The organism is Micromonospora sp. NBC_00421 (genome assembly GCF_036017915.1).
GTDB lineage: Bacteria > Actinomycetota > Actinomycetes > Mycobacteriales > Micromonosporaceae > Micromonospora.
Window position 1 is genome coordinate 3,075,360 of the sequence record NZ_CP107929.1, and the last position, 115,343, is coordinate 3,190,702.

The window sequence follows — 115,343 nt, forward strand, 5'->3', positions numbered from 1 at the left end:
ACCCCAGCGGGCGATCGTCTCCGTCGCCTCCTCGGCGCTCGTGGCCACCGAGACCATCCCACCGTCCCCGACCATCCCCGCGATGACCCGACTCCGCAACGCCACCACCGCCGCCGCGTCGTCAAGGCTCAACGCCCCCGCGACACACGCGGCAGCGATCTCACCCTGCGAGTGACCCACCACCGCCGACGGACGAACCCCGTACGACTCCCACAACGCCGCCAGCGACACACCGACCGCGAACAGAGCAGGCTGCACCACGTCCACCCGCTCCAGCGACGCCGCCCCGGGCACCCCACGCACCACGTCCAGCAACGACCAGTCCACGTACGGACGCAACGCCTCCGCACACGCAGCCAACCTCTCCGCGAACACCGCAGCGGTATCCAACAGTCCAGCCGCCATACCCACCCACTGCGAACCCTGCCCCGGGAAGACGAAAGCCACCTCACCGGGGATACCGGCGACACCCGCGACGACCTCCGACCCGGGCCGACCATCGGCCAGCGCCGTCAACCCGGCAGCCAGTTCCTCGCGCTCGGCGGCGAAGACCACCGCGCGGTGGTCGTGGGAGGCCCGGGTGGCGACGAGCGACCAGCCGACGTCGCCGAGCGCGGCAGCCGGCACCTCCTCCAGGTGGTCCAGCAGGTCACGCGCACGGTCGGCGAGGGCGTCGGCGGTGCGCCCGGAGAGCACCCAGGGCAGTTCGCCTACCGGTCCGTCGGCCACCGGTTGCGGCGCGGGCTCCTCGGCGGGTGCCGATTCGATGATGGTGTGCACGTTGGTGCCGCTGATCCCGAAGGAGGACACCCCGGCGCGACGGACGCCGTCGACCGGCTCCCAGGGGCGGGCCTCGGTGAGCAGCTCGACGTGGCCGGCGGACCAGTCGACGTGCGGGGTGGGCTCGTCGACGTGCAGGGTGGGCGGCAGGACGCCGTGCCGCATGGCGAGCACCATCTTGATGATCCCGGCGACGCCGGCGGCGGCCTGGGTGTGACCGAGGTTCGACTTGATCGACCCGAGCCACAGCGGACGGTCGGCGGGACGCTCCTGCCCGTACGTGGCGAGCAGCGCCTGCGCCTCGATCGGGTCACCCAGGGTGGTGCCCGTGCCGTGCGCCTCGACCGCGTCGACCTGGGCCGGGGTGAGCCGCGCGTTGGCCAGCGCCTGCCGGATGACCCGCTGCTGGGCGGGGCCGTTCGGGGCGGTCAGCCCGTTGCTCGCACCGTCCTGGTTGACGGCACTGCCCCGCACGATCGCGAGGACCGGGTTGCCGTCCCGCCGGGCGTCGGAGAGCCGCTGGAGCACCAGCAGGCCGACGCCCTCGCCCCAACTGGTGCCGTCGGCCGCGCCGGCGAACGGCTTGCACCGCCCGTCGGCGGCGAGGCCGCGCTGGCGGGAGAAGCCGACGAAGATGCCGGGGGTGGCCATGATGGTGGCACCGCCGGCCAGGGCCAGGTCGCACTCGCCCGCCTGGAGGGCCTGCGCGGCGAGGTGCAGCGCGACCAGCGACGCCGAGCAGGCCGTGTCGACGGTGACGGCCGGTCCGTGCAGCCCGAACGTGTACGCCAGCCGCCCGGAGATGACGCTGGCGGAGACACCTGTGGCGAGGTAGTTCTCGTCGACGTCCCCGGCGGCCATCAGCAGCGAGCCGTAGTCCTGCCCGTTGGTGCCGACGTACACGCCGGTGCGGCTGCCGCGCAGCGCCGTCGGGTCGATCCGGGCCCGCTCGAACGCCTCCCAGCCGGCCTCCAGCAGCAGCCGCTGCTGCGGGTCCATGGCCACTGCCTCGCGGGGGCTGATGCCGAAGAAGGCGGGGTCGAACTCGCCCGCCCCGGCGACGAAGCCGCCCTCACGGACGTAGCTGGTGCCGAGGTGCTCGGGGTCGGGGTGGTACAGCTCGGCGAGGTTCCAGCCGCGCTCACCGGGCATCAGGGTCATCGCGTCGGTGCCGGCGGCGAGGAGGTCCCACAGTTGCTCGGGCGACGACACACCGCCGGGGAGGCGGCAGCTCATCGCCACGATCGCGATGGGCTCCCGGTGCAGGCCGGCACCGTCGGCGACCACCTCGCCCGGGGCGTGACCGGCGGTCAGGCCGTGCAGGTGGGCGGCGAGTTCGGCGACCGTGGGGTGGTCGAAGACGAGGGTGGCGGGCAGGGTCATGCCGGTCTCGGCGGTCAGCCGGTTGCGCAGCTCGACGGCGGTGAGCGAGTCGAAGCCGAGGTCGCGGAAGGTGCGGTCGGGTAGCGGCTTACCGGCGGGGTAGCCGAGCACGGCGGCGACCTGGGTCCGGACCACCTCGGTGAGCTGCGGCAGGGACCGGCCGACGACGACGGCGCGGACCGGTCCGGTCCGCCCGACCGGTACCCCGGGCAGACCGGCGATCAACGGGGTCGGTCCGCCCCAGGCGGCGGCGAGGCGTCCCCAGTCGACGTCGGCGACGGTGACCGCCGGGTCGTCGGCGTTGACCAGCCGGCCGAGCGCGGTGACCGCCTCGGCGGCGGGCAGCGGGTTGATGCCGCCCCGGGCGAGCCGGGCGGTCAACGCGGCGGTCGCCGCCGCCATGCCGTCGGAGGCCCAGGCGCCCCAGCCGATGGCGGTGGCGGGCAGCCCCTGGCCGCGCCGCCACGCGGCGAACGCGTCGAGGTACGCGTTCGCCGCCGCGTAGTTGCCCTGCCCGGCGCTGCCGACGATGCCGGCGAGGGAGGAGAAGAGCACGAACGCGTCGAGGTTCCGCCCGGCGGTGGCCTCGTGCAGCACCCGTGCGGCGCGTACCTTGCCGTCGAGGACGGCCTGCATCCGGGCCGGATCGAGACCGTCGAGGACACCGTCGTCGACCACCCCGGCGGTGTGCACGACGGCGGTCAGGTCGGGCAGGTCGGCGACGAGGGCGGTCACGGCGTCCGCATCGGTGACGTCGCAGGCGACCACCCGGGCCGCGCCGAGTCCGGTCAGCTCGTCGCGCAGTTCGGCCGCGCCGGAGGCGTCCGGACCACGGCGGGAGGCGAGCACCACCTCGGCGGCGCCGTTGGCGAGCAGCCACCGGGCCACGTGCCGGCCCAGCGCGCCGGTCCCGCCGGTGACGAGCACGGTGCCGGTGGGTCGCCACGCCGCCCCGGCGGGCGCGGTGGCGGGGACGAGCCGCCGTGCGAACACGCCCTGTGGGCGGATCGCCACCTGGTCGTGGCCGGCGTCGGCGAGGACGGCGAGCAGCGCGTCCCCGGCGGCCCGGTCGAGGTCCCCGGCGCGCTGCGACCCGGCGCTGGCGGCGGGCAGGTCGATCAGGCCGCCCCAGCGGTCCGGCTGTTCCAGGGCGACGACGCGACCGAGGCCCCAGGCAGCCGCCGCGTACGGCTCGACGACGGTCTCGCCACCGCCGACCGCCACGGCGCCCCGGGTGAGGCACCAGAGCCTGCCGGGCAGTCCGGTGTCGGCGAGGGCCTGGACGAGGGTGAGCAGCAGTGCCGTCCCCGCGGGTACGGCGGGCGCGTCCGGCAGCGGCTCGTCCCGCTCGGGCAGCAGGCAGAGCACGCCGGCCCAACCCTGCTCCCCGCGGTCCCGCAGCAGCGGCCCCAACTCCTCCCGCCCGATGCCGGGGCCGACGCCGAGCACGTCGACGTCGCCGCCGGCCCGGGCGAGCACGTCCGCCACCTCGCCGGCGTCCGCCCCGGGGGTGACGACGAGCCAGCGGCCGGTGAGGGCCAGGGCGGGGGCGGGGCGGATCGGGTCCCACCTGATCCGGTACGACCAGGCGTCCACCACGGCGTCGCGCAGCCGGGCCCGACGCCACGAGGAGAGCACCGGTACGGCAGGGGCGAGGGCCGCCACGGCGTCCGGGTCGTCCTGCACGGCCAGGTGGGATGCCACGGCAGGCAGGTCGCCGCGTTCGACGGCGGCCCAGAAGTCGCCCTCGGCACCGTCGGCGCGCTCACCCGACGGGGCGGCCGTGCCGTCGGCCTCCGGCCAGTAGCGCTGGTGCTGGAAGGCGTACGTGGGCAGGTCGATCCGGGTCGCGTCGGTGCCGGCGAACCAGGACCCCCAGGTGACCGGAACGCCGTGGACGTGCAGCTCGGACAGGGCCGCCAGCAGAGCCTGGACCTCCGGCCGGTCCCCACGCTGGGCGGAAACGGCACGCACACCCCCGTCATCGGGCAGGATGTCCACGGCCATCGCGGTCAGCACGCTCTGCGGACCGACCTCCAGGAACGTCTCCACCCCGGCGGCCCGCAGGGCGTTGACGCCGTCGGCGTACCGGACCGCCTCCCGGACGTGCCGCACCCAGTACTCCGGCGTGCGGATCTCCTCGGCGTCGGCGAGCGCCCCGGTCAGGTTCGACACCACCGGCACCGCCGGAGCGGCGAAGGTGAGCCGGTCGAGGACCGCCCGGAACCTCGCCAGCATCGGCTCCATCAGAGGGCTGTGGAACGCGTGGCTCACCGTCAGCCGCCGGGTGCGTACGCCCCGGTCCCGCCAGGTCCGCTCCACCTCGGCCAGGGTCTCGGCGTCCCCGGAGACCACCACGGAGGTCGGCCCGTTGACCGCGGCGATTCCCACCCGGTCGGCCAGGCCGTCCACCGTGGCCAGCACGTCGGCCTCGGAGGCGTTCACCGCCAACATCCCACCACCCGCCGGCAACGCCTGCATCAACCGACCCCGCGCCGCCACCAACACACACGCATGCTCCAGCGACAACACCCCCGCCACATACGCGGCGGTGACCTCCCCGACCGAATGACCACCCACGAAGTCCGGCACCACACCGAACGACTCCACCAACCGGAACAACGCCACCTCGACCGCGAACAACCCCGCCTGCGTAAACACCGTCCGATCCAACAACCCCGCCTCAGGCGAACCCGCCTCCGCGAACAACACCCCCCGGAGCGGCTGCGGCAGTGCCCGGTCCAGAAACCCACACACCTCGTCCAACGCGGACGCGAACACCGGGAACGCCGCGTACAACTCCCGACCCATCCCGGCGCGCTGCGCACCCTGACCGGAGAAGAGCACCGCGAGCTGACCGAGCGCGGAACCCGTACCGGCGAGGACGTTGCCGGCCGGTGAGCCGGTGGCCAGGGCGCGCAGCCCGGCCAGCAGGTCGTCGCGTCCGGTGGCGGCGACCACCGCGCGGTGCTCCAGCACGGACCGGGAGACCACCGACGAGTACGCGACGTCGAGGGGGCGGACGTCGCGGTCGGCGTCGGCCAGCCAGGCGGCCCAGCGGCCGGCCTGGGCGGCGACGGTGACGTCGGAGCGGGCGGAGAGCAGGACCGGGACGACCGGGCGGTCGGCGGCGGGAGCCCCCTCGTGCACGGGGGCCTCCGGCACCGGGGCCTGCTCGATGATGGCGTGCGCGTTGGTGCCGGACACCCCGAACGACGAGACCGCCGCCCGGCGCGGACGGTCCACGGCCGGCCACCGGGTCGCCTCGACGGCGAGTTCCACCGCCCCGGCCGTCCAGTCGACGTGCGGGGACGGCTCGTCCACGTGCAGGGTGGGTGGGACGATCCCGTGCTGGATGGCGAGCACCATCTTGATCACGCCGGCGACGCCCGCCGCGGCCTGGGTGTGGCCGAGATTGGACTTGATCGAGCCCAGCAGCAGCGGGGCGGCCTCGCCCCGGTCCTGTCCGTACGTGGCGATGAGCGCCTGCGCCTCGATCGGGTCGCCGAGCCGGGTGCCGGTGGCGTGCGCCTCCACGGCGTCCACGTCGCCGGGGCTGAGCCGGGCGTTGGCGAGAGCCTGCCGGATGACCCGCACCTGGGAGGGGCCGTGCGGGGCGCTCAGGCCGTTGGACGCGCCGTCCTGGTTGACCGCGCTGCCCCGGATCACGGCGAGGACCGGGAACCCACGGCGTTGCGCATCGGAGAGGCGGGCGAGCAGCAGCATGCCGGCGCCCTCGGACCAGGAGGTGCCGTCCGCTCCGGCGGCGAACGCCTTGCACCGGCCGTCGGGGGCGAGGCCGCGCTGCCGGCTGAAGCCGACGAAGACCGCCGGGGTGGGCATCACCGTCACACCGCCGGCGAGGGCCAGCTCGCAGTCGCCGTTGCGCAGCCCCTGGGCGGCCAGGTGGATCGCGACGAGGGAGGCCGAGCAGGCGGTGTCGATGGTGACGGCCGGCCCCTCCAGACCGAGGGTGTACGCCACCCGGCCGGAGACGACGCTTGTGGCGTTGCCGGTGAGCAGGTGCCCCTCACCGTTCTCGGCCTGGGCGACCACTGCCTCGTAGCCGTGCGTGGCCGCCCCGACGAACACCCCGGTACGGCTGCCCCGCACGGTCGGCAGCGGCAGCCCGGCCCGCTCGAACGCCTCCCAGGACGCCTCCAGCAGCAGCCGCTGCTGCGGGTCCATGGCCAGGGCCTCGCGGGGGCTGATGCCGAACAGGTCGGCGTCGAAGTTCCCGGCGTCGTAGACGAAGCCGCCCTCCCGGACGTAGCTGGTGCCGGGGTGGTCGGGGTCGGGGTGGAAGAGCCCGTCGAGGTCCCAGCCCCGGTCGGCGGGGAAGGGCCCGATCCCGTCGCCGCCGTCGCGCACGAGCTGCCACAGCCGCTCGGGCGAGTCGACCCCGCCCGGGAACCGGCAGCTCATCGCCACGATGGCGATGGGCTCGGACTCCCGGGCCTCCAACTCCCGCAGCCGCCGCCGGGTACGCCGCAGCTCCGAGGTCGTACGCTTCAGGTACTCGACGTACTTCTCGTCCTCGTTGCTCACCGTGGACCCACCTCACTCGGCATGCCGTGGTCGTTGCGGCTGGCGGTCACGATGTCTCCAGCTCGCGGTCGATCAGGTCGAAGATGTTCTCGGCGGTGGCCGACTCCAGGTCGTCGTCGCCAGCCACGTCGGCCTGCCGGTCGGCCAGCCGGTCCAGCAGGCTGTGCAGCCGGTCGGTGATCCGGCGGAACTCGTCGTCGGTCGGGTCGAGTCCGTCCAGCGCCGCCTCCAGCCGGTCGAGTTCCCGTCCGACACCCGCCGACCGGTCCGCCGCCGTGTCCGCGAAGGAGAACTGCGTCGCCAGGTACGCGGCGAGCGCCGTCGGCGTCGGGTTGTCGAAGACCAGCGTCGCCGGCAGCCGCAGCCCGGTGGCCGCCCCGATCCGGTTGCGCAACTCGACAGCGGTGAGCGAGTCGAAGCCGAGTTCCCGGAACGCCCTGCCCGGGTCCATGCCGGCCGGGTCGCCGCGGCCGAGGACCACGGCGACGTGCGACAGCACCAGATCGCGCAGGGCACGTTCCCGCTTGTCCCCGGGGAGGGTGCGCAGGGTGTCGACGAACGCCTGGCCGCCGGCGGCCTCGGCGGCGACGGCCCGCCGGCTGGCCGGACGGACCAGGGCCGACAGCAGCGGGTGTACGGGCGCACCGGACGCCACCATCGCCGTGTTGATCTTCGCGGGCATCAGCACCGCCCGCTCCGACCGCCAGGACGCGTCGAAGAGGGCGAGGGCCTCCTCGTTGCTGAGAGCCACCAGCCCGCTGCGCTCCAGCCGCCGCCGGTCGACGGTGTCGAGATGCCCGGTGATGCCGCTGGCCTGCGCCCACAGGCCCCAGATGAGGGAGACCGCCGGCAGGCCGAGGGCCCGCCGGTGTTCGGCGAGAGCGTCGAGGAACGCGTTGCCGGCGGCGTAGTTGCCCTGACCCGGCCCGCCGAACACGCCGGCGGCGGCGGAGTAGAGCACGAACGCGGTCAGCTCCTGGTCGAGCGTGGCCCGGTGCAGGTTCCAGGCCGCGTCGACCTTCGGCCGCAGCACCGCGGCGAGGCGGTCCGGGGTGAGCGACTCGACGGTGCCGTCGTCGGTGACACCGGCGGTGTGCACGACCGCGCGCAACGGGTGCCGGGCGTCCACCATGGACAGCAGGTGGGTGACGGCGTCCGGGTCGGCCAGGTCGGCGGCGACGATCGACACGTCCGCGCCGAGCGCCTTGAGATCGGCCAGCAACTCGTCCGCGCCCGCGGCGTCCGGGCCGCGCCGGCTGACCAGCAGCAGGTGCCGGACGCCGTGCGCGGTGACCAGGTGTCGGCAGAGCAGCCCGCCCAGGGCCCCGGTGGCGCCGGAGACCAGCACCGTGCCGTCGAGCCGCGGCACCTGCGGGATGCTCAGGGTCAGCTTGCCGACGTGTCGGGCCTGGCTGAGGAAGCGGAACGCCTCGGGGGCACGCCGGACGTCCCAGGTGCGCCGGGGCAGTGGCCGCAGCGCGCCGCTGGCGAACAACGCCATCAGCTCGTCCAGCATCCGGGCGATGGTGTCCGGGCCGGCCACCATCAGGTCGAAGACCTGGTAGCTCACACCGGGGTGTTCGGCCGCGATCCGCTGCGGGTCCCGCTTGTCCGTCTTGCCCATCTCGACGAACCGGCCGCCCCGGGGCAGCAGCCGCAGCGACGCGTCCACGAACACGCCACTGAGCGCGTTGAGCACCACGTCCACGCCGCGCCCGCCGGTGCGCTCGCGGAACTCGTCGACGAAGTCGAGGGTGCGGGAGGACGCGATGTGCGCGTCGTCGAAGCCGGTGGCGCGCAGCGCCGGCCACTTGCCGGGACTGGCGGTGCCGTAGACCTCCGCGCCGAGGTGACGGGCGATCTGCACGGCGGCCATGCCGACGCCACCGGCGGCCGAGTGCACCAGCACCGACTCCCCGGACGTCAACCGGCCCCGCTCGACCAGCCCGTACCAGGCGGTCAGGAAGACCACCGGCACGGCCGCCGCCTCGGCGTACGACCAGCCGTCGGGGATGCGGGTGAGCATGCGGTGGTCGGTGACCGCGACGGAGGAGAACGAGCCGGAGATGATGCCCATGACGCGGTCGCCGGGAGCGAGGCCGGTGACGCCCGGCCCGACCTGGAGCACCACGCCGGCACCCTCGCTGCCCAGCACCTCCTGGTCCGGGACCATGCCGAGGGCCAGCACCACGTCCCGGAAGTTGAGCCCCGAGGCGCGCATCCCGACGACGACGTGTCCCTCCGGCACCTCGTCCGCCCCGACCGGAACGGGCAGCAGGGCCAGGTTCTCCAGGGTGCCCTTCTCGGTGACGTCGAGCTGCCACGGCGCCTCGTCGCCGGGCAGCGACAACGCCCCGGCGTCCCGCGCCCGGGCGAGCCGGGGCACCAGGACGGCGCCGTCGCGGACCGCGAGCTGCGACTCGCCGGAGGCGACCGCGACGGCGACCGCGGCGAGGGAGGGGATGGCGTCGTCGGTGTCGAGCAGCGTGAAGCGGCCGGGGTGTTCCGACTGCGCCGATCGGACCAGTCCCCACAGGGCCGCGCGGGCGAGGTCACGGGGGGCCTCGCCGGGTGCGGCGGCGACCGCACCCCGGGTGTGCAGGACCAGGCGGGTCTGCTCCAGCCGGGGCTCGGTGAGCCACCGCTGCACCAGCGCCAGGGTGTCCCGCGCCGCGTCGTGCGCGTCCACGTCGGCCCTGACCGGGTCCGGGTCCGAGCCGGCCCGCAGGTCGACCACGACGTCCGGTACGTCGCCGTCGTCGTCGAGCACGGCGACCAGTGCCGCCAGGTCGACGTGGCCCGTCACCGGGTGCCCGGCGGCGGCCAGCGCGTCGGCCAGACCGAGGGAGTCGTCGCCGAGCAACGCCCAGCGCGTGGTGCTCCCGGCGGCCGTGTCGATCGCCGGCAGCGGCGTCCAGTCCAGGTGGAACAGCGAGCTGCGGCGCAGCGCGGCGGTCTCGTCGGTCCGGGCGGCGGTGACCGGGCGGAAGGTCAGCGACTCCACGGTGGCGACCGGCTGCCCGGTCGGATCGGCCAGGGTGACGGCGACCGTGTCCGGGCCGAGCGAGCGGAGCCGCACCCGCAGCCGGGTAGCGCCGTGGGCATGCAGGCTGACCGCGCGGAAGGCGAACGGCAACCAGCCGGTGCCGGCGGCGTCCGTCGGGTTTCCGAGCAGTCCGCTGGGGCCGGTGGCCTGGAGAGCCGCGTCGAACAAGGCCGGATGCAGGCCGAACTGGGACGCCTCGGCGGCCACCGCGTCGGGCAGTGCCACCTCCGCGTAGACCTCGTCGTCGCGGCGCCACACCCGGCGCAGGCCGACGAAGGCGGGACCGTAGCTGATCCCGCTCTCGGCCGTGTGGGCGTACCAGGTGTCCAGGTCGACGTCGACCTCGACGGCGCCGGCCGGCGGCCACTCACCCGGCACTGCCACGGGAGCGGGGAGTCCCGGCAGCAGCAGACCCTCCGCGTGCCGGATCCACTCCCCGTCCCCGCCCTCCTCGGGGCGCGAGTGCACGGTGACGCCCCGTTCGCCGGCGGCTCCGGGCGCGCCGAGGCGCACCTGCACCTGGACGGCGCCGGTGGCCGGCAGCACGAGCGGGCTGATCAGGGCCAGGTCGCCCACCTGGCCGGCATCGACCTCGTCGCCCGCGCGGATCACCATGTCCATCAGGCCGGTGCCGGGTACGACCACCGCCTTACCGACGACGTGGTCGGCCAGCCACGGGTGGGTGTGCACTGACAGCCGCCCGGTGAGCACCACCGTCTGGTCGTCGGCGACCGGTACGGCCGCGGCGAGCATCGGGTGCCCGGCGTCCTGGAGACCGGCCGAGCTGACGTCCCGTACCCGGTGGGCGGGGGCCTTGAGCCAGTACCGTTCCCGGTCGAAGGCGTAGGTGGGTAGGTCGAGGGTGGGTGTCGGGGTGAGGACCTTCGTCCAGTCGACCGGCAGACCGATCGCATGCGCGGTAGCCAGACTGGTCAGCAACCGCGTCGGATCGTCCTCACCACGACGCAACGTACCCAACACATGCCCGGTCACCCCCGCGTCGTCGAGGATCGCGGTCACCGGCATCGTCAACACCGGATGCGCCGACACCTCCACGAACGTCGTGTAACCCGCCCCCACCGCCGTCCGCACCGCCGCATCGAACCGCACCTGACCCCGCAGATTCTCATACCAATAACCACCATCCATCGCGGTGGGATCAGCCCACCGCCCGGTAAGGGTGGACACCATCGGCGTGTGCCCCACCTGCGGAACCACACCGACCAGATCGGTCAGCATCTGCTCCCGGACCTGCTCCACCGCCGGGGAATGCGACGCATAGTCGAATCGGATCGGCCGCGCCCGCACCCCCTCGGCCCGGAACGTCTCCACCAACTCCGCGACCTGCCCCGGCGGACCCGACACCACCACCGACGCCGGCCCGTTCACCACCCCCACCACCACCCCAGGATGATCAGCCAACCGGGCCGTGACCTCGTCGGCGGGCAGATCCACCGCCGCCATCGCCCCCGTCCCCGCCAACATGGCAAGAGCACGAGCCCGCAACGCCACCACCCGCGCCGCATCCTCCAACGACAACACACCCGCCACACACGCCGCCGCGATCTCACCCTGCGAATGACCCACCACCACCCCCGGCACCACACCCGCCCCCCGCCACACCTCCGCCAACGACACCCCCACCGCAAACAACACCGGCTGCAACACCTCCACCCGCTCCAACCACGACTCATCCCCACCCGTCAACACCGACACCAGATCCACATCCACAAACGGCGCCAACGCCCGCTGACACTCCGCCAACCGCGCATCAAACACCCCACAACGACCCACCAAACCCGCCGCCAACCCCACCGACTGACCACCCTGACCCGGAAAAACAAACACCACCCCGGACCCGTGCTCCATCACCGAACCCGACACCACACCCACCGACTCCGACCCCACCGCGTCAAGACCAGACAACAACTCCTCGATGTCGGCACCGACCACAGTGGCCCGACACTCGAACACCGACCGCGTCGTGGCCAACGACCAACCCACCGCCGCCGGATCCAACCCCCCGTGCCCACGCACATGCCGCGCCAACCGCTCCGCCTGACCGCGCAGCGCAGTGACCGACCGCGCCGACACCGGCCACACCACCACGTCGGAGTCCACCAGACCCGGCCCCGGGTGCCCGTCGTCGGCCGTGGACAGCGCGCCGGCGACCGGCGGAAGCTCGACGGCCTGCTCGATGATCATGTGCGCGTTGGTGCCGGAGACGCCGAACGACGACACCGCCGCCCGACGCGGACGGTCCACCACCGGCCACGGCACCGCCCCCGTCACCAACTCCACAGCACCCGCCGACCAGTCGATGTGCGGCGACGGCTCGTCCACGTGCAACGTCGCCGGCACCAGGCCCTCCCGCATCGCGAGGACCATCTTGATCACGCCCGCCACACCGGCCGCGGCCTGGGTATGCCCGATGTTCGACTTGACCGACCCCAACAGCAGCGGGACCTCCCGGTCCTGCCCGTACGTGGCGAGCAGCGCCTGCGCCTCGATCGGATCACCGAGCGTCGTACCCGTACCGTGCGCCTCCACCACATCCACATCCGCCGCCGACAACCCCGCCGAGGCCAGGGCCTGCCGAATCACCCGCTGCTGCGAAGGACCATTCGGCGCCGTCAACCCATTCGACGCACCATCCTGATTCACCGCCGAACCACGCACCACCGCCAGCACCGTATGGCCGTTACGCCGCGCATCGGAGAGCCGTTCGAGGAGCACCATGCCGACGCCCTCACCCCAGCCGGTGCCGTCCGCCGCCGCCGCGAACGCCTTGACCCGCCCGTCCGGTGCCATTCCGCGCTGCCGGGAGAACTCCACGAACAGGCCGGGCGTCGCCATCACCGTCGAACCACCCGTCAGGGCGAGGTCACACTCGCCCTGACGCAACGCCTGCACGGCCAGGTGCATCGCGACGAGGGACGACGAACACGCCGTGTCCACCGACACCGCAGGTCCCTCCAACCCCAACGCGTACGCCACCCGACCCGACACCACGCTCGCCGCGTTCCCGGTGCCGCCGAACCCCTCCACCTGGTCGCCGGCCACCATCAACAGGGACCTATAGTCCTGACCGTTCGTGCCCACGAACACCCCTGTTCGTGAACCCCGCAAGGATCCCGGCACCACCCCTGCCCGCTCCAGCGCCTCCCACGACGCCTCCAGCACCAACCGCTGCTGGGGGTCCATCGCCAACGCCTCGCGCGGACTGATCCCGAAGAAGCCGGGGTCGAACTCCGCCACGTCGTAGACGAAGGCACCCCTGTCCGTGTAGGTGGTGCCGGGCTTCTCCGGGTCGGGGTCGATCAGGCGGTCGAGGTCCCAGCCACGATCGGTGGGGAACTCGTCGACGGTGTCCACGCCGTCGGCGACGAGCCGCCACAGCCCCTCCGGGCTGGTGACGCCGCCCGGGAAGCGGCAGGCCATCGCCACGATGGCCACCGGCTCGTCGTCGTGCACGGCGGAGCGGGTGGCGGTCTCGGCTGCTGCTGCGGTGTCGCCGACCAGCCCGGCGAGCAGGAAGCGGGCCAGCGCCAGCGCGTTGGGGTGGTCGAAGACCAGGGTGATGGGCAGCGGCCGCCCGATCGCGGCCACGAGACGGTTGCGCAGCTCGACCGCGGTCAGCGAGTCGAAACCGAGGTCCCGGAACGCGGTGGTGGCCGGGATCGCGGCGGCGTCGTCGTGACCGAGCACGTCGGCGGCGAGTTCCCGGACCAGGTCGGCGAGGGTCTCCGCCCGCCGGGCCGGGGTCAGCTCGGCCAGCCGGCGGCGCAGCGTCGCGGCGGTGCCGTCGTCGGCGTCGTCGAGCGGCACCCCGCCGTCGAGGGCCGCCTTCGCCTCCGGTACGCCCTCCAGCAGCGGCCGACGCCGGGCGGAGGCGAACGCGGGGGCGAACCGGGACCAGTCGACGTCGACGACGGTGAGGGTGACGTCGTCGTGTTCGAGGGCCTGCTGGAGGGCGCTCATCGCGACGGCCGGGTCCATCGGCGGCACGCCCCGCTGGCGCAGCTTCCGGTCGGAGTCGGCGGTGTGCATGCCGCCCTCCCCCCAGGAACCCCAGGCGACGGCGGTGCCGGCCCGCCCGTCGGCGCGCCGCTGCTGCACGAGCGCGTCGAGGTACGCGTTGCCGGCGGCGTACCCGGCCTGGCCCGCGCTGCCCCAGGTGGCGGCGATGGACGAGTAGACGACGAACGCGTCGAGTTCCTGGCCGGCGAGGAGGTCGTGCAGGTGCGCGGCGCCGGCGGTCTTGCCGGCCGTCACCTCTACCAGCTCGGCGGGGGTGACCGCCATGAGCGGGGTGGTCTGGGCGACACCGGCCGTGTGCACGACGGCGCGTACCGGTGGGCCGTCGGCCTGGACCCGGTCGAGCAGGGCGGCGACGGCGGCCCGGTCGGCGATGTCGCAGGCGGCGACGGTGACCCGGGTGCCGAGGTCGCGCAGCTCGGCGGCCAGTTCGGCGGCGCCGGGGGCGTCGGGGCCGCGTCGGCTGACCAGCACGACGTGCTCGGTGCCGGCCGAGGCGAGCCAGCGGGCGGCGCGGGCACCGAGTCCGCCGGTGCCACCGGTGATCAGCGCGGTTCCGGCGGGCGTGAAGCGCCGTGCCGGGGGGCGGTCGCCGAGTCCCGCGCGGACCAGGCGGCGGACGAAGACACCGGGGGCGCGTACCGCGAGCTGGTCCTCTCCGTGCGGGCCGCCGAGGATCGCGGCGAGCCGGCCGGCGGTACGACCGTCGAGGCGGGACGGCAGGTCGACCAGGCCGCCGAAGCGATGGGGGGCCTCGACGCTGACCACCCGGCCGAAGCCCCAGATCGCGCCCTGCCCGGGGTCGGTGAGCCGGTCGTAGGGGGCGACGGTGACGGCCCCCCGGGTCATCAGCCACAGCGGCGCGGCGAGTTCGGCGTCACCGAGCGCCTGCACCAGGGCGAGAGTGGTGGCCAGGCCGGGCAGGACGATGTCCTCGCCGGTCTGTGGTTCCCAGGCCAGCAGGGAGACCACCCCGGCGATCTCGGCACCGGCCAGGGACGCGGCGAGCCCGGCCCGGTCGGCGTCGGGTGCGACGGTCAGCGGCAGCAGTTCGGCGCCGGCGTCGGTCAGCGCAGCCCGGACGCCCTGTACGGCCGGGTCGTCGTCGAGCCCGGCGGGCAGTGCCAGGAGCCAGGTGCCGTGGAGGCGGGCGGCGGCCGGTTCCGGGGTCACCTGCCAGTCGGTCCGGTACCGCCAGCCGTCGAGGACGGAGTGTTCCTGCCGCTGCCGGCGCCAGTCGGCGAGGACGGGCAGCAGGGTGCGCAGCGACGCGACGGCCTCGGCGTCGTCGACGGCGAGGGTGCCGCGCAGGGCGTCCAGGTCGGCGCGTTCGACGGCGTCCCAGAACCGGTGGTCGAGCAGGCCGGCACCGGTGGTCGGGGCGGCGGGTTCCTCCGCCGGCACCCAGTAGTGCTCCCGTTGGAAGGGGTAGGTGGGCAGGTCGACCCGACGCCCCGACCAACCACCGAACGCCGGCCGCCAGTCGACCGACACACCCCTGACGAAAACCTCCGCCACAGCACTGTGGAACCGACCCAGACCACCCTCACCACGACGCAGACTACCCGTGACCGTCACCGCCGCCGGATCAGCAGCGACCAACTCCACCGACTCCTGCACCGCCATCGTCAACACCGGATGCGCGCTGACCTCAACGAACGCGGAACAGCCGGCGGCGACCAGACCCCGCACCGCCTCATCGAAACGCACCGTCTGTCGCAGATTCCGATACCAGTAATCCGCGTCGAGAGCGGCTGTGTCCAGCCACTCCCCCACCACCGTCGACCAGAACCGCACCTGCCCACTACGCGGAGACAACCCCGCCAACAACTCCAGGAGTTGCTCCCGCAACGGCTCGACATGCGCCGAATGCGAGGCATAGTCCACCGGCACCCGTCGAACACGGATCTCGCGGGACTCGTAGTGGGCCACCAGTTCGTCGAGAGCGGCCACGTCACCCGACACCACCACGGAGGTGGGCCCGTTGACCGCAGCGAGGGCGATCCGACCGTCCCAGCGCGTGATCGTCCCGACCATCTCGTCAGCGGTCGTCGCGACGGACACCATCGCGCCTGCTTCGGCCACCTCGGCGATGACCCGACTCCGCAGCGCCACCACCGCCGCCGCGTCGTCCAGACTCAACGCCCCGGCGACACACGCGGCAGCGATCTCACCCTGCGAATGACCCACCACCATCGACGGACGAACCCCGTACGACTCCCAGAGCGCCGCCAACGACACACCCACCGCGAACAACGCCGGCTGGACCACGTCGACCCGGTCCAGCGACGGTGCGTCCGGTACGCCGCGCACCACGTCGAGCAGCGACCAGTCCACATACGGACCCAACGCCTCCGCACAGGCCGCCAACCTCTCCGCGAACACCGGAGCCGTGTCCAGCAGTTCGGCCGCCATGCCCACCCACTGCGAACCCTGACCAGGAAAGACGAAAGCCACCTCACCGGGGTTGCCGGCGACACCCGTGACGACCTCCGACCCGGGCCGACCATCGGCCAGCGCCGTCAACCCGGCAGCCAGTTCCTCGCGCTCGGCGGCGAAGACCACCGCCCGGTGTCCGAGGGGCGACCGGGAGACCACCGAGGTCCAGCCCACGTCGGCCGGGTCCAGGTCGGACCCCTCGGCGACGTACCGCGACCAGAGCCCGGCCTGACGGCGCAGCGCGGTGCGGGTGCGGCCGGTGAGCAGCACGGGCGCGGGAGCGGGGAGGTCGGGCCGCTCGGCGGCGGCGGGGGCGTCCTCGGGCTGTTCGAGGATGACGTGGGTGTTGGTGCCGCTCATCCCGAACGAGGAGACCGCGGCCCGACGGGGCCGGTCGACGGCCGGCCACGGCGTCGGTTCGGTGACCAGGGCGACCTGGCCGGCCGACCAGTCGACGTGCGGGGTGGGTTCGTCGACGTGCAGGGTGGCGGGGACCACCCCGTGCCGCATGGCCTGGACCATCTTGATGATCCCGGCGATGCCCGCAGCGGCCTGGGTGTGCCCGATGTTCGACTTGATCGACCCGAGCAGGAGCGGGGCACCGGCACCCCGCTCCTGCCCGTACGTGGCGAGCAGCGCCTGCGCCTCGATCGGGTCACCGAGGGTGGTGCCCGTGCCGTGCGCCTCGACGACGTCGACCAGGTCGGGAGTGAGCTTCGCGCCGGCCAGCGCCTGCCGGATGACCCGCTGCTGGGCGGGGCCGTTCGGGGCGGTCAGCCCGTTGCTCGCACCGTCCTGGTTCACCGCGGAGCTGCGGATGATCCCGAGCACCGGGTGACCGTTGCGGCGGGCGTCGGAGAGCCGTTCGAGCAGCAGCACGCCGACGCCCTCGCCCCAGCCGGTGCCGTCGGCAGAGGCGGCGAACGACTTGCACCGCCCGTCGGTGGCCAGGCCGCGCTGCCGGGAGAACTCGACGAACGGGCCGGGGGTGGCCAGCACGGTGGCCCCGCCGGCCAGCGCCAGGCCGCACTCGCGCTGACGCAGGGCCTGGCAGGCGAGGTGGACGGCGACGGACGACGACGAGCAGGCGGTGTCCACGGTGACCGCGGGTCCTTCGAGCCCGAAGGTGTAGGCGATCCGGCCGGAGACGACGCTGGCGGCGGTGCCGGTGAGGACGTACCCCTCGACGCCGGGAGCGCGGTGCATGACGGCGGCGTAGTCCTGGCCGGAGGTGCCCATGAAGACGCCGGTACGGCTGCCGCGCAGCGACAGCGGCGCGATGCCGGCCCGCTCGAACGTCTCCCAGGTGACCTCCAGCAGCAGCCGCTGTTGCGGGTCCATGGCGACGGCCTCGCGGGGCGAGATGCCGAACAGGGCCGCGTCGAACTGCCCGGCGTCGCCGAGGAACCCGCCGGAGGAGGTGTACGAGGTGCCGGGGTTGTCGGGGTCGGGGTGGTGCAGCCGGTCGAGGTCCCAGCCCCGGTCGGCGGGGAAGCCGCCGATGGCGTCCCCTCCGGCCGAGACGAACCGCCACAGCTCTTCCGGCGAGTCGATGCCGCCGGGGTAGCGGCAGCTCATGCCGACGATCGCCACCGGCTCGCACTCCTCGGCGCTGACCTCGCGCAGCCGCTGGCGGGTCTGGTGCAGCTCGGCGACGACACGCGTCAGGTACTCGCGGAGCCGCTCCTCGTCCGACGTGGTCGGCCTCGGCCCCTCGTTCTCCACCGGCACGTTCGCCATGGCTGGTCTCACTTCCTCGTTCTGCAGCGGTACGTGACGCGTGCCTCAGGAGAGCCCGAGGTCCCTGTCCAAAAGGTCGAACAGCTCCTGGTTGCTGGCCGTCCGCAGCCGGTCGGCCACCCCGGCGGCCCCGTCGGGACGCTCGCCGCCGCCCCGCTCGGCGGCGCCAAGACGCTCCAACAGCCGGTGCAGCCGCATGGTGATCCGCACCCGGCCGATGTCGTCGGCCTCGCGCCCGGCGAGCGCCTCCTCCAGCCGGTCGAGCTCGTCGACGGTGGGCAGGGCCTCCACCGACGCCTCGCTGACCAGCTCGGCACGCAGGTGCGCGGCGAGGGCCTGCGGGGTCGGGTAGTCGAACACCACGGAACTGGGCGGGTTGAGACCGGTGGCCTGCGCCAGGCGGCCGCGCAGTTCCACGGCGGTCAGCGAGTCGAAGCCGAGGTCCCGGAACGGCCGGTCGGCCTCCAGTGCGTACGGGGTGTCGTGGCCGATCACCTCGGCGGCGGCGGTGCGGATCAGGTCGACCAGCAACCGGTTCTGCTCGGCGGCGGTGAGGTCGGCGAGCCGCTTGCGCAGTCCGCTGAGGACCTCCTCCCCGCCGTCGGTGGCCGGGCCGGAGCCGGCGCGCAGGGCCGCCACCTCGGGCAGGTCGCTGATCAGCGGCCGGGGCCGGGCGGAGGCGAAGACCGGAGCGAAGCGCGCCCAGTCGACGTCGGCGACGGTGAGCACCGTGCCGTCGCCCTCGACGGCGGCCCGCAGAGCGGCCATCGCCGGCTCCCGGTCGAGCAGGGAGACCCCGCGCCGGCTCATCGCCACGGCGTGGTCGTCGCTGACCATGCCGCCACCGGCCCACGGCCCCCAGTTGACCGAGACCACCCGGGCCCGACCGGCGGGCCGGGACTGCGCCCAGGCGTCGAGGAAGGCGTTGCCGGCGGCGTACGCCCCGTGGTCGCCGACGCCCCACGCCGCGGCGATGGAGGAGAAGTAGACGACCAGGTCGAGGTCGTCCGGGCCGAGCAGTTCGTCGAGGTGGCGGGCCCCCGCGGTCTTGCCGGAGACCACGTCGGCCAGTTCGTCGGCGCTGACCACGGCGACCGGGTTGAGGCGTCCGACGCCAGCGGCGTGCACCACGGCGCGCACGGTCTCGCCGTCCCGACGCAGCCCGTCGACCAGGGCCGCGACGGCGTCCCGGTCGGCCAGGTCGCAGGCGACCGCCGTGGCGTGCGCGCCGATCTCGGCCAGCTCGGCAATCGTGTCGGCGACGCCGGGGGCGTCCGCGCCGCGCCGGCTGACCAGGATCAGCCGCCGGGTGCCGTGCCGGGCGAGCCAGGTGGCGGCGTACCGGCCGATCGCTCCGGTGCCGCCGGTGATGAGCACGGTGTCCGGCGGCTGCCAGACCGGGGCGTCGGGCAGTTCGCCGCGGGCCGCCCGGGCCAGCCTCCGCAGGTGCGTGCCGAGTGGACGGACGGCGAGCTGGTCCTCGGCGTCGGTGTTGGTCAGCGCCCGCAGCAGGTGCTCCCCGGCGGCGGCGTCCAGCTCCGCCGGCAGGTCGAGCAGGCCGCCCCAGTGGGCGGGGTGTTCCAGTGCGGTGACCAGACCGAGGCCCCAGGTGGTGGCCTGGGCGGGGCGGGCGATCGGGTCGCCCGGGCCGGTGGTCACGGCCTGCCGGGTGAGCAGCCACAGCGGCCCGACCGGCACGGCGTCGGTGACGGCCTGGACGAGGGCGAGGTTGCCGGTGAGCCCGGCCGGCACGTGCGGGTGGTCGGGGTGGGGGCGTTCGTCCAGGGCGAGCAGCGAGACGATCCGGCAGGGCGCGCCGGCGGGCAGCAGCCCGGCCAGCTCGGCCCGGGTGATCGACGCGGCGTCGACCGCGACGGTACGGACCTCACCGCCGTACCCTTCGACCAGCTCGCCGAGCTGGTCGGCGGTCTCCGTCGCCGTGCCGGCCGGGACGACCAGCAGCCAGTCCCCGGTGGCCACGCCGGCGGTGAGCCGCCGCTGCGGCCAGGTGATCCGGTAGCGCCAGCCGTCGACCAGCGCGTCGCCCTGCCGTCGGCGGTGCCACTCGGCGAGGGTCGGCAGCTGGGCGCGCAACGGCTGGTCGGGGTCGACGCCGAACCGGGCCGCCAGCCCGTCCCCGTCGCCCTCGGTCACGGCCCGCCAGAACGCCTCGTCGGCGGTACCGGTCACCGTGGCGGCCTGCCCGGAGGCGCCGACCACGTCGCCGACGCCGACGGGCCAGAACCGCTGGTGCCGGAACGCGTACGTGGGCAGCTCGACCGGGTCGGCGACGGGCAGCAGCGCCGCCCAGTCGACGCGTACGCCGTGGCAGTGCAGCCTGGCCACCGCGCCGAGCAGCGTCGCCACCTCGCCCCGGCCGCGACGCTGCGTCCCGGTGACGAGCGGTCCGCCCCCGGGCAGCGCGTCGGCGGCCAGGGCGGTCAGCACGGTGTCCGGGCCGACCTCCAGCAGGGTGCCGGCCCCGAGGTCGCGCAGGTGGGTGACGGTGTCGGCGAACCGGACCGCCTCCCGCACGTGCCGCACCCAGTAGTCAGGCGTGCAGACCAGCCCGGGGTCGGCGACCCGGCCGGTCAGGTTGGACACCAGCGGCACGGTCGGCGGGGCGTAGTCGAGCGTGGCGGCGACGGCGGCGAACTCGGCCAGCATCGGCTCCATCAGCGAGCTGTGGAACGCGTGGCTGACGTTGAGCCGCTTGGTGCGCACGCCGTGAGCGGCGAAGTGCCCGGCCAGGTCGGTGAGCGCGTCGCCGGGGCCGGAGACCACCACGGCGGCCGGTCCGTTGACGGCGGCGACGGCCACCCGGCCGGCGTACCGGGCGAGGGTGTCGGTGACCTCGGCCTCGCCGGCGGCGACGGCGAGCATCCCGCCACCGGCCGGGAGGGCCTGCATGAGCCGCCCCCGGTTGCCGACCAGGGCGCAGGCGTCGGGCAGCGTGAGCACGCCGGCCACGTGCGCGGCGGTGATCTCGCCCACGGAGTGCCCGGCGACCAGGTCGGGGCGGAGGCCCCAGCCCGCCAGGAGCCGGTGCAGCGCCACCTCGACGGCGAACAGCCCGGCCTGGGTGAAGACCGTCTGGTCGAGCAGAACCGCCTCGGCGCTGCCCTCGTCGGCGAAGAGGACGGTCTTCAGCGGCCGGGGCAGGTGCACGTCGAGGTGTTGGCAGACCTCGTCGAGCGCCTCGGCGAAGGCGGGGAACGCCCGGTAGAGCTCGCGGCCCATCCCGGCGTGCTGCGCGCCCTGCCCGGAGAAGAGCACGGCGACGGTGCCGCCGGACCCGGCGACGTCCCGGGTGACGTCCGGGTGGGTCTGGCCGGCGGCGAGCGCCCGCAGTCCGGCCAGGTACGCGTCCCGGTCGGCGGCGAGCAGCACCGCGCGGTGCCGCAGGTGGGACCGGCCGGTGGCCAGGGCCCGCGCGACGGCGACGGGGTCGGCGGCGGGCACCGCCGACGCCCAGTCGGCGAGCCGGGCCGCCTGGGCGCGGAGGCAGTCCTCGTCGTTGCCGGAGACCGCCCAGGGCAGCAGCGGCAGTGCGGGCAGCCGCCCGGCGCCGGGCGTGTCGGCCTCGACGGGCGGGGCCTGTTCCAGGATGACGTGGGCGTTGGTGCCGCTCACCCCGAAGGCGGAGACCGCCGCCCGGCGCGGCCGGTCCACCTCCGGCCACGGGGTGGCCTCGGTGAGCAGCGTGACCGCGCCCTCCGACCAGTCCACCTGCGGGGTGGGCTCGTCGACGTGCAGGGTCGGCGGGAGCAGGTCGTGCCGGAGCGCCATCACCATCTTGATCACACCGGAGACGCCCGCGGCGGCCTGGGTGTGGCCGAGGTTCGACTTGACCGACCCGAGCAGCAGCGGCCGGTCGGCCGGTCGGTCCTGCCCGTACGTGGCGAGCAGGGCCTGCGCCTCGATCGGGTCGCCGAGGCGGGTGCCGGTGCCGTGGCCGTCGACGGCGTCCACATCGGCCGGGGTGAGCCGGGCGTTGGCCAGGGCCTGCCGGATGACCCGCTGCTGGGCGGGGCCGTTCGGGGCGGTCAGCCCGTTGGATGCGCCGTCCTGGTTGGTGGCGGAGCCGCGCACCACGGCGAGGATCCGCCGGCCGTCGCGGCGGGCGTCGGAGAGGCGCTGGAGGAGCAGCAGCCCGGCCCCCTCGCCCCAGCCGGTGCCGTCGGCCGCCCCGGCGAACGACTTGCACCGGCCGTCGGCGGCGAGGCCGCGCTGCCTGGCGAACTCCAGGAACGGGCCGGGAGTCGCCATCACCGTCACGCCGCCGGCGACCGCCATGTCGCACTCGCCGGCCCGCAGCGCCTGCACGGCCAGGTGCAGGGCGACCAGCGACGACGAGCAGGCGGTGTCCACGCTGACCGCCGGCCCCTGGAGGCCGAAGGTGTAGGAGAGCCGGCCGGAGAGCACCGCAGCGACGTTGCCGGTGGCCTGGAAGCCCTCGGTCTCGGTCCGTGCGGCCATGAGGAGGGTGGCGTAGTCCTGCCCGTTGGTGCCGACGAAGACACCGGTGCTGCTGTCCCGCATGTCGGCGGGGGCGATACCGGCCCGCTCGAACAGCTCCCAGCCGGTCTCCAGCAGCAGCCGTTGCTGCGGATCCATCACCAGCGCCTCGCGCGGGGAGATGCCGAACAGTCCAGCGTCGAAGCCCCCCGCGTCGGCGAGGAAGCCGCCCTCCCGCACGTACGAGGTGCCCGGGGTGTCCGGGTCGGGGTCGTAGAGGGCGTCGAGGTCCCAGCCCCGGTCGGCGGGGAACGCCGCGATCGCGTCGCGCCCCTCGGTGACCAGCCGCCACAGCTGCTCCGGGCTGGCCACCCCGCCCGGGTAGCGGCAGCTCATCGCGACGATGGCGATGGGCTCGTCGAGGGCGGCGACGGCAGACGTGGGGGCGTCGACCCGCTCGGTGACGCCGAGGATGCGGTCGGTCAGCCATCCGGCGAGCAGGGCCGGGGTGGGTCGGTCGAAGACCAGCGTGGCGGGCAGCTTCAGCCCGGTCGCCTCGCCGAGCCGGTTGCGCATCTCCACGGCACTGAGCGAGTCGAAGCCGATCTCGCGGAACGGCCGGTCGGCGCCGATCGTCTCGGCGGAGGCGTGCCCGAGCACTGCCGCGGCGTGCATCCGGACCAGTTCCAGCAGGGTACGGCGACGCTCCGGCTCGGCCAGTCCGGTGAGCCGGGCCCGCAGCGGGGAGGCTTCGGTGGGCTCGTCGTCGTCCCGGGCGCGGGCGGCGACGAGCCGGGCGACCTCGGGGACGTCCTCGATCAGCGGTCGGGGGCGGGTCAGCGCGTAGGTCTGGTAGAACCGGTCCCAGGCGATGTCGGCGACGGCGAGGGCCACCTCGTCGTGCGCGAGCGCCTGGGCGAGGACGGCCACGGCCAGGTCGGATCGCATCGGCCGGACGCCGGAGCGGAACATCTGGTCGGCGCCCTCGGACGCCATCATCCCGCCGCCGTCCCAGGCGCCCCAGGCCACGGCGGTGGCGGGGAGGCCGCGCCGGCGGCGGTCCTCGGCGAGGGCGTCGAGGAAGGCGTTGCCGGCGGCGTAGCCGCCCTGGAAGCCACCGCCCCAGACGCCCGCGCCGGAGGAGAAGAGGACGAAGGCGGCCACGTCACCGCCGAACGCCGCGTCGAGGTTGACCGCGCCGGCCACCTTGGCGTGCAGGGCGGCGGCGAGTTCGGCCAGGTCGGTGCCGGCGAGCGGGCCGGCATGGGCGACGCCGGCGGCGTGGAAGACCGCGTCGATCCGGACGTCCTGCCCGGCGAGCCGGTCGACGAGGGCGTGCAGCGAGTCGGGGTCGGTCACGTCGCAGGCCGCCACCGTCACGGTCACGCCGAGGGCGGTCAGCTCCGCCTCCAGCTCGGCCGCGCCGGGTGCCGCCGGGCCCTGCCGGCTGGTCAGCACCAGGTGGGACGCGCCCTCGCGGGCCAGCCACCGGGCCACGTGCGCGCCGATCGCGCCGAGGCCGCCGGTGACCAGGACGGTGCCGGCGGGACGCCACCCGGCGGCGTCCGGCGGGGTCGCCTGTTCGCCCGCGCGGACGAGCCGGCGGGCGAACAGGCCGGAGGTGCGTACCGCGATCTGGTCCTCGTACCCCAGGCCGGCGAGGGCGACGGCGAGCCGGCCCCGGGTGCGCCGGTCCAGGACGGCGGGCAGGTCGACGAGGCCACCCCAGCGGTCGGGGTGTTCCAGGGCGGCGACCCGACCGAGGCCCCAGACCAGGGCCTGCCGAGGGTGGTCGAGCGGGTCGGCGCGGCCCGTGGTGACGGCACCCCGGGTGGCGCACCACAGCGGCGCGGCGATCCCGGCGTCACCGAGGGCCTGCACGAGGGCGAGGGTGCCGGCGAGCCCGGCGGACACGACCGGGCGCTCCGGGTGGTCCTCCTCGTCCAGGGCGAGCAGGGAGAACACGCCGGAGACGGCGAGGGCGTCGAGGCCGGCGAGCTGCTCGGCGAGCGCACCGCGGTCCGGGTCGGCGACAGTCACCGGCACGACGTCGGCGCCGGCCTCGCCGAGGGCCTGGATGGTCTGACCGACCATCACGTGGCCCGCGTACGCGGCCGGCGCGACGAGCAGCCAGGTCCCGCCCAGTCGGGCGGACGACGCGGTGGGCAGCGGCTGCCAGCGCACCCGGTACCGCCAGGCGTCCACGGTGGACTCGTCACGGCGGCGCTGCCGCCACTCGGACAGCACCGGCAGCGCCTCGCCGAGCGCCCGCGCCCCGGTCCCGTCGATGCGCATCGCGGCGGCCAGCGCGTCGGCGTCGGACCGCTCGACGGCGTCCCAGAACTGGCGGTCGACAGGATCCTCGACGGTGGTGGCCGGACCGGTCCGCACCGGCGCCTCGGGCCAGTAGCGCTGCCGGTGGAAGGCGTAGGTGGGCAGCGGCACGGCGGGGCCGGTGGCGACGCCGCAGACGGCGGTCCAGTCCGCGTCGACGCCGTGGACGTGCAGCTCGGCCAGGGCGGAGAGCATGCGGGGCCAACCGCCCGCGCCGCGCCGCAGGGTGTTCACCACCGCAGCCTCGTGCTCACCGGAGTCGATGGTCTCCTGCATGCCGAAGCTGAGCACTGGGTGCGGGCCGACCTCCAGGAAGACCTGGTGTCCGTCGGCGAGCAGGCTGCGCACGGCCTGCTCGAAGTTCACCGTCTCGCGCAGGTTGCGGTACCAGTAGCCGGCGTCGAGGGTGGTGGTGTCGGTCTGCCGGCCGGTGAGCGCTGAGTAGAAGGTCAGCTCGGCGGGGCGGGCCGTGATCCCGTCGAGGCTGGCCAGGAGCCGGTCCCGGACGGCCTCGACGTGCGGGGAGTGGGAGGCGTAGTCGACGTCGATGGGACGGGTGCGCACGTCGTCGGCCGCGCAGACGGCGGCCAGCTCGGCGAGGGGTTCCGGGTCGCCGGCGACCACGACGGACTTGGGGCCGTTGACGACGGCCACGCAGAGTCGGCCGTCCCACCGGGTCAGCAGCTCGCGGACCCGGTCGGCGGGCAGGGAGACGGACAGCATCCCGCCCCGACCGGCGATGTCGGCGAGCACCTGGCTGCGCAGGGCGACGATCCTGGCGGCGTCCTCGAGGGAGAGGGCGCCGGCCACGCAGGCGGCGGCGATCTCCCCCTGGGAGTGCCCGACCACTGCGGCCGGCCGTACGCCGAGCGAGCGCCACAGCCGGGCCAGGGAGATCATCACCGCCCACAGGGTGGGCTGCACGACACCGGAGGCGACCAGCGGCGGGGCACCGTCGGTGCCGCGCAGCACGTCGGTCAGCGACCAGTCGACCCAGGGCGCGAGGACGGCCTCGCACTCGGCGATGGACGCGGCGAACACCGGCGAGGTCTCCAGCAGCTCGGCGGCCATGCCGGGCCACTGCGAGCCGTGCCCGGAGAAGACGAAGACGGGGTTGGTGTTGCGCAGGGCCGAGCCGGTCACCACGGTGGGGACGGTCCCGCCGTCGGCGAGCGCGGTCAGGCCCTGGCTCAGCTCGGCCTGGTCCTGGCCGAGCACGACGGCCCGGTGCGGAAACGCCGCCCGGGTGGTCGCGAGGGCGTACGCCACCTCGGCCGGTTCGATCTCGGGGTGCGCGGCGAGGTGCAACCGCAGGCGGACGGCCTGCTCCCGCAGCGCGGCCCGGTCGGTGGCGGACAGCACGAGCGGGACGAGCCCGGCGGCGGCGATGCCCGGCTGGAACTCGGCGACGACCGTGGGCCCGGCGGCCTGCTCCAGCACGACGTGGGCGTTGGTGCCGGAGATACCGAACGACGACACCGCCGCCCGACGCGGCCGACCGGTCTGCGGCCACGGCGTCGCCTCCGTCGCCAGAGCCACCGCTCCGGCGGTCCAGTCCACGTGCGGGGACGGCTCGTTTACGTGCAGCGTCGGCGGCACCAGGCCGTGCCGCATCGCCAGGACCATCTTGATCACACCCGCCACACCGGCCGCGGCCTGCGTGTGACCGATGTTCGACTTGATCGAGCCCAGCAGCAGGGGCACCTCGCGGTCCTGCCCGTACGTGGCCAACAGCGCCTGCGCCTCGATCGGGTCACCCAGCGTGGTGCCGGTGCCGTGCGCCTCCACCGCATCCACGTCCGCCGTCGACAGCCGGGCGTTGGCGAGAGCCTGCCGGATCACCCGCTGCTGCGACGGACCATTCGGCGCGGTGAGACCGTTCGACGCACCATCCTGATTCACCGCCGAACCCCGCACCACCGCAAGGATCCGATGCCCCCGCCGCTGCGCATCCGACAACCGCTCCACGAGGAGAACACCCACACCCTCACCCCAGCCCGTGCCATCCGCCGACGCGGCGAACGACTTGCACCGACCGTCCTGGGACAGACCCCGCTGCCGGGAGAACTCGATGAACGTCCCCGGCGTGGCCATCACCGTCACACCGCCCGCGAGGGCGAGATCGCATTCGCCGCTACGCAGCGCCTGCACGGCGAGGTGCAGGGCGACAAGCGACGAGGAGCATGCCGTGTCCACGGTGACCGCCGGACCCTCCAACCCGAACGTGTACGCCACCCGACCCGACAGGACACTGCCCGACGTGCCGGTACCGACATAGCCCTCCACCTCGGCGGGCAGATCCAACAACCGCGAGGCGTAATCGTGGTACATCACCCCGGCGAACACACCCGTACGACTACCCCGCAACCCCTGCGGATCCAACCCCGCCGACTCGAACGACTCCCACGACGCCTCCAACAACAACCGCTGCTGCGGATCCATCGCCAACGCCTCACGCGGCGAGATCCCGAAGAACCCCGGATCGAACTCCGCCGCCCCGTACAGAAACCCACCATGCCGCGTATACGACGTACCACTGTTGTTCGGATCCGGATCGAACAACGACCCCAGATCCCAACCCCGATCAACCGGAAACTCCCCCACCCCGTCCCCACCCGAGACCAACAACTCCCACAACTGATCCGGACTCTCCACCCCACCCGGATACCGACACGCCATCCCCACGATCGCGATCGGCTCGTCGAGGCGGGTGCTGGTCACCGCCTCGGTCGCGGGGGCCGTGGCACCGCCCCGGCCGCCAGCCAACTCGGCGTACACCTGGGCGGCCAGGATCTGCGGGGTCGGGTAGTCGAAGACCAGCGTGGAGGGGAGCCGCAGGCCGGTGGCGGCGTTGACCCGGTTGCGCAGGTCCACCGCCGTCAACGAATCGAAACCCAACTCCCGGAACGCCCGATCCGCCGGCACCGCCTCCGCCCCACCGTGCCCGAGCACCTGGGCGACGAGACCTCGGACGAGGGTGTCGACCTGGTCGCGGGCCTCGTCCGGGGCCAGGCCGGCCAGCCGGTCGGCCCAGTTGCCCTTGCCGGCCTGCCGGCGGACGCTGACCGCGCCGAGCAGCGCCCGCAGCAGCGACGGCACCCGCCCGGCGACGACCTGGGACCGCATCGCCGGCACGTCGATGACGGCGGGCACGAGCGCGGCCCGGTCCGCCGCCACGGCGGCGTCGAGCAGCTCCAGACCGGTCTCGGCGCTCATCGGTGTCAGGCCGGCCCGGGTCGACCGGGCCCGGTCCGCCTCGGACACCGACGCGGCCATGCCGTCCGTGTCCCACATGCCCCACGCCAGACTGACCGCCGGCAGTCCCGCCTGACGGCGGTGCGCGGCGAGGGCGTCGAGGAACGTGTTCGCGGCGGCGTAGGCGGCCTGACCCGGGGAGCCGAGAACGCCCGCCACGGACGAGAACAGCACGAACAGGTCCAGGCCCAGACCCGCCGTGGCCTCGTGCAGCCACCAGCCGGCGGTGGCCTTCGGGGCCAGCACGCCGGCCAGCCGCTCCGGGCTGATCGCCGAGACCACCCCGTCGTCCAGCACACCAGCCGTGTGCACCACACCGGCCAGCCGGCCGGGGACACCCGCGACCAGTGTGGCCACCCGGTCCCGGTCGGTGACGTCGGCGGCGACCACCTCGACCCGGGCGCCGAGGCCGGTCAGCCGCTCGGCGAGCGCGTCCGCGCCGGGCGCGGCCGGTCCCTGCCGGGACACCAGCAGCAGCGATCGCACACCGTGCGCGGTGACCAGGTGCTCCGCGACGAGGGCGCCCAGCGCCCCGGTGCCGCCGGTGACCAGCACCGTGCCGTCGCCGACGGCGGGCAGGTCCCCGGCCGGGGGGAGCGCAGCGCGGACGAGGCGGGGGGTCAGCACCGTGTCGGCGCGCAGCGCCACCTGACCGCCGGTGGCCGGCAGGTCGTCGGCGACGCCGGCCAGCACGGCGAGGGTGGCGGCGTCCGGGTCCCGGTCGAGATCGGCCAGGACGATGCGCTCCGGGTGCTCGGACTGGGCCGACCGGAGCAGGCCCCACACGGCCGCGCCGGCCAGGTCGGCGAGCTGGTCGGCGTCCCGGGCCACCACCGCGCCCCGGGTCAGCACCACCAGCCGGGAGTCGGCGAGGGCGTCGGCGGCCAGCCACGCCTGCACCACCGCGAGCACCTCCGAGGCGACTGCCCGGACGGACTCCGGCACGTCCTCGTCGGACGCGGCGGACACCGGCAGCACCAGGATGCGCGGCAGCGACCCGGGGTCGCCCGCGGCCAGCACGGCCGCCACGTCGGGGTACGCGGGCAGGCCGGCGGGGTGGGCCCCGTCCGGGCCGGCGAGGAGCGCCCAGCCGGACAGGTCGTCGACGGGCGTGACCTCCTCGGCCTGCCAGGCGACCTCGAACATCGACCGGGCCGCGGCGTCCGGGGCGACCGGGGCGGTCATCTCCCGCAGGACCAGGGTGTCCACCGACACGACCGGAGCACCCGCGCCGTCGGCGGCGACCAGCCGCACCGTGGAGCCGTCGCGACTCAGCCGTACGCGCAGCGCCGACGCGCCGGACGCGTGGACCTGGACGCCCTCGAACGTGAACGGCACCCGGGGGCCACCGCCCTCGCCGGCCAGCAGCAGCCCCACCGGGTGCAGGGCGGCGTCCAACAGGGCGGGGTGCACCGCGAAACCGCCGGCGGCCTCCGCGACGCCCTCCGGCAGGGCGACCTCGGCGTACACCTCGCCGTCTCCGGTCCACAGCCGGCGCAGGCCCTGGAACGCCGGCCCGTAGGTCAGGCCGCGTCCGGCCAGCGCGTCGTACCAGTCGTCGAGCGCGACCTCGGTCACGGCGGCCGGCGGCCACGCCCCGAGGCCGGGCTCGTCGGCGGCGGCTGGTTCCAGCACGCCCTCGGCGTGCCGCACCCAGTCGGCGTCCGGGTCGTCCTCGGCCTGGGCGTGCACGGTCACCGCGCGGGCGCCGGCGTCGTCGGCGGGACCGACGCGCACCTGCACCCGGGTGCCGCCGGTGGTGGGCAGCACCACCGGCGCGGCGACGGTCAGCTCCCGCACCCGGGAGACGCCGATCTCGTCGCCGGCCCGGACCGCGAGTTCGACAAGCGCGGTACCGGGCAGCACCACCGCGCCGGAGACCGCGTGGTCGGCCAGCCACGGGTGGGTGGCCAGCGACAGCCGGCCGGTGAGCAGCACCATGTCCTCGCCGGCGACGGAGACCGCCGCGCCGAGCAGCGGGTGCCCGGCCGCACCCAGGCCGGCGCCGGAGACGTCGGCGAGCCGACCGACCGGCTCCAGCCAGTACCGCTCGTGCGCGAAGGCGTAGGTGGGCAGGGCGATCCGGCGGGCGCCGGTGCCGCCGAGCAGGGCGTCCCAGTCGACGGCGAGGCCGTGGACGTGCAGCTGGGCGAGTGCTTCCAGGACGGCGCGGGGCTCGGGCCGGTCCTTGCGGGACAGCGGCACCAGCACCGCCGCCGGGTCGGTGAGGCAGCTCTGCGCCATGGCGGTGAGCACCCCGTTGGGACCCAGTTCCACGTAGGTGCCGACGCCGGCCTCGGCCAGGTGGGCGACGGCGTCGGCGAAACGCACGGCCTCCCGGACGTGGCGCACCCAGTAACCGGGGCGGCACAGCTGCTCCGGCTCGGCGATCCGACCGGTCAGGTTCGACACGATCGGCACTGTGGGTGGCCGGAACGTCAGTCCCTCCGCGACCGCCGCGAACTCGGCGAGCATCGGGTCCATGAGGGCGCTGTGGAAGGCGTGGCTGACCCGGAGCCGGTGGGTGGGCGCGCCCCGGCCGGCCCAGAACGCCGCCACCTCGTCGACGGCCTCGGTATCGCCGGAGACGACCACGGCGGCGGGACCGTTGACGGCGGCGATGTCGACCCGGCCGGAGACGCCGGCCAGCGAATCGGCCACGGCCGCCTCGTCCGCGCCGACCGCGAGCATCGCCCCGCCGGCCGGCAGGGCCTGCATGAGCCGGCCCCGGGCGGCGACCAGCGCGGCGGCGTCGGCGAGGGTGAGCACCCCGGCGACGTGCGCGGCGGCCAGCTCGCCGATCGAGTGGCCGACCAGGAAGTCGGGGACGAGCCCGAAGGAACCGGCGAGCCGGAACAGGGCCACCTCGACGGCGAAGAGCCCGGCCTGGGTGAAGACCGTCTGGTTCAGCAGGGCGGCCTCGGCCGAGTCCTCCGCAGCGAACAGCACCTCGCGCAACGGCCGGGGCAGGTGGGGGTCGAGGTGCGCGCAGACCTCGTCCAACGCGGACGCGAAGGCGGGGAACGCGGCGGACAGCTCACGGCCCATGCCGGCGCGCTGTGCGCCCTGGCCAGAGAAGAGGAAGGCGATCCGGCCGCGACCGGTGGCGGTGCCGGTGACCAGTGTGGGGTCCGGCTCGCCGACGGCGAGGGCGCGCAGCCCGGCGAGCAGGTCGGCGCGGCCGGCGGCGAGGACCACGGCCCGCCGGTCCAGTCCGGCCCGGCTGAGCGCGGACACGGCGGCGTCGACCGGCCGGACGGAGTCGTCGGTGGCCAGGTGGTCGGCCCAGCGGCGGGCCTGCGCGGCGAGGGACTCGGAGCTGCGGGCGGAGAGCGGTACCGGCACCAGCGGCGGCGCGGCGGCCGGCACCGCCGGCTCAGGCTCCGCGACGGCGGGAGGCTGCTCGATGATGACGTGGGCGTTGGTGCCGCTGATACCGAACGACGACACGGCGGCCCGCCGCTCCCGGCCGGTCGCCGGCCAGGGGCGGGCCTCGGTGAGCAGTTCGACCGCGCCGGCCGACCAGTCGATGTGCGGGGACGGCTCGTCGACGTGCAGGGTGCGCGGCAGGACGCCGTGCCGCATCGCCAGCACCATCTTGATGATGCCGGCGGCCCCGGCGGCGGCCTGGGTGTGGCCGAGGTTGGACTTCACCGAGCCGAGCCAGAGCGGCCCCCCGTCGGCGCGGTCCTGCCCGTACGTGGCGAGCAACGCCTGGGCCTCGATCGGGTCACCCAGGGTGGTGCCGGTGCCGTGCGCCTCGACGACGTCCACGTCGGCCGGGGAGAGCCGGGCGTTGGCCAGCGCCTGCCGGATCACCCGCTCCTGGCTGGGGCCGTTCGGGGTGGTCAGGCCACTGCTCGCGCCGTCCTGGTTGACCGCGCTACCCCGGATCACCGCGTAGACGCGTCGACCGTCGCGTTGGGCGTCGGAGAGCCGCTGGAGCAACAGGACGCCGACGCCCTCGGCCCAGCCGGTGCCGTCGGCGGCGGCGGCGAACGACTTGCACCGGCCGTCGGCGGCGAGGCCGCGCTGCCGGGAGAACTCGGCGAAGACGCCGGGGGTGGACAGCACGGTGACCCCACCGGCCAGGGCGAAGTCGCAGTCGCGCTGGCGCAGCGCCTGCACGGCGAGGTGCACGGCGACCAGCGACGACGAGCAGGCCGTGTCGACGGTGACGGCCGGCCCTTCGAGGCCGTACGTGTACGCGACCCGACCCGACACGACGCTGCCGGAGTTGCCGGTGCCCAGGTAGCCCTCCACGCCCTCGGGCAGGTCAAGCATCCGGGAGGCGTAGTCGTGGTACATCACCCCGGCGAACACCCCGGTACGGCTGCCGCGCAGTCGCTGCGGGTCGAGGTCGGCGGACTCGAACGCCTCCCAGGCGCTCTCCAGCAGCAGCCGCTGCTGCGGGTCCATGGCGAGGGCCTCACGCGGCGAGATGCCGAAGAAGGCCGGGTCGAACTCGGTGGCCTCGTAGAGGAAGCCGCCCTTGTCCGTGTACGAGGTACCCGGGTTGTCCGGGTCGGCGGAGAAGAGGCGTTCCAGGTCCCAGCCCCGGTCGGTCGGGAAGTCCCCCACCCCGTCCCGGCCGTCGGCCACCAACTGCCACAGCTCGTCCGGGCTCTTGACGCCACCCGGGTAGCGGCAGGCCATGCCGACGATGGCCATCGGCTCGCGGTCCTTCGCCTCTACCTCGCGCACGCGCCGCCGCGCCTCGCGCAGGTCCGCCGTGGCGCGCCGGAGGTAGTCGAGGAACTCTTCCTCAGTGGGCATCGAGCCACTCCGTATCGTGGTCAGAGGTCCGGAGCATCCGGGTCAGGCCGATCCGAGCTCGTCGTCGAGAAGGCTGAACAGCTCCTCGGCACTGGCGGTGCTGAGGTTGCCGTCGCCCGTGGCGGCGTCGTCGGTGCCGGCCTCGGCGTACGTCCAGAGCGACAGCAGCTCGCGCAGCCGGGCGGCGACGGCGGTGCGGTCGGTGTCCTCGGTGGTGACCGCGCGCATGGCGGTCTCCAGCTTGTTGAGCTCGCCCAGCACGGACAGCGCGGTGGTGGTCCGCTCGGCGAGCAGCGCGCCGCGCAGGTGGGCGACCATCGCGCCGGTGGTCGGCCGGTCATAGATCAGGGTCGACGGCAGGCGCAGCCCGGTAGCGGCGGCGAGCCGGTTGCGGAACTCCACAGCGGTCAGCGAGTCGAAACCGAGCTCCACGAAGCCCTTCTCCTCGTCGATGTCGCGGATCGAGGAGTAGCCGAGCACCGCCGCCGCGTGGGTGCGGACCAGGTCGGACAGCACCCGGTCCCGCTCTGCCTCCGGGGTGGCGGCGAGGGTGGCGCGGAGCGCGTCCGCCGCGTCGGCCGCCGGTGTCGCCGCGACCGGAGCGGCCCCGGCCGGGCGGACCAGACCGTGCAGCAGCCGGGGCAGTGCCGGGCCGAGCCGGCCGAGCAGCCCGTGGTCCAGGCTCACCGGGACGACCACCGCGTCGCCGAAGCGCAGCCCCTCGCTGAACAGCTCCATACCCTCGTCGGCGTCGAGCGGGTGGAAGCCGGCCCGGCTCATCCGCTGCTCGTCGACGTGTCCCTGCGGTCCCCCGGGCCCGTCGGGGTTGGCCCACGGCCCCCACGCCATCGAGGTGACGGCCAGTCCGCTGGCCCGACGGTGGTGGGCGAGCGCGTCCAGGAAGGCGTTCGCGGCGGCGTGGTTGGCCTGGCCGGGACCGCCGAACAGCCCGGAGGCGGAGGAGAACAGCACGAACGCGGCGAGGTCGAGCTTCTCGGTCAGCTCGTGCAGGTGCCAGGCAGCGTCCACCTTCGGCCCGAGGACGGTGTCGAACCGGGCCGGGGTGAGCGCCGGCAGCACCCCGTCGTCGAGGATGCCTGCGGCGTGCACGACGCCGACCAGCGGTCGGTCGGCGGGGATCTCGTCGAGCAGCACGGCGAGGGCGTCCCGGTCGGTGACGTCGGCGGCGGCGACCTGGGCGCTGGCACCGAGTGCGGTCAGCTCGGCGACGAGGTCCGCCGCGCCGGGTGCGTCCGCGCCGCTGCGGCTGACCAGCAGCAGCCGGGGCACGCCGTGCCGGGTGACCAGGTGCCGGGCGGCCAGCCGGCCGAGCACGCCGAAGGCGCCGGTGACCAGGACCGTGCCGGTGGACAGGTCGGGCGCCGGCCGGTCCTGCGGCGGCGGTCCGAGCCGGACCAGCCGGGGTGCCCGGAGCTGCCCGGCACGGACGGCGAGCTGCGGTTCCCCGGTGGCCAGCGCCGCCGGCAGCGCGACCGCCGAGCGGGGATCGTCGTCGAGGTCGAGCAGCACGAACCGGCCCGGGTTCTCCGACTGGGCGGAGCGGACGAGACCCCACGCCGTGGCGGCGGGCAGGTCGGCGGGCCGTTCGTCGCCGTCGACGCAGACCGCACCCCGGGTGACGACGACGAGCCGGGCGTCCGCCAGGACTTCCCGGGTGAGCCAGTCCTGGGCCAGCACCAGCGTCTCGTGGCTGACCAGGTGCGCGACCCGCGCGGGGCTCGGCTCGTCGGCGCGCAGTCCCGCGCAGCCGACGACCACCGCGTCGGGCATGGCCGCCCCGGCTGCCACGGCCGCCACCAGGTCGTCCAGATCCTGGTACGCCTCGATGCCCGGCCACCCCCCGGCGTCGCCGAGCACGGCGAGGCGGGCGGTCCGGTCCGTTCCCGGCTCGGGGGCGATCCAGTCGAGCCGGTGCAGCGACCGGTTGGCCGCGCGGCGGGCCGCGTCGAGCTGGTCCGAACTGATCGGCCGCAGGACGAGGGCGTCGAGGGAGGCGACGGGCACGCCGCCGGTGTCGGTGACGGTCGCCGCCACCGATCCCTCGGTCACGGTGAGCCGCACCCGCAGCTCGCGGGCCCGGGTGGGCGCGAGGGCCAGCCCAGTCCAGGAGAACGGCAACCCGGGCTGCGCCGCGCCGGGCTGCGACGGGGCGTCCTCGGCGCGGCCCAGGGCGCTGGCGCCGATGGCGTGCAGGGCGGCGTCGAGCAGCGCGGGGTGCACCGAGAACCCGACGGCGTCGGTGGTGGCCGCGTCGGCGTCCAACGCCACCTCGGCCAGGATGTCGTCGCCGTGCCGCCATGCCGCGCGCAGTGCCCGGAAGACGGGGCCGTAGTGGTAGCCCTGCTCGGCCAGGTGCGGGTAGAGCGTGTCCAGCGGGATCGGTTCGGCGTCGGCGGGCGGCCAGGCTCCGGCCGGGGCCACGGTCACCGCCCGGGTGGGGGCGAGCAGGCCGGTGGCGTGCCGTTGCCACTGCCGGGCCGTGCCCGGTCGGTCGGTGCCGTCGTCGACGTGGGAGTGGATGGTCACCGGCCGGCAGCCGTCGCCGTCGGCCGGCCCGACGCTTACCCGCAGGTCGACGCCGCCGGTCTGCGGGACGACGAGCGGCACCTCCAGCACCAGCTCCACCACGTGCGCGGTGTCGACGGTCCGACCGCTGCGGGATGCCAACTCGACCAGGGCGGTGCCGGGCAGCAGCACGGTGCCGAGCACTGCGTGGTCGGCCAGCCACGGGTGACTGGCGAGCGAGATCCGCCCGGTGAGCAGTAGGCCGTCGTCGCCGGGCAGGTCGGCTGCGGCGCTGAGCAGCGGGTGGTCCACCGCGTCGAGGCCCGCCGACGGCAGTCCGGCCCGACCGGTCCCGCCGCGCGCCAGCCAGTAGCGGTCCCGCCCGAACGGGTAGGTGGGTAGGTCGAGGGTGGGTGCCGGGGTGAGGACCGTGGTCCAGTCGACCGGCAGACCGATCGCATGCGCGGTAGCCAGACTGGTCAGCAACCGCGTCGGATCGTCCTCACCACGACGCAACGTACCCAATACATGCCCGGTCACCCCCGCGTCGTCGAGGATCGCGGTCACCGGCATCGTCAACACCGGATGCGCCGACACCTCCACGAACGTCGTGTAACCCGCCCCCACCGCCGTCCGCACCGCCGCATCGAACCGCACCTGACCCCGCAGATTCTCATACCAGTAACCACCATCCATCGCGGTGGGATCAGCCCACCGCCCGGTAAGGGTGGACACCATCGGCGTGTGCCCCACCTGCGGAACCACACCGACCAGATCGGTCAGCATCTGCTCCCGGACCTGCTCCACCGCCGGGGAATGCGACGCATAGTCGAATCGGATCGGCCGCGCCCGCACCCCCTCGGCCCGGAACGTCTCCACCAACTCCGCGACCTGCCCCGGCGGACCCGACACCACCACCGACGCCGGCCCGTTCACCACCCCCACCACCACCCCAGGATGATCAGCCAACCGGGCCGTGACCTCGTCGGCGGGCAGATCCACCGCCGCCATCGCCCCCGACCCCGCCAACATGCCAAGAGCACGAGCCCGCAACGCCACCACCCGCGCCGCATCCTCCAACGACAACACACCCGCCACACACGCCGCCGCGATCTCACCCTGCGAATGACCCACCACCACCCCCGGCACCACACCCGCCCCCCGCCACACCTCCGCCAACGACACCCCCACCGCAAACAACACCGGCTGCAACACCTCCACACGCTCCAACCACGACACATCCCCACCCGTCAACACCGACACCAGATCCACATCCACAAACGGCGCCAACGCCCGCTGACACTCCGCCAACCGCGCATCAAACACCCCACAACGACCCACCAAACCCGCCGCCAACCCCACCGACTGACCACCCTGACCCGGAAACACGAACACCGGGCCAACAGACGAACCAGCCACACCCGTAACCACGTTCCCCGCCGGCACACCCGACGCCACCGCCTCCAACCCGGCGAGGAGATCCGACGCACCAGCCCCCACCACCACCGCCCGCTGGTCGAAGGTGGACCGCGTGGTGGCGAGGGACCAACCGACCGCCGCCGGGTCAAGACCGCCATGCCCACGCACGTACGCCGCCAGCCGACCCGCCTGACCCGCCAGCGCCTCCTTCGACCGCGCCGACACCGGCCACACCACCACGTCCGAGTCGACAAGCCCCGGAGCAACCTCCACCGGCAGCCCGACCTCGTCAGCCTGCTCGATGATCACGTGCGCATTCGTGCCGGAAATACCGAACGACGACACCGCCGCCCGACGCGACCGCCCCACCACCGGCCACGGCCGCGCCTCGGTCACCAACTCCACCGCACCCGCCGACCAGTCGATATACGGCGACGGCTCATCCACATGCAACGACGCCGGCACCACCCCGTGCCGCATCGCCTGCACCACCTTGATCACACCCGCCACACCAGCAGCCGCCTGCGCATGCCCGATGTTCGACTTCACCGAACCCAACAGCAGCGGAACCTCCCGCCCCTGCCCGTACGTAGCCAACAACGCCTGCGCCTCGATCGGATCACCAAGCGTCGTACCAGTACCATGCGCCTCCACCACATCCACATCCGCCACCGACAACCCCGCCGAAGCAAGGGCCTGCCGGATCACCCGCTGCTGCGACGGACCATTCGGCGCCGTCAACCCATTCGACGCACCATCCTGATTCACCGCCGAACCACGCACCACCGCAAAAACCCTCCGACCCTCCCGACGGGCATCGGAAAGCCGCTGCACCAACAACATCCCCACACCCTCGGACCAACCAGTACCGTCCGCCGAAGCAGCAAACGACTTACACCGCCCGTCAGCCGCCAGCCCGCCCTGCCGGGAGAACTCGGCGAAGGTGTCCGGGGTGGCCATCACCGCGACGCCGCCGGCGAGGGCGAGGTCGCACTCACCCCGGCGCAGCGCCTCGCCGGCCAGGTGCAGGGCCACCAGCGACGACGAGCAGGCGGTGTCCACTGTCACCGCCGGTCCCTCCAGGCCGAGGGTGTACGCCACCCGGCCGGAGATGACGCTGTGCGCCCCGCCGGTCATCAGGTAGCCCTCGGTGCCCTCCGGCACCTCGGTCAACCCGGTCCCGTAACCGGAGGTGGAGGCGCCGACGTACACGCCGGTACGGCTGCCCTTGAGGCTGGTCGGGTCGAGCCCGGCCCGCTCCAGGACCTCCCAGGACGCCTCCAGGGTGAGCCGCTGCTGCGGGTCCATGGCCAGGGCCTCGCGCGGGGAGATGCCGAAGAACACCGGATCGAACCGGGTCGCGTCGTACAGGAAGCCGCCGGCCGGGGCGTAGCCGCTGTCCGGGGCGGGGACGTCCCAGCCCCGGTCGGTGGGAAACGGGCCGATGGCGTCAACGCCGTCGGCGACCAGCCGCCACAGCCCCTCGGGACTGCCGGCGTCTCCCGGGTAGCGGCAGGCCATGCCCACGATCGCGATCGGCTCGTCGGCACCGACGAGGGCCGTGGGCGCGGCGGGCGCGGCGGCGTCGGTGCCGAACACCGTCTCGCGCAGGTGCCGGGCCAGGCCGGCCGGGGTGGGGTGGTCGAAGACCAGAGTGGACGGCAGTCGGAGCCCGGTCACCTCGTTCAGCTTCGTGCGGAAGTCCACGGCGGTGAGCGAGTCGAAGCCGAGGTCCTTGAACGGCCGGCCGCGCAGGTCGTCCGGGGTGGCGTGGCCGAGCACCCGGGCGGTCTGCTCGTTGACGATCCGGAGCAGTTCCCGCTCCTGCCCGGCATCGGACAGCTCGGCCAGGTGGCGCAGCGCCCCGGTCACGCCGGGCGGCGCGGCGGCAATCTCCGCCTCGGCCTCCGCGAGCGCCCGCACCTGCGGAAGCTCGGACAGGAACGGGCTGGGCCGGGTCAGGGTGAAAGCCGGGTGGAAGCGGCTCCAGTCGACGTCGGCGATGGTGACGCAGGGGGTGGGCCGGTGCATCGCCCGGTCCAGGGCGACCAGGGCCCGCTGCGGGTCGATGGTGGGCAGGCCCATCCGGTGCAGTTGCGCGGTGGCGGTGTTCTTGGCGGCCATGCCGTCGGCGCCGCCCCACGCCGTCCAGGCGACGGCGGTGGCGGTGAGGCCCCGGTCGCGGCGGTCGACGGCGAGCGCGTCGAGCAGCGAATTGCCGGCCCCGTACGCGCACTGGCCGGCGCTGCCCCACACCCCGGAGATCGAGGAGAAGAGCAGGAACGCGGCGAGCGGCCGGTCGGCCAGGCACTCGTCGAGGTGCAGCGCGCCGAGCACCTTGCCGGCGACGACTGTGGAGAACTCGTCGAGGGAGGTGCCGGTGAGCGGCGTGAGCTGGTCGGTGCCGGCGGCGTGCACCACAGCGGTCAGGTCGGGCAGCGAGTCCAGCAGCACCGCGACGGCCTGCCGGTCGGTCACGTCGCAGGCGGCGGCGGTGACCCGGCCGTCGGCGCCGTACTCCTGCAGAAGCCCGGCCAGGGCAGGGGCGGCGGCGCCGCGCCGACCGACCAGGACGACGCGTCGGGCACCGCGCTCCACCAGCCACCTGGTGACGTGGCCGGCGAGCGCCCCGGTACCGCCGGTGACCAGGACGGTGGCGTCGGCCCAGGGGTCCCCCGCCGGCCGTTGCGGGGCGGGGGCCGGGGCGAGCCGGCGACCCCAGACGCCGCCGGCGCGGACGGCGACCTGGTCCTCCCCGCTGCCGCCCGCGAGGACGGCCCCGAGGCGACGCAGGACGGCCTCGTCGACGGCGGCCGGCAGGTCCACCAGGCCGCCCCAGCGGTGCGGCTGCTCCACGGCGGCGGCGCGGCCGAGGCCCCACACCAGGGTCTGCAGCGGGTCGGTGACCCGGTCGGCGGGCCCGGCCTTGACCGCGCCGCTGGTGAGGCACCAGACGGGGGCGGCCAGATCCAGGTCGCTCAGGGCCTGTACCAGCACGAGGGTGGTGGCGGCGGCGACGCTCAGCCCGGGGTGCGCGGCCAGCAGCCGGTCCTGTCCGGCGACGACGTGCAGCACCCCGGCGACGGGCTGGTCGCCGGCCACCGCGCGCAGCCGGTCGGCCAGCGTCGCCCGGTCCAGGTCGTCCGCGCCGACGCGCAGCAGCGCCGGTTCGTCGCCGGCCGCCCGGAACAGGCCGACCAGGTCGTCCGCCCAGGTGGGCGCCGCGTCCGCCGGCAGCACCAGCAGCCAACGCCCCGCCGGCCGGTCACCGTCGGCGACCGGCACCGGCTTCCACACCACCTGGTACGACCAGCCGTCCACCACCGAGCGGTCGTGCCGGTTGCGGCGCCAGGAGGCGAGCACGGGCAACGCCGGCAGCAGGGCGTCCACCGGGTCGGCGTTGCCGGCCGGGTCGGCGCCGAGCTGGTCACGCAACGCGTCGACGTCGGACTGCTCGACGGCCGCCCAGAACTCGGCGTCCGCGCCCGTGGCGGCCTCCACCTGGGCGGACGGGGGCGGCTCGGGCCAGAACCGTTGGCGGTGGAAGGCGTACCCGGGCAGCCGGACCCGACGCGGCTCCACGCCGGCGAACAGTTCCCGCCAGGCGACAGTGACCCCGGCGACGTGCAGCTCGGCGAGGGCGGTCAGCAGGGACGCCGGCTCGGGCCGCTCCCGGCGCAGCGACGACACCGCGACGGCGTCCGCGCCGACGATCTCCCGGGTCAGCGCGGTCAGCACGCCGCTCGGGCCGACCTCCAGGAACGTGCCGACGCCGAGGGCGCGTGCCCGCTCCACGCCGTCGGCGAAGCGGACCGCCTCGCGGACGTGCCGCACCCAGTACCCGGGGCTGCGGATCTCCTCGGCGTCGACCGGCGCACCGGTCACGTTGGACACGATCGGCAGGGTCGGCGCTTCGAGGGTCAGCCCTTCCAGGACGGCCCGGAACTCGGCGAGCATCGGCTCCATGAGCGGGCTGTGGAAGGCGTGGCTGACGGGGAGGCGTCTGGTGCGTACGCCACGATCGGTGAACCGGCGGTCGACCTCGGCGACGGCGTCGGCGGCACCGGAGACCACCACGGCGGTGGGACCGTTGACGGCGGCGACGCCGAGCGGGCCGTCGAGGTCGGCGAGGACGGCCTCGACGTCGGCGAGACCGGCGGCGACCGAGAGCATCGCGCCGCCGGCTGGCAGGTTCTGCATGAGCCGACCCCGGGCGGCGACCAACGCGGCGGCGTCGGCGAGGGTGAGCACCCCCGCGACGTGGGCGGCGACGACCTCGCCGATGGAGTGGCCCAGCAGCACGTCCGGGGTGACGCCCCAGGATTCCAGCAACCGGTACAGGGCCACCTCGACGGCGAACAGTCCCGCCTGGGTCCAGAGCGTCTGGTCGAGCAGGTCGGCGTCCCCGGTGCCCGGGTCGGCGGCGAGGACCGGCGCGAGCGGGCGGGGCAGGTGCGGGTCGAGCGCGGCGCAGACCTCGGTGAGCGCGCGGGCGAAGACCGGGAACGCCGCCGCCAACTCCCGGCCCATACCGGCGCGCTGGGCGCCCTGGCCGGAGAACAGGAACGCGAGTTGCCCGCCGCGCGGCCCGTCGCCGACGACGAGACCGGCGGCGACCCCGCCGTCGGCGAGCGTACGCAGGTCGCGCGGCAGGTCGGCGCGGTCGGTGGCGAGGACGACAGCCCGGTGCTCCAGGGCGCCACGGGTGGTGGCGGACGACCAGCCGAGGTCGACCAGGCCGGCGGGGTCGGCGTCGGGGGCGGTGTCGAGCCACTCGGCCCAGCGCCGCGCCTGGGCGGCCAGCCCGGCGGCGTCGCGGGCGGACAGCAGCACGGGCACCAGCCCGGCAGCCGCCACCGCGGCCGGGCCGGCCGCCACCGCCGGCGCGGCCTGCGCGGCGGCGGGGTCGGTGCCGGGGGCCACCGGTGCGGCGGCGTCCGCGGTCTCGGCGGGTGCCTCCTCGATGATCACGTGCGCGTTGGTGCCACTCATGCCGAACGAGGAGACGCCCGCGCGGCGGGGCTGCTCGCCGCGCGGCCAGGGCAGCGCCTCGGTCAGCAGTGACACCGCGCCGGCCGTCCAGTCGACGTGCGGGGTGGGCTCGTCGACGTGCAGGGTCGCCGGGAGCAGGTCGTGCTGGAGGGCCAGCACCATCTTGATCACCCCGGCGACGCCGGCGGCGGCCTGGGTGTGCCCGATGTTCGACTTCACCGAGCCGAGCCGCAGCGGCCGGTCCGCCGGCCGCCCCTGCCCGTACGTGGCGAGCAGCGCGGTGGCCTCGATGGGGTCGCCGAGGTTGGTCCCGGTGCCGTGCGCCTCCACCGCGTCGACCTGTTCCGGGGAGAGGCGGGCGCTGGCCAGGGCCTGGAGCACCACGCGCTGCTGGGAGGGCCCGTTGGGGGCGGTGAGTCCGTTGGAGGCGCCGTCCTGGTTGACCGCGCTGCCGCGCACCACGGCGAGGACGGGGTGGCCGTTGCGGCGGGCGTCGGAGAGTCGCTCGACCAGGAGCACGGCGACGCCCTCACCCCACCCGGTGCCGTCGGCGGCTCCGGCGAACGCCTTGACCCGCCCGTCGGCGGCGAGCCCGCGCTGGCGGCTGAAGCCGACGAACGCCGCGGGGGTGGACATGATGGTGGCACCGCCGGCCAGCGCGAGGGTGCACTCACCCTGTCGCAGGGCGTGGCAGGCGAGGTGCAGCGCCACCAGGGACGACGAGCAGGCGGTGTCGACGGAGACGGCGGGGCCCTCGACGCCGAGCACGTACGAGATCCGGCCGGAGACGACGCTGGCGGCGGTGCCGGTGAGGACGTACCCCTCGACGCCGGGCGGGGGCGGCTGGAGCAGCGCCGCGTAGTCCTGGCCGGTGGTGCTGGCGAACACGCCGACCTGGTGACCGCGCAGGTCCGCCGGGTCGATGCCGGCGTGCTCGAACGCCTCCCACGAGGTCTCCAGCAGCAGCCGCTGCTGCGGATCCATGCCCAGCGCCTCGCGGGGGGAGATGCCGAAGAAGCCGGGGTCGAACTCGGTGGCCGAGTCGAGGAAGCCGCCCTGCCCGACGTACGAGGTGCCGGGGTGGTCGGGGTCGGGGTGGATCAGCCGCTCCAGGTCCCAGCCCCGGTCCGTGGGGAAGTCGGAGATGGCGTCGCGGCCGTCGGCCACCAGGTGCCACAGGTCCTCGGATGAGCGCACCCCGCCCGGGAAGCGGCAGCCGATGCCGACGATGGCGATGGGCTCCCGGTTGGCCGCCTCCAACTCCCCGAGCTTCCGCCTGGTCTGGTGGAGGTCCGCGGTAACCCATTTCAGGTATTCCCGGAGGGTATCTTCAGTCGCCATTAGCGCCACCTTTTCGGGCCGGAAAAGAGCGACCCAATACCGTCCACAGACGCCTCAAGCTGCGACACCACAGCCGTTCAGCCCGATCACGAATTGCAATAATCAACAGCGTTGCGGTCCTACCGGGAGGAAGGTAATTGTCGGCCGGCGACGGTCACAACCCCTACGGTGCCCCTACGGTCAGCCCCTAGAGGACCGCCACCGGACCGGCCGCAGGCTGGTGCGGGGCCACCCCGAACGCGATATGCCCGCGGCCCGGCGGGGCCGGTCGCGACGGCGGTAAGTGCCTCCGCGACCGGCCCCGCCGACGTGCCCGACGATGGCCGGTCAATAGGTTCAGAAAGCCCCGTCGACATTGCCGCCCGGCCCACCGAGCTCCCGGTGGATGAATTCGAAGATCTCGGCGTCGGTGGCCCCGTCGAGCGACGGCGTCACCGGGGCCTCGGCCGGTGCCGTACGGTCGTCACCCCAGCGGGCGATGAACGCCTGCATCTGCACCAGCAGCTTCTGCCGGGTCAGCTGGTCCGGTGCGCTGGAGGCGAACACACCGTCCAACCGCTCCAGTTCCGACAGCAGCCCGGTGGTCGCCTTGGCCCCGTCCTCGACCACGAGGCCGCGCAGGTGCCGGGCGAGCGCCAGCGGGGTGGGGTAGTCGAAGACCACGCTGGCCGGCAGCGTCACCCCGGTTACCGCCCGGAGCCGGTTGCGCAGCTCCACCGCCGTCATCGAGTCGAAGCCGACCTCCCGGAACGCCCGCGCCGGGCCGAGGTCGCCGGTGCCCGGCAGGCCGAGCACCGCCGCCGCCTGGGTGGCGACGAGGTCGACCAGGACGGCGTCCCGCTCCCCGTCGCCGAGCGGCCGTAGCCGCCCGCGCAGCGCGTCCGCCGCCCCGTCGTCGGCCGGCTCGTCGGTGTGCAGGCTGCGCAGCGCCTCCTGCGCCTCGGGGACCCCGCCGAACAGCGGTCGGGCCCGGATGGCGGCGACGGCCGGCACGAACCGGTCCCACCGCACGTCGGCCACGACGAGCTGCGTGCCCTCGGCCACCGCCCGGCGCAGCGCCGCGACGGCCAGCTCCGGGTCCATGCCGGGCAGGCCACGCCGGTCCAGCTGCTCCCGGTCGGCGGCGGCGAGGCCGTCCGCCCAGGGGCCGAACGCCACCGACGCCACCGGCAGGCCGGCCAGACGCCGGTTGGCGGCGAGGACCTGGAGCAGGGCGTCCCCGGCCGCCTGGCCGCAGCGCCCGCCGGAGCCCCACACCCCCGAGGTGGACGAGCAGAGGACGAGGGCCCCGATGGCCCGGTGCTCCAACTCGTCGGCGTACCGGGGAACGTCGCCGACGGTGGCGAGCAGGTCCTCGGCGAGGCCGGCGAGGGTCAGCTCGGCCAGCGGCACGGTACCGGTGTCGGCCGGTACGTGCACCAGCGCGGTCACCGGCCGCCCGTCGGCCGCCAACTGCTCCATCCGGTCGGTCAGCTTTGCGCCCGCCGGCTGGTCCAGCGGCACCACCGCCGTGCCGTGCCGGTCCAGCCAGGCGGTGGTGTGCCGGGCGACCGCGCCCGACCCGCCCGTGACCAGCACGGTGCCCTGCGGCGTCCAGCCGGCGCCGGCACCCTCGATCGGCCCGGGGGCCCGGACCAGGCGCCGGACGCGCGTGCCGGACGCGCGGAGGGCGAGCTGGTCCTCGCCATCGGTGTTGGTGATCGCGGTGACCAGCGCGGACGCCAGTTCCCCGGTCACCGTGCCGGGCAGGTCGACGAGGCCGCCGACGTGCCGGGGGTGCTCCAGGGCGGCGGCCAGGCCGAGGCCCCAACTGGTGGCCTGCCAGGGCCGGGTCGCCGGCTCCTCGTCGGTGGCGACCGCCCCGGTGGTGGCGAGCCACAACGGGACCGGCGTGTCGGTCTCCCGGCCGACGTGCGCCTGGAGCAGCAGCAGGTTCGCCGCGAGCCCGGACGGCAGGGCGTCCTGGCCCGGGTGCGGCGCCTCGTCCAGGGCCAGCAGCGAGAGCAGCCCGGTCGGCTGGTGCTCGGCGCAGGCCCGGACCAGGTCGGTGGCGAGCCCGTCCCGGCCGACGGTGGACGGATCCACGGTGAGCAGGTGCACCGTGGACCCACCGGCGCGCAGCGCGTCGGCGATCGTCTCGGCCGACTGCCGTCGGGGGGCGACGACCAGCCAGGTACCCGGCTGGCCGGCGGTGAGCCGCCGCTGCCGCCAGGTGACCCGGTACCGCCAGCCGCCGACCGTGCCGTCCTGGTGCTGCCGGCGACGCCACGAGTCCAACTCCGGCAGCAGGTCCTTCAGCGGCTGGTCGGCGTCGATGCCGAGCCGGTCCAGGTCGCCGTCGGTGACCGCCCGCCAGAACTCGGTGTCGACCCGGTCCCCGCCGCCGCTCAGCGGCCTGGTCAGGGTGGGCCAGTACCGCTCCGGCTGGAACGCGTAGGTGGGCAGCTCCGGCAGGTCGCGGGGGACGGGACGGGGGCCGGCGAGCGGCGTCAGCGCCGCCGTCCAGTCGACGTCCCGACCGCTGGCGTACCGGGTGGCCACGGCGATGAGCAACGCCGTCACCTCCGGCACGCCGGCCCGCTGGATCGCCAGGGTCGTGGCGCCGTCGGGAAGCACGTCGGCGTTCATGGCGGTGAGCACCGCACCGGGGCCCACCTCGACGAAGGTGTCCACGCCCGTGTCCCGCAGGGCCCGCACGCCGTCGGCGTACCGGACCGCCTCCCGGACGTGCCGCACCCAGTACCCGACGGTCCGGATCCCGTCGCCGTCGGCGAGCGCCCCGGTCAGGTTCGACAGCACCGGCAGCATCGGCGCGGCGAACCGCAACCCCGCCAGGACGGTACGGAACTCGTCGAGCATCGGCTCCATCAACGGGCTGTGGAACGCGTGGCTGACAGTCAACCGCCGGGTGCGCACCCCCCGTTCCCGCCAGACCCGCTCGATCTCGTCGAGGACGTCGACGGCACCGGAGACCACGACGGCCGACGGGCCGTTCACGGCGGCGATGCCGACCCGATCGGTCCGTCCCTCGATGGACGCCATCACATCGGCCTCCGGCGCGGCCACCGCCAACATCCCGCCGCCTGCCGGGAGTGCCTGCATCAACCGGCCGCGAGCCGCCACGAGGGCGCACGCGTCGGCCAGGTCGAGCACCCCGGCCACGTGAGCGGCCGTGATCTCCCCGACCGAGTGGCCCCCGACGAGGTCCGGCACCACACCGAAGGACTCCAGCAGACGGAACAGCGCCACCTCGACGGCGAAGAGACCGGCCTGGGTGAAGACCGTCTGGTCCAGCAGGGCCGCATCCGGCGAGCCCTCCCCGGCGAAGAGCACCTCCCGCAAGGGCTGCGGCAGCAACGGGTCCAGGTGCCCGCAGGCTTCGTCCAGCGCGGCGGCGAACACCGGGAACGACCCGTACAACTCCCGGCCCATCCCGGCGCGCTGCGCGCCCTGACCGGAGAAGAGGAAGGCGGTGCCGCCCGTCGTGGCCGGACCGGCCGGGACGAGCGCGGGGTGCTCACCGCCGGTGGCGAGGGCCCGCAGCGCCGCGAGCCGGACCTCCGGGTCGGCGGCGACGACCACCGCCCGCTGGGCCAGGTGGGCCCTCCCCTCGACCAGGGCCCAGGCCACCGCCCCGTCGGAGGGCGGGTTCCCCGCCTCGCCGGCAGGGTCACCGAGCCGACGGGCCAGTCGGTCGGCCTGCTCCCGCAGCCCGGCCGCCGTCGCGGCAGAGACGGGCCAGGGCAGCACCTCGACGTCGGCCGCCGCCTGGTCGGTGGCGTCCGTGGTGGTGGCCCCGTCGACGGTCGACGGTCCGTCGGTCGTCCCGGCCGGGTCCGCGGCCGGTGCCTGTTCGAGGATCACGTGGGCGTTGGTGCCGCTGATGCCGAACGACGAGACGCCGGCCCGGCGGGGACGCCCGGCGGCGTCCCACGGGCGTGCCTCGGTGAGCAGCGCCAGTGGTCCCGACGCCCAGTCCACGTGCGGGGTGGGCCCGTCGATGTGCAGAGTCGCCGGGAGCGTCCCGTTCCGCAGCGACAGCACCATCTTGATCAGGCTGGCCACGCCCGCCGCGGCCTGGGTGTGGCCGATGTTCGACTTCACCGAACCCAACCAGAGCGGTCGGTCGGCGGGGCGGCCGGTGCCGTACGCGGCCATCAGCGCCTGCGCCTCGATGGGGTCGCCGAGGGTGGTGCCGGTGCCGTGCGCCTCGACGGCGTCGATGTCGGCCGGGGCCAGCCCGGCATTGGCCAGGGCGTGCCGGATGACCCGCTGCTGCGCGGGCCCGTTCGGGGCGGTCAACCCGTTGGAAGCGCCGTCCTGGTTGACGGCGCTGCCCCGGACGACGGCGAGGATCCGCCGGCCCTCCCGTCGCGCGTCGGAGAGCCGTTGGAGCAGCAGGACGCCGACTCCCTCACCCCAGCCGGTGCCGTCGGCGCCGGCGGCGAACGCCTTGACCCGCCCGTCGGCGGCCAGGCCGCGCTGGCGGGAGAACTCCAGGAACGCCCCCGGCGTCGACATCACTGTCACGCCGCCGGCCAGAGCGAGGTCGCACTCTCCCGACCGCAGCGCCTGGGCGGCCAGGTGCAGGGCGACCAGCGAGGAGGAACACGCGGTGTCGACGGTGACCGCCGGGCCGTGCAGCCCGAACGAGTACGCCAGCCGGCCGGAGACCACCGACGCGCTGTTGCCGGTGGCCTGGTAGCCCTCCACCTCGGACCGGGCGCCCAGCAGCAGGGTCGCGTAGTCCTGCCCGTTGGTGCCCATGAACACCCCGGTCGCGGAGCCACGGACGCGCTGCGGGTCGATACCGGCCCGCTCGAACGTCTCCCAGGTGGTGTGCAGCAGCAACCGTTGCTGCGGGTCCATCGCGAGGGCCTCCCGCGGGTTGATCCCGAAGAATCCCGCGTCGAAGTCGGCCACCCCGTCGAGGAAGGCGCCGCTGCGGGTGTAGCTGGTGCCCACCCGCTCCGGGTCGGAGTCGAAGAGCGTGTCGAGGTCCCACCCCCGGTCGGTCGGCATCGGCGTCACCGCGTCCCCACCGTCGACCAGCAACTGCCACAACTCCTGCGGGGAGGACACCCCGCCGGGGAACCGGCAGGCCATCGAGACGATCGCGATCGGCTCGTCGGCCGGCGGCCGGACCACTGTGGTGACGGCGGTCGGGCCGTCGCCGGCCACCAGCTCGGGACGCAGGAAGCGGGCCAGTTCCACCGCCGACGGATGGTCGAAGACCACTGTCGACGGCAGGGTCAGCCCGGTGGCCCGGCCCAGCCGGTCCCGCAGCTGCACCGCCGCGAGGGAGTCGAAGCCCAGCTCGCGGAACGCGCGACCGGCCGGCACCTGGTCGGTGGAGGCGTGGCCGAGCACCGCCGCCGCCTCCGCGCGGACCAGGTCGACCAGCAGGTTCTCCCGGCCGGTGGTCGACAGCGCGGCGAGCCGGGCGCGCAGCCCGTCGGTGCCCGCCTCGGTCTCCGGCCGCTCCGGTTCCGCCTCGGCGGCGGGGGCGACCCGGTCGAACAGGTGGCTCGGCCGCGTCGCGGTGAACGCCGCGACGAAGCGGGACCAGTCCACGTCGACGATCACCGGCGCCGGCTCGGGGGCGTTCACCCAGCGGCCCAGCGCCGCAACGGCGGCGTCCGGCGCGAGCGGGACGAACCCACGACGGCGCAGGCCGTCCGCCGCCTCCCCGGCGGCCATGCCCTCCTCCGCCCACGGACCGTAGGCCAGCGCGGTGGCGGGCAGACCGGCCACGCGGCGGGCCGCGACGAGCGCGTCGAGCAGCGCGTTACCGGCGGCGTAGCCGGCCTGGCCACCGCCGCCCCAGACGCCCGCGACGGAGGAGAAGACGACGAATGCGTCGAGGTCGCGGTCCCGGCACGCGTCGTCCAGGTGGACGGCCCCGAGCACCTTGCCGGCCAGGGTCTCCGCCAGCTCACCGTCGGTCACCTGGTAGGCCGGCGCGGTCCCGCCGGACGCGCCGGCGGTGTGCACGACGGCGGTCAGTTCCGGCAGCTCGTCCACCAGCCCGGTGACGGCAGCGGCGTCGGTGACGTCGCAGGCCACCACCCGCACGGCGCCCAGTTCGGCGACCAGCTCGCCCGCTCCCGGGGCGTGCGGCCCGCGCCGCGAGGCGAGCACCACCTCGGCGGCCCCGTTGGCCAACAGCCACCGGGTCACCTGCCGGCCCAGCGCGCCCGTGCCGCCGGTGACGAGCACCGTCCCGCGTGGACGCCAGCCGCCCCCGGCGGGCGGGGCGGTCGGCACCAGCAGCCGGCCGAGCACGCCGGTGCGACGGATCGCCACCTGGTCGAGGGTGCCGTCGGCGAGGACCGCGACCAGCGCGGCCCGGGTGCCCCGGTCAGCGCGGTCGGGCAGGTCGAGCAGGCCACCCCAACGGTCCGGCTGTTCCAGGGCCACTGCCCGGCCGAGGCCCCAGGCCAGCGCCGCCCACAGGTCGCCGGCCGGCTCGCCGGCCGTGACCGGCAGGGCGGCGCGGCTGAGCGCCCACACCCGGCCGGGCAGGCCGGCGTCGGTCAGCGCCTGGGTGAGGGTGAGCAGCCCGGCCGTACCGGCGGCCACCGCCGGCGCGTGCGCGAGTGGCTGGTCCCGCCGGGGCAGGACGCACAGCACCCCGGTCCAGCCTTCGTCGCTGATCGGCCGCAACCGCTCGGCCAGCTCGACCCGACCGAGGGCGGCGGGGACCGTCAGTGTGTCCACCCGCGCACCGGCCTCGGCGAGCGTCTTCGCCACGCCCGCGCCGCTGCCGCCGCCCACCGTGGCGACCAGCCAGCGGCCGGACAGCCCGGCGGCGGGGACCGGGTGCACCGGCTCCCATCCGATCCGGTACGACCAGCCGTCCAGCGCCGTGTCCCGGTCCCGGCCACGACGCCAGGTGCTGAGCGCGGGCAGGGCCGGGGTGAGGGCGTCCACCGCGTCGTCGCCGAGCTGATCGGCGAGGGCGGCGAGGTCGCCGTTCTCGACGGCGGCCCAGAACTCGGCGTCGCGCTCCGGGGCGGCCTGCGGCCGGGAGGCCGCCCCGGGCCAGTACCGCTGGTGCTGGAACGCGTACGTCGGCAGGTCGACCCGCCGCGCGCCCGCACCGGCGAACCACTGCGCCCAGGTGACCGCAACCCCATGGACGTGCAGCTCACCCAGGGCAGCGAGCAGGGCGCTCACCTCGGACCGATCCCGACGCTGCGCAGCGACCGCGAGCACACCCCCGTCACCCGGCAAGATGTCACCGGCCAACGCGGTCAACACACTCTGCGGACCCACCTCCAGGAACGTGTCGACACCAGCAGCCCGCAGGGCCGCCACACCATCGGCGAACCGCACCGCCTCCCGCACATGCCGCACCCAGTAGTCGACACCGGTCAACTCCTGCGGATCAGCCAACGCCCCGGTCAGATTCGACACCACAGGCAGTAGCGGTGACGTGAAGGTCAACCCGTCCAGCACCGCCCGGAACTCCGCCAACATCGGCTCCATCAACGGACTGTGGAACGCATGACTCACCACCAACCTGCGCGTCCGCGCACCCCGCTTCCGCCAGATCCGCTCCACCTCGTCCAGGGCCTCGGCCACCCCGGAGACGACGACAGCATCCGGCCCATTCACCGCAGCGATGCCCACCCGGTCGGTCAGACCAGTCAGCGTCGGCAACACGTCCACCTCGGACGCGTTCACCGCCAACATCCCACCACCCGCCGGCAACGCCTGCATCAACCGACCCCGCGCCGCCACCAACACACACGCATGCTCCAGCGACAACACCCCCGCCACGTACGCGGCGGTGACCTCCCCGACCGAATGACCACCCACGAAGTCCGGCACCACACCGAACGACTCCACCAACCGGAACAACGCCACCTCGACCGCGAACAACCCCGCCTGGGTGAAGACCGTCCGATCCAGCAACTCCGCCTCCGCCGAACCCGCCTCGGCGAACAGCACGGTCCGCAACGGCTGCGGCAGGAGCGGATCGAGGTGGCCGCACACCTCGTCCAACGCGGTGGCGAACACCGGGAACGCCGCATACAGCTCCCGACCCATACCCACACGCTGCGCACCCTGACCGGAGAAGAGCAGCGCCACCTGGCCACGGTCAGCGGCGGAACCGGTGACCAGGGCCCCGGAGGAATCGCCACTGCGAAGGGCCCGCAGCGCGGACAGGAGACTGTCCCGATCGGTCACCATGGCGACAGCCCGCTGCTCGAGAGCCGGGCGGGTCGTCACCGACGACCACCCCACGTCCACCGGACGCAACGCCTCGTCGGCAGCCAACCAGGCAGCCCACCGACCGGCCTGCCCAGCCAGCACCCCCTCACCACGCCCGGAAAGCAACACCGGCACCACCGCCGGCACCACCCGCCCGACCACCTCACCCTCAACCACCCCGACCGGCGGCTGCTCGATGATCACGTGCGCATTCGTCCCTGAAATACCGAACGACGACACCCCCGCCCGACGCGGCCGGTCCACCACCGGCCACGCCACCGCCTCCGTCGCCAGCGCCACCGCCCCCGCCGACCAGTCGACATGCGGCGACGGCTCGTCCACATGCAACGACGCCGGCACCAGGGCGTGCCGCATCGCCATGACCATCTTGATCACACCGGCCACACCAGCCGCCGCCTGGGTGTGACCGATGTTCGACTTGATCGACCCGAGCAGCAGGGGCACCTCGCGGTCCTGCCCGTACGTGGCCAACAGCGCCTGCGCCTCGATCGGGTCACCCAGCGTGGTGCCGGTGCCGTGCGCCTCCACCGCATCCACGTCCGCCGTCGACAGCCGGGCGTTGGCGAGAGCCTGCCGGATCACCCGCTGCTGCGACGGACCATTCGGCGCAGTCAACCCATTCGACGCACCATCCTGATTCACGGCACTACCCCGCAGCACCGCAAGAACCCGGTGCCCACGCCGCTGCGCATCCGACAACCGCTCCACGAGGAGAACACCCACACCCTCGGACCAGCCCGTGCCATCCGCCGACGCGGCGAACGACTTGCACCGACCGTCCTGGGACAGACCCCGCTGCCGGGAGAACTCGATGAACGTCCCCGGCGTCGCCATCACCGTCACACCACCGGCCAGCGCCAGATCACACTCCCCCGACCGCAACGCCTGCGCCGCCAAGTGCAGCGCCACCAACGACGACGAACATGCCGTGTCGACAGTGACCGCCGGCCCCTCCAACCCGAACGTGTACGCCACCCGACCCGACAGGACACTGCCCGACGTACCGGTACCGACATAGCCCTCCACCTCGGCGGGCAGATCCAACAACCGCGAGGCGTAATCGTGGTACATCACCCCGGCGAACACACCCGTACGACTACCCCGCAACCCCTGCGGATCCAACCCCGCCGACTCGAACGACTCCCACGACGCCTCCAACAACAACCGCTGCTGCGGATCCATCGCCAACGCCTCACGCGGCGAGATCCCGAAGAACCCCGGATCGAACTCCGCCGCCCCGTACAGAAACCCACCATGCCGCGTATACGACGTACCACTGTTGTTCGGATCCGGATCGAACAACGACCCCAGATCCCAACCCCGATCAACCGGAAACTCCCCCACCCCGTCCCCACCCGAGACCAACAACTCCCACAACTGATCCGGACTCTCCACCCCACCCGGATACCGACACGCCATCCCCACGATCGCGATCGGCTCGTCGGAGCCTGCGGCGACGCCGGCCGTCGGCTCGGCGGTCGCCGCGCGCACGCCAGCCAACTCGGACCATACGTGGTCGGCGAGCGCGGCCGGGGTCGGGTAGTCGAAGACCAGCGTCGAGGCCAACCGCAGCCCGGTCGCCGCGTTGACCCGGTTACGCAGGTCCACCGCCGTCAACGAATCGAAACCCAACTCCCGGAACGCCCGATCCGCCGGCACCGCCTCCGCCCCACCGTGCCCGAGCACCTGGGCCACGAGACCCCGCACCAGCAGCGCGACCTGTGCACGGCCCTCGTCCTCGGTGAGCCCGGCGAGTCGCCCGGCCCACCCGCCGGTGTCCCGTCCCGCCTGCCGGCGGGTCGTGGTCGGTCCGGCGAGGGTACGCAGCATGGGCGGCACGGTCCCGTCGGTGGCCGCCGCGCGCAGGGCGGGCAGGTCGATCACCATGGGCACCAGGGCCGGCCGGCCGGCACCGCATGCGGCGTCGAAGAGCTCCAGCCCGGTCTGCGCGCTCATCGACATGAGGCCGGCCCGGGCCGACCGGGCCCGGTCCGTCTCGGACACCGAGGCGGCCATGCCGTCCGTGTCCCACATACCCCACGCGAGACTGACCCCCGGCAGACCCGCCTGACGCCGGACCACCGCCAGGGCGTCCAGAAACGCATTGCCTGCCGCATACGCCGCCTGCCCCGGCGAACCCAACACACCCGCCACGGACGAGAACAGCACGAACAGATCCAGATCCAGACCCGCCGTCGCCTCGTGCAGCCACCACCCGGCGGTGACCTTGGGAGCCAACACACCCGCCAACCGTTCCGGGCTGATCGCCGAGACCACCCCGTCGTCCAACACACCCGCCGTGTGCACCACACCCGCCAACCGACCCCCCGAGACCACCCCGGCGACCAGCCCCGCCACCTGCTCCCGATCCGTCACGTCACATGCCACCACCCGCACCGACGCACCCAGACCCGACAACCGCTCCACCAACACGTCCACACCCCGGGCCCCAGGGCCCTGCCGCGACGCCAGCACCAACGACCGCACCCCATACGCCGCGACCAGATGCTCCGCCACCAGCGCGCCCAGCGCACCCGTACCACCGGTCACCAGCACCGCGCCCTCACCGAGAGGCGACACCGACCCCGCCGACGCCCGCACCAGACGCGGCACGAACACGCCGCTCTCGCGGACGGCCAGTTGGTCGTCCCCGCCCCCTCTCACCACGCCGGCGAGCGTGGCGAGCAGCGCCGGCTCCACGTCGGCGTCGAGGTCGGCGAGGACGATCCGGCCCGGGTGTTCCGACTGGGCCGACCGCAGCAGGCCCCAGACGGCGGCCCCCGCCAGGTCCGCGATCGGGTCCCCGTCCCGCGCCGACACCGCGCCCCGGGTCAGCACCACCAGCCGCGTGTCGGCCAGGGCATCGGCGGCCAGCCACTCCTGGACCGCACGTAGCACGTCGGACGTCACCGTCCGTACCGTCTCGGGTAGGCCATCGGCCGGCTCGGCCACGCCGAGGACCGGCAGCACGAGCGCCTGGGGCGCGTCCGCACCCGCCGCGACGGCGTCCAGCACGGCCGCCACGTCCGGGTACGCCGGCAGCCCGGCCCGGGTCACCAGTTCCTCCGCACCGCCGGTCAGGAGCGCCCAGCCGGACGGCTGCCGGGCCGTCGGCGCCTCGCCGGCCTGCCAGCGCACCTCGAACAGCGACCGGGCCGCCGCGCCGGGGGCGGGCAGACCGGTCATCTCACGCAGGACGAGGGAGTCCACGGACACCACCGGCGCACCCGACCCGTCGGAAGCGACCAGCCGCACCGCGCTACCCGCCCGGGTCAGCCGTACCCGCAGGACCGAGGCACCGGACGCGTGTACCTGCACGCCCCCGAACACGAACGGCACCCGCGGACCACCGGTCTCCCCCACGAGCAGCAACCCGACCGGATGCAACGCGGCATCCAGCAACGCCGGATGCACACCGAACCGGACAGCCTCCCCCACCACCTCATCCGGCAACGCGACCTCGGCAAACACCTCACCATCACCGACCCACACCCGCCGCAACCCCTGAAACACCGACCCATACCCCAGGCCATGCCCGGCAAGCGTCTCGTACCAACCCGCCAGATCCACCTCGGACACCCCGACCGGCGGCCACACACCCACCGTCGGCTCGTCCGGCACAGACGTCTCGAGGATGCCCTCCGCGTGCCGCACCCAGCCCGCTTCGGGGTCGTCGTCCTGGCGCGAGTAGATGGCCACGGCGCGCTGCGCGGAGCCGTCGGACGCCTCCACCCGTACCTGGACGCGCACACCGCCCGCCTCGGGTACGACCAGCGGCGCGGCGACGGTGAGTTCGCGTACCCGGGAGACGCCGACCTCGTCGCCGGCCCGCACGGCCAGCTCCACGAGCGCGGTGCCCGGGACCAGCGTCACGCCGGACACCGCATGGTCCGCCAGCCAGGGGTGTGTGGCCAGCGACAGCCGGCCGGTGAGCACCACCTCGTCGCCACCGGCCAGGTCCACTGCCGCACCGAGCATCGGGTGCCCGGCGTCGCCCAGCCCGGCCCCGGACACGTCGCCGACCCGGGGACGGCCCGCCCCGGGCCAGTACCGCTGGTGCTGGAACGCGTACGTCGGCAGGTCGACCCGCCGCGCGCCCGCACCGGCGAACCACTGCGCCCAGGTGACCGCAACCCCATGGACGTGCAGCTCACCCAGGGCAGCGAGCAGGGCGCTCACCTCGGACCGATCCCGACGCTGCGCAGCGACCGCGAGCACACCCCCGTCACCCGGCAAGATGTCACCGGCCAACGCGGTCAACACACTCTGCGGACCCACCTCCAGGAACGTGTCGACACCAGCAGCCCGCAGGGCGGCCACACCATCGGCGAACCGGACCGCCTCCCGCACATGCCGCACCCAGTAGTCGACACCGGTCAACTCCTGCGGATCAGCCAACGCCCCGGTCAGATTCGACACCACAGGCAGTAGCGGTGACGTGAAGGTCAACCCCGCGACCACGGCCCGGAACTCGGCGAGCATCGGCTCCATCAACGGACTGTGGAACGCATGACTCACCACCAACCTGCGCGTCCGCACACCCCGACCCCGCCACACCGCCTCCACCTCGTCCAAAGCCGCCAACTCACCAGACACCACCACCGACGACGGCCCATTCACCGCCGCCACACCCACCCGGTCATCCATGCCACCCAAGGTGGCCACCACGTCCACCTCGGACGCGTTCACCGCCAACATCCCACCACCCGCCGGCAACGCCTGCATCAACCGACCCCGCGCCGCCACCAACACACACGCATGCTCCAGCGACAACACCCCCGCCACATACGCGGCGGTGACCTCCCCGACCGAATGACCACCCACGAAGTCCGGCACCACACCGAACGACTCCACCAACCGGAACAACGCCACCTCGACCGCGAACAACCCCGCCTGCGTAAACACCGTCCGATCCAACAACCCCGCCTCAACCGAGCCCACCTCGGCAAACAACACCCCCCGGAGCGGCTGCGGCAGTGCCCGGTCCAGATACCCACACACCTCGTCAAGGGCCGACGCGAACACCGGGAACGCCTCGTACAACTCCCGACCCATCCCGGCGCGCTGCGCACCCTGACCGGAGAAGAGCAGGGCGAGGTGCCCACGCTGTTCCGGGGTGCCGGTCAGCACCGGGCCCGACGGCTCACCGGCGGCGAGGGCGCGCAGGGCAGCCAGCAGGTCCTCACGGTCGGCGGCGGTCACCACGGCCCGCTGTTCGAGGGCCGGGCGGGTCGTCACCGACGACCAGCCCACGTCCACCGGACGCAACGTCTCGTCGCCTGCCAGCCAGTGGGCCCACCGGCCCGCCTGCGCGGCCAGGACCGTCTCCGACCGCGCCGACAGCAACACCGGCACCACCACCGGCACCCACAGCTCCGCAGCCTCGGTCACATCCGCCGTCGGCGGCTGCTCGATGATCACATGCGCATTCGTGCCGGAGATCCCGAACGACGACACCGCCGCCCGACGCGGCCGATCCACCACCGGCCACGGCATCGCCTCCGTCGCCAACGCCACCGCCCCCGCCGACCAGTCCACATGCGGCGACGGCTCATCCACATGCAACGACGCCGGCACCAGACCATGCCGCATCGCCATAACCATCTTGATCACACCCGCCACACCCGCAGCCGCCTGCGTGTGACCAAGATTCGACTTCACCGACCCCAACAACAACGGCCGACCCCCCGACCGACCCTGCCCATACGTCGCCAACAACGCCTGCGCCTCGATCGGATCACCCAGCGTGGTCCCGGTGCCATGAGCTTCGACAACATCCACATCCGCCGTCGACAGCCGCGCGTTGGCAAGAGCCTGACGAATCACCCGCTGCTGCGACGGACCATTCGGCGCCGTCAACCCATTCGACGCACCATCCTGATTGACAGCACTACCCCGCACCACCGCAAGAACCCGGTGCCCACGCCGCCGGGCGTCGGACAGCCGCTCCACCAGGAGCACACCCACACCCTCACCCCAGCCGGTACCGTCCGCCGACGCCGCAAACGACTTACACCGACCATCAGCCGACAGACCCCGCTGCCGGGAGAACTCCACGAACGTCCCCGGCGTCGCCATCACCGTCACACCACCGGCCAGCGCCAGATCACACTCCCCCGACCGCAACGCCTGCGCCGCCAGGTGCAGGGCGACCAGCGACGACGAACACGCGGTGTCGACGGTGACCGCCGGACCCTCCAGACCGAAGGTGTACGCCACCCGACCCGACAGGACACTGCCCGACGTACCCGTACCGACATAGCCCTCGGCGTCCGGAGGAAGGTCGGCCAGCCGCGAGGCGTAGTCGTGGTACATCACACCCGCGAACACACCCGTGCTGCTGCCGCGCAACCGCTGCGGATCCAGCCCGGCCGACTCGAACGACTCCCACGACGCCTCCAGCAGCAACCGCTGCTGCGGGTCCATGGCGACCGCCTCACGCGGCGAGATCCCGAAGAACCCCGGGTCGAAGTCCGCCGCCCCGGCCAGGAAACCGCCGTGCCTGGTGTACGAGGTGCCACTGCGGTCCGGGTCCGGATCGAACAACGACCCCAGGTCCCAGCCCCGGTCGGCCGGGAACTCGGAGATGCCCTCCCCGCCGCTGGCCAGCAGTGCCCAGAGCTGGTCCGGGCTGTCGACCCCGCCCGGGTAGCGGCAGGCCATCCCCACGATGGCGATCGGCTCGTCGGCGTCGACGGCCCGCACCGTCGACCGCCGGGCGGTGATCTGGCCGGAGACCTGCTCGTAAAGGTGCTCGGCGAGCGCGGCCGGGGTCGGGTGGTCGAAGACCAGCGTCGAGGCCAGCCGCAACCCGGTCGCCGCGTTGACCCGGTTACGCAGGTCCACCGCCGTCAACGAATCGAAACCCAACTCCCGGAACGCCCGATCCGCCGGCACCGCCTCCACCCCACCGTGCCCGAGCACCTGCGCCACCAGACCCCGCACCAGCAGCGCGACCTGTGCACGGCCCTCGTCCGGGGTCAGGCCGGCCAGCCGGTCGGCCCAGTCGCCGCCCTGGCCGACCTGCCGACGGGCGACCGTCGCACCGACCAGGGCGCGCAGCACCGCCGGCACCTGGCCGCCGGCACCGAGGGCGGCCCGCATCGCCGGTACGTCGAGCACCGCAGGCACGAGCGCCGGCTGGCCCGCGCCCAGGGCGGCGTCGAGCAGTTCCAGTCCGGTCCGCGCGCTCATCGGGGTGACACCCGCACGCGCCGAACGGTTGCGGTCGGCCTCGGACACCGAAGCCGCCATACCCGGGGTGTCCCACATCCCCCACGCCAGACTGACCGCCGGCAGACCCACCTGCCGACGCTGCACGGCAAGCGCGTCCAGGAACGCGTTGCCCGCCGCGTACGACGCCTGACCCGGGGAACCGAGGACCCCCGCCATCGACGAGAACAGCACGAACAGGTCCAGGTCCAGCCCTGTCGTCGCCTCGTGCAACAGCCAACCGGCCGACACCTTCGGCGCCAGCACATCCGCCAGCCGTTCCGCGGTGATCGACGAGACCACACCGTCGTCGAGCACACCGGCGGTGTGCACCACACCGGCCAGCCGACCGGGAACACCGGCCACCAGCCCTGCCACCTGCTCCCGGTCCGTGACGTCACAGGCCACCACCCGGACTGCGGCACCCAGGCCGGACAACCGCTCCACCAGCACGTCCGCACCCGCAGCTGCCGGACCCTGCCGCGACACCAGCAGCAACGACCGCACGCCGTGCGCGGTGACCAGATGCTCGGCCACCAGGGCGCCGAGCGCCCCGGTACCGCCGGTGACCAGCACGGTGCCCTCACCGACAACCGGCGTGCCCCCCGCCGACGCCCGCACCAGACGCGGCACAAACACGCCGCTCTCGCGGACGGCGAGCTGACCGCCAGTCGGGGCCGGGTCGGCGGCGACCCGGGTCAGCAGGGCGAGGGCGCCCGCGTCCAGGTCGTCGACGTCGGCCAGGACGACGCGGCCCGGGTGCTCTGTCTGGGCCGAGCGCAGCAGGCCCCACGCGGCGGCGCCCGCCAGGTCGGTCACCGGTTCTCCGTCCCGGGTGGCCACGGCCCTCCGGGTCACGACGACGAGCTTCGTGTCGGCGAGCGCGCCGGCCGCCAGCCAGGTCTGTACGGCGGCCAGCACGTCGGCGGTGACCGCGCGGACGGTGTCCGGGACGGACGCCCCGGGGCCCGCGGCGGAGAGCGGCAGCAGCAGCGCGCGCGGCACCTCGGTCCGCCCCGCGTCGACCGCCTCGACAAGCGCCTCGACGGTCGGGAACGCCGGGAGGTCCAGGCCGCCGACCGGCAGGCCTCCGGAGAGCAGCACCCAACCGGAGGTTTCGTCGGCCGGGGTGACCTCCTCGGGCTGCCACGCGAGCGCGAACAGCGACCGGGCCGCCGCGCCGGAGGCCGGCAGACCGGTCATCTCACGCAGGACGAGGGAGTCCACGGACACCACCGGCGCACCCGACCCGTCGGAAGCGACCAACCGCACCGCACTACCCACCCGGGTCAACCGCACCCGCAGAACCCCCGCCCCGGCAGCGTGCACCTGCACACCCCCGAACACGAACGGCACCCGCGGACCACCGGCCCCCTCCACCAGCAACAACCCGACCGGATGCAACGCGGCATCCAGCAACGCCGGATGCACACCGAACCGGACAGCCTCCCCCACCACCTCATCCGGCAACGCGACCTCGGCAAACACCTCACCATCACCGACCCACACCCGCCGCAACCCCTGAAACACCGACCCATACCCCAGGCCATGCCCGGCAAGCGTCTCGTACCAACCCGCCAGATCCACCTCGGACACCCCGACCGGCGGCCACACACCCACCGTCGGCTCGTCCGGCACAGACGTCTCGAGCACGCCGTCGGCGTGCCGCACCCAGTCGGCCTCCGGGTCGCCCTCCGACTGGGTGTGGACGGCCACCGCCCGGCTGCCGGTCTCGTCGGCGGGACCGACGCGCACCTGCACACGCACCCCGCCGGTCTCGGGCAGCACCACCGGCGCGGCGATGGTCAGCTCCCGTACCCGGGACGCGCCCACCTCGTCGCCGGCCCGGACGGCCAGCTCGACGAGGGCGGTGCCGGGCACGATGACCGCGCCGGCGACGACGTGGTCGGCGAGCCAGGGGTGGGTGGCGACGGACAGCCTGCCGGTCAGGACGACCATGTCCTCCCCTGCGACGGTGACCGCCGCGCCGAGCATCGGGTGCCCGGCGGCCCCGAGTCCGGCTCCGGTGACGTCGCCCGCGCGGGCCCGGCCCACGCCGAGCCAGTAGCGCTCGTGCTGGAACGCGTAGGTCGGCAGGTCGACCCGCTGCGGGTCCGTTCCGGCGTACCACTGGGTCCAGGTGACGGGGACACCGGTGACGTGCAGCTCGGCCAGGGCGTGCAGCAGGGCCTGCCCGGCGGACCGCTCCCGCCGCTGCGCGGCGACCACCAGGGCGTCGTCGGCGAGCAGGTCGGCGTTCAGGGCGGTGAGGACGCTCTGCGGGCCGATTTCCAGGTAGGTGCCGGCACCGGCGTCCCGGAGGGCGGCGACGCCGTCGGCGTACCGGACGGCCGCACGGACGTGCCGCACCCAGTAGTCGGCGTGGGTCAGCTCCTGCGGGTCGGCGAGCGCGCCGGTCAGGTTCGACACGACGGGCACCAGCGGCGCCCGGAACGTCAGGCCGGCGAGGACGGCCCGGAAGTCGGCGAGCATCGGCTCCATCAGCGGGCTGTGGAACGCGTGGCTGACCCGCAGACGACGGGTCCGCACGCCCCGGCCCTGCCAGGCGGCCTCCACCGCGTCGAGCACGTCGACGGCCCCCGAGACGACGACGGCGTTCGGCCCGTTGACGGCAGCGATGCCGAGCCGGTCGGTCAGGCCGTCCAGGGAGGCGAGCACCTCCGCCTCCGACGCGGCCACGGCCAGCATCCCGCCGCCCGTCGGAAGGGCCTGCATCAGCCTGCCCCGGGCGGCGACCAGCGCGCACGAGTCGGCCAGGGACAGCACCCCGGCCACGTGGGCGGCGGTGACCTCGCCGATGGAGTGCCCGCCGACGAAGTCGGGCACCACACCGAACGACTCGACCAGCCGGAACAGCGCCACCTCGACCGCGAACAGCCCGGCCTGGGTGAAGACGGTCTGGTCCAGCAGCTCCGCCTCGGGCGAGCCCTCGGCAGCGAACAGCACGTCACGGAGCGGCTGCGGCAGCAGCCCGTCCAGATGCCCGCACACCTCGTCGAGCGCCGAGGCGAACACCGGGAACCCGTCGTACAACTCCCGACCCATGCCGGCGCGCTGCGCGCCCTGGCCGGAGAAGAGGACGGCGAGCCGGCCGCGCGCCGGCCCCGTACCGGCGACGACCCCGACGGCGGGCGAGCCGGCGGCGAGCGCCCGCAGCCCGGCGAGCAGTTCGCCCCGGTCGGCGGCGGCGACCACGGCGCGGTGTTCGAGGACGGCGCGGCTGACCACTGACGACCAGCCGACGTCCACCGGGAGCCGGGTTTCGTCGGCGGCGAGCCGGCGGGCCCAGCGGTCGGCCTGCGCGGCGAGCGCGGCGTCGGAGCGGGCGGAGAGCAGCACCGGGGCGGGCCGGGCCCGGCCCGGCGTCGTCCCGGCCGGGACCGGCCGGGTGTCGGCGGGCGGCTGCTCGATGACGACGTGGGCATTGGTGCCGCTGACCCCGAACGAGGACACGGCGGCCCGACGCGGCCGGCCGGTCTGCGGCCACTGCCGCGCCTCGGTGAGCAGTTCGACCGAGCCCCCGGTCCAGTCGATGTGCGGGGAGGGCTCGTCGACGTGCAGGGTGGAGGGCAGGACGCCGTACCGCATCGCCATGATCATCTTGATGATGCCGGCCACCCCGGCCGCCGCCTGGGTGTGCCCGATGTTCGACTTGATCGAGCCGAGCCAGAGCGGCTCCCGGCCCTCCCGCTCCTGCCCGTACGTGGCAAGCAGCGCCTGCGCCTCGATCGGGTCACCGAGCGTGGTGCCGGTGCCGTGCGCCTCGACGGCGTCCACGTCCGCCGTGGACAGGCGGGCGTTCGCCAGGGCCTGCCGGATCACCCGTTGCTGCGACGGGCCGTGAGGCGCGGTCAGCCCGTTCGACGCGCCGTCCTGGTTGACAGCCGTTCCCCGCACCACGGCGAGGACGGTCCGGCCGTCCCGCCGGGCGTCGGAGAGCCGCTGCACCAGCAGCATGCCCACGCCCTCCGACCAGCCGGTGCCGTCGGCCGACGCGGCGAACGACTTGCACCGCCCGTCGGCGGCGAGCCCACGCTGGCGGGAGAACTCGACGAACGTGCCCGGCGTGGCCATCACCGTCACGCCGCCGGCCAGGGCAAGGTCGCACTCCCCCGACCGCAGCGCCTGCACGGCGAGGTGGAGCGCGACAAGCGACGACGAGCACGCCGTGTCCACGGTGACCGCCGGCCCCTCCAGGCCGAACGTGTACGCCACCCGGCCCGAGACGACGCTGCCGGAGTTGCCGGTGCCGATGTAGCCCTCCAGACCCTCGGGCAGCTCCTGCACCTGGGAGGCGTAGTCGTGGTACATCAGGCCGGCGAACACGCCCGTGCGGCTGCCCCGCACCCGCGCCGGGTCGATGCCGGCGGACTCGAACGTCTCCCAGGACGCCTCCAGCAGCAGCCGCTGCTGCGGGTCCATCGCGACCGCCTCGCGCGGCGAGATCCCGAAGAACCCCGGGTCGAACTCGGCCGCCCCGGCCAGGAAGCCACCGTGCCGCGCGTACGAGGTGCCGGCGTGGTCGGGGTCCGGGTGGAAGAGGGCGTCGAGGTCCCAGCCCCGGTCGGTGGGGAACTCGCCGATGCCGTCGCCGCCGGCGGTCAGCAGCTCCCAGAGCTGCTCGGGACTCTCCACCCCGCCGGGGTAGCGGCAGGCCATGCCGACGATGACGACCGGCTCGTCCACGCCGGTGGCGGCCACCGCGTCGGGGCGGGCCGCGATCTCGCCGGTGATCTGCTCGTGTACGTACGCCGCGAGGGCGGCGGGCGTCGGGTGGTCGAAGACCAGCGTCGAGGCCAGCCGCAGGCCGGTCGCCGCGTTGACCCGGTTACGCAGGTCCACCGCCGTCAACGAGTCGAAGCCCAGCTCCCGGAACGCCCGGTCCGCCGGCACCGCCTCCGCGCCGGCATGCCCCAGCACCTGCGCCACCAGGCCCCGCACGAGGGTGTCGACCTGGGCTCGGGCCTCGTCGGGGGCGAGCGCCGCGAGCCGCTGCGCCCAGCCGTCGGCCGCGCCACCGCCGGCCTGCCGCCGAACGGTGGCCGTGCCGACGAGGGCGCGCAGCATCGGCGGTACGCCGGCGGCGCTGGCCGCCGCCCGCATGGCCGGCAGGTCCACCACGGCCGGGACGAGGGCGGCGTCGGCGGCGGCGACCGCCGCGTCGAACAGCGCCATGCCGACCGGGGCGGTGATCAGACCGAGACCGGAGCGGGACACCCGGGACCGGTCGGTCGCGCTGAGCCCTGCGGCCATGCCGTCGGTGTCCCACATTCCCCAGGCCAGGGAGTGGGCGGGCAGCCCACTGTCGCGCCGGTGGGCGGCGAGGGCGTCGAGGAACGCGTTCGCCGCCGCGTACGCGCCCTGGCCCGGCGAGCCGAGCACCCCGGCGATCGAGGAGAACACGACGAACAGGTCGAGGTCGAGGTGGGCGGTGGCCTCGTGCAGCCACCAGCCGGCGTCGACCTTCGGGGCGAGCACCCGGGCCAGCCGGTCCGGGTCGATGCCGGTGACGACGGCGTCGTCGAGGACACCAGCGGTGTGCACCACCCCGGCGAGGCGCTCGCCGTCGGTGAGTCGGCCGACGAGCGACCGCACGGCGTCGACGTCGGTGACGTCGCAGGCGAGCACCCGGACGCGGGCGCCGAGGCCGGTCAGCTCGTCGGCCAGCTCGGCCGCACCGTCGGCATCGGGACCACGCCGGCTCACCAGGGCGAGTGAGTCCACGCCCCACTCGGTGACGAGGTGCCGGGCGAGCAGGCCGCCGAGCGCACCGGTGCCACCGGTGACGAGGACGGTGCCGCCGCGCAGACGCGGGTCGTCGACAGGTGGGGCGTCGGCGCGTACCAGCCGGGGGGTGAAAGCCACGTTCCCGCGGACCGCGAGCTGCGCAGTGGCCGGGTCGTCGGCGGCGGCCGCGAGCAGCGCGACGGCGGGTTCGTCGAGGTCCCGGTCGAGATCGGCCAGGACGATCCGGCCGGGGTGCTCGGACTGGGCGGAGCGGACGAGGCCCCACACGGCCGCGCCGACCAGGTCTCCGGGCGGGCCCGCGTCGCCGGGCCGCACCGCGTCGCGGGTGACCACGACGAGCCGGGCGTCGGCGTCGGCGGTCAGCCACCCCTGCAGCTCGGTGAGCACGGCGGCGGTGGCCGAGCGGACGGCGGCCGGCACAGCCTCCGCCGCCAGGCCGGCCGGCGTCGCGGGCACGGACAGCAGCACCAGCGGGGGTACGTCGCCGGCGGCGACCAGCTCGGCGACGCCCCGGTACGCGGGCGCGTCGGGCAGGGTCGGCACGGAGGCGCCGAGCAACGCCCGTGCGACGGTCGACGGGGCGGGGACGAGCCGCTCGGCCTGCCAGGCGACCCGGAACAGCGACCGGGCGGCCAGGGTGGCCGCCGACGGGTCGATGCTTGTCAACTCGCGCAGCACGAGGGAGTCGACGGACACGACAGGCCGGTCGGTGTCGTCCACGGCGAGCATCCGCACCGCCGCGCCGGCCCGGGTCAGCCGGACCCGAAGGGTGTCCGCGCCGACGGCGTGGACCTGGACGCCCTCGAAGGCGAAGGGCGCCTTCGGGCCGGTGGTGCCGTCGCCGGGCAGCAGGGCGGTGGGGTGCAGGGCGGCGTCCAGCAGGGCGGGGTGCACGCCGAAGCCGGCGACCCCGTCGGGCGCGGCCACGGGCAGGGCCACCTCGGCGTAGACGGTGTCGTCGCCGGCCGTCCACGCCCGCCGCAGGCCCTGGAACGCCGGCCCGTACGTCATTCCGTGGCCGGCGAGGGCGTCGTACCAGCCGTCGAGGTCGACCTCGACGGCGTGCGCCGGGGGCCACGTGCCGAGGCCGACGTCCTCGGTCGGGTCGACCGCGGTGAGCACGCCCTCGGCGTGCCGCACCCACTCACCGTCCGGGTCGTGGTCGGGCTGGGAGTGCACAGCGACGGCCCGCCAGCCCGCGCCGTCGCGCGGGCCGACCCGGACCTGCACCCGCACCCCGCCCTGAGCGGGTAGCACGAGCGGGGCGGCGATGGTCAGTTCCCGTACCCGGCAGGGGCCGAACTCGTCACCGGCCCGCAGCGCCAGCTCCACGAGCGCGGTGCCGGGGACGATCACCGCGTCGGCGACCACGTGGTCGGCCAGCCACGGCTGGGCCGACACCGACAGCCGGCCGGTGAGCACGGCGGCGTCCTCGCCGGCCAGCCGGACGGCGGCGGCGAGCAGCGGGTGGCGGGCGGCGCCGAGGCCGGCGACGGAGACGTCCGAGGCGCGGCCGGCGGGACGCAGCCAGTACCGCTCCTCGGCGAAGGCGTACGTGGGCAGGTCGACCCGGGTGGCGGCGGCACCGAAGACCGGGGCCCAGTCGACGGTGCCACCGGCGGCGAAGAGTTCCGCCAGGCCGGTGAGCAGGGCGCGCGGCTCGGGGCGGTCCCGGCGCTGGGTCGGCACCGCCACCACGGCTTCGCCGTCCCCGCCGAGGGCCTCCCGTACCAGCGCGGTGAGGACCGGGCCGGGCCCGACCTCGACGAACGTGTCGACGCCGGCGGCCCGCAGGGCCGCGATCCCGTCAGCGAACCGGACCGCCTCCCGGACGTGCCGCACCCAGTAGTCGACACCGGCCAACTCCTGCGGGTCAGCCAGCGCCCCGGTCAGATTCGACACCACAGGCACCAACGGCGTCGAGAACACCAACCCGTCCAGCACCGCCCGGAACTCCGCCAACATCGGCTCCATCAACGGACTGTGGAACGCGTGGCTCACCGTCAACCGACGCGTCCGCACACCCCGACCCCGCCAAACCCGCTCCACCTCGTCCAAAGCCGCCAGCTCACCGGACACCACCACCGACGACGGCCCATTCACCGCCGCCACACCCACCCGACCCACCACACCATCCACAGTCGGCAACACGTCCACCTCGGACGCCGCCACCGCCAACATCCCGCCACCCGCCGGCAACGCCTGCATCAACCGACCCCGCGCCGCGACCAGCGTGCACGCGTGCTCCAGCGACAACACCCCCGCCACATACACGGCCGTGATCTCCCCGACCGAATGACCACCCACGAAGTCCGGCACCACACCGAACGACTCCACCAGACGGAACAACGCCACCTCGACCGCGAACAACCCCGCCTGCGTGAACACCGTCCGATCCAACAACCCCGCCCCAGCCGAACCCGCCTCGGCGAACAACACCGGCCTCAACGGCTGCGGCAACAGACCATCCAGGAACCCACACACCTCATCGAGAGCCGACGCGAACACCGGGAACGCCTCGTACAACTCCCGACCCATGCCGGCGCGCTGCGCACCCTGACCGGAGAAGAGCACCGCGAGCTGGCCACGGTCGGCGGCGCGGCCGGTCACGACGGCGTCGGTGGGCTCGCCGACGGCGAGGGCGCGCAGCCCTGCGGTCAGCTCGTCGTGGTCGGCGGCGAGCAGCACGGCCCGGTGCTCCAACGCCGCGCGGGCGGTCGCCGACGTCCAGCCGACGTCGACCAGCCGGGGCCGGTCGGCGGCGGCGAACCGGTCGGCCCAGCGGTGGGCCTGCCGGGCGAGCCCGTCGCCGCGAGCGGAGAGCAGCACCGGCACGAGCGGCGGCGGGGCGGACTCGACCACCTCGCCGTCGACGACCTCGGCCGGCGGCTCCTCGACGATGACATGCGCGTTGGTGCCGCTGACCCCGAACGAGGAGACGGCGGCGCGGCGCGGCCGGCCGGTCTCCGGCCAGGGACGGGCCTCGGTGAGCAGCTCGACCGCACCGGCCGACCAGTCGACGTGCGGGGTGGGCTCGTCGACGTGCAGGGTGCGGGGCAGGACGCCGTGCCGCAGCGCCTGGACCATCTTGATCACGCCGGCGACGCCGGCGGCGGCCTGGGTGTGGCCGATGTTCGACTTGATCGAGCCGAGCCAGAGCGGCTCCCGACCGTCCCGGTCCTGCCCGTACGTGGCGAGCAGCGCCTGCGCCTCGATCGGGTCGCCCAGGATGGTGGCGGTGCCGTGCGCCTCGACGGCGTCCACGTCGGCGGCGGTGAGGCCGGCGTTGGCCAGGGCGGCCCGGATCACCCGCTGCTGCGACGGCCCGTTCGGTGCGGTCAGCCCGTTGGACGCGCCGTCCTGGTTGACCGCGCTGCCCCGGACGACGGCGAGGATCCGGTGGCCGTTGCGCCGCGCGTCGGAGAGCCGCTCGACCAGCAGCACGCCGACGCCCTCGCCCCAACCGGTGCCGTCGGCGGCGGCGGCGAAGGAGCGGCAACGACCGTCGGCGGCGAGCCCGCCCTGCCTGGTGAACTCGACGAACGCGCCCGGAGTGACCATGAGGTTCACGCCGCCGGTGATCGCCAGCCCGCACTCGCCCTGCCGCAGCGACTGCACCGCCAGGTGCAGCGCGACCAGCGACGACGAGCAGGCGGTGTCCACTGTGACGGCCGGCCCCTCCAGACCGAACGTGTAGGCGACCCGCCCCGAGATGACGCTGTGCGCGCCGCCGGTGAGCCGGTAGCCGTCCAGGTCGGGGGTCTCGTCGCCGGTGCCGTAACCGGACGGGGACGCGCCGACGAAGACGCCGGTGGAGGTGCCGTGCAGGGCGTCGGACGTGACGCCGGCCTGCTCGAACGCCTCCCAGGTGGCTTCCAGCAGCAGCCGCTGCTGCGGGTCCATGGCCAGCGCCTCACGCGGCGAGATGCCGAAGAAGACCGGGTCGAATTCGCCTGCCCGGTCGATGAACCCGCCGTGCCGGGTGGACGAGCGGCCGGACGCCCCGGGGTCGGCCGCAAGCAGCCGGTCGATATCCCAGTACCGGTCGGTGCGGAACTCGGTGATCCCGTCGCGGCCCTGCGCGACCAGGTCCCACAGCCCGTCGGGGTCGCTGACCCCACCCGGGTAGCGGCAGCTCATCCCGACGATGGCGATCGGCTCGTCGGTGCGGGCGGCACCGGCGGCGGTGGCGGGCGTCCCGGTGGGGGCGGCCCCGGCGTCGTCCAGGCGCAGCAGGGACGCCAGGTGCCCGGCCAGGGTCGCCGGGTTGGGGTAGTCGAAGACCAGGGTGGTGGGCAGGGCCAGCCCGGTCGCGCCGGTGAGCTGGTTGCGCAGCTCGACGGCGGTCAGCGAGTCGAAACCCAGCTCCTGGAACGCCCGCCTGGGCCGCACGGCGTCGGTGCCGGCGTGGCCGAGCACGGCGGCGGCGTGGTCGCGGACCAGGTCGGTGAGCTGGCGGTCCCGTTCGGCGCGGGGCAGGGCGAGCAGCCGCTGACGCAGCTCACCGGCGGAGTCGGCGACCTCGTCGGCGGGGCGGGGGGACAGGGCGTCGCGCGCCTCGGGGATGTCGGCGAGCAGCGGCCGGGGCCGGGCGGACGCGTACGCGGGGGCGAAGTGCGCCCAGTCGATGTCGGCGACGGTCAGGCAGGTCTCGCCGTGCTCGACGGCGCGGCGCAGGGCGAGCAGCGCGGCGGCCGGCTGCATCGGGTTGAGGCCGCGGCGGCTGAGCAACCGCTGGGCCTCCTCGGTGGTGGCCATGCCGCCCTCGGCCCAGGCGCCCCAGGAGATCGAGGTGGCGGTGAGTCCCCGGGCGCGACGCTGCTCGGCGAGCGCGTCGAGGTACGCGTTCGCGGCCGCGTACGCGCCCTGCCCGCCGCTGCCCCACACCCCGGAGATCGAGGCGAACGTGACGTACGCGTCGAGCTGCCGGTCGCCGAGTAGCTCGTCGAGGTACCCGGCGCCGGCGGCCTTGCCGGCCATGACGTGGTCGAACACGTCGAGGTCGGTGTCGACAAGCGGGGTGAGCTGGGTGATGCCGGCGGCGTGCAGCACGGCGGTCAGCGGGGCTGCGTCGTCCAGCCCGGCGACCAGCGCGGCCACCTGGTCACGGTCGGCCATGTCGCAGGCCACGACGCTGACCCGTACGCCGGTGGCAGCCAGCTCGTCGGCCAGCTCGCGGGCGCCGGCGGCGTCGAGGCCACGGCGGCTGGTCAGCACCAGGTGCTCGGCGCCGTTGTCGGCGAGCCAGCGGGCCGCCTGCGCGCCGATGGCACCGGTGCCGCCGGTGACCAGCACGGTGCCGCGCGGTCGCCACGGGGTGACCTGTCCGGCGGCGCGGGCGGTGGTGCGGGTGAGCCGCCGCACGAAGGTGCCGGAGGGGCGGATGGCGAACTGGTCCTCGTCCCCGGCGTCGGCGAGGATGCGGGCGACCTCCGTCCAGGTGGCGGCGTCCGGCTCGGCGGGCAGGTCGACCAGGCCGCCCCAGGCGCGGGGGTGTTCCAGGCCGATGACCCGGGCCAGACCCCACAGCGCGTGCTGGGCGGCGCTGGCGACCGGCTCGGTGGGTCCGGTGCCGACGCCGCCCCGGGTGACGCACCACAGCGGCACAGTCAGGTCGGCGTCCTGCGTCGCCTGCACGAGGCGGGTGGTGGCGACCAGCCCGGTGGGGATGCCCGGGTGGCCGGGGTACTCCGCGTCGGCCAGGCCGAGCAGGGAAACCACGGCGGTCGGCGGCGTCTCGCGGTGCCCGGCCAGCCGCTCGGTCAGCTCCTGCCGGGTGACCTGGGCCGGGTCGACGGCCAACGTCCGCATGGTCACCCCGTCGGGAAGGGCGGCGGCGAGCAGGTCCAGCCAGCCGTCCACTGCCGCGTCGGTGGCGGGCCGCACCACGAGCAGATCGCCGGCAAGGGTGGCCCCGCCGGACGGGGTGGCGGGCTTCCACACCACCCGGTACGACCAGCCGTCCAGCACCGCCCGCTGGAGCCGGGCCCTGCGCCAGGACGACAGCACGGGCAACGCCGGAGCGAGCACCTCCGCGTCGGCGGCGCCGCCCTCGAGCTGGGCGGCCAGCGCCGCCACGTCGGAGCGTTCCACGGCCGACCAGAACTCGACGTCGACGACATCGGGGCTGACCGGCCCGGCGGCGGCGGGCATGGTCCGCTCGGGCCAGTAGCGCTGGCGCTGGAAGGCGTACGTGGGCAGGTCGGTGAGGATCGGCGCGGGGGCGAGGACCCGGCGGTGGTCCACCGGCAGCCCGTTCGCGTGGGCGGTGGCGAGGCTGGTGAGCAGCCGGAGCGCCGCATCCTCGCCGCGACGCAGGGTGGCCAGCGCCCGACCGGTGGTGCCGGTGTCGTCGAGGATCGCGGTCAGCGACATCGTCAGCACCGGGTGCGGCGAGACCTCGACGAAGTCCGTGTGCCCGGCGGCGATCGCGGTCCGCACGGCGGTGTCGAACAGCACCGGCAGGCGCAGGTTGTCGGCCCAGTAGTCGGCGTCCATCCGGGCACCGTCGCACCAGGTCCCGGTGACCGTGGAGACGATCCGGACGTCGCCCTCGCGCGGGGTGAGACCGGCCAGTTCGGTGCGTACCCGGTCGGCGACCGGTTGCACGGCCGGGGAGTGCGAGGCGTAGTCGACGGCCACGGGCCGGGCCCGGACGCCGTCGGCGACGCACGCCGCGACCAGGTCCGCGACGGCCTGCGGCGGCCCGGCGACCGCCGTGGTGCCGGGGCCGTTGACGACGGACACGGTGACGCCCTCGGGGAGGCGTGCCGTGACCTCGGCGGCCGGCAGGTCGATCGCGGCCATCGCCCCGGTGCCGGCGATGGCGGCCAGCGCCCGGAGCCGCAGCGCCAGGACCTTGACCGCGTCGGCCAGCGACAGCACCCCGGCCACGTGGGCGGCCACGATCTCACCCTGGGAGTGGCCGATCACGGCCCGGGGGGTCATCCCGGCGTGCCGCCACAGCCGGGCCAGGCCCACGCCGACGGCGAACAGGGCCGGCTGGGCGACCTCGGAGCGGGCCAGCCACGAGTCGTCGGTACCGGTCAGCACGGCGACCACGTCGATGTCGAGCCACCTGTCGAACTCGGCCTGGCACTCGGCGAGGGCCTCGTCGAAGACCGTGCAGGTGCCGATCAGCCCGACCGCCATCGCCACGTGCTGCGCGCCCTGACCCGGGAAGACCCAGACCGGGCCCTCGCCCGACTCACCTGCCACGCCGGTGACGACGGTGCCGGCCGGGGTGCCGGCGGCGAGGGCGTCCAGCCCGGCCAGGAGCTGCGCCGGGTCGACGGCCACCACGGCCGCCCGGTGCTCGAACGCGGACCGGGTGGTGGCCAGCGACCAGGCCAGTCGGGCCGGGTCGACGTCGTCGTGGGCGCGGACGTACCGGGCGAGCCGGGCGGCCTGCTCCCGCAGGGCGGGCGTGGAGCGGGCCGACAGCGACCAGACCGTGGCGGGGGTGGCGAGCAGGCCGGGCTGCTCCGGTACGGGAGCCGGGACGGGCTCGGCCTGTTCGAGGATGACGTGGGCGTTGGTGCCGCTGATGCCGAACGACGACACGGCCGCCCGGCGGGGCCGGTCCAGCTCCGGCCAGGGCCGGGCCTCGGTGAGCAGCTCGACCGCACCGGCCGACCAGTCGATGTGCGGGGACGGCTCGTCGACGTGCAGCGTGGCGGGCAGGACGCCGTGCCGGATGGCCATCACCATCTTGATGACGCCCGCGACACCGGCGGCCGACTGGCTGTGCCCCATGTTCGACTTGATCGAGCCGAGCCACAGCGGGTCGCCCCCACCGCGCTCCTGCCCGTACGTGGCGAGCAACGCCTGCGCCTCGATCGGGTCGCCGAGAGTGGTGCCGGTGCCGTGCGCCTCGACGGCGTCCACGTCGGCGGTGGTGAGCCGGGCGTTGCTCAGCGCCTGCCGGATCACCCGCTGCTGGGCGGGGCCGTTCGGGGCGGTGAGCCCGTTCGACGCACCGTCCTGGTTGATCGCGCTGCCCCGGATGACGGCGAGGATCCGGTGGCCGTTGCGCTGGGCGTCGGAGAGGCGCTCGACGAGCAGCAGGCCGACCCCCTCGGCCCAGCCGGTGCCGTCCGCGGCGGCGGCGAACGACTTGCACCGCCCGTCCGAGGCGAGTCCGCGCTGCCGGGAGAAGCCGACGAAGGGGCTGGGGGTGGCCATGACGCAGACGCCGCCGGCCAGGGCCAGGTCGAATTCGCCGGCCCGCAGCGCCTGGCAGGCCAGGTGCAGCGCGACCAGGGACGACGAGCAGGCGGTGTCGACGGTGACGGCCGGTCCCTCCAGACCCAGCGCGTACGCGATCCGCCCGGAGACGACGCTGGTGACGGTGCCGGTCAGCAGGTAGCCCTCGTCGGCGCCGTCCGCGCCGCCGTCCTGCCCGACGCCGTAGCCGTTGGCGGCGGTGCCGACGAACGCGCCGACCTTCTGACCCCGCACGGACGAGGGGGCGATGCCGGCCGACTCGAACGCCTCCCAGGACGTCTCCAGCAGCAGCCGCTGCTGCGGGTCCATCGCCAGCGCCTCGCGCGGGGAGATGCCGAAGAAGTCGGCGTCGAACTCCGCCGCGTCGTAGAGGAAGCCGCCCTGCCGGGTGCTGGAGCGGCCAGACTGCTCGCCGGTCGGGTCGTACAGGTTGTCCAGGTCCCAGCCCCGGCCGGTGGGGAAGCCGCCGATGGCGTCCCCACCGGAGGCCACCAGGTCCCACAGCTGGTCCGGGTCGGACACCCCGCCCGGGTAGCGGCAGGACATCGCGACGATCGCGATCGGCTCCCGGGCCGCCGCAGTCAGCTGCTGGTTGAGCTGCTTGAGCCGGCTGGTCTCCTTGAGCGAAGCCCGAAGCGCCTCGACGGCCTTATCTGCTGACGTGGACATCATGTACTCCGTACGTGGGACAAGGGTCAGGACTCGGAGCCGTCGAGCGCCAGCCTGATGAGGGTGTCGGCGTCCATCTCGTCGATGTCGACCTCGTCGGTGGAGGTGTGGTCGGTGTCGTCGCCGTTGGCCAGGTTGAGCAGCAGGTCCAGCAGTCCGGCCTCGCGGATGCGGGCCAGCGGGATGGTGGCGAGGGTCTGCCGCACCGCCGTCTCCGCCGGGTCGGCCGCCTCCTCCCGCTGCGCCTCGGGCACCAACTCGGCGAGCAGGTGCCCGGCCACGGCCACCGGGGCGGGGTAGTCGAAGACCAGCGTGGTGGGCAGGGACAGGCCGGTGAGCCGGGCGAGCCGGTTGCGCAGTTCCACGGCGGTCAACGAGTCGAAGCCCAGTTCCTTGAACGCCCGCCCCGGCTTGACCAGCTCGGAACCGGTGTGGCCGAGCACGGCCGCCGCCTCGGCGCGGACCAGGTCGGTGAGGTGGCGGTCCCGCTCGTCGCCGGGCAGGGCCAGCAGCCGCTCGCGCAGCGACCGGCCACCGTCGGCCGTCGCGGTGTCCTCGGCCGGGCCGACGGCCGGACGGGCCTCGGGCAGGTCGGCCAGGAGCGGACGCGGCCCGGCTGACTCGTACGCCGGGGCGAACGTCGCCCAGTCGACGTCGACCACGGTAAGGCAGGGCCGTCCACGTCCGACGGCCACCCGCAGGGCGTGCACCGCGTCGGCCGGCGACATGGCCCGCAGGCCACGCCGGGCCAGCTCCCGCCGGGCGTCGTCGGTGGCCATGCCGCCGTCGGCCCAGGGCCCCCACGCCACCGAGGTGGCGGCGAGGCCACGGGCACGTCGCCGCTCGGCCAGGGCGTCGAGGTACGCGTTGCCTGCCGCATAGCCGGCCTGGCCGCCGCTGCCCCACACCCCGGCGATCGAGGCGAAGAGGACGAACGCGTCGAGCGGACGGTCGCCGAGCAGCTCGTCGAGGTGCGCCGCCCCGGCGATCTTGGCGGCCAGTACCCCGGCCAGCCGCTCCAGGTCGGTGTCGACCAGCGGGGCCACGTCGTTCAGCCCGGCCGCGTGCACCACAGCGGTCAGGGGTGCCGGGTCGTCGTCGATCCCGGCGAGCAGTGCGGCCACCGCGTTCCGGTCGGCCACGTCACAGGCGGCGATGGTGACCCGGGCCCCGAGGGCGGTCAACTCGTCGCGCAGTTCCGTCGCACCGGGGGCGGCGTCGCCGCGCCGGCCGGTCAGCACCAGGTGCGCGGCGCCGTGGCCGGCCGCCCAGCGGGCCACGTGCGCGCCGAGCGCGCCCGTGCCGCCGGTGACCAGCACCGTGCCGGAGGGTTGCCAGCGGTCGGCCGCCGCCGGGTCGGCGGGGGTGGCCCGGGTCAGCCGGCGCGCGTACACGCCGGTCGGCCGGACCGCGAGCTGGTCCTCGTCGCCGGCGGCGGTGAGCGCCGCCGCCAGCCGGACCGGGTCGGCGTCCCGCTCCGGCAGGTCCAGCAGACCCACCCGTAGTTGCGGCAGTTCGAGGCCGGCGACCCGGCCCATGCCCCACAGGGCCCCCTGGGCGGCGCTGCGCGCCGGGTCGTCGGTGCCGGTGCCGACCGCGCCCCGGGTGACGCACCACAGCAGGGCCGCCGCACCGGCGTCGTGCAGTGCCTGGACCAGCAGCAGGGTGGCCGCGACGCCGGCCGGCACAGCCGGCTGTCCCTGGTGGGGCTCGTCGGCCAGGCCGAGCAGTGAGACCACGCCGGCGAGCGGTCCGTCGGCCAACGCGCTGGTCAACCGGCGGGTCAGGCCGCCACGGCCGACGGTGGCCGGATCGACGACCAGTCGCCGGACCTCCCCACCTGCGGCGGTCAGCGCGGCGGTCACCTGCTCCTCCGCCGGGTCGCCGGCGGGGCCGACGAGCAGCCAGCCGCCGCCCGCCGTCGTCGGGTCACCGAGGTCGACCCGTCGCCATCCCACCTGGTACGACCAGCCGTTCACCGCCGTGTCGCGGGTCCGGGCCCGCCGCCAGGAGGTCAGGGCGGGCAGGGCCGGAGTGAGGGCGTCCACCGCGTCGGCACCGAGCTGGTCGGTGAGGACGGTGAGGTCACCACCCTCGACGGCGGCCCAGAACTCGGTGTCCCCCGCGTCCACGACCGGGCCCTGCGGCTTCGCCGGCTCGGGCCAGAACCGCTGGTGCTGGAACGCATACGTGGGCAGATCCACCCGGCGCGCGTCGGTGAACCACGGCTCCCACCTGACCGGCAGCCCGCGCACGTGCAACTCGCCCAGCGCGGCCGCCAGTCCGGTCATCTCGGCGCGGTCCCGCCGCTGGACGGCCACGGCGAGCACGTCCTCGTCACCGGGGAGCACGTCGGCGGCCATCGCGGTCAGCACACTCTGCGGCCCGATCTCCAGGAACGTGTCCACGCCCGCCTTGCGGAGCACTGTGATCCCGTCGGCGAAGCGGACGGTCTCCCGCACGTGGCGGACCCAGTAGTCCGGGTCGTGGAGCTCCTCGGCGTCGGCGAGCGCACCGGTCAGGTTGGACACCACAGGCAGTAGCGGTGACGTGAAGGTCAGCCCCGCGACCACGGCCCGGAACTCGGCGAGCATCGGTTCCATCAGCGGGCTGTGGAACGCATGGCTCACCGTCAACCGACGCGTCCGCGCACCCCGCTCCCGCCAGATCCGCTCCACCTCGTCCAAGGCGTCGGCCACCCCGGAGACGACCACGGCCGACGGGCCGTTCACCGCGGCGAGGCCGACCCGGTCGGCCCGGCCCACAAGCGTCTCGGCGACCGCCTCCTCGGACGCACCCACCGCGAGCATCCCGCCCCCGACCGGCAGCGCCTGCATCAACCGACCCCGCGCCGCCACCAGCACACACGCGTCGGCCAACGACAGCACCCCGGCCACGTACGCGGCGGTGATCTCCCCGATCGAATGGCCACCGACGAAGTCCGGCACGACCCCGAACGACTCGACCAGGCGGAACAACGCCACCTCGACGGCGAACAACCCCGCCTGGGTGAAGACGGTCTGATCCAGCAACTCCGCCTCCGCCGAACCCGCCTCGGCGAACAACACAGTCCGCAACGGCTGCGGCAGGAACGGATCGAGATGGCCGCACACCTCGTCCAACCCGGTGGCGAACACCGGGAACGCCTCGTACAACTCCCGACCCATGCCCACACGCTGCGCGCCCTGCCCGGAGAAGAGCACCGCGAGCTGACCGCGCGGCCCCTGCGCACCGGTCACCACAGTGCCCGACGGCTCACCGGCGGCGAGCGCGCGCAGTCCGACGAGCAGCTCTGTCCGGTCGGCCGCCGCGATCACCGCGCGGTGCTCCCACGTCGCCCGGGTGATCACCGACGACCAGCCCACGTCCACCGGACGCAACGTCTCGTCGCCTGCCAGCCAGTGGGCCCACCGGCCCGCCTGCGCGGCCAGGACCGTCTCCGACCGCGCCGACAGCAACACCGGCACCACCACCGGCACCCACAGCTCCGCAGCCTCGGTCACATCCGCCGTCGGCGGCTGCTCGATGATCACATGCGCATTCGTGCCGGAGATCCCGAACGACGACACCGCCGCCCGACGCGGCCGATCCACCACCGGCCACGGCATCGCCTCCGTCGCCAACGCCACCGCCCCCGCCGACCAGTCCACATGCGGCGACGGCTCATCCACATGCAACGACGCCGGCACCAGACCATGCCGCATCGCCATAACCATCTTGATCACACCCGCCACACCCGCAGCCGCCTGCGTGTGACCAAGATTCGACTTCACCGACCCCAACAACAACGGCCGACCCCCCGACCGACCCTGCCCATACGTCGCCAACAACGCCTGCGCCTCGATCGGATCACCCAGCGTGGTCCCGGTGCCATGAGCTTCGACAACATCCACATCCGCCGTCGACAGCCGCGCGTTGGCAAGAGCCTGACGAATCACCCGCTGCTGCGACGGACCATTCGGCGCCGTCAACCCATTCGACGCACCATCCTGATTGACAGCACTACCCCGCACCACCGCAAGAACCCGGTGCCCACGCCGCCGGGCGTCGGACAGCCGCTCCACCAGGAGCATGCCCACACCCTCACCCCAACCAGTGCCGTCCGCACCCCCGGCGAACGCCTTGCACCGACCGTCCGGAGCGAGACCCCGCTGCCGGGAGAAGCCGACGAAGGCGCTGGGGGTGGCCATCACGGTCACGCCACCGGCCAGGGCCAGGTCGCATTCCCCGGACCGCAGCGCCTGCGCGGCCAGGTGCAGGGCGACCAGCGACGACGAACACGCGGTGTCGACGGTGACCGCCGGCCCTTCCAGCCCGAACACGTACGCCACCCGGCCGGAGGCGACGCTGCCGGCGGTGCCGTTGACGAGGTAGCCCTCCAGCTCCTCCGAGGCCTCCAGCCGGCCCGCGTAGTCATGGTGGATGAGCCCGGCGTACACGCCGGTGGTGACCCTGGTGTCGCGGGGGTCGAGGCCGGCGGACTCGAACGCCTCCCACGAGGTCTCCAACAGCAACCGCTGCTGCGGATCCATCGCCAGCGCCTCACGGGGCGAGATGCCGAAGAACTCGGGATCGAACTCGGCCGCGTCGTACAGGAAGCCACCCTGCCGGGTGGTGGACGTCCCCGCCCGGTCCGCATCCGGGTCGTAGAGCGCGTCGAGGTCCCAGCCCCTGTCGGTCGGGAAGCCGTCGATGGCATCCCGGCCCGAGGCGACCAGGTTCCACAACTGCTCCGGGCTGGAGACGCCGCCCGGGAACCGGCAGGCCATCCCGACGATGGCGATCGGGTCGTCGTCGCCGGGGAGGGTGACGGTCCGGGCGGCGGCGGGGGCCGCGGCCCCGGAGTGACCCCACTGCTCGTGCAGGTGCTCGGCGAGCCGGGCCGGTGTCGGGTAGTCGAAGACGAGGGTCGCGGAGAGCCGCAGCCCGGTCACCGAGGCCAACCGGTTCCGCAGCTCCACCGAGGTCAACGAGTCGAACCCGAGTTCCTTGAACGCCCGACCACCCGGCACCGCCTGCGCCGACGCATGCCCCAGCACCGCCGCCGCCTGGGCACAGACCAACTCCACAAGCAACCGACGGGCCTCGTCCTGCGACAGCCCGGCCAGCCGCTCCGACCAGGCCGTGCCCGTGCCTGCCTCGACGGTGCGCGCCTGCCGGCGGGCCCCGGTCCGGGCCAACCGACGCAGGATCGGCGGGACCTGCCCGGGCTCCCCGGTGATCCGCAGCCGCGCGGCCACCACCATCGGCGGTGCCCCGGCGACCGCGGCGTCGAACAGGGCGGCGCCCTCGGCGGCGGTGAGGCCGGTCATGCCGAGCCGGCCCAGCCGCTGCCGGTCGTCGGTGCCCAGGCGCGCGGCCATGCCACCCGTGGCCCACATGCCCCAGCCGATGCTGGTGGCCGGCAACCCCCGCGCCCGCCGGTACGACGCGAGGGCGTCGAGGAACGCGTTCGCCGCCGCATAGTTGCCCTGACCCGGCGAACCCAACGTCGCCGCCACCGACGAGAACACCACGAACGCCGACAGATCCAACCCCGCCGTCACCTCATGCAACGCCCACGCCGCATCCACCTTCGGCCCCATCACCGCAGCCACAGCACCCGCATCCAGGGAAGCGATCGTGCCGTCGGCCACCACACCCGCACAATGCACCACCGCCGTCAACGGACACGCCGCATCCACACCCGCGACCAGAGCGGCGACCTGCACCGGATCCGCGACATCCACCGCCACGGTCGCAACCGCTGCACCCGCACCGGTCAACTCCGCCACCAACGCCGCATAACCACTGCCCTCCACCGGCAGACGACGCGACGCCAACAACAAACGACGAGACCGCCCCGTGGCGACCAGATGCCGGGCGACGACACCCGCCAACACACCCGACGCACCCGTGACCAACGTGGTGCCCTCCGGATCCGCCGGAGGGGGAATGGTCAGCACCACCTTGCCCACGTACCGGGCCTGACTGATGTGCCGCAACGCCCCCCGCGCCTCCCGCACATCCCACACCCGGATCGGCAACGGCCGCAGCACACCCCGCTCGAACAACCCCAACAACTCGGCCAGCATCTGCCCGATCCGAACACCACCCGCCTCGTTCAGATCGAACGCCCGATAAGCGACACCCGGATACTGCTCGGCGACGAGTTCCGGGTCGCGGACGTCGGTCTTGCCCATCTCCACGAACCGACCACCACGCGGCAACAACCGCAACGACGCGTCCACGAACTCACCCGCCAACGCATCGAGCACCACGTCCACACCCGAACCACCCGACGCGGCCAGGAACACGCCCTCGAACTCCGTGGTCCGCGACGACGCGATCCGCTCCGGCGCGACCCCCAACTCCCGCAGAACGCCCCACTTCCCGGGACTCGCCGTCGCATACACCGTCGCACCGAAATGCCGGGCGAGCTGAACCGCCGCCATACCCACACCACCGGCACCGGAGTGAATCAGCACCGACTCACCGGCCCGCAAACCCGCCAGATCACGCAACGCATAGAACGCCGTCAAGAACACCACCGGAACCGACGCCGCCTCCACGAACGACCAGCCGGCGGGAACCCTCGCCACCCGCTCCCGCTGCGCCACCACCTCAGGCCCGAACCCGGGCTCGAACAAGCCCATGACCCGGTCGCCGGGCACCAGGTCAACAACGCCCGGACCCACCTCCACCACCACACCCGCACCCTCACTGCCCATCACCGCAGCCGAATCCGGGTACACACCCAACGCGATAAGAACGTCACGGAAATTCACCCCGGCAGCCCGCACCGCAATCCGGACCTGACCGGGAGCCAGGTCGACCTGGGCGGTCGGAACGATCTCGACGCCGTCCAGGGTGCCGGGACGAACCGTGGCCACGTGCCAGCCGCCGTCGGCCGGCGGGGTCAGTTCCGCGCCGACCTGCCGGACGAGCCGGGGCACCACCACCCGGTCACCCCGGATCGCGAGCTGCCCGCCGACCGTGGACTGGTCCGCCGCGACGGCCACCAGCACGCCGAGTGCCCGCGCGTCGATTGTCTCGTCCGTGTCAGCGAGCACGATGCGGCCCGGGTGTTCCGACTGCGCCGACCGCAGCAGACCCCACACCGCCGCACCCGCCAGGTCGACCACCCGCTCGTCGTCCTGCGCGGCCACCGCGCCCCGGGTCACCACCACCAGGCGGGAGTCGGCCAACACGTCTGCGGTCAGCCACGCCCGCACTATCGCCAGGACCTCGTCGGTCAGGGCGCGCACCGTCTCGGGCACCGGGGCGTCGACGACCCCGCGCACCGGCAGCAGCACCACCTCGGGCGCGGTCTCTCCCGGTGCCACGGCGGAGACCAGCTCCGCCACGTCGGTGAAGACCCGGGCCGCAGGCAGGGCCGCAGGCAGGGCCGCAGCGACGTCCGGGGCACCCAGCAGGGCCCAGCCCGTCGGCACCCCGGCCGGCGTGACCTCCTCGGTCTCCCAGGTGACCTCGAACAGCGACCGCGAGGCGGCAGCCGGGGCAGCAGCCACACCGGTCATCTCCCGCAGGACGAGAGAGTCCACCGACACCACCGGCGCACCCGACTCGTCCACCGCCACCAGACGCACACCCGACCCCACCCGCCTCAACCACACCCGCAACACACGAGCACCCGAGGCATACACCTGCACACCCTCGAACACGAACGGCACCCGAGGACCCGACGCCCCGTCCCCCGCCAGCAACAACCCGACCGGATGCAACGCCGCATCCAACAACGCCGGATGCACCCCGAACCCCGACACGTCCACCACACCATCAGGCAGAACCACCTCGGCGAACACCTCGCCATCACCCGACCACACCCGACGCAACCCCTGAAACACCGGCCCATACGACAGACCATGGCCCACCAGCGCCTCGTACCAACCAGCCAGATCCGTCTCAGTGGCCGACGGAGGCCACATGCCAACCGCCGGTCCGACGTCCGAGGCGGGCTCCAGCACACCCTCGGCATGCCGAACCCACCCGGCACCAGGGTCCTCCTCCGACTGCGAGTACACCACGACGTCCCGCCCACCGGCCCCGACCGCACCGACACGCACCTGCACCCTCACGCCACCGACAGCCGGCAGGTACAACGGCGCGGCGACAGTGAGTTCCCGCACCCGGCAGGCACCCACCTCGTCACCAGCCCGCACCACCAACTCCACCAGAGCCGTACCCGGCACCACCACCGAACCCGACACCACGTGATCGACCAGCCACGGATGGGTCGACACCGACAACCGACCCGTCAGCACCACCCCGTCGTCACCGGCGAGCCAGACAGCCGCACCCAACAACGGATGCCCCGCCGCCGCGAGACCCACCCCCGACACATCGCCCGCACGCCAGGCCACCGCCACCGGCCAGAACCGCTCCCGCTGGAACGCATACGTCGGCAGGTCCAGCCGGTCACCGGAGCCGGCGGTGAGCGGGGTCCAGTCGACGGCGACGCCACCGACGTACGCCTCGGCAAGAGCCGCGAGCAGCGCGGACGCCTCGGTGCGACCCTTGCGCAGGGTCGGTACGACCACCGGACCGCTGCCGTCGGCCGCGCCCTCGGCGAGGCAGTCCTGGATCATGCCCGCGAGGACACCGTCCGGCCCGACCTCCAGATAGGTGCCGACGTTGCGCTGCCGCAGGTAGCCGATGCCGTCGGCGAAGCGGACCGCCTCGCGGACGTGCCGCACCCAGTAGTCGGCGGTCCGGATCTCGTCGGCGTCGGCGAGGCCACCGGTCAGGTTCGACACCACCGGCAGCAACGGTGCGGCGAAGCTCAGCTCCGCCACGACACGGCGGAACCCGTCGAGCATCGGCTCCATCAACGGGCTGTGGAACGCGTGACTCACCCGCAGCCGACGCGTCCGGGCACCCCGCTCCCGCCAGACCCGCTCCACCTCGTCGAGGGCCTCGACCGCACCGGAGACGACCACCGCGTTCGGACCGTTCACCGCCGCGACACCGACCCGGTCGGTCAGACCGGCGAGCGTCTGCGTGACCTCGGATTCCGGTGCGGCCACCGCCAGCATGCCCCCACCCGCCGGCAGTGCCTGCATCAACCGGCCCCGGGCGGCCACCAGCGCACACGCGTCGGCCAGGGACAGCACCCCGGACACGTGGGCGGCGGTGATCTCACCGATCGAGTGACCACCGACGAAGTCGGGGGCGATCCCGAACGACTCGACGAGACGGAACAGTGCCACCTCGACGGCGAAGAGACCGGCCTGGGTGAAGACGGTCTGGTCCAGCAGCTCCGCCTCCGGCGAACCCCCGGTGGCGAAGAGCACCTCTCGCAACGGCTGCGGCAGCAGCGCGTCCAGGTGACCGCAGACCTCGTCCAACGCGGCGGCGAACACCGGGAACACCCCGTACAGCTCACGGCCCATGCCGGCGCGCTGCGCGCCCTGCCCGGAGAAGAGGACGGCGAGCCGGCCGGTGCGGGCCGTACCGCGCACGACGATGGAGGACGGCTGGTCGTCGACGATCGTGTCGAGGGCGGCGAGGAGACTCTGCCGGTCCCGGGGCAGCAGCACCGCCCGGTGCTCGAAGGCGGTGCGTCCGCTGGCCAGCGCGTGGCCGAGGTCGGGCAGCCCGGTGCCAGGGTGCTCCGCCAGCCAGGTACGGAGCCGCTGCGCCTGTCCACGGAGAGCCTGACCGGTGCGGGCGGAGAGCACGCACGGGGTGGTCAGGTCCCCGGAGACGACGGGGGCCGGTGCGGTCGGCGCGGTCGACGTCTCGGGGGCCTGCTCGATGATGGTGTGGACGTTGGTGCCGGAGATGCCGAACGAGGAGACGGCGGCGCGGCGGGGTCGGTCCACCCGTGGCCAGGGCCGGGGTTCGGCGAGTAGTTCGACCGCACCGGCCGTCCAGTCGACGTGCGGGGACGGCTCGGCCACGTGCAGGGTCGCCGGCAGCAGCCCGTGCCGCATCGCCATGACCATCTTGATCACACCGGCCACCCCGGCCGCCGCCTGGGCGTGGCCGATGTTCGACTTGATCGAGCCGAGCAGCAGCGGACGGTCCTCCGGCCGGTCCTGCCCGTAGGTGGCGAGCAGGGCCTGCGCCTCGATCGGGTCACCGAGGGCGGTGCCGGTGCCGTGCGCCTCGACGGCGTCGACGTCGGCGGGGGTGAGCCGGGCGTTGGCGAGGGCCTGGCGGATCACCCGCTGCTGCGACGGACCGTTCGGGGCGGTGAGCCCGCTGCTTGCCCCGTCCTGGTTGACGGCGCTGGCCCGGACGACGGCGAGGATGCGCCGCCCGTTGCGCTGGGCGTCGGAGAGCCGTTCCAGCAGCAGCATGCCGACGCCCTCGGCGAACCCGGTGCCGTCGGCGCCGGCGCCGAACGCCTTGCACCGCCCGTCGGGCGAAAGGCCGCGCTGGCGGGAGAACTCCGCGAGCATGCCGGGGGTGGACATGACGCTGACGCCACCGGCGAGGGCGAGCCCGCACTCGTCCTGCCGCAGCGCCTGGGCGGCCAGGTGCAGCGCCACCAGCGACGACGAGCAGGCGGTGTCGACGGTGACCGCCGGCCCCTCCAGGCCGAAGAGGTACGAGATCCGGCCGGAGGCGACGCTGCCGGCGCTGCCGTTGCCCACGTACCCGTCGAGTTCGTCGGAGGTGCCGATCGCCTTGCCGGCGTAGTCGTGGTAGATCAGGCCGACGTAGACGCCGGTGCTGCTGCCCCGGGCGGTGTGCGGGTCGATGCCGGCCCGCTCGAACGCCTCCCAGGAGGTCTCCAGCAGCAGCCGCTGCTGCGGGTCCATCGCCAGCGCCTCACGGGGCGAGATGCCGAAGAAGCCGGCGTCGAAGTCGGCGGCGTCGTAGAGGAAGCCGCCGTTGCGCGGGGTGGCGGTGTCGTCCTCGGCCTCGGTGCGCAGGATGGAGAGGTCCCAGCCACGGTCGGTGGGGAACGGCGCGATGACGTCCGCGCCTGCGGTGACCAGGTCCCAGAGCTGCTCGGGAGTCTGCACGTCGCCGGGGAACCGGCAGGCCATGCCGACGATGGCGATCGGCTCGTCGACGTCGGTCGTCGCGGTGGTGGCCGGGGTCGGTGCCGGGGTGACCCGACCACCGAGCTCGCGGTCGAGGAAGTCGGCGAGCACGACGGGGGTCGGGTAGTCGAAGGCGACAGTGGCGGGCAGCCGCAGTTCGGTGGCCGAGGCCAGCCGGTTGCGCAACTCGACCGAGGTCAGCGAGTCGAAGCCGATCTCCTTGAACGGCCGCAGCGGGTCGACGGTCTCCGCCGAGCGGTGACCGAGCACCGCCGCGACGCTGCCGGCGACCAGGTCGAGGAGCTGACCGCGCCGTTCGACCGGGTTGAGCGCGGCGAGCCGCTCGGCCGCCGACAGGTCGGCGGCACCGCGAGCCGCCGAGCGCCGCCGGGTGCGGGGCTGCCGCACGAGGTCCCGCAGGAGGGCGGGCACCCGGTCCGCGTCCGGCCCGTCCGCGACCGCCGGCACCTTCATGAGGACGACGTGCGCCCCACCGTGCCGCTGCGCGGCGTCGTAGAGGGCGAGTCCCTCGACGTCGGTGAGCGGAGCGCTGCCGGCACGGATGGCGCGGCGGTGCTCGCTGGCGTCGAGGTGGGCGGTCATGCTGCTGGTGGTCGCCCAGAGCCCCCAGGCGAGGCTGGCCGCCGGCAGGCCGTGGGCCCGCCGGTACGACGCGAGGGCGTCGAGGAACGCGTTCGCCGCCGCATAGTTGCCCTGACCCGGCGAACCCAACGTCGCCGCCACCGACGAGAACACCACGAACGCCGACAGATCCAACCCCGCCGTCACCTCATGCAACGCCCACGCCGCATCCACCTTCGGCCCCATCACCGCAGCCACAGCACCCGCATCCAGGGAAGCGATCGTGCCGTCGGCCACCACACCCGCACAATGCACCACCGCCGTCAACGGACACGCCGCATCCACACCCGCGACCAGAGCGGCGACCTGCACCGGATCCGCGACATCCACCGCGACCGTCGTGACCGACGCACCCGCACCGGTCAACTCCGCCACCAACGCCGCATAACCACTGCCCTCCACCGGCAGACGACGCGACGCCAACAACAAACGACGAGACCGCCCCGTGGCGACCAGATGCCGGGCGACGACACCCGCCAACACACCCGACGCACCCGTGACCAACGTGGTGCCCTCCGGATCCGCCGGAGGGGGAATGGTCAGCACCACCTTGCCCACGTGCCGGGCCTGACTGATGTGCCGCAACGCCCCCCGCGCCTCCCGCACATCCCACACCCGGATCGGCAACGGCCGCAGCACACCCCGCTCAAAGAGGGCAAGCAGTTCGGCGAGCATCTGCCCGATGCGGGTTCCGCCGGCCTGGTTGAGTTCGAATGCCCGGTAGGTGACGCCCGGGTGCTGCTCGGCGACGAGTTCCGGGTCGCGGACGTCGGTCTTGCCCATCTCCACGAACCGACCACCACGCGGCAACAACCGCAACGACGCGTCCACGAACTCACCCGCCAACGCATCCAACACCACATCCACACCCGCACCACCCGACGCCGACGCGAACGCACCCTCGAACTCCGTGGTCCGCGACGACGCGATCCGCTCCGGCGCGACCCCCAACTCCCGCAGAACGCCCCACTTCCCAGGACTCGCCGTCGCATACACCGTCGCACCGAAATGCCGGGCGAGCTGAACCGCCGCCATACCCACACCACCGGCACCGGAGTGAATCAGCACCGACTCACCGACCCGCAAACCCGCCAGATCACGCAACGCATAGAACGCCGTCAGGAAGACCACCGGAACGGAGGCGGCCTCCACAAACGACCAACCGATAGGAATCCTCGCGATCCGGTCCCGCTGCGCGACCACCTGCGGGCCGAAGCCGGGCTCGAACAGCCCGAACACCCGATCCCCCGGCACCAGGTCGTCGACACCCGGACCCACCTCCAGCACCACGCCCGCGCCCTCACTGCCCATCACCGCAGTCGAATCCGGGTACATGCCCAGGGCGATGAGGACGTCGCGGAAGTTCACGCCGGCAGCACGCACCGCGATGCGGACCTGACCGGCGGCCAGGGGCAGGTCGGTGCCGACCACCAGGCCGACGCCGTCGATCGTTCCCGGCTCCACCGCCGCCACGTGCCAGAGGTCGGTCGACGGGACGAGGCGGTCGGCGGCCGGTCGGGTGACCCGGGGTACGAAGACGGTGCCGCCGCGGATCGCGAGCTGGCCGCCGGTCGGGGCCGGATCGCCGGCCACCGTCGCGAGCACCGCCAGCGTGTCGGCGTCGGCTCCACGGTCGAGGTCGGCCAGGACGATGCGACCCGGATGTTCCGACTGCGCCGACCGCAGCAGACCCCACACCGCCGCACCCGCGAGGTCACCGGTCCGGTCGCCGGGCTGCACCGCCACCGCGTCCCGGGTGAGCACCACCAGGCGGGAGTCGGCGAGCACGTCGGCGGCGAGCCACGCCTGGACGGTCCCGAGGACCTCGGTGGTCAGCGTCCGGACGGCTGCGGGGACGGACGGCCCGGTGGCCGGCGCCGGCACCGGCAGCAGCAGCACCTCCGGTGGGGTCTCCCCCGCCTCGACGGCGGCGAGCAGGGCCGCCACGTCCGCGTACGCCGGCACTCCGGGAAGGTCGACGGGGGAGGCTGCAGCGTCGGTCCGACCGTCGGCCGTCAACAGGACCCAACCGGAGACCTTCCCGGCCGGAGTGATCTCCTCCGTCTGCCAGGAGACCTCGAACAGGGAACGGTCCACCGCGCTCGGCGCGGAGGCGGCACCCATCTCCCGCAGGACGAGAGAGTCCACCGACACCACCGGCGCACCCGACTCGTCCACCGCCACCAGACGCACACCCGAACCCACCCGCCTCAACCACACCCGCAACACACGAGCACCCGAGGCATACACCTGCACACCCTCGAACACGAACGGCACCCGAGGACCCGACGCCCCGTCCCCCGCCAGCAACAACCCGACCGGATGCAACGCCGCATCCAACAACGCCGGATGCACCCCGAACCCCGACACGTCCACCACACCATCAGGCAGAACCACCTCGGCGAACACCTCGCCATCACCCGACCACACCCGACGCAACCCCTGAAACACCGGCCCATACGACAGACCATGACCCACCAACGCCTCGTACCAGCCAGCCAGATCCGTCTCAGTGGCCGACGGCGGCCACACCTCGATCCCAGGCCCGTCGTCCGAGCCGGACTCCAGCACACCCTCGGCGTGCCGAACCCACCCAGCGTCAGGATCCTCCTCCGGCTGCGAATACACCGCCACATCCCGCCCACCGGCCTCGACCGCACCGACACGCACCTGCACCCGGACACCACCCACAGCCGGCAACCGCAACGGTGCAGCAACCGTCAGTTCCCGAACCCGGGAGGCACCGACCTCGTCCCCCGCCCGCACCACCAACTCCACCAGAGCCGTACCCGGCACCAACACCGAACCCGACACCACGTGGTCGGCCAGCCACGGGTGGGTCGAGGCCGACAACCGACCCGTCAACACCACCCCGCCGTCGCCGGCAAGCCGCACCGCCGCACCCAGCAACGGATGCCCCGCCGCCGAAAGCCCCGCCCCCGACACGTCACCCGAACGCCAGGCCACCACCTCCGGCCAGAACCGCTCCCGCTGGAACGCATACGTCGGCAGATCCACCCGCTCCGCACCACCACCGGCGAAGACGCCTGCCCAGTCGACGGGTACGCCGGCCGCGTGCAGGCTGCCGAGAGCGGTGAGGAGTTGGCGGGGGCCGTTCTCGTCGCGGCGCAGGGAGCCGACCACGACGCCGGGCTGCCCGGCGGCCGGGTGCTGGCCGGCCGGGTCGGCGACGGCCCGGTCGAGCGCGTCCTGTACCACCACCTTGAGCACGGGGTGCGGGCTGACCTCGACGAACGTCCGGTGGCCGGCGGCGATCAGGGCGTCGACGACGGGGGCGAGGCGGACCGGCTCGCGCAGGTTGCGGTACCAGTAGTCGGCGTCCAGTTCCGTGGTGTCGACGCGATCGCCGGTGACGGTGGAGTGGAAGGCAACCTCGGTGGGGTGGGACTCGATCGTGCCGAGTGCCACGGCCAGGTCCTCACGGACCGCTTCGACGTGGCCGCAGTGGGACGCGTAGTCCACGGCGATCTGCCGGGCCCGGATGCCGCGCTCCGTGCAGGTGGCGAGCAGTTCGGCGACGGACGTCGCGTCGCCGGAGACGACGGTGACGCCTGCCCCGTTCAGCGCGGCGACGGAGATGGTGTCCGCCCAGGGCGCGATGAGCTGCCCGGTGTCGGCGGCGGAGAGCGGCACGGAGACCATGCCGCCGAGCCCGGAGATGGCGAGCAGGCCCCGGCTGCGGGCCACGATCAGACGGATGGCGTCGGGAAGGGTGAGCGCGCCGGCGGCGCAGGCGGCGGCGATCTCGCCCTGCGAGTGGCCGATGACCGCGTCCGGCCGGACGCCGCAGGCCTTCCACACCTCGGCGAGGGAGACCATGACGGAGAAGAGCAGCGGCTGGACGACGTCGACGCGGTCCATGGGCGGGGCGCCCGGGGAGCCCCGCAGGACGTCCTCGACGGACCAGTCGACCAGTCGGGACAGCTCCGCCGCGCACTCCCGCATCCGGCTCCGGAAGACCGGCGAGGAGTCGAGGAGGTCGAGGGCCATGCCGGTCCACTGGGAGCCCTGGCCGGGGAAGACGAAAACGACCTTGGACGTGCCGTCGCCCATGCTGACGCGATGGTCCGCCTCAACCAGGGTGGCGAGCCCGGTCAGCGCGTCGTCGCGGTCGGCGGCGACCACGACCTGCCGGTACGGGTGGTGCGCGCGGCCGGTGGCGAGCGAGTACCCGAGGTCGAGCAGGTCCAGGTCCGGGTGCTCGGCGAGGTGGTCGCGGATCCGCGCCGCCTGGTCGCGCAGCGCGCGGGCACTGCGCGCCGAGACGGGCAGCGGTACGGCGTCGACGGCGACCAACCCGGGCAACGCGGCGGGACGCTCGGGGCGGGGCGTCGGGGTGTCGACCCGGGCCTGCTCGATGATCACGTGCGCATTCGTGCCGGAGATCCCGAACGACGACACCGCCGCCCGACGCGGCCGATCCACCACCGGCCACGGCATCGCCTCCGTCGCCAACGCCACCGCCCCCGCCGACCAGTCCACATGCGGCGACGGCTCATCCACATGCAACGACGCCGGCACCAGACCATGCCGCATCGCCATAACCATCTTGATCACACCCGCCACACCCGCAGCCGCCTGCGTATGACCAAGATTCGACTTCACCGACCCCAACAACAACGGCCGACCCCCCGACCGACCCTGCCCATACGTCGCCAACAACGCCTGCGCCTCGATCGGATCACCCAACGTCGTACCCGTGCCGTGCGCCTCCACCGCGTCCACATCAGCGGTGGTCAGCCGCGCGTTGGCCAACGCCTGACGAATCACCCGCTGCTGCGACGGACCATTCGGCGCAGTGAGACCGTTCGACGCACCATCCTGGTTCACCGCACTACCCCGCACCACCGCAAGAACCCGGTGCCCACGCCGCCGGGCGTCGGACAGCCGCTCCACCAGGAGCATGCCCACACCCTCACCCCAACCAGTGCCGTCCGCACCCCCGGCGAACGCCTTGCACCGACCATCCGGAGCGAGACCGCCCTGGCGGGAGAACTCGGAGAACATGCCCGGAGCGGCCATCAGCGCCACGCCACCGGCGAGGGCCATCTCGCACTCGCCGGAGCGCAGCGCCTGCGCGGCCAGGTGCAGGGCCACCAGCGACGACGAACACGCCGTGTCCACAGTCACCGCCGGCCCCTCCAGACCGAAGGTGTACGCGACCCGGCCGGAGGCGACACTGCCGGCGGTGCCGGTCAACAGGTGGCCTTCGAGCCCGTCGAGGCCGTCGCTGCCGCTGGCGGCGTAGCCGGAGGAGGCGGCACCGATGAAGACACCGGTGATGGTGCCGTGTCCGCTGGTGGGGTCTATGCCGGCGTACTCGAACGCCTCCCACGAGGTCTCCAACAGCAACCGCTGCTGCGGATCCATCGCCAGCGCCTCACGGGGCGAGATGCCGAAGAAACCCGGATCGAACTCGGCCGCGTCGTACAGGAAGCCACCCTGCCGGGTGGTGGACGTCCCCGCCCGGTCGGCGTCCGGGTCGTAGAGGGTCTCCAGGTCCCAACCCCGGTCGGTGGGGAAACCGCCGATCGCGTCCCCACCCGAGGCGACCAGAGCCCACAACTGTTCGGGGGTCGCCACCCCACCCGGGTAGCGGCAGGCCATACCGATGATCGCGATGGGCTCGTCGGAGGCCGCCGTACCGGCGGTCGGGGCCACGGGCCGGTCGCCGCTGCTGGTCTCGTCGAGCCGCTCGTGCAGGTGCTCGGCGAGCCGGGCCGGTGTCGGGTAGTCGAAGACGAGGGTCGCGGAGAGCCGCAGCCCGGTCACCGAGGCCAACCGGTTCCGCAGCTCCACCGAGGTCAACGAGTCGAACCCGAGTTCCTTGAACGCCCGACCACCCGGCACCGCCTGCGCCGACGCATGCCCCAGCACCGCCGCCGCCTGGGCACAGACCAACTCCACAAGCAACCGACGGGCCTCGTCCTGCGACAGCCCGACCAGCCGGTCACGCCAGGAAGAGCCACCGGTGCCGGTCGGGCCGCCGGCCTGGCGGCGTCCGCCCGATCGGGCGAGCAGCCGCAGGATCGGCGGAACCTGTCCGGCGTCCCCGGTGATCCGGAGGCGGGCCGCAGCGATCGCCGGCAGTGCCCTGGCCGTCGCGGCGTCGAACAGGGCGGCGCCCTCGGCGGCGGTGAGGCCGGTCATGCCGAGTCGGCTCAGCCGCTGCTCGTCGTCCCGGTCGAGGTGGGCGGTCATGCTGCTGGTGGCGGCCCACATGCCCCAGCCGATACTGGTGGCCGGCAGTCCGTCCGCCCGCCGGTAGGACGCGAGGGCGTCGAGGAACGCGTTTCCCGCCGCGTAGTTGCCCTGACCGGGCGAACCGAGCGTCGCCGCGATCGACGAGAACATCACGAACGCCGACAGGTCCAACCCCGCCGTCGCCTCGTGCAACGCCCACGCCGCATCCACCTTCGGCCGCATGACGGTGGCCACGGCGTCCGCGTCGAGGGAGGTGATCGTCGCGTCGGCGATGACCCCCGCGCAGTGCACCACCGCGGTCAACGGATGCGCCGGGTCCACACCCGCGACCAGAGCGGCGACCTGCGCCGGATCGGCGACGTCCACAGCCACCGGCATCACGACCGCGCCCGCGCCGGTCAGCTCCGCGACCGACGCTGCGTAGTCGCTGCCCTCGGCGGGCAGACGACGCGACACCAACAGCAGACGGCGGGACTGCCCGGTGGCGACCAGATGCCGCGCCACCACACCCGCCAAAGTGCCCGACGCACCCGTGACCAGCGTCGTGCCCTCCGGGTCCACCGGGGCAGGCACGGTGAGCACCACCTTGCCCACGTGCCGGGCCTGACTGATGTACCGCAACGCCCCCCGCGCCTCCCGCACATCCCACACCCGGATCGGCAACGGCCGCAGCACACCCCGCTCGAACAACCCCAACAACTCGGCCAGCATCTGCCCGATCCGAACACCACCCGCCTCGTTCAGATCGAACGCCCGATAAGCGACACCCGGATACTGCTCCGCCACCACATCGGCGTCCCGGACGTCGGTCTTGCCCATCTCCACGAACCGACCACCACGCGGCAACAACCGCAACGACGCGTCCACGAACTCACCGGCCAGCGCGTCGAGCACCACGTCCACACCCGAACCACCCGACGCGGCCAGGAACACGCCCTCGAACTCCGTGGTCCGCGACGACGCGATCCGCTCCGGCGCGACCCCCAACTCCCGCAGAACGCCCCACTTCCCAGGACTCGCCGTCGCATACACCGTCGCACCGAAATGCCGGGCGAGCTGGATCGCCGCCATACCCACACCACCGGCACCCGAATGGACCAGCACCGACTCACCGGCCCGCAGACCAGCCAGGTCGCGCAACGCGTAGAACGCCGTCAGGAAGACCAGCGGGACGGAGGCGGCCTGGGCGTACGACCAGCCGGCGGGGATCCTGGCCACCCGCTCCCGCTGCGCCACCACCTGGGGGCCGAACCCGGGCTCGAACATGCCCATGACCCGGTCGCCGGGCACGAGGTCGTCGACGTCCGGACCGACCTCCAGCACCACGCCCGCGCCCTCGCTGCCCATCCGGGCCGCCGGGTCCGGGTACATGTCGAGCGCGATCAGCACGTCGCGGAAGTTCACGCCTGTGGCCCGCACCGCGATGCGCACCTGCCCCGGCGCGAGCGGCAGAGCCGGGGCGGGCACCAGGTCGACGCCGTCCAGCGTGCCGGGCGTGACCGGCGCGAGGTGCCAGAGGCCCGACGCCGGGGGCACCAGGTCGTCGCCGGTGAGGCGGGTCAACCGGGGTACGAAGACGGTGCCGCCGCGGATCGCGAGCTGGTCGCCGGTCGGGGTCGGGTCGCCGGCCACCGCCGCGACCAGCGCAGCGGCGTCGACGTCCAGGACACCGTCCAGGTCGACCAGGACGATGCGGCCCGGGTGTTCGGACTGCGCCGACCGCAGCAGACCCCACACCGCCGCACCGGCCGGATCGACAGCCCGGTCCTCGTCGCCGACCGCCATCGCGCCCCGGGTGAACACCACCAGCCGGGAGTCGGCGAGCGCGTCCGCCGCCAGCCACGCCTGCACCGTCACCAGGACGTCCACGGTCGACGCCCGGACCGCCTCCGGCACCGGGACCCCGGTGACGTCCCGCGTCGGCAGCAGCAGCAACGTCGGTGAGGGCTCCCCCGCCTCGACGGCGGCGAGCAGGGCCGCCACGTCCGCGTACGCCGACACCCCGGGCAGGTCGACGCCGAGCGCGGCGTCACCGGTCGTCAGCACCGCCGAGCTGACCAGCGCCGCGACCGGCGCGACGTCCTCGACGTGCCAGGAGACCTCGAACAGGGAACGGTCCACCGCGCTCGGCGCGGAGGCGGCACCCATCTCCCGCAGGACGAGAGAGTCCACCGACACCACCGGCGCACCCGACTCGTCCACCGCCACCAGACGCACACCCGAACCCACCCGCCTCAACCACACCCGCAACACACGAGCACCCGAGGCATACACCTGCACACCCTCGAACACGAACGGCACCCGAGGACCCGACGCCCCGTCCCCCGCCAGCAACAACCCGACCGGATGCAACGCCGCATCCAACAACGCCGGATGCACCCCGAACCCCGACACGTCCACCACACCATCAGGCAGAACCACCTCGGCGAACACCTCGCCATCACCCGACCACACCCGACGCAACCCCTGAAACACCGGCCCGTACGACAGGCCGTGCTCCGCGAACGTCGGGTACCAGCCGGCGAGTTCCACCTCGGACGCCCCGGCCGGCGGCCAGACCGGCAGGACCGGCTCGTCGGCCGTCGCGGGTTCGAGCACGCCCTCGGCGTGCCGGATCCACTCGGCGTCGACGTCGTCGTCGAGCTGCGAGTACACCGCCACATCCCGACCACCGGCACCATCAGCATCACCAACACGCACCTGCACCCGAACCCCACCGACAGCCGGCAGATGCATCGGCGCCGCAACTGTCAACTCCCGAACCCGCGACGCACCCACCTCATCACCAGCCCGCACCACCAACTCCACAAACGCCGTACCCGGCACCACCACCGAACCCGACACCACGTGGTCGGCCAGCCACGGGTGGGTCGAGGCCGACAACCGACCCGTCAACAGCACCCCACCATCACCAGCCAACCGCACCGCCGCACCCAACAACGGATGCCCCGCCACACCCAGACCAGCACCCGAGACATCACCCACCCGCCACGCCGACACCACCGGCCAGAACCGCTCCCGCTGAAACGCGTACGTCGGCAGGTCCACCCGCACCGCACCACCACCGGCGAACCACGACGCCCAGGTCACCGGCACGCCATGGACGTGCAGTTCGGCCAGGGCACCCAGCAGGCCGATCACCTCGGACCGGTCCCGGCGCTGGGCGGCGACGGCGAGGACGTCGTCGCCGGGCAGGGCGTCGGCGGTCATCGCGGTCAGGACGCTCTGCGGGCCGACCTCCAGGAACGTGTCCACCCCGGCGGCGCGGAGCGCGGTGATCCCGTCGGCGTACCGGACCGCGTCGACGACGTGGCGCACCCAGTAGTCGGGGGTGCGGAGGTCGTCGCCGTCGGCGAGGGCACCGGTCAGGTGCGACACCACGGGCAGCACCGGCGCGGAGAAGGTGAGCCGGGTCAGCAGCGCCCGGAACTTCGCCAGCATCGGTTCCATCAGCGGGCTGTGGAAGGCGTGGCTGACGGTGAGCCGGCGGGTGCGCACACCCCGGTCCCGCCAGACCCGCTCCACCTCGTCCAGCGCTTCGACGGCACCCGACACGACGACCGCCGACGGGCCGTTCACGGCCGCGATCCCCACCCGGTCGGTCGACCCCTCGATCGAAGCGGCCACGTCGGCCTCCGGCGCGGCCACCGCGAGCATGCCGCCACCGGCCGGCAGAGCCTGCATCAACCGGCCACGGGCGGCGACCAGCGCGCAGGCGTGCTCCAGGGACAGCACCCCCGCCACGTGCGCGGCGACGATCTCCCCGACCGAGTGGCCGGCTACGAAGTCGGGAACGATCCCGAACGACTCCACCAGGCGGAACAGCGCCACCTCGACCGCGAACAGCCCGGCCTGGGTGAACTCCGTCCGGTCCAGCAGCGCCGCCGCCGGCGAGCCCGCGTCGGCGAACAGCACCGCCCGCAGGGGCTGCGACAGGGCCCGGTCGAGGTGCCCGCAGACCTCGTCGAAGACGGCGGCGAACACCGGGAACGCCGCGTACAGCTCCCGGCCCATGCCGGCACGCTGCGCGCCCTGCCCGGAGAAGAGCACCGCGAGCGGACCCCTGTCGGCCGCCTGACCGGTGACCACCACACCCGACGGCTCCCCCGCCGCCAGCGCCCGCAGCCCGGCCAGCAGGTCGTCGCGGCCGGTGGCCGACAGGACGGCCCGGCTGTCCAGAGTGGTCCGCGAGGTGGCCGACGCGAACCCGACGTCCAGGGGGCGCAGGTCCGCGTCGCTGTCCAGCCAGGCCGCCCAGCGGCCGGCCTGCGCGCGGAGCGCGGCGGGATTCGCGGCGGAGAGCAGGACCGGGGCCGCCGGCAGCGTCCGCGCTCCGGGCGTACCGTCGGTCGGGGGTTCGGACGCGGCGGCCTGTTCCAGCACGAGGTGGGCGTTGGTGCCGCTCATGCCGAACGACGAGACGGCGGCGCGGCGCGGCCCGTCCGTTTCGGGCCACGGTTGGGCCTCGGCGAGCAGGGAGACCGCGCCGGCCGTCCAGTCGACGTGCGGGGTGGGCTCGGCCACGTGCAGGGTCGCCGGCAGCAGCCCGTGCCGCATCGCCATGACCATCTTGATCACACCGGCCACCCCGGCCGCCGCCTGGGTGTGCCCGATGTTCGACTTCAGGGAGCCGAGCCAGAGCGGCCGGTCGGCGGGTCGCTCCCGGCCGTACGTGGCGAGCAGGGCCTGGGCCTCGATCGGGTCACCCAGCCGGGTGCCGGTGCCGTGCGCCTCGACGACGTCGACGTCGGCGGGGGTGAGCCGGGCGTTCTCGAGGGCCTGCCGGATGACGCGCTGCTGCGCGGGGCCGTTCGGGGCGGTGAGGCCGCTGCTGGCCCCGTCCTGGTTGACGGCGCTGCCCCGGATGACGGCGAGCACGGGGTGGCCGTTGCGCCGGGCGTCGGAAAGCCGCTCCACGAGCACCATGCCGACGCCCTCGGCCCAGCCGGTGCCGTCCGCGTCGGCGGAGAACGCCTTGCAGCGCCCGTCGGAGGCGAGGCCGCGCTGGCGCGAGAACTCGACGAACCCACCGGGGGTGGCCATCACGCTGACGCCACCGGCGACGGCGAGGGTGCACTCACCGTCCCGCAGGGCCTGACCGGCCAGGTGCAGGGCGACCAGCGACGACGAACAGGCGGTGTCGATGGTGACGGCCGGGCCCTCCAGCCCGAACGTGTAGGCGAGCCGTCCGGAGATGACGCTCGCGGCGGTGCCGGTCAGCACGTACCCCTCGACGCCCTCCGGCAGGCGACCCAGCACGGACGCGTAGTCCTGGCCGGCGGTGCCGACGAACACCCCGGTGCGGCTGCCGCGCAGGGTGCCCACGTCGATGCCGGAGCGCTCGAAGACCTCCCAGGTGGTCTCCAGCAGCAGCCGCTGCTGGGGATCCATGGCCAGCGCCTCGCGGGGCGAGATGCCGAACAGGGTGGGATCGAAGTGACCGGCGTCGCGCAGGAAGCCGCCCCGGTCGCTGTACGAGGTGCCCGGGTGGTCCGGGTCCGGGTCGTACAGCGCGGCCAGGTCCCAACCGCGGTCCGTGGGGAACGTCCCGGTCGCGTCCGTGCCGGCGGCGACGAGGTCCCACAGCTCCTCCGGCGAGCTGACGCCGCCGGGGAAGCGGCACGCCATGCCCACGACGGCGATCGGCTCGGCTTCGGCGTCCTCCAGTTCCCGCAGGCGCCGGTGCGCCTGGCGGAGTTCCGTGGTCACCCACTTCAGGTGTTCGAGGAGCTTCTCTTCGTCCGCCATGACCCACCCGCCCGGAACTTGCTACCGATCGATTTCCGCCGAACACTGAGGAAGCCGTCGATCCGGCCCGGCATCTTCGACAGGCAGCGACCGATGGCGGCGCGGAGGCGCACTCACCGCATCAATGTCCGTCCCTCACCGCTGACCAACCGCACACCACCGCACCGTCCGCCCTGGGGATGCCGGTATCCGACCGCTAACGTGAGTGGACGGTACTGAGCGGTGAACTGCCGCCCAACCCCTACGGACCCCTCATTCAGCCCGGCCGGACGGGCCATCGGAGCAGCGGAAAACAGCAGGATGAGGGCGGTCGAGACGTTCCCGGACGCTCTTGCGGTGCACCGTCAGGCGGAGTACCCGGCGGGAGTCGGCAGGAGGGACCGCAACCGGCCGGGAGGGGTGGCACGACGACGCCACTCACGCGGGTAGCCGACCGACACCTCCTCGAAACGCACCCCGTCGTACCAGGTGGTGCGGGGGATGTGCAGGTGCCCGTACACGGCCACGCGGGCCTCGTAGCGCAGGTGCCAGTCCGCCGTCAGATCGGTGCCGCACCACTGGGCGAACTCGGGGAACCGCAGGATGCGGGTCGGCTCACGGACCAGCGGGTAGTGGTTGACCAGGACGGTGGGCAGCCTCCCACGCTCCGCGTCGAGCCGCCGCTCGGTCTGGATGACCCGGGCCCGGCACCAGGCGTCCCGACTCGGATACGGGTCCGGGTGCAGCAGGATCTCGTCGGTGCAGACGACACCGGTCTCGTGCGCCAGCGCCAACGCCTGCTCCCGGGTGTACGTCCCCGGGGGCCGCCACGTGTAGTCGTAGCCGACGAAGAGCGGGGCGACGAGGACGGGGTCGCCGTCGGTGTCCCACACCGGGTACGGATCCTCCGGTGTGACCACACCCACCCGGCGGCACAGCTCGACCAGGTGCCGGTAACGCGCCTCGCCACGCAACTGCACGGCGTCGTCCCGAGGCGTCCACAGCTCGTGGTTGCCCGGTGCCCAGATCACCTTGGCGAAGCGCTCGCTGAGCAGACCGAGCGCCCACTCGACGTCGGCGACGAACTCGCCGACGTCACCGGCGACGATCAACCAGTCCCCGTCGTTACCGGGGCGCAGGCCCTCGACGATCGCGCGGTTCTCCGCGTACACGACGTGGAGGTCGCTGATCGCCAGCAGTTGACGGACGTGGGTCACCCGGAACCTCCCGTACCTGCGGGCACCCGCGCGCACCCCACCGTCCGTCCCGCGTGCCGGCCGGGGACGACCACCTGACGGGCTCCGACCCTACGGAGCCCGTCAGGTGGTGGCACACCCCTAGGTGCGCGCGGCGCACCCCTAGGGCGGACCATGGTCACGACTTGCCGAACTCCCGCTGGATGATGTCGAAGACGTCGTCCTCGGTGGCGCTGGCCAGGTCGTCGGCTACGTCGCCCTCGTCCCCGGCGGGTGCCGGAGCGGCTGCCACGGGGGACGTGCCGCCCCGCCACCGGGCCACCAGGTCCTCCAGCCGGCGGGTGATCTCCGCGTCGTCGCGCCGGTCGTCGGGGACCGCGCGCAGGAGCTGGTCGAGCCGCTCGATCTCGGCGACGACCGGGCCGGCCGCCGCGTGCGGCACCAACTCGGCGCGCAGGTGCGCGGCGAGCGCCGCCGGCGACGGGTGGTCGAAGACCAGGGTCGTCGGCAGGGTCAGACCCGTCTCGGCGGTGAGCCGGTTGCGCAGCTCCACGGCGGTGAGCGAGTCGAAGCCGAGTTCCAGGAAGCCCCGGCCGGCCCGGATCGCCGCCGGGGTGCGGTGCCCCAGGACGGTGGCCGCGGTGCCGCGTACCAGGTCGAGCAGGATGCGCTCCCGCTCGGCCTCGCCCGCGGCGGTGAGCCGGTCCCGCAGAGCCTGCGGTGCCCCGGTGTCCGCCGCTGGCGTCTCCGGCTGGCCGGCGGCACCGGCCTCCGGAATGCCGTCGAGCAGCGGGCTGGGGCGCAGGGCGGTGAAGGAGGCGGCGAACCGGTCCCAGGCCACGTCGGCGACGACCACCGAGACGTCGTCCCGGTCCAGGGCACCCTGCAACGCGGCGACCGCCAACTCGGGCCTCATTGCCGGCAGACCACGCCGGGCCAGTTGCTCCTGCTGCTCGCCCTGGGCCATGCCGGCACCGGCCCAGGGGCCCCAGGCCACTGCGGTGCCGGCGCGGCCACCGGCCCGGCGCCGCGCGACCAGCCCGTCGAGGTACGCGTTGGCCGCCGCGTAGCCGGCCTGCCCCGCCGAACCCCACACACCCGCGATCGAGGAGAACACCACGAACGCGTCCAACCCGTCGGGCAACAACTCGTCCAGGTGGACCGCGCCGTCGACCTTGGCCCGGAGCACCTCGGCCAGTTCCCCGGCGGTCATCTCGGCCAGCGGAACGGACTGCGCCGCCCCGGCGGCGTGCACGACGGCGCGGACCGGGTCACCCTGCCCCGCCAAACCCTCCAACAACGCCGACACCTGCGCCCGATCAGCCACGTCACACGCGACCACAGTCACCCGCGCCCCCGCCACCCGCAACCGCTCCACCAACTCCACCACACCAGACGCCCGCCCACCCTGCCGACTCGCCAACACCACATGCCCCGCACCCGCACCGACCACCCACTCCGCCACCCGCGAACCGAGCGCCCCCGTACCACCGGTGACCAACACCGTCCCCGACAACCCGAACACCCGACGCACCGGATCACCCGACGCACGCACCAACCGCCTGACGAACACCCCCGACGGCCGCACCGCCACCTGGTCCTCGACACCGGAGGCCAGCACCCCGGCCAGCCGACGGACAACCCGGCCATCCACCACCTGCGGCAGATCCACCAGACCGCCCCACCGACGCGGCTCCTCCAACGCCACCACCCGACCGAGACCCCACACCGCAGTCCCGACGGCATCCGGCACGGCATCGGAGCGCCCGACGGAGACCGCACCCCGGGTCAGCCACCACACCCGGGCACCCACACCGCAGTCACCCAACGCCTGGACCGTTGCCAGCGCCGCACCGACGCTCGCACCGGCGAGCGACAGCAACGAGACGATTCCGGCGACCTCGCCGACGTCGCGGAGCGCCTTCGCCACCGGCTCGCGGTCGTCGGCCGGACCATCGAGCGTCACCGTCCGGACCTGCCCGCCAGCCGCGGTCAGTCCTTCGGTCACGGCCGCGAGCACCGCACCGTCCAGACCGAGGTACGGCACCAGCAGCAGCCACGTGCCGGACAGCGCCGGCTCGGCGTCCGGTACGGCCGTCCAGTCGATCCGGTAGCGCCAGGAGTCGGCGGTGGAACGCTGCCGTCCCTCCCGCCGCCAGCGGGCCAGCTTCGGCAGCAGCGCACTGAACGGCTGATCGGCGTCGAGCTGGAACTCCTCCCCCAGCCCGGCCAGATCCTCCTGCTCCACCGCCGCCCAGAACCGCTGGTCGGTCTCCGACGCGGGCACTGCGGAGGGGACGACGGCCGGCGGCGTGTCGTACAACCAGTAACGCTGTCGTTGGAAGGCGTAGGTGGGCAGGTCGACAGTGCGGGGCCGGTCGCCGGTGTGGGTGAACCAGCCCGCCCAGTCCACCGGAGTCCCGGTCACGTGCAGTCGAGCCAGCGCGGTGACCAGAGCCGTCGTCTCCGGCTGGTCCCGGCGCAGCACGGGAACCAGATGCACCGCCCGGTCAGCCGGAATGTCGGCGGCCATCGCCGTCAACGTCGCATCCGGACCCACCTCCAGAACCGTGGTCACACCCAGCCCATACAACGTGGCGACCCCGTCGGCGAACCGCACCGCCTCACGAACATGCCGCACCCAGTAATCCGGACCCGCGATCTCCACCGGATCCGCCACCCCACCGGTCAGATTCGACACCACCGGCAACCTCGGCGCACACCAGGCCAGACCCGCAATCGCGGCCCGGAACTCATCGAGCATCGGCTCCATCAACCGCGAATGAAACCCATGACTCACCAACAACCGCTTCACCCGCCAACCCCGCCCAACACACCACCCCGCCACCCGATCCAAATCCTCCACCAGACCCGACAACACCACCGACGCCGGACCATTCACCGCCGCCACATCCACACCACCACCAACCAACTCACGCACCTCGGCCTCAGAAGCACCCACCGCCAGCATGCCCCCACCAGCCGGCAACGCCTGCATCAAAGAACCCCGCGCCGCCACCAACACACACGCATCCTCCAACGACAACACCCCCGCCACCCACGCCGCCGCCACCTCACCAATCGAATGCCCGGCCACAACGTCGACGCTCACACCCCACGACGACAACAACTCAAACAACGCCACCTCCACCGCGAACAACCCCGCCTGCGCAAACACCGTCCGATCCAACAAACCCGCCAGATCAGACCCCGGCCCGGCGAACACCACCTCCCGCAACGAACGCGGAAGCCGACCCTCGAACAACCCACACACCCGATCGAACACATCCGCGAACACCGGGAACCGGTCGTAGAGTTCCCGACCCATGCCGGACCGCTGCGCACCCTGACCCGTGAACACCAACCCCAGACGACCAGACACAGCCTGCCCGACCATCAGCGTGCCGGCCCACTCGGCAGCACCACCGGCCAACGCCTCCAACCCCGCACACAGGTCACCGCCGGTCGCACCCAACACCACCGCCCGATGCTCCAACGCCGCCCGACTCGTCACCAACGACCAACCCACATCCACCGGCGACAACCCGGCCCGCTCCCGGACGAAACCGGCCAACCGACCCGCCTGACCGACCAGAGCCTCCACCGACCGCCCCGACACCAACCACGGCACCACCGGCAGATCGACAGCCGCTGGTCCCGCCTCCACCGATGCCGCAGACGAAACCGGCACCGCTTCGGCCTCGGGCTGCTCGATGATCACGTGCGCGTTCGTGCCGGAGATACCGAACGACGACACCGCCGCCCGACGCGGCCGATCCACCACCGGCCACGACCGCAACCCCGCCACCAACTCCACAGCACCCGCCGACCAGTCCACCCTCGACGACGGCACATCCACATGCAACGACGGAGGAACAACACCATGCCGCATCGCCAACACCATCTTGATCACACCCGCCACACCCGCCGCCGCCTGCGTATGACCGATATTCGACTTCACCGACCCCAACAGCAACGGCTCATGCCCGTCCCGCCCCTGCCCGTACGTCGCCAACAACGCCTGCGCCTCGATCGGATCACCAAGAGTCGTACCCGTACCGTGCGCCTCCACCACATCCACGTCCGCCGCGCCCAGACGGGCATTCGCGAGAGCCTGCCGGATCACCCGCTGCTGCGACGGACCGTTCGGCGCCGTCAACCCGTTCGACGCACCATCCTGATTCACCGCACTACCCCGCACCACGGCGAGGATTCGACGGCCATCGCGGCGCGCGTCGGAAAGCCGCTGCACCAACAGCACCCCGACGCCCTCGGACCAGCCGGTCCCGTCGGCGCCCTCGGCGAACGACCTGCACCGCCCGTCCGGCGCGAGGCCGCCCTGCCGGGAGAACTCGACGAAGGTGGCCGGGGAGGCCATCACGGTCACGCCACCGGCCAGGGCCAGATCGCACTCCCCCGACCGCAGCGACTGCGCCGCCAGGTGCAACGCCACAAGCGACGACGAACACGCCGTGTCCACGGTGACCGCCGGCCCCTCGAACCCGAACGAGTACGACACCCGCCCCGACAGCACGCTGGTCGCGCTGCCGGTGAGCAGGTGACCGCCGACCTCCTGGTCCCGACCCATCGCTGTCGAGGCGTACCCCTGGAAGCTGGCGCCCGCGAAGACGCCGACCCGTTCGCCCTTGAGGCGCGACGGGTCCACGCCCGCGGATTCGATCGCCTCCCAGGACACCTCCAGCAGCAGCCGCTGCTGCGGGTCCATGGCCAGGGCCTCGCGGGGCGAGATGCCGAAGAACTCCGCATCGAACGCTCCCGCGTCGTAGACGAAGCCGCCCTGGCGGGGGAAGGACGTGTCGGTGAGCTGGCCGTCGAGGAAGCTGTCCCAGCCCCGGTCGAGCGGGAAGTCGGAGATGCCGTCCCGGCCCTCGGTGAGCAGTTCCCAGAGCTGGTCGGCGCTGTCGACACCGCCGGGCAGGCGGCAGCCCATGCCGACGATGACGATCGGGTCGTCGTCGACCGCGACGGGCCGGCCCTCGGCCACCGCCGACGCCGGTGCGCCGGTCAGTTCGGTGCCCAGCTGGGCTGCCAGAAGCAGCGGTGTCGGGTGGTCGAAGACCAGGGTGCTGGGCAGGGTCAGGCCGGTCTCGGCGGTGAGCCGGTTACGCAACTCGACGGCGGTGAGCGAGTCGAGGCCCTGACGCTGGAACGCCCGGTCGGCCGGTACGGCGTCCGGCGTCGCGTGCCCGAGCACGGCGGCAGCCTGAGTCCGGACCAGGTCGAGCAGGTAATCGTCCCGCTCGGTGGTTGTCATGCCGGCGAGCCGACGGCCGAACTGCGTACCGTCGCCGGTGTCCCCGTCGGCGTCGGTCCGCGCGGGTCGCGCCTCGGGAATCTCCTCGAGCAGCGGGCTGGGGCGCAGGGCGGTGAAGGAGGCCGCGAACCGGTCCCAGGCCACGTCGGCGACGACCACCGAGACGTCGTCCCGGTCCAGGGCACCCTGCAACGCGGCGACCGCCAACTCGGGCCTCATCGCCGGCAGACCACGCCGGGCCAGTTGCTCCTGCGCCTCGCCCCGCACGGCCATGCCTCCGCCGGCCCAGGGCCCCCACGCCACGGCGGTGCCGACAGCACCCCGGCCACGACGGCGTGCGACGAGTGCGTCCACGAAGGCGTTGGCCGCCGCGTAGCCGGCCTGCCCCGCCGAACCCCACACACCCGCGATCGAGGAGAACACCACGAACGCGTCCAACCCGTCGGGCAACAACTCGTCCAGGTGGACCGCGCCGTCGACCTTGGCCCGGAGCACCTCGGCCAACTCGTCCCGACCGGTCTCGGCCAGCGGGGTGAACTGGGGGGCGCCGGCGGCGTGCACGACGGCGCGGACCGGATCGCCCTGCCCCGCCAAACCCTCCAACAACGCCGACACCTGCGCCCGATCAGCCACGTCACACGCGACCACAGTCACCCGCGCCCCCGCCACCCGCAACCGCTCCACCAACTCCACCACACCAGACGCCCGCCCACCCTGCCGACTCGCCAACACCACATGCCCCGCACCCGCACCGACCACCCACTCCGCCACCCGCGAACCGAGCGCCCCCGTACCACCGGTGACCAACACCGTCCCCGACAACCCGAACACCCGACGCACCGGATCACCCGACGCACGCACCAACCGCCTGACGAACACCCCCGAGGAGCGCAGGGCGAGCTGGTCCTCGCTGCCGCCGGCCGTCAGCATTCCGCAGAACCGGCGGACCGCCCGCTCGTCCATCTCCTGCGGCAGATCCACCAGACCGCCCCACCGGCGCGGCTCCTCCAACGCCACCACCCGACCGAGACCCCACACCGCAGCTCCGACCGGATCCACGGGCTCGTCGGCCCTGCGCACCGAGACCGCACCGCGCGTCACCCACCACACCCGGGCACCCACACCGCAGTCACCCAACGCCTGGACCACCGCCAGCGCGTCACCTACACCCGCACCCGCGAGCGACAGCAACGACACCACTCCGGTGAGGTCGTCCGGGTGGGATACGGCGGCACGCAGCCGGTCGGCTACCTCGTCACGGCCAAGCGCCGTCGGGTCGAGGAGCACCGTCACGACCTCGGCCCCGTGCCCGGCCAGGCCGGCGATCACGGGGTGGTCGGTCTGCGTCGACGCTGCCAGCACCAGCCAGGTCCCGGTCAGGTCCGCCTTCGGTACGGACGCCGCTGGCCGCCACTCGACCCGGTAGCGCCACGAGTCGGCGGTGGAACGCTGCCGTCCCTCCCGCCGCCAGCGGGCCAGCTTCGGCAGCAGCGCACTGAACGGCTGATCGGCGTCGAGCTGGAACTCCTCCCCCAGCCCGGCCAGATCCTCCTGCTCCACCGCCGCCCAGAACCGCTCGTCGACGTCGCCGTCCGAGCGCAAGGTCGTGCCGCCGGCCGCCGTCACCTCCGGCCAGTACCAGGTGCGCTGGAAGGCGTAGGTGGGCAGGTCGACGGTGCGCGGCCGGCCGCCGGTGTGGGTGAACCAGCCCGCCCAGTCCACCGGAGTGCCGGTCACGTGCAGTCGGGCCAGCGCGGTCATGAGACTGCTCGTTTCCGGCTGGTCCCGGCGCAGCACGGGAACCAGGTGCACCGCCCGGTCGGCCGGAATGTCGGCAGCCATCGCCGTCAACGTCGCATCCGGACCCACCTCCAGAACCGTGGTCACACCCAGCCCGTACAACGTGGCGATCCCGTCGGCGAACCGCACCGCCTCACGAACATGCCGCACCCAGTAATCCGGACCCGCGATCTCCACCGGATCCGCCACCCCACCGGTCACGCCCGAGACGACCGGCAACCGCGGCGCACCCCAATTCAAACCCGCAATAGCAGCCCGGAACTCATCGAGCATCGGCTCCATCAATCGCGAATGAAACCCATGACTCACCGACAACCGCTTCACCCGCCAACCCCGCTCGGCACACCACCCGGCCACCCGATCCAGATCGTCGACCCGACCCGACAACACCACCGACGCCGGACCGTTCACCGCCGCAACATCAACACCACCACCCGCGACAGCCCGCACCTCGGCCTCAAAAGCACCAACCGCCAGCATGCCCCCACCAGCCGGCAACCCCTGCATCAACGAACCCCGCGCCGCCACCAGGACACACGCATCCTCCAACGACAACACCCCCGCCACCCACGCCGCCGCCACCTCACCAATCGAGTGCCCCGCCACAACATCGGCGGTCACACCCCACGAGGACAACAGCTCATACAACGCCACCTCCACCGCGAACAACCCCGCCTGCGTGAACACCGTCTGATCCGCCAAGCCCGCCAGATCAGTGCCCTCCTCGGCGAACACCACCTCCCGCAACGGACGCGGAAGCCGACCCTCGAACAGGGCACACACCCGATCAAACACGTCCGCGAACACCGGAAACCGGTCGTAGAGTTCCCGACCCATGCCGGACCGCTGCGCACCCTGACCCGCGAACACCAACGCCCGACGACCCGACACCACCTCACCCGTCACCAGGCCAGGCCTCGATTCACCCCCGGCCAGCGCCGCCAACCCGGCCGACAGGTCACCGGCGCTGCTACCCAACACCACCGCCCGATGCTCCAACGCCGCCCGACTCGTCGCCAACGACCAACCCACATCCACCGGCGACAACCCGGCGTGCTCCCCGACGAACCCCACCAACCGACCCGCCTGACCAGCCAGAGCCTCCACCGACCGCCCCGACACCAACCACGGCACCACCGGCAGCGAACCAGCCGCTGACCCGGCATCCACCGACGCGAGGGACGAAGCCGACACCGGCTCGGCCTCGGCCTCGGGCTGCTCGATGATCACGTGCGCGTTCGTGCCGGAGATACCGAACGACGACACCGCCGCCCGACGCGGCCGATCCACCACCGGCCACGGCATCGCCTCCGTCGCCAACACCACCGCCCCCACCGACCAGTCCACCCTCGACGACGGCACACCCACATGCAACGACGGAGGAACAACACCATGCCGCATCGCCAACACCATCTTGATCACACCCGCCACACCCGCCGCCGCCTGCGTATGACCGATATTCGACTTCACCGAACCGAGCAACAACGGCTCGTCCCGCCCCTGCCCGTACGTCGCCAACAACGCCTGCGCCTCGATCGGATCACCCAACGTCGTACCCGTGCCGTGAGCCTCCACCACGTCCACATCCGCCGCGCCCAGACGGGCATTCGCGAGAGCCTGCCGGATCACCCGCTGCTGAGACGGACCGTTCGGCGCCGTCAACCCGTTCGACGCACCATCCTGATTCACCGCACTACCCCGCACCACGGCGAGGATTCGACGGCCATCGCGGCGCGCGTCGGAAAGCCGCTGCACCAACAGCACCCCGACGCCCTCGCCCCAACCCGTGCCGTCCGCCGAGTCCGCGAACGACCGGCAGCGCCCGTCGGCGGAGAGCCCCCGCTGCCGGGAGAACTCCACGAAGGCACCCGGGGTGGACATCACGGTCACGCCGCCGGCCAATGCCAGATCGCACTCCCCCGACCGCAACGACTGCACCGCCAGATGCAACGCCACAAGCGACGACGAACACGCCGTGTCCACGGTGACCGCCGGCCCCTCGAACCCGAACGAGTACGACACCCGCCCCGACAGCACGCTGGCGGAGGCACCGGTGGCGCCGTACCCGGCGAGGTCTTCGCCGCCGTGGCGGATGAGGTTGTCGAAGTCCTGCCCGTTCGTGCCGGCGAAGACACCGACGCGGCTGCCACGCAGGGCGTCCGGGTCGATCCGGGCGTCCTCGATCGCCGCCCAGGAGACTTCCAACAGCAGCCGCTGCTGCGGGTCCATGGCGGTCGCCTCGCGGGGCGAGATGCCGAAGAACTCCGCGTCGAACGCTCCCGCGTCGTCCAGGAAGGCACCCTGGGTGACGTACGACGCCCCGGGGTGGTCCGGGTCGGGGTGGTAGAGGGCGGCCAGGTCCCAGTGCCGGTTCGTGGGGAAGTCGGACATCGCGTCGACGCCGTCGGCGAGCAGCCGCCAGAACTCCTCCGGCGATCCGGCCCCGGCAGGGAACCGGCAGCCCATGCCGACGATGACGATCGGGTCGTCGTCGACGGGGCGTACCACCGGGTGTGGCGTCTCGGGCCGGGCATGCCCGCCCAGCAGCTCGGTACGGACGTGGGCCGCCAGCGCGGTGGGGTTGGGGTGGTCGAAGGCGAGGGTCGTGGGCAGCGTGAGCCCGGTGGCGGCGTCGAGCCGGTTACGCAGCTCGACGGCGGTCAGGGAGGTGAAGCCGAGGTCCCGGAAGGCGCGCTCGGCCGGCACCTGGTCGGCGCTGCCGTGGCCGAGCACCGCCGCGACCTCGACGCGCACCACGTCGCGCAGGGCGTCGAGTTGTTCGCTCTCGGAGAGCCCGGCGAGACGGTGTCGCAGGGCGCTGCCACCGCCGGCCCGGTCGGCGGTGGCGGCGTCGGTGACCTGCGGTGCGGTCAGCAGGTCCCGGATCAGCGGATCGGGCCGACCACCGACGGCGCTGGCCGCCACCCGGTTCCAGTCGACGTCGGCGACCACCAGGTGGGTCTCGTCGTGCTCTAGTGACCGGGTGAGGGCGCGGACAGCCGTCGCGGGGTCCATCGCCGCGATGCCGTTGCGGGCCATCCGGCGTTCGAAGCCGCCGGCACTGACCCCACCCTCGGCCCACAGGCCCCAGGCGACGGAGGTGGCGGGCAGTCCTTCGGCGCGACGGCGTCGGGCGAGGGCGTCGAGCCAGGCGTTCCCGGGAGCGTAGTTGGCCTGCCCGGGGCCGCCCATGGTGCCGGCCAGGGAGGAGAACAGGACGAACGCCGACAGCTCGTGGTCGCGGGTCAACTCGTCGAGGTTCCGGGCGGCGTCGACCTTGGCGCGCAGGGCGGTCGTCATCTGCGCCACGGTGAGAGCGTCGACCAGCGTGTCGTCGAGTGCCGCAGCGGTGTGTACGACGGTGGTGAGCGGCAGGTCGGCGGGGACGGTGGAGAGCAGGTCGCGCAGCGCGTCCCGGTCCGCCACGTCGCAGGCCGCGACGGTGACCCGGGTGCCCAGCCCGGTCAACTCCTCGGCCAGGGTGCCGGCACCGGGGGCGTCCGGACCGCGCCGGCTGACGAGCAGCAGGTGCTCGGCACCCGCCGCCGCGAGGGCACGGGCGACGTGGCCGCCCAGCGCACCCGTACCGCCGGTGACGAGCGCCGTGCCACGTGGGGTCCAGCTACGGCCGGGACCGGCCGGCTGACCGGAGGGGACCAGCCGTTTGGCGTACGCGCCGGTGGCCCGGAGGGCGAGCCGGTCCTCGGTGCGTTCACCGCCGAGCAGCCGGCGCAGCAGCCGTACGCCCCGCGCGTCCGGCGTCCCGGGCAGGTCGACGAGGCCACCCCAGCGGTGGGGGTGCTCGGCACGCAGCACACCGCCGAAGCCCCAGAGCATCGCCTGGTCGGGGTCGACGAGGCCCTCACGCGGGTCGACGGAGACCGCGCCCCGGGTGGCGATCCAGAGTCGGGCGGCGGTCCCGGCGTCGCCGAGGGCCTGGGCGAGGGTGACAGTGGCGGCGAGGCCGGCCGGCACGGAGGCGGAGTCGGGATGCGTGCCGGAGGAGAGGGCGAGCAGGGACAGGACGGTACCGGGTTGTCCCTCGGCGTACGCCCCGGTCAACTCCTGCGCCAGGCGGGCCCGGTCGATTCCGGCGGCCACCGGCAGCACCCGTACGCCGGGCGCGGTGAGTGCCGCCGCCCACTCCCCGGCGGTTCCCTCCGGCTCGGCGGGCACGACGAGGAGGAGGTCCCCGATCTCCGGGCGGGTGCTGTCGGGAAGCGGCTGCCAGGCGACCCGGTACCGCCACGAGTCGACGGTCGAGTCGGTCTCCTGGCGGCGTCGCCACGCGGAGAGTGCGGGGAGCACGGCACCGAGCGGGGCCCCGGGGTCGACGGCGAGGGTGGCGGCGAGCGTCTCGACGTCCTGGTTCTCGATGACCTGCCAGAACGTCTCGTCGCGGGGAGCTGTGACACGGCCCTCGGCACCGGCGGCGCGCGTGCGGGCGTTGAGCCAGTACCGCTGTCGCTGGAAGGCGTAGGTGGGCAGGTCGACAGTGCGCGGCTGGCCGCCGGTATGGGTGAACCAGCCCGCCCAGTCCACCGGAGTCCCGGTCACGTGCAGTCGAGCCAGGGCGGTGACCAGAGCCGTCGTCTCCGACTGGTCCCGGCGCAGCACGGGAACCAGATGCACCGCCCGGTCAGCCGGAATGTCGGCAGCCATCGCCGTCAACGTCGCATCCGGACCCACCTCCAGAACCGTGGTCACACCCAGCCCATACAACGTGGCGACCCCGTCGGCGAACCGCACCGCCTCACGAACATGCCGCACCCAATAATCCGGACCCGCGATCTCCACCGGATCCGCCACCCCACCGGTCAGATTCGACACCACCGGCAACCTCGGCGCACACCAGGCCAGACCCGCAATCGCGGCCCGGAACTCATCGAGCATCGACTCCATCAACCGCGAATGAAACCCATGACTCACCGACAACCGCTTCACCCGCCAACCCCGCCCAACACACCACCCCGCCACCCGATCCAGCTCGTCGACCAGACCCGACAACACCACCGACGCCGGACCGTTCACCGCCGCCACATCCACACCGGCACCCGCGACAGCCCGCACCTCGGCCTCGGTGGCACCAACGGCCAGCATGCCCCCACCAGCCGGCAACGCCTGCATCAAAGAACCCCGCGCCGCAACGAGAGCACACGCATCCTCCAACGACAACACCCCCGCCACCCACGCCGCCGTCACCTCACCGATCGAATGACCCGCCACAACGTCGACGCTCACACCCCACGACGACAACAACTCAAACAACGCCACCTCCACCGCGAACAACCCCGCCTGCGCAAACACCGTCCGATCCAACAAACCCGCCAGATCAGACCCCGGCCCGGCGAACACCACCTCCCGCAACGAACGCGGAAGCCGACCCTCGAACAACCCACACACCCGATCGAACACATCCGCGAACACCGGAAACCGGTCGTAGAGTTCCCGACCCATCCCCAACCGCTGCGCACCCTGACCCGCAAACACCAACCCCAGACGACCCGACACCACCTCACCCGTCACCAGGCCAGGCCTCGATTCACCCCCGGCCAGCGCCACCAACCCGGCCGACAGATCGCCGGCGCTGCCACCCAACACCACCGCCCGGTGCTCCAACGCCGCCCGCGAACTGGCCAACGACCAACCCACATCCACCGGCGACAGGCCAGCCTGCTCCGACACAAATCCAGCCAACCGACCCGCCTGACCGGCCAGAGCCTCCACCGACCGCCCCGACACCAACCACGGCACCACCGGCAGGTCCACGCCGACCGCCGCCTGCGCTGCGTCGGCTTCCGCCTCAGCCTGTTCGACGATCACGTGCGCATTCGTGCCGGAGATACCGAACGACGACACCGCCGCCCGACGCGGCCGACCCACCACCGGCCACGACCGCAACCCCGCCACCAACTCCACAGCACCCGCCGACCAATCCACCCTCGACGAAGGCACATCCACATGCAACGACGGAGGAACCAGACCGTGCCGCATCGCCAGCACCATCTTGATCACACCCGCCACACCCGCCGCCGCCTGCGTATGACCGATATTCGACTTCACCGACCCCAACAGCAACGGCTCATGCCCGTCCCGCCCCTGCCCGTACGTCGCCAACAACGCCTGCGCCTCGATCGGATCACCAAGAGTCGTCCCGGTGCCGTGGGCCTCGACCACGTCCACGTCCAGGGTCGACAGCCGCGCCGCCGCGAGCGCCTGTCGGATGGCCCGCTGCTGGGCCGGGCCGTTCGGCGCGGTCAGCCCGTTCGACGCACCGTCCTGGTTGACCGCGGTGCCCCGCACCACGGCGAGGACGCGGTGGCCGTTGCGCCGGGCGTCGGAGAGCCGCTCCACGAGGAGCATCCCGACGCCCTCGGACCAGCCGGTCCCGTCGGCGCCTTCGGCGAACGACTTGCACCGCCCGTCCGGGGCGAGGCCGCGCTGCCGGCTGAAGTCGATGAACGTCTCCAGGGTGGTCATCACGGTGACGCCGCCGGCCAGCGCGAGCGTGCACTCGCCGGACCGCAGGGACTGCACCGCCAGGTGCAACGCCACCAGTGAGGACGAGCAGGCGGTGTCGACGGTGAGCGCCGGCCCCTCGAACCCGAAGGTGTAGGCGACCCGGCCGGAGAGGACGCTGCTGGCGGTGCCACCGCCGATGAAGCCGTCCAGGGTCTCCGGGACCTCGTCCAGTCCGGCGGCGTAGTTGTGGTACATCATGCCGGCGAACACGCCGACGCGGCTGCCTCGCAGGGAGAGCGGGTCGACCCGGGCGTCCTCGATCGCCTCCCAGGACGCCTCGAGCATGAGCCGCTGCTGCGGGTCCATGGCCAGGGCCTCGTACGGCGAGATCTTGAACAGCTCGGGATCGAAGTCCCCGGCGTCGTGCAGGAATCCGCCCTCGCGGGCGTACGTGCTGCCCCGCCGCTCCCCCGTCGGGTCGTACGCCCGGTCGATGTCCCAGCCCCGGTCGACGGGGAATCCGGTGATGCCGTCGGTGGCGGTGGCGACGAGGTCCCAGAGCTGCTCGGGCGAGCGGACCCCGCCGGGGTAACGGCAGCTCATCCCGACGATCGCGATGGGCTCGTGGTTCTTGGCATCGACCGCCTTCAGGCGTTCGCTGGTCTCGTGGAGATCGGCGGTGACGCGCTTGAGGTACTCACGGAGCTTGGCTTCGTTCGCCATCGGGGATTCACCTGTCGCGTTGGTCGGCAAGCGGGGCGGTTCGACGGTCAGGAACGACCGAACCTGCTGTCGATGAAGTCGAAGATCTCGTCGTCGCTGGCGTCGTCGAGGGACGGGGCGGCCGAGTCGGTGTCTCCGACCTCGCCCTCCCAACGGGTGAGCAGCGTCCTGAGCCGCGCGGTCACCGCCGTGCGGGTCTCCTCGTCGGCGGTCAGCTCGGCCAGGGCCCCCGCCGGGGTCGCGGCGAACACCGCCTCCAGCCGGTCCAGCTCGTCGAGGAGGGTCGGCACGGATCGGGCGGGGCCGAACTGCGCCATCAGGTGCCCGGTCAACGCCTCCGGAGTGGGATGGTCGAAGACCAGGGTGGCCGGCAGGGGCACACCGGCCAGGCTGGTGAGCCGGTTGCGCAGTTCCACGGCGGTCAGCGAGTCGAAGCCGAGTTCGGTGAAGGACTGCCCGGTGCCGACGGCGGCCGATGAGGCGTACCCGAGCACCTCGGCCACCTGGCCGGTGACCATTTCCTCGACCAGCCGGCGTCGCTCCTTGTCGGAGGCTGCGGCGATCCGGTCGCGGAACCCGCCGGCCGGCGCGGCCGACCCGGCGGCGCTGCGCCGCACGCGTACGCCGGCCAGGCCGCGCAGCGGCGCCGGGAGGTGCTCGACCGTGTCCATGGTCCGCAGCCCGGCCAGGTCGAGGCGGACGGGCAGCAGCAGCGCTTGCGGGCTGCGCCGGCTGGCGTCGAAGAGGGCGAGGGCCTGGTCGGTGCCGAGCGGGACGAAACCCTGGCGCGCCATCCGTTCCCGGCTGCCGGTGCCCAGGTCCCGGGTCATCCCGCTGCCCTCCTCCCACAGCCCCCACGCCAGGGAGGTCGCGGCGAGCCCGGCGGCGTGCCGGTGGTGGGCCAGACCGTCGAGGAAGGCATTGGCCGCCGCGTAGTTGCCCTGCCCCGGGCCACCGAGCGGGCCGGCGATCGAGGAGAAAAGCACGAACATCGGCAGGTCCAGGTGCCGGGTGAGGTCGTGCAGGTGCCAGGCGGCGTCCGCCTTGGGACGGAGCACGGCGGCGGTCCGCTCCGGGGTCAGCGCGGTGACCACCGCGTCGTCGAGGGTGCCGGCGGCGTGCACCACCCCGGTGAGCGGGTGCTCGGCGGGGACGGCGGCGAGCAGCGCGGCGACCGCGTCCCGCTCGGCCACGTCGGCGGCGACGAGGCGGACCTGCGCGCCGAGGCGGGCGAGGTCGGCGAGGAGGTCGGCCGCGCCGGGGGCCTCGTGGCCGCGCCGGCCGACGAGGAGCAGGTGCCGGACCTTGTGCGCGGTGACCAGGTGACGGGCGATGATGCCGCCGAGGGTGCCGGTGGCACCGGTGACCAGCACCGTGCCGTCCGGCAGCAGGTCGGTGGTGTCAGTCGGGTAGGCGTCGGCCTGGGTGAGCCTGGGTACGAGCAGTTGCCCGTCACGGACGGCGAGTTGGGGCTCGTCGCTGGCCAGGGCACGGCCGAGCAGGTCGGCGTCGACCCCACCGTCGAGGTCGGCCAGCACGAACCGGCCGGGGTGCTCCAGTTGCGCCGTGCGCACCAGACCCCAGACGGTGGCACCGGCCAGGTCGGTCACCTCTGCGCTCGGGCCGGCCGGGACCGCGCCCTGGGTGAGCACGACGAGCCGCCGATCGGCGAACCGGTCGTCGGCCAGCCACTCCTGCACGGCGGCCAGGACCTCGGCGAGCCGGGTGTGGGCCGAGGCGAGGGGATCGCCGGACGGGGTGTCCTCGACGGGGAGCAGCACCAGTCGGGAATCCTGCCGGCCGGCATCGATGTCGTCGACGAGCGCGGGAAGTCCACCGGCCAGCGACGAGCCAGCGAGTCCGGCGGCGGCGTGGAGCGCCACGATCCCCGACGCCGGCCGGGACGGCAGCGTCAGCGGCGACCACCGCACGTCGAAGAGCGGCAGCCCGGCCGATCCGGTGGAGTCGAGCTGGCCGGCGCCGACGGGCCGGGAGAGCAGCGAGCCGATCCGGGCGACGGGGGCACCGGCACCGTCGGCGAGGGTCAGCGAGACCGCCGAACCTGTCCGGGTGACGCGTACCCGGAGGTGGGTCGCGCCGACGGCGGCGAGTGTGACGCCGGACCAGGCGAACGGGAGGCGGGCCCCGGACGCGTCGGCGTCGACCTCGTCGGTGAGGCCGACGACGTGCAGCGCCGCGTCCAGCAGGGCCGGGTGGAGGGTGAACCCGCCGGTGCCGGTGCCGTCGGGCAGGGCGACCTCCGCGAAGACCTCGTCGCCGGTACGCCACACGGCGCGCAGCCCCCGGAAGGTGGGACCGTGATCCACCCCGAGGCGGTGCAGCTGCTCGTAGATCGGGTCGACCGGCAGGGCGGCGGCATCGGCCGGTGGCCACTCGGTGAGCGGTTCCGGCGCGTCGGGGGTGCCGGGGGCGAGGACGCCCTCGGCGTGCCGGGTCCAGTCGCCGCGCGGGTCGTCCGCCTGACGGGAGTGGATGGTGACCCGGCGGCGGCCGTGCTCGTCGGGGGCGGCGAGGTGGAGTTGCACCGTACGGGCGCCCTGCTCGGGCAGGACGACCGGGGCGGCGAGGGTCAGTTCCTCCAGCGTGTCGCAGGCGGCCTGCGCCCCCGCGTGCAGCGCCATCTCCACCAGTGCCGAGCCCGGTACGACGACCGAGCCCCACACCACGTGGTCGGCGAGCCAGGGCTGGGTCTGCACGGACAGCCGCCCGCCGTGGATCCGGACGTCGTCGGCGGCGGTGACGAGTTCGGCGTCGAGCAGGACGTGTTCCGTACCGCGCACCCCGAGTCCGGAGGCGTCGGCACCGGACGGCCCGGCGTTGAGCCAGTAACGCTGTCGCTGGAAGGCGTAGGTGGGCAGGTCGACAGTGCGCGGCTGGCCGCCGGTATGGGTGAACCAGCCCGCCCAGTCCACCGCAGTGCCGGTCACGTGCAGTCGAGCCAGGGCGGTGACCAGTGCGGTCGTCTCCGGCTGGTCCCGGCGTAGCACGGGAACCAGGTGCACCGCCCGGTCGGTCGGAATGTCGGCGGCCATCGCCGTCAACGTCGCGTCCGGACCCACCTCCAGAACCGTGGTCACACCCAG

Annotated in this window: 9 protein-coding genes (2 of these 9 cut by a window edge); all 9 read right to left on the reverse strand. The window is 73.9% G+C overall.

Annotation, left to right across the window (positions count from 1 at the left end; translation table 11 throughout):
• Positions 1–6,711: the beginning of a type I polyketide synthase gene (locus OHQ87_RS13100; RefSeq protein ID WP_328348239.1), read on the reverse strand. 7,440 nt of this gene lie to the left of the window's left edge; 6,711 of the gene's 14,151 nt are visible here — the first part of the coding sequence; its start codon is at positions 6,709–6,711; its stop codon lies off the left edge, out of view.
• A 46-nt stretch (positions 6,712–6,757) separates the two neighbouring features.
• On the reverse strand, positions 6,758–17,965 hold the full coding sequence (locus OHQ87_RS13105) for a type I polyketide synthase (RefSeq protein WP_442930823.1): 11,208 nt from the start codon (positions 17,963–17,965) through the stop codon (positions 6,758–6,760).
• Positions 17,966–18,019: 54 nt separating this feature from the next.
• Entirely contained in the window at positions 18,020–32,797 is a 14,778-nt protein-coding gene (locus OHQ87_RS13110) for a type I polyketide synthase (protein WP_328348243.1), read from the reverse strand.
• A 42-nt stretch (positions 32,798–32,839) separates the two neighbouring features.
• Positions 32,840–43,075 (reverse strand): type I polyketide synthase, encoded by a 10,236-nt coding sequence (locus OHQ87_RS13115; protein ID WP_328348245.1) that lies wholly within the window; start codon positions 43,073–43,075, stop codon positions 32,840–32,842.
• A 336-nt stretch (positions 43,076–43,411) separates the two neighbouring features.
• On the reverse strand, positions 43,412–73,192 hold the full coding sequence (locus tag OHQ87_RS13120; protein WP_328348246.1) for a type I polyketide synthase: 29,781 nt from the start codon (positions 73,190–73,192) through the stop codon (positions 43,412–43,414).
• Between the two features lie 26 nt (positions 73,193–73,218).
• Complete coding sequence (locus OHQ87_RS13125) at positions 73,219–96,804, reverse strand: type I polyketide synthase (RefSeq protein WP_328348248.1); 23,586 nt, start codon at positions 96,802–96,804, stop codon at positions 73,219–73,221.
• A gap of 344 nt (positions 96,805–97,148) precedes the next feature.
• A complete protein-coding gene (locus OHQ87_RS13130) occupies positions 97,149–98,000 on the reverse strand; it encodes a metallophosphoesterase family protein (RefSeq protein WP_328348250.1) in 852 nt (283 codons plus the stop codon).
• Between the two features lie 157 nt (positions 98,001–98,157).
• Positions 98,158–112,239 (reverse strand): type I polyketide synthase, encoded by a 14,082-nt coding sequence (locus OHQ87_RS13135; protein WP_328348252.1) that lies wholly within the window; start codon positions 112,237–112,239, stop codon positions 98,158–98,160.
• Between the two features lie 47 nt (positions 112,240–112,286).
• Positions 112,287–115,343 carry the 3' portion of an SDR family NAD(P)-dependent oxidoreductase gene (locus OHQ87_RS13140; RefSeq protein ID WP_442930767.1) on the reverse strand. The gene runs 2,478 nt beyond the window's last position, so the window shows 3,057 of its 5,535 coding nt (coding positions 2,479–5,535); its start codon lies off the right edge, out of view — the gene reads right to left on this strand; it ends in the stop codon at positions 112,287–112,289.

What these genes read in the sequence shown, in the direction of transcription:
- OHQ87_RS13115 (WP_328348245.1), bottom strand. Translation starts at nt 43,075, where the DNA reads ATGGCGACTGAAGATACCCTCCGGGAATACCTGAAATGGGTTACCGCG.
- OHQ87_RS13135 (WP_328348252.1), bottom strand. Translation starts at nt 112,239, where the DNA reads ATGGCGAACGAAGCCAAGCTCCGTGAGTACCTCAAGCGCGTCACCGCC.
- OHQ87_RS13120 (WP_328348246.1), bottom strand. Translation starts at nt 73,192, where the DNA reads ATGTCCACGTCAGCAGATAAGGCCGTCGAGGCGCTTCGGGCTTCGCTC.
- OHQ87_RS13110 (WP_328348243.1), bottom strand. Translation starts at nt 32,797, where the DNA reads ATGCCCACTGAGGAAGAGTTCCTCGACTACCTCCGGCGCGCCACGGCG.
- OHQ87_RS13125 (WP_328348248.1), bottom strand. Translation starts at nt 96,804, where the DNA reads ATGGCGGACGAAGAGAAGCTCCTCGAACACCTGAAGTGGGTGACCACG.